General features: G+C 65.1%; 105 protein-coding genes and 2 tRNA genes (2 of these 107 running past the window's edge). 56 read left to right on the top strand and 51 right to left on the bottom strand.

Going from position 1 to position 112925, the window contains the following annotated elements:
• The 4 genes from ON00_RS04380 to ON00_RS04365 all read left to right on the top strand — a co-directional run.
• Positions 1-1155 carry the 3' portion of a cation:proton antiporter domain-containing protein gene (locus ON00_RS04380; RefSeq protein ID WP_010403458.1) on the top strand. It extends 603 nt beyond the left edge of the window, so the window shows 1155 of its 1758 coding nt (coding positions 604-1758); the start codon falls outside the window, past its left edge; it ends in the stop codon at positions 1153-1155.
• A complete protein-coding gene (locus ON00_RS04375) occupies positions 1152-1484 on the top strand; it encodes a DUF423 domain-containing protein (protein ID WP_010403457.1) in 333 nt (110 codons plus the stop codon). The genes ON00_RS04380 and ON00_RS04375 overlap by 4 nt, the downstream gene beginning before the upstream one ends.
• 15 nt (positions 1485-1499) lie before the next feature.
• Positions 1500-2000, top strand: coding sequence for a protein tyrosine phosphatase family protein (locus ON00_RS04370; RefSeq protein WP_010403455.1), 501 nt, complete (start codon positions 1500-1502; stop codon positions 1998-2000).
• Between the two features lie 366 nt (positions 2001-2366).
• Positions 2367-3617: an MFS transporter gene (locus ON00_RS04365; protein ID WP_010403454.1), complete on the top strand. Its 1251-nt coding sequence runs from the start codon at positions 2367-2369 to the stop codon at positions 3615-3617.
• Here the strand turns inward: ON00_RS04365 and ON00_RS20080 are convergent.
• Genes ON00_RS20080 through ON00_RS04355 form a run of 3 tightly spaced genes read right to left on the bottom strand, consistent with a single transcriptional unit; the run spans position 3604 to position 5408 of the window.
• A complete protein-coding gene (locus tag ON00_RS20080; RefSeq protein ID WP_010403453.1) occupies positions 3604-3756 on the bottom strand; it encodes a DUF2256 domain-containing protein in 153 nt (50 codons plus the stop codon). The two genes, ON00_RS04365 and ON00_RS20080, sit on opposite strands and share 14 nt — an antisense overlap.
• A complete protein-coding gene (aroB, locus tag ON00_RS04360; protein WP_010403452.1) occupies positions 3757-4857 on the bottom strand; it encodes a 3-dehydroquinate synthase in 1101 nt (366 codons plus the stop codon).
• Positions 4854-5408 (bottom strand): shikimate kinase, encoded by a 555-nt coding sequence (locus ON00_RS04355; RefSeq protein WP_050810895.1) that lies wholly within the window; start codon positions 5406-5408, stop codon positions 4854-4856. The genes aroB and ON00_RS04355 overlap by 4 nt, the downstream gene beginning before the upstream one ends.
• Positions 5409-5495: 87 nt before the next feature.
• Between ON00_RS04355 and ON00_RS20840 the strand changes: the two genes are divergently transcribed.
• From ON00_RS20840 to ON00_RS04340, 4 genes are read left to right on the top strand one after another with little or no spacing between them, the layout of a single operon-like run.
• Positions 5496-5633, top strand: a complete 138-nt coding sequence (locus ON00_RS20840) for a hypothetical protein (protein ID WP_169313315.1) — start codon at positions 5496-5498, stop codon at positions 5631-5633.
• 4 nt (positions 5634-5637) lie between these two features.
• Positions 5638-7479 carry a hypothetical protein gene (locus ON00_RS04350; RefSeq protein WP_010403449.1) on the top strand — a complete coding sequence of 614 codons (1842 nt, stop codon included), beginning with the start codon at positions 5638-5640 and terminating at the stop codon, positions 7477-7479.
• A 44-nt stretch (positions 7480-7523) separates the two neighbouring features.
• Entirely contained in the window at positions 7524-8423 is a 900-nt protein-coding gene (locus tag ON00_RS04345) for a tyrosine-type recombinase/integrase (RefSeq protein ID WP_040601874.1), read from the top strand.
• A 12-nt stretch (positions 8424-8435) separates the two neighbouring features.
• On the top strand, positions 8436-9383 hold the full coding sequence (locus tag ON00_RS04340) for an acetyl-CoA carboxylase carboxyltransferase subunit alpha (RefSeq protein WP_010403446.1): 948 nt from the start codon (positions 8436-8438) through the stop codon (positions 9381-9383).
• Between the two features lie 105 nt (positions 9384-9488).
• On the opposite strand, the gene ON00_RS04335 is transcribed toward ON00_RS04340, so the two are convergent.
• Positions 9489-9656, bottom strand: coding sequence for a Flp family type IVb pilin (locus tag ON00_RS04335; RefSeq protein WP_010403444.1), 168 nt, complete (start codon positions 9654-9656; stop codon positions 9489-9491).
• A 132-nt stretch (positions 9657-9788) separates the two neighbouring features.
• Positions 9789-9974: a Flp family type IVb pilin gene (locus tag ON00_RS04330; protein WP_010403443.1), complete on the bottom strand. Its 186-nt coding sequence runs from the start codon at positions 9972-9974 to the stop codon at positions 9789-9791.
• Between the two features lie 100 nt (positions 9975-10074).
• On the opposite strand from ON00_RS04330, the gene ON00_RS04325 reads away from it, so the two are divergent.
• Positions 10075-10473 (top strand): (deoxy)nucleoside triphosphate pyrophosphohydrolase, encoded by a 399-nt coding sequence (locus ON00_RS04325; RefSeq protein WP_010403441.1) that lies wholly within the window; start codon positions 10075-10077, stop codon positions 10471-10473.
• Here the strand turns inward: ON00_RS04325 and ON00_RS04320 are convergent.
• The 4 genes from ON00_RS04320 to ON00_RS04305 all read right to left on the bottom strand — a co-directional run bounded on the left by ON00_RS04320 (position 10459) and on the right by ON00_RS04305 (position 14920).
• Positions 10459-11808: a PepSY-associated TM helix domain-containing protein gene (locus tag ON00_RS04320; RefSeq protein ID WP_010403439.1), complete on the bottom strand. Its 1350-nt coding sequence runs from the start codon at positions 11806-11808 to the stop codon at positions 10459-10461. The genes ON00_RS04325 and ON00_RS04320 overlap by 15 nt on opposite strands.
• 10 nt (positions 11809-11818) lie before the next feature.
• Entirely contained in the window at positions 11819-14188 is a 2370-nt protein-coding gene (locus ON00_RS04315) for a TonB-dependent receptor family protein (protein ID WP_040601580.1), read from the bottom strand.
• 99 nt (positions 14189-14287) lie between these two features.
• Positions 14288-14701 (bottom strand): DUF2946 family protein, encoded by a 414-nt coding sequence (locus ON00_RS04310; RefSeq protein WP_010403434.1) that lies wholly within the window; start codon positions 14699-14701, stop codon positions 14288-14290.
• A 145-nt stretch (positions 14702-14846) separates the two neighbouring features.
• A tRNA-Cys gene (locus ON00_RS04305) sits at positions 14847-14920 on the bottom strand.
• A gap of 175 nt (positions 14921-15095) precedes the next feature.
• Here ON00_RS04305 and ON00_RS04300 point away from each other — a divergent pair.
• The 4 genes from ON00_RS04300 to ON00_RS04285 are packed head-to-tail and all read left to right on the top strand — an operon-like array spanning position 15096 to position 20021.
• Positions 15096-15761: a protein-L-isoaspartate O-methyltransferase family protein gene (locus ON00_RS04300; RefSeq protein WP_029622430.1), complete on the top strand. Its 666-nt coding sequence runs from the start codon at positions 15096-15098 to the stop codon at positions 15759-15761.
• Between the two features lie 20 nt (positions 15762-15781).
• Complete coding sequence (locus tag ON00_RS04295; protein ID WP_010403430.1) at positions 15782-17293, top strand: TolC family outer membrane protein; 1512 nt, start codon at positions 15782-15784, stop codon at positions 17291-17293.
• A 33-nt stretch (positions 17294-17326) separates the two neighbouring features.
• Positions 17327-17884 (top strand): DUF2497 domain-containing protein, encoded by a 558-nt coding sequence (locus ON00_RS04290; protein WP_029622429.1) that lies wholly within the window; start codon positions 17327-17329, stop codon positions 17882-17884.
• A 52-nt stretch (positions 17885-17936) separates the two neighbouring features.
• Positions 17937-20021, top strand: a complete 2085-nt coding sequence (locus ON00_RS04285; RefSeq protein ID WP_010403428.1) for a S9 family peptidase — start codon at positions 17937-17939, stop codon at positions 20019-20021.
• Between the two features lie 78 nt (positions 20022-20099).
• Here the strand turns inward: ON00_RS04285 and ON00_RS04280 are convergent, their stop codons facing one another.
• The 5 genes from ON00_RS04280 to ON00_RS04260 all read right to left on the bottom strand — a co-directional run bounded on the left by ON00_RS04280 (position 20100) and on the right by ON00_RS04260 (position 24049).
• Positions 20100-20702 (bottom strand): alpha/beta hydrolase, encoded by a 603-nt coding sequence (locus ON00_RS04280; protein WP_010403427.1) that lies wholly within the window; start codon positions 20700-20702, stop codon positions 20100-20102.
• 317 nt (positions 20703-21019) lie between these two features.
• Positions 21020-21769, bottom strand: a complete 750-nt coding sequence (locus ON00_RS04275; RefSeq protein ID WP_010403426.1) for a gamma-glutamyl-gamma-aminobutyrate hydrolase family protein — start codon at positions 21767-21769, stop codon at positions 21020-21022.
• The gene (gene epsC / locus ON00_RS04270) at positions 21766-22746 is read right to left on the bottom strand and encodes a serine O-acetyltransferase EpsC (protein ID WP_010403425.1); all 981 of its coding nucleotides are present in this window, start codon (positions 22744-22746) and stop codon (positions 21766-21768) included. Before epsC ends, ON00_RS04275 begins: the two co-directional genes overlap by 4 nt.
• Positions 22747-22874: 128 nt before the next feature.
• Positions 22875-23516, bottom strand: a complete 642-nt coding sequence (locus ON00_RS04265) for a DUF1109 domain-containing protein (protein ID WP_010403424.1) — start codon at positions 23514-23516, stop codon at positions 22875-22877.
• Positions 23516-24049: a sigma-70 family RNA polymerase sigma factor gene (locus ON00_RS04260; RefSeq protein ID WP_029622426.1), complete on the bottom strand. Its 534-nt coding sequence runs from the start codon at positions 24047-24049 to the stop codon at positions 23516-23518. Before ON00_RS04260 ends, ON00_RS04265 begins: the two co-directional genes overlap by 1 nt.
• A gap of 171 nt (positions 24050-24220) precedes the next feature.
• On the opposite strand from ON00_RS04260, the gene ON00_RS19775 reads away from it, so the two are divergent.
• Both ON00_RS19775 and ON00_RS04250 read left to right on the top strand, forming a co-directional pair.
• Positions 24221-25120, top strand: coding sequence for a helix-turn-helix domain-containing protein (locus ON00_RS19775; RefSeq protein ID WP_010403422.1), 900 nt, complete (start codon positions 24221-24223; stop codon positions 25118-25120).
• Positions 25117-25851 (top strand): DUF1223 domain-containing protein, encoded by a 735-nt coding sequence (locus ON00_RS04250; protein ID WP_010403420.1) that lies wholly within the window; start codon positions 25117-25119, stop codon positions 25849-25851. Before ON00_RS19775 ends, ON00_RS04250 begins: the two co-directional genes overlap by 4 nt.
• Here ON00_RS04250 and ON00_RS04245 read toward each other — a convergent pair.
• The 3 genes from ON00_RS04245 to ON00_RS04235 form a co-directional block, all read right to left on the bottom strand.
• On the bottom strand, positions 25846-27042 hold the full coding sequence (locus ON00_RS04245) for an endo-1,4-beta-xylanase (RefSeq protein WP_010403417.1): 1197 nt from the start codon (positions 27040-27042) through the stop codon (positions 25846-25848). The genes ON00_RS04250 and ON00_RS04245 overlap by 6 nt on opposite strands.
• A 78-nt stretch (positions 27043-27120) precedes the next feature.
• Complete coding sequence (locus tag ON00_RS04240) at positions 27121-28764, bottom strand: glycoside hydrolase family 43 protein (protein ID WP_010403413.1); 1644 nt, start codon at positions 28762-28764, stop codon at positions 27121-27123.
• 163 nt (positions 28765-28927) lie between these two features.
• Complete coding sequence (locus ON00_RS04235) at positions 28928-29572, bottom strand: DsbA family oxidoreductase (RefSeq protein ID WP_010403411.1); 645 nt, start codon at positions 29570-29572, stop codon at positions 28928-28930.
• Positions 29573-29715: 143 nt separating this feature from the next.
• Between ON00_RS04235 and ON00_RS04230 the strand changes: the two genes are divergently transcribed.
• Genes ON00_RS04230 through ON00_RS04220 form a run of 3 tightly spaced genes read left to right on the top strand, consistent with a single transcriptional unit; the run spans position 29716 to position 30855 of the window.
• A complete protein-coding gene (locus ON00_RS04230) occupies positions 29716-30141 on the top strand; it encodes an organic hydroperoxide resistance protein (protein ID WP_010403408.1) in 426 nt (141 codons plus the stop codon).
• Positions 30142-30158: 17 nt separating this feature from the next.
• Positions 30159-30620: a MarR family winged helix-turn-helix transcriptional regulator gene (locus ON00_RS04225; RefSeq protein ID WP_010403405.1), complete on the top strand. Its 462-nt coding sequence runs from the start codon at positions 30159-30161 to the stop codon at positions 30618-30620.
• A 37-nt stretch (positions 30621-30657) separates the two neighbouring features.
• Positions 30658-30855 (top strand): hypothetical protein, encoded by a 198-nt coding sequence (locus ON00_RS04220; protein WP_010403404.1) that lies wholly within the window; start codon positions 30658-30660, stop codon positions 30853-30855.
• A gap of 56 nt (positions 30856-30911) precedes the next feature.
• Here ON00_RS04220 and ON00_RS04215 read toward each other — a convergent pair whose 3' ends face one another.
• Positions 30912-33389, bottom strand: a complete 2478-nt coding sequence (locus tag ON00_RS04215) for a TonB-dependent receptor plug domain-containing protein (protein ID WP_010403403.1) — start codon at positions 33387-33389, stop codon at positions 30912-30914.
• Positions 33390-33885: 496 nt separating this feature from the next.
• Between ON00_RS04215 and ON00_RS04210 the strand changes: the two genes are divergently transcribed.
• The 4 genes from ON00_RS04210 (at position 33886) to ON00_RS04195 (ending at position 41141) form a co-directional block, all read left to right on the top strand.
• Entirely contained in the window at positions 33886-36279 is a 2394-nt protein-coding gene (locus ON00_RS04210) for a TonB-dependent receptor (protein ID WP_083834057.1), read from the top strand.
• Positions 36280-36560: 281 nt separating this feature from the next.
• Positions 36561-37613, top strand: coding sequence for a LacI family DNA-binding transcriptional regulator (locus tag ON00_RS04205; RefSeq protein WP_010403401.1), 1053 nt, complete (start codon positions 36561-36563; stop codon positions 37611-37613).
• Between the two features lie 156 nt (positions 37614-37769).
• Positions 37770-39326 (top strand): alkaline phosphatase D family protein, encoded by a 1557-nt coding sequence (locus ON00_RS04200; RefSeq protein WP_010403400.1) that lies wholly within the window; start codon positions 37770-37772, stop codon positions 39324-39326.
• Between the two features lie 12 nt (positions 39327-39338).
• Positions 39339-41141: a hypothetical protein gene (locus tag ON00_RS04195; RefSeq protein WP_010403399.1), complete on the top strand. Its 1803-nt coding sequence runs from the start codon at positions 39339-39341 to the stop codon at positions 41139-41141.
• On the opposite strand, the gene ON00_RS04190 is transcribed toward ON00_RS04195, so the two are convergent.
• Complete coding sequence (locus ON00_RS04190) at positions 41132-42358, bottom strand: MFS transporter (RefSeq protein WP_010403397.1); 1227 nt, start codon at positions 42356-42358, stop codon at positions 41132-41134. The genes ON00_RS04195 and ON00_RS04190 overlap by 10 nt on opposite strands.
• Positions 42359-42593: 235 nt before the next feature.
• Between ON00_RS04190 and ON00_RS04185 the strand changes: the two genes are divergently transcribed.
• The 5 genes from ON00_RS04185 (at position 42594) to ON00_RS04165 (ending at position 50308) form a co-directional block, all read left to right on the top strand.
• Entirely contained in the window at positions 42594-45587 is a 2994-nt protein-coding gene (locus tag ON00_RS04185) for a TonB-dependent receptor (RefSeq protein ID WP_010403395.1), read from the top strand.
• A gap of 93 nt (positions 45588-45680) precedes the next feature.
• A complete protein-coding gene (locus ON00_RS04180) occupies positions 45681-46412 on the top strand; it encodes a SapC family protein (RefSeq protein ID WP_010403393.1) in 732 nt (243 codons plus the stop codon).
• The gene (locus ON00_RS04175) at positions 46405-47436 is read left to right on the top strand and encodes a cupin-like domain-containing protein (RefSeq protein ID WP_010403390.1); all 1032 of its coding nucleotides are present in this window, start codon (positions 46405-46407) and stop codon (positions 47434-47436) included. The genes ON00_RS04180 and ON00_RS04175 overlap by 8 nt, the downstream gene beginning before the upstream one ends.
• Positions 47437-47464: 28 nt before the next feature.
• On the top strand, positions 47465-48526 hold the full coding sequence (locus ON00_RS04170; protein WP_010403388.1) for a LacI family DNA-binding transcriptional regulator: 1062 nt from the start codon (positions 47465-47467) through the stop codon (positions 48524-48526).
• Positions 48527-48841: 315 nt separating this feature from the next.
• Positions 48842-50308: a serine hydrolase domain-containing protein gene (locus tag ON00_RS04165; protein WP_010403387.1), complete on the top strand. Its 1467-nt coding sequence runs from the start codon at positions 48842-48844 to the stop codon at positions 50306-50308.
• Between the two features lie 69 nt (positions 50309-50377).
• On the opposite strand, the gene ON00_RS04160 is transcribed toward ON00_RS04165, so the two are convergent.
• The 4 genes from ON00_RS04160 to ON00_RS04145 form a co-directional block, all read right to left on the bottom strand.
• Positions 50378-50929: a cytochrome P460 family protein gene (locus ON00_RS04160; RefSeq protein ID WP_010403386.1), complete on the bottom strand. Its 552-nt coding sequence runs from the start codon at positions 50927-50929 to the stop codon at positions 50378-50380.
• Between the two features lie 58 nt (positions 50930-50987).
• Entirely contained in the window at positions 50988-51461 is a 474-nt protein-coding gene (locus ON00_RS04155; protein WP_010403385.1) for a nuclear transport factor 2 family protein, read from the bottom strand.
• Entirely contained in the window at positions 51458-52090 is a 633-nt protein-coding gene (locus ON00_RS04150) for a pyridoxamine 5'-phosphate oxidase family protein (protein ID WP_010403384.1), read from the bottom strand. Before ON00_RS04150 ends, ON00_RS04155 begins: the two co-directional genes overlap by 4 nt.
• A gap of 68 nt (positions 52091-52158) precedes the next feature.
• Positions 52159-52704 carry a carboxymuconolactone decarboxylase family protein gene (locus tag ON00_RS04145; protein WP_010403383.1) on the bottom strand — a complete coding sequence of 182 codons (546 nt, stop codon included), beginning with the start codon at positions 52702-52704 and terminating at the stop codon, positions 52159-52161.
• A 116-nt stretch (positions 52705-52820) separates the two neighbouring features.
• On the opposite strand from ON00_RS04145, the gene ON00_RS04140 reads away from it, so the two are divergent.
• Positions 52821-53750, top strand: a complete 930-nt coding sequence (locus ON00_RS04140) for a LysR family transcriptional regulator (protein ID WP_010403382.1) — start codon at positions 52821-52823, stop codon at positions 53748-53750.
• A gap of 233 nt (positions 53751-53983) precedes the next feature.
• On the opposite strand, the gene ON00_RS04135 is transcribed toward ON00_RS04140, so the two are convergent.
• From ON00_RS04135 to ON00_RS04105, 7 genes are all read right to left on the bottom strand, one after another.
• Positions 53984-55453: an efflux transporter outer membrane subunit gene (locus tag ON00_RS04135; protein ID WP_010403381.1), complete on the bottom strand. Its 1470-nt coding sequence runs from the start codon at positions 55451-55453 to the stop codon at positions 53984-53986.
• Entirely contained in the window at positions 55413-56567 is a 1155-nt protein-coding gene (locus ON00_RS04130) for an efflux RND transporter periplasmic adaptor subunit (RefSeq protein ID WP_010403380.1), read from the bottom strand. Before ON00_RS04130 ends, ON00_RS04135 begins: the two co-directional genes overlap by 41 nt.
• On the bottom strand, positions 56560-59778 hold the full coding sequence (locus tag ON00_RS04125; RefSeq protein ID WP_010403378.1) for an efflux RND transporter permease subunit: 3219 nt from the start codon (positions 59776-59778) through the stop codon (positions 56560-56562). The genes ON00_RS04130 and ON00_RS04125 overlap by 8 nt, the downstream gene beginning before the upstream one ends.
• An 81-nt stretch (positions 59779-59859) precedes the next feature.
• Positions 59860-61215, bottom strand: coding sequence for a sensor histidine kinase (locus ON00_RS04120; protein WP_010403375.1), 1356 nt, complete (start codon positions 61213-61215; stop codon positions 59860-59862).
• Positions 61205-61882 carry a response regulator transcription factor gene (locus ON00_RS04115; RefSeq protein ID WP_010403373.1) on the bottom strand — a complete coding sequence of 226 codons (678 nt, stop codon included), beginning with the start codon at positions 61880-61882 and terminating at the stop codon, positions 61205-61207. Before ON00_RS04115 ends, ON00_RS04120 begins: the two co-directional genes overlap by 11 nt.
• A 379-nt stretch (positions 61883-62261) precedes the next feature.
• A complete protein-coding gene (locus ON00_RS04110; protein WP_010403372.1) occupies positions 62262-62771 on the bottom strand; it encodes a hypothetical protein in 510 nt (169 codons plus the stop codon).
• Positions 62772-62821: 50 nt separating this feature from the next.
• Positions 62822-63568 carry an SDR family oxidoreductase gene (locus ON00_RS04105; RefSeq protein ID WP_010403370.1) on the bottom strand — a complete coding sequence of 249 codons (747 nt, stop codon included), beginning with the start codon at positions 63566-63568 and terminating at the stop codon, positions 62822-62824.
• A 401-nt stretch (positions 63569-63969) separates the two neighbouring features.
• On the opposite strand from ON00_RS04105, the gene ON00_RS04100 reads away from it, so the two are divergent.
• From ON00_RS04100 to ON00_RS04075, 6 genes are all read left to right on the top strand, one after another.
• Complete coding sequence (locus tag ON00_RS04100; RefSeq protein WP_010403369.1) at positions 63970-64593, top strand: TetR/AcrR family transcriptional regulator; 624 nt, start codon at positions 63970-63972, stop codon at positions 64591-64593.
• A 192-nt stretch (positions 64594-64785) separates the two neighbouring features.
• The gene (blh, locus tag ON00_RS04095) at positions 64786-66081 is read left to right on the top strand and encodes a bifunctional sulfur transferase/dioxygenase Blh (RefSeq protein ID WP_010403368.1); all 1296 of its coding nucleotides are present in this window, start codon (positions 64786-64788) and stop codon (positions 66079-66081) included.
• On the top strand, positions 66075-66419 hold the full coding sequence (gene bigR, locus ON00_RS04090; protein ID WP_010403367.1) for a sulfite-sensing transcriptional repressor BigR: 345 nt from the start codon (positions 66075-66077) through the stop codon (positions 66417-66419). Before blh ends, bigR begins: the two co-directional genes overlap by 7 nt.
• Positions 66416-66823, top strand: coding sequence for a YeeE/YedE family protein (locus ON00_RS04085; RefSeq protein WP_010403366.1), 408 nt, complete (start codon positions 66416-66418; stop codon positions 66821-66823). The genes bigR and ON00_RS04085 overlap by 4 nt, the downstream gene beginning before the upstream one ends.
• Positions 66820-67260, top strand: coding sequence for a YeeE/YedE family protein (locus ON00_RS04080; protein WP_010403365.1), 441 nt, complete (start codon positions 66820-66822; stop codon positions 67258-67260). The genes ON00_RS04085 and ON00_RS04080 overlap by 4 nt, the downstream gene beginning before the upstream one ends.
• The gene (locus tag ON00_RS04075; protein ID WP_010403364.1) at positions 67257-68030 is read left to right on the top strand and encodes a sulfite exporter TauE/SafE family protein; all 774 of its coding nucleotides are present in this window, start codon (positions 67257-67259) and stop codon (positions 68028-68030) included. Before ON00_RS04080 ends, ON00_RS04075 begins: the two co-directional genes overlap by 4 nt.
• Before the next feature lie 193 nt (positions 68031-68223).
• On the opposite strand, the gene ON00_RS04070 is transcribed toward ON00_RS04075, so the two are convergent.
• Complete coding sequence (locus ON00_RS04070) at positions 68224-69171, bottom strand: SDR family NAD(P)-dependent oxidoreductase (protein WP_010403363.1); 948 nt, start codon at positions 69169-69171, stop codon at positions 68224-68226.
• Positions 69172-69291: 120 nt separating this feature from the next.
• On the opposite strand from ON00_RS04070, the gene ON00_RS04065 reads away from it, so the two are divergent.
• Positions 69292-69924 (top strand): TetR/AcrR family transcriptional regulator, encoded by a 633-nt coding sequence (locus tag ON00_RS04065; protein ID WP_029622422.1) that lies wholly within the window; start codon positions 69292-69294, stop codon positions 69922-69924.
• A 634-nt stretch (positions 69925-70558) separates the two neighbouring features.
• Here the strand turns inward: ON00_RS04065 and ON00_RS04060 are convergent.
• The 6 genes from ON00_RS04060 to ON00_RS04035 all read right to left on the bottom strand — a co-directional run bounded on the left by ON00_RS04060 (position 70559) and on the right by ON00_RS04035 (position 76540).
• Positions 70559-70634 (bottom strand) — tRNA-Lys (locus ON00_RS04060).
• Between the two features lie 109 nt (positions 70635-70743).
• Entirely contained in the window at positions 70744-71859 is a 1116-nt protein-coding gene (gene rodA, locus ON00_RS04055; protein ID WP_010403359.1) for a rod shape-determining protein RodA, read from the bottom strand.
• Positions 71856-73961: a penicillin-binding protein 2 gene (mrdA, locus tag ON00_RS04050; RefSeq protein WP_010403357.1), complete on the bottom strand. Its 2106-nt coding sequence runs from the start codon at positions 73959-73961 to the stop codon at positions 71856-71858. Before mrdA ends, rodA begins: the two co-directional genes overlap by 4 nt.
• Complete coding sequence (gene mreD / locus ON00_RS04045; RefSeq protein WP_010403355.1) at positions 73958-74467, bottom strand: rod shape-determining protein MreD; 510 nt, start codon at positions 74465-74467, stop codon at positions 73958-73960. Before mreD ends, mrdA begins: the two co-directional genes overlap by 4 nt.
• Positions 74464-75369 carry a rod shape-determining protein MreC gene (locus ON00_RS04040; protein WP_010403354.1) on the bottom strand — a complete coding sequence of 302 codons (906 nt, stop codon included), beginning with the start codon at positions 75367-75369 and terminating at the stop codon, positions 74464-74466. The genes mreD and ON00_RS04040 overlap by 4 nt, the downstream gene beginning before the upstream one ends.
• Before the next feature lie 124 nt (positions 75370-75493).
• Positions 75494-76540: a rod shape-determining protein gene (locus ON00_RS04035; RefSeq protein ID WP_010403353.1), complete on the bottom strand. Its 1047-nt coding sequence runs from the start codon at positions 76538-76540 to the stop codon at positions 75494-75496.
• 161 nt (positions 76541-76701) lie between these two features.
• On the opposite strand from ON00_RS04035, the gene mutL reads away from it, so the two are divergent.
• Positions 76702-78528: a DNA mismatch repair endonuclease MutL gene (gene mutL / locus ON00_RS04030; RefSeq protein ID WP_010403352.1), complete on the top strand. Its 1827-nt coding sequence runs from the start codon at positions 76702-76704 to the stop codon at positions 78526-78528.
• A gap of 105 nt (positions 78529-78633) precedes the next feature.
• Positions 78634-79197, top strand: coding sequence for a DUF1993 domain-containing protein (locus ON00_RS04025; protein ID WP_010403351.1), 564 nt, complete (start codon positions 78634-78636; stop codon positions 79195-79197).
• Positions 79198-79540: 343 nt separating this feature from the next.
• On the opposite strand, the gene rplI is transcribed toward ON00_RS04025, so the two are convergent.
• The 4 genes from rplI to ON00_RS04005 all read right to left on the bottom strand — a co-directional run bounded on the left by rplI (position 79541) and on the right by ON00_RS04005 (position 81371).
• Complete coding sequence (gene rplI / locus ON00_RS04020; protein WP_010403349.1) at positions 79541-80140, bottom strand: 50S ribosomal protein L9; 600 nt, start codon at positions 80138-80140, stop codon at positions 79541-79543.
• A gap of 12 nt (positions 80141-80152) precedes the next feature.
• Positions 80153-80377, bottom strand: coding sequence for a 30S ribosomal protein S18 (gene rpsR, locus ON00_RS04015; protein ID WP_010163758.1), 225 nt, complete (start codon positions 80375-80377; stop codon positions 80153-80155).
• 12 nt (positions 80378-80389) lie between these two features.
• On the bottom strand, positions 80390-80824 hold the full coding sequence (rpsF, locus tag ON00_RS04010) for a 30S ribosomal protein S6 (RefSeq protein ID WP_010403344.1): 435 nt from the start codon (positions 80822-80824) through the stop codon (positions 80390-80392).
• Between the two features lie 172 nt (positions 80825-80996).
• The gene (locus tag ON00_RS04005; RefSeq protein WP_010403343.1) at positions 80997-81371 is read right to left on the bottom strand and encodes an RcnB family protein; all 375 of its coding nucleotides are present in this window, start codon (positions 81369-81371) and stop codon (positions 80997-80999) included.
• A gap of 208 nt (positions 81372-81579) precedes the next feature.
• Between ON00_RS04005 and fabD the strand changes: the two genes are divergently transcribed.
• The 8 genes from fabD (at position 81580) to ON00_RS03965 (ending at position 87729) form a co-directional block, all read left to right on the top strand.
• Positions 81580-82515 carry an ACP S-malonyltransferase gene (gene fabD / locus ON00_RS04000; RefSeq protein WP_010403342.1) on the top strand — a complete coding sequence of 312 codons (936 nt, stop codon included), beginning with the start codon at positions 81580-81582 and terminating at the stop codon, positions 82513-82515.
• Positions 82516-82561: 46 nt separating this feature from the next.
• Complete coding sequence (locus ON00_RS03995; RefSeq protein WP_010403341.1) at positions 82562-82975, top strand: GxxExxY protein; 414 nt, start codon at positions 82562-82564, stop codon at positions 82973-82975.
• Positions 82976-82992: 17 nt separating this feature from the next.
• Positions 82993-83733 (top strand): 3-oxoacyl-[acyl-carrier-protein] reductase, encoded by a 741-nt coding sequence (fabG, locus tag ON00_RS03990; RefSeq protein ID WP_010403340.1) that lies wholly within the window; start codon positions 82993-82995, stop codon positions 83731-83733.
• A 43-nt stretch (positions 83734-83776) separates the two neighbouring features.
• On the top strand, positions 83777-84343 hold the full coding sequence (locus tag ON00_RS03985; RefSeq protein WP_010403339.1) for a hypothetical protein: 567 nt from the start codon (positions 83777-83779) through the stop codon (positions 84341-84343).
• Positions 84344-84439: 96 nt separating this feature from the next.
• Positions 84440-84676 carry an acyl carrier protein gene (locus tag ON00_RS03980; RefSeq protein WP_010403338.1) on the top strand — a complete coding sequence of 79 codons (237 nt, stop codon included), beginning with the start codon at positions 84440-84442 and terminating at the stop codon, positions 84674-84676.
• A 121-nt stretch (positions 84677-84797) separates the two neighbouring features.
• On the top strand, positions 84798-86057 hold the full coding sequence (gene fabF / locus ON00_RS03975) for a beta-ketoacyl-ACP synthase II (protein ID WP_010403337.1): 1260 nt from the start codon (positions 84798-84800) through the stop codon (positions 86055-86057).
• Positions 86058-86194: 137 nt separating this feature from the next.
• Positions 86195-87160: an endolytic transglycosylase MltG gene (mltG, locus tag ON00_RS03970; RefSeq protein WP_010403335.1), complete on the top strand. Its 966-nt coding sequence runs from the start codon at positions 86195-86197 to the stop codon at positions 87158-87160.
• 173 nt (positions 87161-87333) lie between these two features.
• Positions 87334-87729: a hypothetical protein gene (locus tag ON00_RS03965; protein WP_010403334.1), complete on the top strand. Its 396-nt coding sequence runs from the start codon at positions 87334-87336 to the stop codon at positions 87727-87729.
• Positions 87730-87892: 163 nt separating this feature from the next.
• Here the strand turns inward: ON00_RS03965 and eda are convergent, their stop codons facing one another.
• From eda to ON00_RS03925, 8 genes are all read right to left on the bottom strand, one after another.
• Positions 87893-88513 carry a bifunctional 4-hydroxy-2-oxoglutarate aldolase/2-dehydro-3-deoxy-phosphogluconate aldolase gene (eda, locus tag ON00_RS03960; RefSeq protein WP_010403333.1) on the bottom strand — a complete coding sequence of 207 codons (621 nt, stop codon included), beginning with the start codon at positions 88511-88513 and terminating at the stop codon, positions 87893-87895.
• On the bottom strand, positions 88510-89478 hold the full coding sequence (gene glk, locus ON00_RS03955) for a glucokinase (protein WP_010403332.1): 969 nt from the start codon (positions 89476-89478) through the stop codon (positions 88510-88512). Before glk ends, eda begins: the two co-directional genes overlap by 4 nt.
• Positions 89479-89480: 2 nt before the next feature.
• Complete coding sequence (edd, locus tag ON00_RS03950) at positions 89481-91298, bottom strand: phosphogluconate dehydratase (RefSeq protein WP_010403331.1); 1818 nt, start codon at positions 91296-91298, stop codon at positions 89481-89483.
• A gap of 124 nt (positions 91299-91422) precedes the next feature.
• Positions 91423-92133, bottom strand: coding sequence for a 6-phosphogluconolactonase (gene pgl, locus ON00_RS03945; RefSeq protein WP_010403330.1), 711 nt, complete (start codon positions 92131-92133; stop codon positions 91423-91425).
• Positions 92134-92276: 143 nt separating this feature from the next.
• Positions 92277-93743, bottom strand: coding sequence for a glucose-6-phosphate dehydrogenase (zwf, locus tag ON00_RS03940; RefSeq protein WP_010403329.1), 1467 nt, complete (start codon positions 93741-93743; stop codon positions 92277-92279).
• Positions 93744-93829: 86 nt separating this feature from the next.
• On the bottom strand, positions 93830-94759 hold the full coding sequence (argC, locus tag ON00_RS03935; RefSeq protein WP_029622420.1) for an N-acetyl-gamma-glutamyl-phosphate reductase: 930 nt from the start codon (positions 94757-94759) through the stop codon (positions 93830-93832).
• Positions 94756-95016: an SH3 domain-containing protein gene (locus ON00_RS03930; protein ID WP_010403327.1), complete on the bottom strand. Its 261-nt coding sequence runs from the start codon at positions 95014-95016 to the stop codon at positions 94756-94758. The genes argC and ON00_RS03930 overlap by 4 nt, the downstream gene beginning before the upstream one ends.
• 52 nt (positions 95017-95068) lie before the next feature.
• Positions 95069-95404, bottom strand: coding sequence for a MarR family transcriptional regulator (locus tag ON00_RS03925; RefSeq protein ID WP_029622419.1), 336 nt, complete (start codon positions 95402-95404; stop codon positions 95069-95071).
• A gap of 235 nt (positions 95405-95639) precedes the next feature.
• Between ON00_RS03925 and secG the strand changes: the two genes are divergently transcribed.
• The 3 genes from secG (at position 95640) to ON00_RS03910 (ending at position 100756) form a co-directional block, all read left to right on the top strand.
• Positions 95640-96047, top strand: a complete 408-nt coding sequence (gene secG / locus ON00_RS03920) for a preprotein translocase subunit SecG (protein ID WP_029622418.1) — start codon at positions 95640-95642, stop codon at positions 96045-96047.
• Between the two features lie 98 nt (positions 96048-96145).
• A complete protein-coding gene (locus ON00_RS03915; protein ID WP_010403321.1) occupies positions 96146-97780 on the top strand; it encodes a CTP synthase in 1635 nt (544 codons plus the stop codon).
• Between the two features lie 162 nt (positions 97781-97942).
• Complete coding sequence (locus ON00_RS03910; RefSeq protein WP_245535530.1) at positions 97943-100756, top strand: DUF3857 domain-containing protein; 2814 nt, start codon at positions 97943-97945, stop codon at positions 100754-100756.
• Positions 100757-100809: 53 nt separating this feature from the next.
• Here the strand turns inward: ON00_RS03910 and ON00_RS03905 are convergent, their stop codons facing one another.
• Positions 100810-101280, bottom strand: coding sequence for an Hsp20 family protein (locus tag ON00_RS03905; RefSeq protein ID WP_010403315.1), 471 nt, complete (start codon positions 101278-101280; stop codon positions 100810-100812).
• 259 nt (positions 101281-101539) lie between these two features.
• On the opposite strand from ON00_RS03905, the gene ON00_RS03900 reads away from it, so the two are divergent.
• From ON00_RS03900 to ON00_RS03870, 7 genes are all read left to right on the top strand, one after another.
• Positions 101540-103966, top strand: a complete 2427-nt coding sequence (locus tag ON00_RS03900) for a TonB-dependent receptor (RefSeq protein WP_010403313.1) — start codon at positions 101540-101542, stop codon at positions 103964-103966.
• 524 nt (positions 103967-104490) lie between these two features.
• Entirely contained in the window at positions 104491-105741 is a 1251-nt protein-coding gene (locus ON00_RS03895; protein ID WP_010403309.1) for a lipoprotein-releasing ABC transporter permease subunit, read from the top strand.
• On the top strand, positions 105734-106408 hold the full coding sequence (locus ON00_RS03890) for an ABC transporter ATP-binding protein (protein ID WP_010403307.1): 675 nt from the start codon (positions 105734-105736) through the stop codon (positions 106406-106408). The genes ON00_RS03895 and ON00_RS03890 overlap by 8 nt, the downstream gene beginning before the upstream one ends.
• Entirely contained in the window at positions 106405-107082 is a 678-nt protein-coding gene (lepB, locus tag ON00_RS03885) for a signal peptidase I (RefSeq protein ID WP_010403305.1), read from the top strand. The genes ON00_RS03890 and lepB overlap by 4 nt, the downstream gene beginning before the upstream one ends.
• Positions 107079-107675 (top strand): GNAT family N-acetyltransferase, encoded by a 597-nt coding sequence (locus ON00_RS03880; protein ID WP_010403304.1) that lies wholly within the window; start codon positions 107079-107081, stop codon positions 107673-107675. Before lepB ends, ON00_RS03880 begins: the two co-directional genes overlap by 4 nt.
• A gap of 11 nt (positions 107676-107686) precedes the next feature.
• The gene (locus tag ON00_RS03875; RefSeq protein ID WP_010403303.1) at positions 107687-108166 is read left to right on the top strand and encodes a glutathione peroxidase; all 480 of its coding nucleotides are present in this window, start codon (positions 107687-107689) and stop codon (positions 108164-108166) included.
• Between the two features lie 19 nt (positions 108167-108185).
• Positions 108186-109076 carry an aspartyl protease family protein gene (locus tag ON00_RS03870; RefSeq protein ID WP_029622416.1) on the top strand — a complete coding sequence of 297 codons (891 nt, stop codon included), beginning with the start codon at positions 108186-108188 and terminating at the stop codon, positions 109074-109076.
• Here the strand turns inward: ON00_RS03870 and ON00_RS03865 are convergent, their stop codons facing one another.
• Complete coding sequence (locus ON00_RS03865) at positions 109077-109622, bottom strand: HdeD family acid-resistance protein (protein WP_010403301.1); 546 nt, start codon at positions 109620-109622, stop codon at positions 109077-109079.
• A gap of 163 nt (positions 109623-109785) precedes the next feature.
• Here ON00_RS03865 and dnaE point away from each other — a divergent pair, with 163 nt between their 5' ends.
• Positions 109786-112925 carry the 5' portion of a DNA polymerase III subunit alpha gene (gene dnaE / locus ON00_RS03860; protein WP_029622415.1) on the top strand. Its footprint extends 439 nt past the window's final position, so only the first 3140 of its 3579 coding nucleotides appear in the window; the start codon lies at positions 109786-109788; its stop codon lies beyond the right edge, outside the window.

The following is a 112925-nucleotide window of genomic DNA, read 5'->3' as shown; positions in this document are numbered from 1 at the left end:
CTGCTGCGCCCGCTCTTCCGCATCATCGGCAATTTGGGGGAGCGCGAGATGTTCGTGTTCGCCGCCTTGTTCACGGTCATCGGTGCGGCTGCGATCATGGAGGCGCTTGGCCTGTCCACGGCACTGGGCGCGTTCGTCGCGGGCGTGATGCTGGCGGACAGCCCGTATCGCCATGAGCTGGAAGCCGATGTCGAGCCGTTCCGCTCGATCCTGCTCGGCCTGTTCTTCCTCGCGGTCGGCATGATGCTCGATCTGCACGCCATTGCCGAGCGGCCCTTCTTCGTGATCGGCATGGCGCTGGCGCTGATCGCGACCAAGGCGGTGATCATCTTCGGCATCGGCATGGCCTTCAAGATGAAGTGGCGTGCAGCACTCGCGCTCGGCCTGTTGCTCAGCCAGGGCGGCGAGTTCGGTTTCGTGCTGTTCGCGCAAGCCCAGCGCGCCTTCCTAATCGCGCCCGAGGCGGCGAGCCTGTTCGGCGCGATCGTCACGCTGTCGATGGCGACGACGCCGTTCCTGATGATGATCACCCAGCGCATCCGCGAAGAGCCGATCGTCGCGGGCGAGCGCGATGGTCCTAAGGCCGATGGTGCCAATGCGCTGATCGTCGGCTATGGCCGCTTCGGCCAGACGGTGGCGCAAATGCTGATCGCGCAGGGCGTACCGGTGACGCTGATCGACACCGATATCGAGATGATCGATGTCGCCAGCGATTTCGGGGCCAAGGTCTATTATGGTGACGGCACGCGGCTCGACTTGCTGCGTCAGGCGGGCGCGGGCGAGGCAGAGTTGATCCTGTTCTGCATGGATGGTGACCAGCTTTCGCCCGATCTCGTAACCGGCGTTCACAACGCCTTTCCCAACGCGTCGATCTATGTGCGCGCCTTCGATCGCCGCGCGGTGATCAAGCTGAAGGGCTCCCCGGTCGATGGCGTGGTGCGCGAAGTGCTCGAATCGGCGGTGAAGATGGGCCGCATGGCGCTGGAAAGCATCGGCGTCGATCAGGCCGAGATCGACCGTACCGAGGAAACCTATCGCCGCAACGACAAGGAGCGGCTGCGCGTGCAGTCCGAGACGGGCGACATTCGCGCGGCGCGCGGTATCATGATCACGCAGGATCAGCGCGCCGGGCTGAGCGAGGAGCAAGCGGGATGAACTGGATTGGGCTGTTCGCGGCGCTTTCGGGCGCAATCGCCGTGGGCGCGGGGGCGTTTGGGGCGCATGGTGCTAGCGGACAAGGCGCAGAATGGCTGAAGACCGGCGCACATTACCAATTGATCCACGCCGTGGTGGCGCTGGTGGCATGGCGCATGGACGCGCGCGGACCGGCCTGGCTGTTCCTCAGCGGCGGTGCGCTGTTCGCCGCGACGCTGTATCTGATGGCGCTGGGGGCCCCCCGCTGGCTCGGCGCGATCACGCCGATCGGGGGCTTGTTGTTGATTGCCGGGTGGTTGTGGCTGGCATGGGCTGCCGCGCGAGGTTGAGCCAAGAGGGGCGGCATGATGACGGACCCGGATACGATCCTCAACTGGCGCCGCTTCGACGCGCGTATCACCACCTCGGGCCAGCCGAGCGCCGCGCAACTGGCGGAAATCCAAGCGCTGGGCGTCACCCACATCATCAATCTCGGACTGCATAGCCATCCGCGCGCGCTGCCTGACGAGGCCGCGACCGTCAGTGATCTGGGCATGCGCTACATCCACATTCCGGTCGATTTCGATCACCCGACCGAGGCCGATTTCGATCGGTTCTGCGCTGTGCTCGACGCGCTGCCGGACACGCCCGTCCACGTCCATTGCATCGTCAACGCGCGCGTGACGGCGTTCCTGTACCGCTATCAGCGCGACCGCGTCGGCGGCGACGCCAGCGCGGCACGCGCGCTGCTCGACACGGTTTGGCAACCGGGTGGGGTATGGGCCGACTTCATCGGCGAGCAGGCGCTGGTCGAGGCCCCGCATCGTTATGCTGGGCGCGATTATCAGCCTGTATTAAAACGATAGTTTCTGGGTACAGATGCGCACTAAGCTGAGTACCTGCGCCAGAAAAATGCGATTCGGGAGTGAACAGGCGGCGCTATCCCAGGCACAGGCAAGTGGCCTTGTGTTGCGCCCCTACCGTTGCGATCGCTGCGGTGCGTTTCATTTGACCAGCCGGACCAAGGGCAAGCGCGTGCCGCGTCCAGCGGTGTGACGGACGCTTTGGCGGAGCGCGTCCCGTCATGCCGGGCGTGTCCCGGCATCCACTGTGCCGCGTTTTCTGCGATCGATCCTCTCGTATCCCGGTGGACCCCGGCACGAGGCCGGGGTGACGGTGCGCTCTTCATCCGCCCCTTCGACACGAAACGACAAGCACGATAGGGACGGCGGATGACCAGCGCCTCGACCCGCCGCATCCTGCTTGCCAGCCTGATCGGCACCTCGGTCGAATTCTACGATTTCTATATCTACGCGACCGCCGCCGCCTTGGTGTTCGGCCCGCTCTTCTTCCCTGCGGACGATCCGGCGGTGCAGTTGCTCGCCTCTTATGCCAGTTTCGGCCTCGCCTTCTTCGCGCGGCCGCTGGGGGCGGCGGTGTTCGGGCATTTCGGTGACCGGCTCGGGCGCAAGTCGACGCTGGTCGCCTCGCTGATGCTGATGGGCGGGTCGACCGTCGCGATCGCGTTCCTGCCGACCTATGCGCAGATCGGCTGGGTCGCCCCCTCGCTGCTGTGTCTGTTGCGCTTCGGGCAGGGGCTCGGGCTGGGCGGCGAATGGGGCGGGGCGTCGCTGCTTGCGGTCGAGAATGCGCCCAGGGGTCAGGAAAATCGCTGGGGCATGTTTCCACCACTCGGCGCGCCGGTCGGGTTTATCGCCGCCAACGGCTTCTTCCTGCTGCTGGGAGCGACGCTCACCGACCAGCAGTTTCGCGATTGGGGCTGGCGCGTGCCGTTCTTGGCGAGCGCGGTGCTGGTGCTGCTTGGCTTGTGGGTGCGGCTGAAGCTGACCGAGACGCCCGCCTTCCGCGAAGCCGCCGCGCACGATGCGCTGCCCAAAGTCCCGATTGCCGAACTCTTCCGCATGCATTTGCGCGCGACGGTGGCGGGCACGGTCGGCGTGGTCGCGTGTTTTGCGCTCTTCTATCTGACGACGGCGTTCGCGCTCAGTTACGGCACCACCACGCTCGGCCATGGGCGGCAGGCGTTTCTGGCGCTGGAGCTTGGCGCGATCCTGTTCCTTGCGGCCGGCGTCATCGTGTCCTGCACGCTGGCCGACCGGTTCGGCGCGACCGCGATGTTGCGCTGGGGTTTTGTCGGTTGCGTCGTCTCGGGCCTGCTGATGGGGACGATGTTGGGGTCTGCATCGCTCTGGGTGGTGTTTGCGTGGCTCGCTTTGTCGCTGTTCGCGATGGGCTTTGCTTACGGCCCGCTCGGCGGCTGGTTGCCGTCGCTGTTCGACGCCGGGGTGCGCTATACCGGGGTGTCGATCACCTTCAATCTTGGCGGAATCCTCGGCGGCGCGCTCGCCCCGATCGCGGCGCAAGCGCTGGCCGCGCGCGGTGGGCTGGGCCTGGTCGGGGCTTATCTGGTCGCGGCGGGCGTGCTGAGCCTGGGCGGCCTGGCCTTACTCAAACGGCGCTGATCCGCGCGCGCTTGCAGCGTTCGGAGCAATAAACGACGCTGTCCCAGTCGCGCGCCCATTTCTTGCGCCAGGCAAACGGGCGCTGACAGACCGGGCAGGTCTTTTCGGGCAAGTTGGTCTTGGCGACGCCGTTCGGCATTCAGGCGGCCGCTTGATCCAGAAACGCGCGCACGTCCGCCAGATCGACCGATTTATCGAGGAAGGTGCCGCCAATCCCACGCGCCAGCAGGAAGGGCAGGGTGCCCGCATCCATCTTCTTGTCGTGCAGCATGTGCGCGATCAGCGTTTCGCCATCGGCGGTGATGCCCGCCGCCGCCGTGCCATCGGGCAGGCCGATCGCGCGGAGGTGCGCGGCGACGCGATCGGCATCGCCCTGCGGTGCAAGCCCACGCGCGGCCGAATAGCCATAGGCCAGCGCCATCCCCGCCGCGACGCCTTCGCCGTGCAGCAGCCGGTCGGAAAAGCCCGCTTCCGCCTCAAGCGCATGGCCGAAGGTATGGCCAAGATTGAGCAGCGCCCGCGCACCGGTCGTCTCGCGTTCGTCCTCTGCGACGATCCGCGCCTTTGCGGCGACCGAATGCGCGATGGCATAGAGCCGGGCATCGGCATCGCCCTCGATCAGCGCGGCGGCATGGGTTTCGCACCAGCCGAAGAAATCAGGGTCGTCGATCAGGCCATATTTCACGACCTCGGCATAACCCGCGCGGACATGGCGCTCCGCCAGCGTGTCGAGCACATTGGGGTCGATCAGCACCAGCGCGGGCTGGTGAAACGCCCCAATCAGATTCTTGCCGGCCTTAGAGTTGATCGCGGTTTTGCCACCCACCGACGAATCGACCTGCGCGAGCAAGGTCGTCGGGATCTGCACGAAGCCGCAGCCGCGCTTGAGGATGCTGCACGCGAAGCCGACAAGATCGCCGATCACCCCGCCGCCCAGCGCCACGACATGGTCGCCGCGCTCGACGCCGAGCTCGAGCAAGCGATCGGTCAAATGCTCCAGCATCGCCCAGCTCTTGGTCGATTCGCCCGGCGGCAGCACGATCGCTTCGCTGGCGACACCCGCTGCGGTCAGCGCGGCCTGAACAGTCGCCAGATGCGGCAGGACGTTCTCATCGGTGACGATCGCCATTCGCCGCCCGCGCGAGAGCGGCGCGAGCCAGTCGGCGGCGCGGGCGAGCAGCCCGGCCTCGATCACCACATCGTAACTGCGCGCGCCCAGCGAAACGGGAATGGTCGTCATGGTTGGTTGAGGGCCTTCAGAATGGCGTTGACGGTGGCGTCGTGCGGCGCGCGATGGCTGGAGACGCGCAGATGCGCGGTCGCGTAGAACGGGTTGCGGACGCGCGCCAGTTCTTCCAGCACGGCCAGCGGATCGCGCCCGCGCAGCAGCGGTCGCGTATCGCGGCGCGAAACGCGCTCGACCAGCACCGACGGCTTGGCATCGAGCCAAATGGCATAGCCGCGATCCAGGATCGCCGCGCGCGTCTGCGGGTCGACGAAGGCACCGCCGCCCGTGGCGATCACGCGCTTTTGGCCTTCCATCAGCCGCGCGATCACGCGGCGTTCTCCGTCGCGAAAATAGGCTTCGCCGAAGCGATCGAAGATATCGGGGATCGACATCCCCGCTGCCGTTTCGATCTCGGTATCGGCATCGACAAAGGGCAGGCCAAGCCGAATCGCCAGGCGGCGGCCAACGGTGGATTTGCCAGCGCCCATGAGGCCAACCAGCACGATGGGCTGGCCGGTCCATTTCGGCGATTGGGGTGGGGTGGGGGCTGGGCTTTGCAACATCGAAGCGAGGGCTATACAGCGCACGGGCGTCTCGGGCAAAAGGCCTTGCGGGCGCAGCCCAAATTGTTCTGTTACAGGTCCTGGCCCATGTCCCGCTCGCTCGTAATCCTCCTCGTCATCGTGGTCGTCGTTGTGGGTGTCCTGTTCGGACTCTCGTCGATCGCGCGCGAAAAGCCGCTGAAGCATGTCGAAAAGGCCGTCCCGCTTGCGAACCTCCAGAAGTAGCGGTGTGTCCGGCGCGGCCGCGCGCAAGCTGACCATCGGCCTGCGCTTCGGCACCGCACTGGCGGTGGTGCTGGCGATTCCGGCGGTGGGGCAGCAACGCCCCGAATCGATCCTGCCGCCGGGCTTTGGCGATCCGACGCCGGCCCCGTCGCCAGCGGCGGCGCGGCCCAAGCCCGTTCCGCAGGCCCCCGCGCAGCCGAGCCAAGCCGTGCCGCCGCCTGCCGCGTCGGTTCCAGCGACGGCACCGGCCTTGCTGCCCGCGCCCGATGCGACGCCGATAGCTGCGCCGAGCCCCGGTGCCACGCCTCCGGCTCCCACCGACTTTGCCGCCTTTGTGCGCGCCGACATGCCGTCGTTCGCGCGCCGATCGCTGGCGCGGGTCGGGGTCGCGGGCCCTGCAGAAGGCGCGATGGGCCCGAACGCCTTTGGCCAGGCCGACGGGCGCTTTCTTGAAGTGTTGATGCAGCGGCTGAACACTCCGGTCGCCTCGCGCTGGGTGTCGATTGCGCTGCGCCGCGCGCTGATGGCGCGGGTCGATACCCCGCGCGGCGTGAACGGTGCCGATTTCGCGGCGGAACGATCGTGGTTGCTGACGCGCATGGGCGAATCGGTCGCCGCGCGGGCGATGGCGCAAGCCGTCGATACCGAGGATTATACGCCGAAGATGTTCGAGGCGACGATGCAGGCCGCGCTGGCGACGGGGGACGCGGCAGCGTTGTGCCCGGCGGCCGAGGCCGGAGCCGAGCTGGGCCAGGAACGCGGCTGGATCATGGCGCGGGCGATCTGCGCAGGCTTGTCGGGAACGCCCGCACGCGCGCAACCGCTGCTGACGCAAGCGCGCAAGTCCGGCATTGCTGGTGGCGTCGACTTTTTGCTGGCGCAAAAGGTCGCGGGTGCCGGGCAAAGCGGTCGGCAAGCGGTGACGATCGAGTGGGACAGCGTCGATCATTTGACCGCGTGGCGGTACGGCATGGCCACCGCGACCGGGGTGGAAATCCCCGACTCGCTGCTGGCGACCGCATCGCCCGCGGTGCAGGGCTGGCGGGCGCTGTCACCGACGCTTGACCCGCGGGTGCGCGCTGCCGTTGCCGAACTGGCCGCCGCGCGCGGGATTCTGTCGAGCGCCGCGCTGGTCGATCTCTATAGCGCGATCGATGCCGGGGACGACCAGAGCGGCGCGCAGGTCGGGATCGCGCGGGATTTGCGCGCGGCCTATGAGGGACCAGATGCCAAGGCGCGTGCGGATGCGCTGGTGCGGTTGTGGGATGAACCCAAGAGCGCGGAGGGCCGCTACGCCCGGCTGGTGCTGACCGCCGGGGCCGCCGCGCGCATTCCGACGACGCTGGAACAGCCCGATATCGATCGGCTGGTCGCCGCGATGCTGAGCGCGGGGCTGGATGTTCCGGCGCTGCGCTGGCGCGACAAGGCGGCGCGGGGCAGCAATGCCTGGGCGATGCTGACGCTGATCGATCCGGCAATGCCATCGCTGAGCTATGGCGATGTCAGCGCCTATTCGGGCACGAACGATGCCGAGGGCCTGAAGCGCCGCATGTTCTTGGCCGCGATGGCGGGGCTGGGGCGGATGTCGGGTGCCGAAGTCGAACGCGGCGCGCAGGCGCTGGGGCTGCGGTTCGCGCAGGAGAATAGCTGGACGCGGTCGATCGCCAAGGCGGCGCGCGAGCATGAGCCCGGCACGGTGGTGCTGCTCGCCGCGATCGGCATGCAGACGCGGCAGTGGCACGGCGTCTCGCCCGAGGCGGTGTATCGCATCACGGCGGCGCTGCACGCGGTCGGCATGTCGGGCGAGGCGCGGATGATCGCCGTCGAGGCGATCTCGCGGCTCTGACCGAGCGCCCCAGCGCGCCTGAGCCGCCGCGTGAAGATCGCGCGCTGATCGAGCGCTTTCTGGAGATGCTGGCGGCGGAGGCCGGGGCAGCAAAGAACACCATCGCCGCCTATCGCAGCGATCTGGCGCTGGCATCGGCGGTGCTCGGCGGACGGTTGAGCAGCGCCTCGCCTGGCGACCTTGCCCGGCTGGGCGAGGAATGGATCGGCCTGTCCAAGGCGAGCGTGGCGCGTAAATCGGCGGCGCTGCGGCGGTTCTTCGCGTTTCTGGCGGATGAAGGATTGCGCGGCGACGATCCCGGCGCGGCGTTGCCGCGCCCCGGCGCAGCGCGGGGGTTGCCCAAGGTGCTCGACCACAGCGATATCGACCGGCTGTTTGCGACGATTGCCGAGCGCATCGCGCGCGTGCCCGCTGACCCCAATGACCTGCGCATGGCCGCCTTGGTCGAGCTGCTGTACGGATCGGGCCTGCGGGCGACCGAATTGGTCTCGCTACCGCGAAGCGCGATTGCGCCCGACCGGCCTTATCTCATTCTGCGCGGCAAGGGCGACAAGGAACGGCTGGTGCCGCTGTCCGATCGCGCGCGCGCGGCGGTTGCGGTCTGGCGGCTGCATGTGCCCGAGGACTCTGCGTGGCTGTTTCCTTCCGGCAAGGGGCATTTGAGCCGCATCCGCCTTTACCAGATCCTGAAGGCGCTGGCGGCGGAAGCGGGGATTCCGCCCGATCGCATCAGCCCGCACGTGCTGCGCCACGCCTTTGCCACGCATTTGCTGGCGGGCGGTGCCGATCTGCGCGCGCTGCAGGCGATGCTTGGCCACGCCGATATTGCGACCACGGAAATCTATACACATGTCGATGCCAGCCGCCTGGTCGAGCTGGTCAATGCACGTCATCCGCTCGCCGAAGCCACGGCACGCGTTGACGCAAGGAAGCGCGGGGCTTAACCGGCCCGACCTATGGCAACTTTCCTCGATTTTGAAAAACCGATCGCCGAACTGCAAGCGCGGATCGATGAATTGCGTGAGACCGCAGCCGAAGGCACGGTCGATATCGACGCAGAGGTCGGGCGGCTGCAGGCCAAATCCGACAAATTGTTGCGCGACACCTATGCCAGGCTGACGCCGTGGCAGAAGACTCAGGTCGCGCGCCACGGCGAGCGTCCGCACTTCAAACATTATGTCGCCGGGCTGTTCGAGGATTTCCTCCCGCTGGCGGGCGACCGCGCCTTTGGCGACGATCAGGCGATCCTGGGCGGCTTCGCGACCTTTCGCGGCCGCCGCGTGCTGGTGATCGGCCATGAGAAAGGCGACGATACCGCCAGTCGGCTGCGCCACAATTTCGGCATGGGCAAGCCAGAGGGCTATCGCAAGGCGATTCGTCTGATGCAATTGGCCGACCGCTTCGGTCTGCCGGTGGTGACGCTGGTCGATACCTCAGGCGCGTTCCCGGGCGTGCAGGCCGAGGAGCGCGGCCAGGCAGAGGCCATCGCCCGCTCCACCGAAATGTGCCTGGCGCTGGGCGTGCCGATGGTTGCTGCAATCGTCGGCGAAGGCGGCTCGGGCGGCGCGATCGCGCTGGCGGCGGCAAACCGCGTTCTGATGTTTGAGCATGCCATCTATTCGGTGATCTCGCCCGAGGCGGGCGCGTCGATCCTGTGGCGGACGTCCGACAAAGCCGCCGAGATGGCCGAGGCGATGAAAGTGACCGCGCAGGATCTCAAGGGTCTCGGCGTGATCGATACGATCGTGCCGGAGCCACTGGGCGGTGCGCAGCGCGATCCGGCGACGGCGATCGCGGCGCTGGGCGATGCGATCGACGCGGCGCTGTCGAACCTTGATGGCCAGAGCTCCGCCGACCTGCGTCGGTCTCGGCGCGCGAAGTTTCTGGCGATGGGGCGGATCTAAGGCGCACGCGGCGCGGCTGTTCCCGATGCTGGCGTGCTGACCAAAGAAAAGGGCGACGGAACCGAGGTTCCGCCGCCCTTTGCATTAGAGGAGTTCGTAAGAGTCTTACGAAGCCTTCATGTTGGTCGTGACGTTGGTGAAGGTCTTGTTCAGTTGCGTGCCCAGACCCTGCATCGCGGCGATCGCGGCGACGGCGATGAGTGCTGCGATCAGGCCGTATTCGATGGCGGTCGCGCCCTTGGAATTCTTGATGAAATTGCGGATGGTCTTCATGATTCCGGTCTCCGTTGGTGAAAGCTTCAGTACCCGGTCGGGCCGGAAAAACCGGACCAACGCTGACGAGTCTAGGGAGGCAGAGTTGAAAAAGGTTTAAGCCCGACGGAACTTTTGTCCGCGACGCCGAATCTAGACGCCTGCCGTCGCAGCGGCGACCTTGGTGCTGACATTGCCCCACATCGTGGTCGTCGAATTGGCGAGCTGAGTCAGCGCAGCAACCATCGCAATCACGATCAGCGCGACGATCAGGCCATATTCAACCGCAGTGGCACCCTTGCGATCGCCCCAGAGTCGTTTCAGCGTGTCGATGATCATATGGGTTCGTGGCCACCGAAACAGCTGCTGGTTGCCAATCTCTAAAACGGGTGCGTTACGATATGCTTAATGGATTCAGTACGTCGGGTTTACAGCAGTGATGCTGGTCGTGGCGGCCGCGTTGGTGGACCGGGCGGGGCGGGTGCTGGTGCAGCGCCGCCCCCCTGGAAAAGCATTGGCGGGCCTGTGGGAGTTTCCCGGCGGCAAAGTGGAACCCGGCGAAACGCCCGAGGCGGCGTTGGTGCGCGAGTTGGAGGAGGAATTGGGGGTGGTCGTCGCGCCGACCGCGCTCACACCGCTGACCTTCGCCAGCGAGCCGCTCGCCGACCGGCATTTGCTGCTCCTGCTCTATTTGTGTCGGGTGTGGGCAGGCGAGCCGCAAGCGCTCGATGCGACGGCGTTGGCGTGGCACGCCCCCGCTGCGCTGCGGGGGCTGGAGATGCCCCCGGCCGATTTGCCGTTCATCCCGGCGCTGGAGACCGCGTTAGCGCGAGGCTAGGCTTGCCCGGAGCCCAAGCCATAGGGCGGGGCCGGGCATCCATCGCCGCACGGCCGCTTCGGCGATCAGGATTGCGACGAGCGTCAGGCCAAACAGCGGCAGGTATAGCGCCAGTACCAGGATGGCGATGGCCAGCCCCGCCCCCAGGCGCGGGCGGGACAGCGCGATCGGCGCGCCCAGGCCGATATGCCGCCGACGCCACCACATCACCACGCCCGACACCGCCAGAACCACCAGCAACAGCGCGGTAACGGTGCCCAGGAGCTGATTTGCGAGACCGAACAGCGCGCCCTCATGCCCCGCGACGCCATATCCGATCGTTTGGTCGATCCAGTGGCGTTGCGCAAAGCCTTCGCGACTAATGACGGTGCCCGTGCGACCGTCGATTTTCACCGTACTGCGCAATGGGCGGTTCGCTGCGTCGGATGACGCCGTCCAGGGCGCGTCGGGCCGCATCGGCGGCGCGATCAGCACCGGTGGTGCCACCGCGAGCGGTCGCACCACCGCGATGACGCGCGCGAGTTCGCCCGCCACGATTGGCGCGCGCGGCATCGCCATGCCGCCATGTCCGGCATGTTCTCCCGACATCGCCTCCGCCTGCGGTGGCTTGCCACCGATCGTCCAGTCGACCGGCCCGCGCGCGGTGCCGGTAAGCTGACGGATTTCGGTGAGATAGCTGCCCCAACCCTTCGCCCAGGGCAGCCCGGTGAGGATCAGCGCAAGGGCGAACAGCGACACCCAAATGCCCGAAACGGCGTGAAGATCGCGCCAGAACACCCGACGTCCGCCCCGTAGGCGCGGATACACCACCCCGGCCAAATCCGACCGCCCGCGCGGCCACCACAGATACAGGCCGGTCAACAGCATCACGATTGTCCAGCAGGCGGCGATCTCCACCAGATAACTGCCGAACGCCCCCGCCAGCAATTCGCCGTGCAGATGGAAGATCAGCCGCATCGGCCGCTGCTCCTCGCTGACGACGCTGAGGACAGCGAGCGAACGCGGATCGACATAGACGCGTTGATCCTGATGGTCCTTGGTGACGAGGATATTCACGGCCCCGTCCGGGCGCTCGGGCAGCACATATTTGTGCAGCGTGGATCCGGGCACCGCGCGGAGCGCCGCGGCGACCTGCGCATCGGGCGACGCCGTTGGGCCGGTCGTCGCCAAATGTGTGTAGGGCTGGTCCAGCCACGCCTCGATCTGCGGTTTCCACAGATAGATCGTGCCGGTCAGCGCCAGCCAGATCACGAAGGGCACGCAGAACACGCCGGCATAGAAATGCCAGCGCCAGACGGCGTTATAGCTGAGCTGCGGGCGGGCGGGAGTGGCCATCACATCCTCCTCAGAACCGGCCCTTCAGGCCGACATAGACGGTGCGCGGCTGGCCCGCATACACCGATCCGGTGGTGCCCATCAGCACCGATGCAGGGTTTTGTGCGCCCGTAGCGCTCAGGCTGTCCGAGAGGATCGACGCCGATCCGACATAGGTCTTGTCGGCCAGATTCTGCACCGATGCGTAGAAGGACAGACGCGACCACCAGCCCGTTGCTGCGGGAGGATCGTAATGCAGGTTGAGATTGATCAGCGTGTAGCCCGGAATGCGCAACAGATTGGCGTTGTCGATGAAATAGCGCGAGCGGTAGGTCGCCTCGGCAAAGCCGCCCAGGCCTGCAAAGGCACCGTGCGGCTGGTCATAGCCCAGTCGCCCGTTGGCGAAGGTCGGGATCACCCCCGGAATGCGGTTGTCGGCGCGGTCGAAGGCGGCCGACACCGCCCCCGAGGTCAGCCGCTCGACATAACGGGTGTAGCGTTGGTCGTTATAACTGTACGTCGCCTGGACATAGCCGCCGGGCAGGAGCGCGGGCAGGGGCTTCCAGTTGACGCCGACCTCGACCCCGCGATGGATCGAACGCGGGACGTTGGTGGTGTAGGACAACAGATTGACGCCCGCCGACTGGCTGACCTGTTCGTTGCGGAACCACTCATAATAGCCGGTCACTTCGGCCTTGAGAGTATCGCCGAGCGTCAGCTCCGCGCCAACGTCCACGCCGGTGCTGGTTTGTGTCTTGAGGTCGATATTGTTGCCGGCGACGCCCGCCGTCGTGACGAACAACTGGCCCGATTGCGGAATGCCGTAGGCCGTGCCGACACGGGTGTGGAGCCGCAGGGCGGGAAGTGCCTGCCAAACCAGCGACGCCTCAGGCGCGACATTGTCGAAATCGCGAATCGCGGGGATGTTGTTGAGCGTCGGATTGGCACCGACGGGATAGGTGTAGTTGGTCTGGCGCATGTCGATCTTCGAATGCTCATAGCCAATGCCAAGAATGAGCTGCAGATCCCTGGTCAGCGCCAATTCCTCGCGGGCGCGAACCCCCATATTGCGCACGCCGCCGAACACTGTTTGCGTGGTTGCGCCAATGCCGTTGCGGCCTGCAGGCGTCTTGTTGAACGAGTAATTCTGCCCGTCGAGATAGTTGTAGAAGATCCCGATAAAGCTCAGCGCATCCATGCCCAATATCTGGCTGTGCGCGGTGACGTCGGAGCTCAGATTGTAACTGTTGAGCGTACCGCGAAACGGCGTCGCGCTGGTCGGCTGGAACACCACGCGGCTGTCGAAGGTCGCTTGCGTGCGCCAGGTCGTGCCTGCGGAAAAATCATGCTCATAGCGTGCACCGATGATGGTCCGGCGGTCGTTGCGCGCAAGATCGCCCTCGGCGGCGGTCTGGGCGATGCGGGTGCCGTTGATCCCGTTCGCCAACACCGAGATCGTGCCGCAGCCCGCCGCGGCGGTCGCCGCCTGATCGCATCCTTGCTGGTACGGATTGGCGAGATATTGGTTGAACGACAACCGCGTGGACAGGCGGAATTCGCCTTCATTGTAGATCACCTTGCCGGTGACGCGGTCGCGGTCCGACAGGGCAAAGGTCGCCAGCGCGTTGATCGTGCCGGTCTGATAGCCGGTATGGCCCGTTGCCCCATCGGCGCGGGCGAAGCTGCCGAACACCGCATATTCATAGCCGGGCCCGGCATGGCCGAGCGTGGCATAAGCGTTGAGATAGCCATAGCTGCCGCCATCGATCCCGGCCTCGACGCCTTGCAGGTCGCGCCCGCGCCGCGTGCGGAAGTTGATCGCGCCTTCGACCGCATAATTGCCATAGCGTGCCGAGGAGGGGCCACGCACGACATCGACCGCGCCATAAGCATGCGGGTCGGTCAGATCGAACCGGGCAAGGCCATCGGGCTGGGTGACGGGAAAATCATCCTCGAACACCTGGATGTTGCGCGCGCCGAAGCTGTTGCGCGCGTTGGACCCGCGGATCGAGACGCCGACGTCGCGCGGGCCATTGCCGCCGATGACGGTGACGCCGGGGGAGAGTTTGACGATGTCGGCGATGGTCGTCGCGGGCGTGTTGCGGAACGCGGCGTTGGTAATGGTGGTGTCGGTCTGTCCCGCGACCTTGGTCGTGAGCGTCAGCGCCCGTCCGGTGACGATGATGTCATCGGGGGATGTCGCCGCGACGCTCGCTCGGCTCGGCTGGCTTTCCGGTGCAGGGGCGGGGGCGGGGGCGTCGAGGCGCTGCAGTTCGGCATCGATCGCCGCGCGTTGGCGCAGCAAGTCCTGGCGTCGCGTGTCGGCGTTGGTCTGGGCGGAAGCCGACGCAGCGGCAAGCGCGGCGATCGACGCCGCGAGAAACAAAGATGGAAGGCGCACGAAAAATCCCCTGTAAACGCTGGTAGCGGACGCGCGGCGTTGGGCCATGCGCGTCCGTCGCGACGACGCTGCTTCAGCGCGTCGCGGCTCTATCGATCGTCACAGGGTGGCAGGTGGTCCGCGTAAGGGCGGGCGGAGATGGAGGCGCAGCCCGATCAGCGGCGGTGCGATCCGCCGCGAGACGAGCGCCATCACAAAGGCGATGGCGAGCGCAAGCAGGATCGGGTCGGTCGCCGCGACCGAATGTGCGTTCAGGCCAGCAAAGGCGCACGGCTGGTCGGCCTTTTCGCCGTCCTTGTGATGCTTTTGAGATGCGGAGTCGGCCATGCCGGGCATCGCCATTGCCATCGTCTTCACCGGGCCCATGCCCGAACAGATGGCGATGCGAATCACGCCGTCCGATGTGTCCAGCATATACCCGCTGGGCACGACGACTTTCAGCAGCAACGCAAACGCCAGCAGCCATGCCGCCAGAACGCGGTGTTGCAGGATATGATCGCGGAACCTGTGCACGGCGGGTGCTTTATGGGGAGCGGCGCACGATGTCACGAGGGCAAAATGTCTCGCCCGGCGTCGATTTTGCTTCATCTGGCACGAAGCAAGCTGATCGGAAAAACAGCGATCTGCAGAGTGCGTGACAACTCTCTGGAAGTTGTTGTGGAGGCCCGACCGGGAATCGAACCCGGGTGCAAGGATTTGCAGTCCTCTGCGTCACCACTCCGCCATCGGGCCGAAGAGCGGCGCAGATGCAAGCGTCCGCGCCCGCTGTCAACCACGCGCTTGCAAAAATGCCGATACACGTCGCTTGGCGAACCCGGTTCGCCACGATAGAGGTGGGCACTCTCAACTAGTGTATTGTGCAACTACAACAGTTGTGCAAAACCGGGTGTCCGACAAGGGTGGCACGATGAACTTGAATACGCACGATTCGGATATGCTCGCGATGCGCCATGCCATGGTGGCAAGCCAGCTTCGCACCAATGCCGTCAGCGATCCGCGCGTCGTCGCGGCAATGGACTCGGTCCCGCGCGAGGCGTTCCTGCCGAGCGCGGTGGCAGCGCTCGCGTATCGCGATACCGCCGTACCGCTGGGGCATGGCCGCGCGCAAAACGTGCCGATCGCAACGGGACGCTTGCTGACCCAGGCCGAACTGCTCCCCACCGACCGCGTGCTGCTGATTGGCGCGGCGGGCGGCTATACCGCTGCGGTCCTGGCCGAACTGGTGGCGTCGGTGGTGGCGGTCGAATGCGACCCGGCACTTGCCGCCCATGCCCGGGCCGCGCTGGCTGGGACGGCGAATGTCACGCTGGTCGAGGGGCCGCTGGAAAACGGCCATGCCGCTGGCGCGCCTTATGATGTGCTGGTCATCGACGGCGCGGTCGAGGGTGTGTCCGATGCCCTGGTCGAGCAAGTCGCGATTGGCGGGCGTGCGGTGGCCGGGATCGTCGATCGCGGCGTAACCCGCCTCGCCGCCGGTCGGCGCAGCGCGGGCGGCTTCGGCCTGCTCGCCTTTGCCGACATCGAATGCGTGCCGCTTCCCGGCTTTGCGCAGCCGCGCACTTTCACGTTCTAAGCAGAAAAGACCCGCGACCCATGCGATCGATACACCTTCTGACTGGCGTTGCGCTACTCGGGCTCGCGGCAACCCCGCTTTCTGCGGAAACGCTGCGCGAGGCGCTGGTCAAGGCGTATAACACCAACCCGACGCTCGCCGCGCAGCGTGCAAACGTGCGCGCAAACGACGAAAATGTGCCGATCGCGCGGTCGCAGGCGCTGCCTGCCGTCACCTTGCAAAGCGCCTATACCGAAAACGTCGTCAAATCCTCGAACAGCTTCGTGTCGCCGGACCGCAGCGGCACGGCGAGCGCGACTTTGTCTGTACCGCTTTATGCAGGTGGCGCGGTGCGCAACAGCGTGCGGGCTGCGCAAACCAGGGTCGAAGGCGGCCAGTTGAGCTTGCGCGGGACCGAGTCCGATTTGTTCACCACGGTTGTGGGGGCCTATATGGACGTGATCCGCGATGAAGCGATCGTCGGCCTCAATACCCAGAATGTGAAGGTGCTTGAGGTCAATTTGCAGGCCAGCCGCGATCGGTTCCAGGTCGGGGATCTGACGCGTACCGACGTGGCCCAGTCCGAAGCGCGCCTTGCCATCGCCCGCGGGCAGCTCGAAACGGCGCAGGCGCGGCTGATTTCCAGCCGGGAAAGCTATATCCGCTATGTCGGCAGCGCGCCCGACGCGCTCGAGCCGCCACCGGCGCTCCCCAATCTTCCTGCGGATCCCGATGCTGCGGTGGACGTCGCGTTGAAGGACAATCCCACGCTGTTGGCGGCCGCCAAGGCCAGTCAGGCGGCGGGCTATGACATTGGCGTGGCGCGCGCGAATCGTTTGCCCAAGGTCAGCGTCAACATCGGCGGCAATTATTACAATTATCTCGGATCGCTTGGTTCGGGCACCGGCGTCGCGATTGGCCAGACGGGCACGTCCTCGACGGTCGGTCTCGGGCTGACGATGCCGCTCTATCAGGGCGGGCGCCCATCGGCGCAGATCCGGCAGGCTCAGGATGCGCGCTTGCAGGCGATCGAGCGCGTTACCGAGACCGAGCGTGGCGTCATCTCGCAAGCGCGGTCGGCTTATGCCGTCTGGAAGTCCTCGCTCGAGGTAATCACGTCGAGCGAAGTAGCGGTCAACGCCAACAAATTGTCGCTGGAAGGCGTGCGCGCCGAAAACAGCGTCGGTAACCGTACCATTCTCGATATTCTGAATGCCGAGCAGGAATTGCTGAACTCGCAGGTGACCTTGGTGACGGCGCGGCGCGATGCCTATGTCGCGGGCTTTGCGCTGCTGGCGGCGATGGGGCGGGCCGAGGCGCGCAATCTTGGGCTTGATGGCGGGCCGCTTTACGATCCGGTGGCGCATTATAAGAGCGTGCGCGGACGGATCTGGGACTTTTCGTCGGATCCCGATCCTGCGGTTACGGGCACGCGGACCAACGCGACTCGCCCGCAAGACGCCAAGGTCACCCGCCCGCTCGATCCGATTCTGGACGCGCCAGTTGACAGAAGTGCCCCAATTACCGCAGGTGAAGCAACGAAGAACCGCTAACCGGCGGATCGACGCACTTTTCAGGGGTTGTCGATGGGGGATTTGAGCGCGGAGCCATCGATGGAGGACATCCTCTCATCGATCAAGCGGATCATCGCGGAAGAGAATGACGCGGCCCCTGCGCGTGCCAAGCGACCGGCGCGTGCTTTGCCCGCGCGATCCGAGCCAACCCCTTTTAGTGATGATGAAATTCTCGAGCTGAGCCAGCCTGCGCCCGAACTCGAACGCCGTCCCCAGCCCGAGAATAACCCGCAATCGGCGCGGATTGCCCGGGCCGTGGCAAGGGAGGATCTCGTGCCGGAGCCAGCCCCTGAACCCGTTCGCGCGGCCGCGCCTGTCGCCGCGAAAGCAGCGCCTGAAACACCTGCGCCCGAGTCGATTGTTTCGCCGCGTACTGCCGAAGCATCGCGCGGGCCGCTCGATGTTCTGTCGCGGCTGGTGGTGAAGCCCGAGGTGAGCGGATCGGACACGCTGGAAGGCATGGTCCGCGAGATGCTGCGCCCGATGTTGCGCGACTGGCTCGATGCCAATCTGCCCGCGATCGTCGAGACGATGGTGGCCAAGGAAATCGACCGCATCACCGGCAAATAAGCCGCCCGCTGGTGATTGCGGCGACCGCATGGTTCTGCTGTAACCTGCGTTCATGAAAACACTGCTTGCTGCGACCGCTTTGACGGCCGCTTTCATTGCCGCGCCTGCGGTCGCCCGCCAACTCACGATCGACGATGTGTCCACGCTGTCGCGCGTCTCCGCTCCGGCTGTTTCGCCCGATGGGCATTGGCTGGTGTGGCAGCAACGCGAGACCGACCTGACCATCGATGGTGGTCGCTTCGATCTGTGGCGGCTCGACCTGACGCGCAAAGGGGCCGCCCCGGAAAAGCTGATCGCCGAGGCCGATGTCAACGAGACTGCGCCGCAATTCTCGCATGACGGCAAGACCGTGTATTTCCAGTCCGACAAAGGCGGCGAGGATGCGGTCTGGTCGATCGGCATTGCTGGCGGCGCGCCGCTGCAACTGACGCATTTCAAGGGCGGGATGGGCGGCTTCAAGGTCTCGCCGCAGGACGACAAGTTGCTGGTATGGGCGGATCGCTTGCCGGGTGCCCCGAGCCTCGAACCGGCGATGGTCAAGAAGGATGCCAATGCCGGCAATGGCCGCGTTTATGATCAGATGTTCGTGCGGCATTGGGCGAGCTGGGCCGATGGCACGCGCTCGCAACTGTTCGTCCTGCCGCTGACCGCAGCGGGCGCGACCGGCAATGGCGTGCCGATCGAAGGCAAACTGGTTGGGGATGCCCCGTCCAAGCCATTTGGTGGTGGCGAGGAAGTGTCGTGGAGCGCCGATGGCAAGACGGTGTATTTCGCGTTGCGCGAGGCGGGCCGGATCGAGCCGCTTTCGACCAATCTCGACATTTTCGCAGCCCCTGCCGACGGATCGGCTGCACCGGTCAATCTGACCGAAGCCAACCACGGGACGGACAATCTCCCGACCGCGTCGCCCGACGGCAAATATCTCGCCTGGTTCGCGATGAAGCGGGCGGGCTATGAGGCCGATCGGCAAGTGCTGATGCTGCGCGACCTGAAGAGTGGCGCGGTGCGCGCGCTGACCGAAGGCTGGGACCGCTCGGTCGCGTCGATCGCGTGGAGCCCCGACAGCAAGACGATCTTCGTCACCGCCGAGGATACGCAGGAAACGCCGATCTGGTCGGTTTCGCCGGTAACCGGCACGGTCGCGCGGCTGACCGGGGCGGGCAGCGTGTCGGCGGTCGTACCGACGCCAACCGGGGTGGTGTATGCGATGAATTCGCTGACCGCACCCGATGATTTCTACCGCCTGACTGGCAAGAGCACGGTGCGGCTGACCTCGGTCAACGCGGCTAAGCTGGCCGATGTCGAGATGCCCAGCGTCACCAAGTTCAGCTTCACCGGGGCCAATAACGATACGGTGTGGGGCTATGCGGTGAAGCCTGCGGGCAGCACCGGCAAAGTGCCGATCGCGTTCATGGTGCATGGCGGGCCGCAGGGGTCGAGCAACAATAGCTGGTCGTATCGCTGGAATCCGGCGGTGTTCGCGGGCGCAGGCTATGGGCTGGTCGCGGTCGATTTCCACGGCTCGACCGGATATGGGCAAGGCTTCACCGATGCGATCCGTAACAATTGGGGCGGCTGGCCGCTCGAGGACCTGAAAGCCGGGCTCAAGGCCGCGACCGACAAGTTCGCCTGGCTCGACGCCGACAATGCCTGTGCGCTGGGGGCCTCTTATGGCGGCTATATGATGAACTGGATCGAGGGCAACTGGCCCGATCGCTTCAAGTGCATCGTGCAGCATGACGGCGTGTTCGATGCCCGCGCCATGGCGTACGAAACCGAAGAACTGTGGTTCGACGAATGGGAACATGGCGGCCATCCATATTATGAGGATCCTGCCGCGTTCGAGAAGTGGAACCCGGTGAACCATGTGACCGCGTGGAAGACGCCGCAGCTCGTCATCACCAGCGAAGGCGATTACCGCATTCCCTATACGCAGGGCATCGCTGCCTTCACCGCGCTCCAGCGGCGCGACATTCCCTCGCGGCTGGTGGTGTTCCCGGGCGGCAGCCATTGGGTGCTGAAGCCGCGCGAGAGCCGCCAATGGTATAAGCAGGTGCTCGGGTGGATGAACACATGGACCGTCCCCACTGCGCCGCAACCCCAGATCGTCGGCGCATCAGGCCGCAAGGGCGGCTGACGCCTGCCTTAACGATCCGGTCCCCGGGCTTCCCGTGGGCCGGAACAGGCGCACGATCGTGCGCATGGGCAATGACGGTTAATCTTGCGGGGCGAGGACCGGCACTTCGGCGTGCTGCGCAGCGTGCGATTGCGGCGCAAGCACTTTTCGGTCGAGCACGTCCAGATAGGCCAGCAGGCCGTCTTCGGCCTCGGTAAAGCGGCCATTGCGATTGCTGGGTTGGCCAGCCGACGCCCCGCCTTTTTCGACGAACCGGCTGCCCCATTTGTCGGCAAGATGCAGAACCTCCTCGATCCGAAACGACGCGTCGTTCACCACAATCGAGGGGAAGGGCAGGCGATAGGCGGGCCCGCTGCGGATTGCTGCAGCCACGGCCACTTGGCTCATATCCGCTGCGAGCGGCGAATCGAACACGGCACCGCGCACCGACCGCAGATAGCTGCGCGGCGAAAGCTGTGCCCACCACGCGATGGCCAGGCACGCGACCCCGCGCGCGAGGATGACGACAGGCGCATCGCCGCGCGAAAAGGTCGCGTCGAGCTGCACCGCCCAGCGGCCATTGTGGAATTTCGAAAGGTCGAGCTCGACCCGGGCGACCGGGCTCGAGGTCGGCGAATCCCCGCGTACCGATACCAGGATCGGCAGCGGAGTGTCGGTCGGCACGTCGGTAACAAAGACCATGACTGCTCTCCCATCAACTTTTGGTGGTCGCTTGCGACTCGTCAGAGATCGAGTCGGATTTCGCTTCCACGCATCAAAAGCTATTCCTACTACGGTACTAGGCAATAGAGCTGCGCCAGACCGTATGCCGGTTGCGCCAGATCGATAGTCTGTCCTGAAGTCCGGGCAATTGGACGCAGGGAAATCTATCGGGGCGCTAAGCTCGGCTACTTCCGCTCAAGCCGCTTTGTTGCTTTGCGGTGCCCGACAGTCGCGGTCGGGCCCGCCGCCTCTCCAATGCGCATTGGGTGGCGGAAGGGCTGTAGCGTTGGGGGCGACTATCGCGCTTCGGCAGCGGCGCGCAGCGAAGTGCCGACCACGGTAAAGAAGGCGCGGCTTTCCGGGGAACGATCGACATCCCATTCGGGATGCCATTGCACCGCCAGCACTTCGGCCCCGCATGGCTGGGCGCGGATCGCCTCGATCAGGCCATCGTCGGCGGCGACCGCCTCGACCGACAGTCCTCCGCCGAGCCGGTCAATGCCCTGTTCGTGGACCGAGTTGACCGACATGCGCTGCCGCCCGGTCGCGCAGGCGAGCAGCCCGCCATCGTTCAGCTCGACATCATGGCGATGGCCGAACAGCGTGTCGAAGCACCCGTCCCAGGATCCGCGATGATGCCGTCCCCGGCAGGAATCGGTCGACAGCGTGCCGCCGAACAGCACGTTGATCTCCTGTAGACCCCGACAAATGCCGAACACGGGTTTGCCCGCCTCGATCATCCGTCCAGCCAGAGCGAGCGCGACCTCGTCGCGTTCAGGGTCGATCTGTTGGCCTGCGGGGAGTGGGCCGCCGCCATAGCGGTGAGGCGCGACGTTGGAGCGCGATCCGGTCAACAATACGCCGTCGAGCAGGGTGGTAAGCACGGCACTATCGACGGCATCGCGCACGGCGGGCACCAGCATGACCGTGCTATCCGAAAAGCGCGCGAGCGGCGCGACGAAGCGGGTGGCGACGGTCGGTACCGGCCGCCCCAGCGTCTCGTTGCAGCACAGGACGCCGATGACGGGCCGTTTCGCCACCGTCATGCCGATTGCCCGAGCAGCGTGTCGCGCAGGTTCAGCCCAGCCTTGCGCTCCAGCCGCACCGCCTCGGGCTGCACCAGCATGCTGTCTTCCGGCACATCCGACAGCAACCAGACATTGCCGCCGATGGTCGATCGCGCGCCGATCGTCACCCGGCCCAAAATGGTCGCCCCGGCATAAACGACGACATCGTCGCCGATGATCGGGTGCCGCGCATGGCGGTGGCGCACGTCGTCGCGCGTCGCCCCGACCGGGCTGCGCGCGCCGAGCGTGACATGCTGGTACAGGCGCACCCGCGCCCCGATGATCGCGGTTTCGCCGATCACGACCCCGGTGCCGTGATCGATGAAAAAGCGCGCGCCGATCTGCGCGCCGGGATGGATATCGATGCCGGTGCGTTCGTTGGCGATTTCCGAGATCAGGCGCGCGACAATCGGGGCACCCAGATTGTTGAGCTCGTGCGCGATGCGGTGGTGCAGGCTGGCGATCGCACCGGGATAGCAGACGAGGATTTCGTCCACGCTGCGCGCCGCCGGATCACCGAGGAAGGCGGCTTCGACATCGCTGTCGATCAACCGCCGGATGTCGCCCAGCGTCGCGGTGAACAGCCGCACGATGGTGGCGGCATGGTCGGCTTCAAACGCACCGGCTTCGCGCTGCCAATAACCGAGTTCGTGGCCGATCTCACGCTCAAGATCGGTCAGCGCGGCGAGCAGTTTGGCGACAACGAAGGTGTCCTCCTCCGCCGCGACCCCGCGAAAATGACCGAGCCGTCGCGGATAGAGCGCGGCCGCAAGCAGCGACACGACGCGCTCGAGCGCGGTGCGCGACGGGAAACTTTCCACATCGCGCGACTCGTCCTGGCGTGAGCGCCATTCCTCCCGCGCGGCGCGCAAATCGGCGATCGCATCGCCGACGGTGCGCGGCGGGAGGGTCGGCACGTCATGGTCGCGAGGGGTGTCGAGCGCGTAATCGGTCACAGGGCATCCTTTGCGAAGAGGATATCCTATCGGTCCAATCGGAAATCATAGAAATGCTTCTGGCACAGCAAGCGCGGGTTTGTTCTCCTCGGCACCCGACGGTAGCGTCCGCCAAGGGCGTAGCGCTGCTACCAGCGCAACAAACGCGGGCCGATGAGTGCGCCGAAAGCCGCAGCGGCGACCATGCCGAGCGTGTACCAGGTCAGCACGAACGCGGCACCCGTTTCATCGCAGCGAAAGCTGTAAAGCAGCGCGGCAAACCCACCCGCGGCGAAGCCCGCCGCCGCGCCGGTCAGGCGTAGCTGCGTCGGCGCAAAGCGGCGGAATGCCCAGATCAGTGCGACCAGGATCGGCATCGCGAGCACCAGCACCCGCATCGAACATCGCTGCCAGCTATCCCCCAGCCACATCGCCAGCCAGTGCGACGGGGGAGCCGCAGCGAACTCGACCACTGCAACAAGGCCGAGCAAGCCAACGGGTATCAGGAGCAACCACAGCGAGCGGCTGCGCGTGGCCTCCGGTCGGGCGAGATGGTAGGTCGCGAACAAAGCGATCACCCCGCACGACAGCGTGTAGGCCCATTTCATCCAGACCGCATAGCCGTGCATCGCGCTCGCCAAATCGTGGCGCACCCCAAGCCCGAACACGACCAGCATCGCCGTAGCCGCAGCGCCCGTCGCCACCGCAACGGACAAGCGGCGTTCGACCGCATGCGTCGCAACCGGTGTAACGTCGGCGGAGAGCGAATCGATCAACTCGTCAGTGTTCATCACGAAAGTCCCAGCCGGGCGGCGAGCGATTTCAGCCCGCGGTGCACCGAAATCTTTACGTCGGAGTCGCTCATGGCGTGCCGGTCGGCCGCTTCGGCCACGCTGAGCCCGTCGACCTTGGTCTCGCGGATCGCACGGGCCTGTTTTGGCGGAAGCGTGTTGAGCAAGGAGTCGATGTCCATCCGCGCCGACACGGCCTCTTCAAAGCCCTCGGCGACAAGAATATCCTCCAATCCCTCGATCGGCACGGTAACGCGTCGCCGTCGGAAGTGGTCGACCATCTTGTAGCGCGCGACCGCATAGGCCCAGGCGGTGAAGGGGCGGCTGGTGTCGTAGGTTGCGCGCCGCGTGTGGATGGCAATCAATGTTTCCTGCACCAGATCCTCGACATCTTCCGCAGCGTCGCGAAGGCGGCGGCCAAAAAAAGCGCGGAGCAGCGGGGCCAGGATATCGAGCAAGTCCCGATAGGCCCGCGCGTCCCCCGCAAGGCCGCCGATCATCATCGCCCGCAGCTGGTCTTCACTCGCTCGCACGTGGGCTCCCAAGGGTCATTCGCGCCGTTCCGGTGATGGGTTACAGCGAACCCACCGAATGGCGAGCGGTTTCTTGTCGTGGCGGTTCGCCACTTGGAAGGAGCGACGCCAATCGAACCGCTTCTGTAACCATTTCCGACGGGGCCACGAAATAGCGGTTCGGAGGATCTGATGAACGAACCCGAATTTCATACAATGCTGACGACACTCAACGTCGCGGTGCAGAGCTTTCGTGACGTGACGTTGCGGCATGGCCATGCGCTGGCGGGCCATCGCAACGATGGCATCGAAGTGCAGTACGTTCTTGCCGGGACACTGCGGCTGACGATCCCGCGTCAGGCCGATCGATTGTGCGGGCAGGGGACGCTGCTGTTGCTGCCGCCGGGTCTGGAGCGTGTGATTACCCCGGCCGATGGCGTGGACGGTGATCGCATTGGCCCGGAGCTTCGGATTGCAATGGGGGTGCTGACCGCGCGCGTTAGTGGCACCTTCGATTTGCTGGGCTCGGTGAGCGATCCCATCGTCTCGGTCCTCCCTGAACCGCTGTTGATCCAGCAAATCTGCGGTCTGATGATTGGTGAGGCGGCGGAACCAGGGCAGGGATCCCGCGCTTTGGTCGATGCGCTGATGAAAGTGTGCATCGTCATGGCGCTGCGCGACGCGGTTGGGCGGGCTGAGGGCGATGCCGGCCTGTTCGGCGCGCTGCGCGACCCGCGTCTGGGCAAGGCGATCGTGGCGGTGATCGAAAATCCGGCGGCCCCGCACACCGTGTCCAGCCTGGCATCCGCCGCCTCGATGAGTCGCTCGGCCTTCGCGCGTGAATTTGCCGCGAAGCTGGCAATGACGCCGATGGCGTTTGTCGCCCGCGCCCGGCTGCAGCAGGGGGCCGATTTGCTCAACGGCACGCGACTACCGGTCAAGATGATCGCGTCCAATATCGGTTTTGCCAGTCGCAGTCATTTCAGTCGGGCGTTTTCGGCCGCTTATGGAGCCGATCCCAGCAGTTTTCGCCGGATGAGTGCGGCGGTGGCTCCCTTTCCATCCTATTCCAACGCAGGAGATCGATCATGAATCGCGGTTCTACTCGGCTTGTTCTTAAGGTTGGGCTCGCGAGCGCGCTCGCTGCCACGCTGGCGTCTTGGGGCGCGTTTCTTCCCGCAAGCGCGACCGCTGCCAACCCCGCCGGCCCAACCGTGGTTGAGCTGTTCGAAAGCCAAGGCTGTTCGAGCTGCCCCCCGGCCAATGCCAACGTCAATGCGATTGCCGATCGCCCGGACATCCTCGCGCTCAATTTCGCGGTGACCTATTGGGATCAACTGGGCTGGAAGGATACGTTCGCGCAACCCGCGTTCACGGCGCGGCAATGGGATTATGCGCATGCCGCCGGGCGCGGCCAAGTGGCGACGCCGCAAGTGATTATCGATGGGCACGACACCGTCGTCGGCAATGATGCACAGCAGCTGGCAGCGGCCATCCGGGCCAGCCACCGCGCCGCATCGGCCCCTGCCATTGCGCGCAGCGCAGGCGGCGTGACGGTGGCGGCAGGCGGCGTGGCGACCCCAGCGACCGTCTGGCTGGTACGCTACGACCCGCGCACGCACTTGGTGCCGATCCGCGCTGGCGAAAATGGCGGGCGCACCTTGCCCCATCGCAACGTCGTCCGCTCGCTCGTCGCGATCGGCACCTGGACCGGGCGCGCACAATCCTATCGCATTGCGCAGCCTGCTCCAGCCGACCTGCGAGAGGCCATCCTTGTTCAAGCGGGCAAGGGCGGCCGCATTCTGGCGGCGCAGCGGCTATAGCCGGGCGTTACTCCCGGACCGGCGATTGACGTGCGTTCGCGCAGGGGCCCCTGACAGCGCATCGACGATCGCCGTCCGCATCGGCTTGGCGGTAAAGGCGCGGTCGTACGGACACGGTCGGCGGGGGGCCTTGTCCGGACGGGGCTCGAACCCCTCGATCCAACTGTACCGGTCGGCCATGCCCCACACCAAGATATCGCCCAGTTGCGGATAGTCGAGCATCACGTCGAGATAGGCGCGGGTGAAATCGGCCACAGCGCGGTCGCGCGGCGACGGGTCGGCGGGCAGGGCATTGTCCCGCACATCGAGTTCGGTGATGACGAGGCGATAGCCCATTGCGGTCACCGCATTGAGGAAGCGCGACCAATCGGGCTGCAACTGGCCAACGATGCGCGCCGTGTCCGGTCCCTGCGTTATGATGTGGGATTGCACCCCCAGCGCATCGACCGGCACGCCGCGCGCCCGGAAGCCTTCGAGCAGCCGCAAAACGCCCGCGCGATGGGCCGCATTGCCCGGCTCCCAGCTCATATAGTCATTGTAGACCAATTGGGCATGGGGCGCGCTGGCGCGGGCCGCGCGAAAGGCGTGGTCGAGCGTCGCGGTCGCACCGCCCATCGCGCGGGACAAAGCCGTTTCGTAGAGGGTGCCGTCTGCCGGGTTTACCGCTTCGTTGACCACATCATAGCTCTCGATGCGGGTGCCGTATCGCGTGCAGACCGTATCGATGTGCTGCGAGAGCAGGCGCGCGGCCTCCGACGCGGGGCGGGTGCCGAAATTGTAGCTTTCTTCCCAGCGCGGCATCCATTTCGGCTGATGCCACAGCAGATTGTGACCGCGCACGGCAAAGCCCTTGGCCTGCGCATAGGCCATCATCGCGTCGAACCGATCGAAGTCGAAGCGGTCTGGCGTCGGTCGCAGCGCCTGCCACTTCATTTCATTTTCGGGGACGAGGATGGCGCATTCGGATTCGAGCAGCGCGGCATAAGACGGGTTGGCGAACGTGCCGCCATCGTGTCCGGGCGGCCCCCAGGCGAAGGCCGATCCGAAACGCCGTCCCGTACGCGCCGCCGCTGCCTCGAGGGATCCGGGGGCCACCGTTCGTGTGGCAGAGGCGGGGGTCGGCAGCGCCAGTCCGGCAAGACCGAGCCCGGCGAGCGCGAGTGTTTCGCGGCGGGTGAGGGGCCGGGTCATGCGTGCGTGACCGTTCGAATCATTGCCCGTCTCCTGAAGTTTCGTGGCACGCAGCGCGACGTATTTCCCGCCACATGATCAGCGGTTCCAAGCGTAAGGCCCGATGATCGTGCCCACAAAGCCCCCGGCGCGCTTGGTGCTGAGGAAGCTGTCGTCGAGCCCGGCCTTCAGCGTTTGCTGCTTGCCCCCCACGCGATAGTCGAACGCCATCGTGCCGCCATTTGCGCGGATGGTCAGCGTCACGGGCCCTGCTGTCGCGATGGGCGCCGCGGCGACGAGCGTGTCGGCATCCGCATTGTCGCGCGTGTAGAGCGCGATCATCGCCTTGCCCGCGATGCGAGTGATGCCGAACACCAGATACGAGCGATCATTTTGCACCGCTGCAAGCCCGGCCCCTTCGCCATCGGTGTCGGGGGAATAGCGCAGGGTGGTCGATACGGTTGCAATAGGATGCTGCTGCCGTCGCCCGATAAAGGCGGGTGCGCCCGAAATATCGCCCAGCGCGGCACCGCGCTCGAGGACCAGCGCGCCGCGGTCCAGTCGATAGACCGGATGTTTGGGCGTGCGTATGCCGACCCATTGCGGGCCGAGGCGCGACGCCTTGAACGTCTCTACATAGCCAAAGTCGCCGCTGAGCGGCAGCGCCGGTGCCGGTTGCTTGGGCAGCTTGGGGCGCTGCGCGACGAACGGGATCGCCGTTCCGGCGGGCAAGATCTGTGGCCAGCCGTCGCGCCAGGTGACGGGGAGCAGAAAAGTCTCGCGCCCGATATTGTAGAGCCCGTCTTTATAGGGACGCGTCGCGAGGAAGGTCGCCCACCAGTCTCCATTCTGCGTCTGGACAAACTTTGCATGGCCCGCCGATGTTACCGGATTGGCGCGGGTGGGATCGAGCGTGCGCTGGGTGAGAATCGGATTGCCCGGAAAGGGCACATAGGGACCGTCAACGGAATCGGCGCGGAACACGACCTCCGAATGGTTGTCGCTCGTCCCGCCCTCGGCCGCGATCAGATAATAGCGGCCGTCGCGTTTCAGCAGGTGCGGGCCTTCGATCCAAATGGGCTTTTTGGACAGGTCGACCCCGCCATTGACGATCTGCGTTCGCGGCCCGACGAGCTTCAGCGTCCGCCAGTCGAACGCCTGCATCCAGATCGCGCGATGGCCTTCGTAGCGTGGCGTTTCGTCGGGGGCACCGTTGTTGACGATATACGCCGTGTCACCGTCCCAGAAGATCGACGGATCGATCCCTTCGAAGGGCAGCCACACCGGGTTCGACCACGGACCTGCGGGGTTTTTCGCGGTGATGACGAAATTGCCGCCACATTGCACACATGTATTGACGATGTAGAAGATGCCATCGTGGTAGGAGATGTCGGGCGCGAACACGCTTTGCGAAACCGTGCGCCCGGTAAAATCGATTTGCTCGGGCCGATCGATCGCATTGCCGATCTGCGTCCAGCTGACCAGATCTTTCGACCGGAAGATCGGCAGCCCCGGGAAGTGCGAGAAGGACGAGTTGACCAGAAAATACTCGTCGCCGACGCGCGTTACGGACGGATCGGGATAGTATCCCGACAGGATCGGGTTGCTATAGGCGTCTGCCCGGTGCGCGACCCGCTCCTCTGACCGCCCCTGATAGCTAAAATCTTGGAATCGCGCGGGGTCGGCATTGGCGGCACCGGCCCATGCCAGCAGCAGCGCAGCGATCGGCCCTCGGCACCGCATGGACGATCGCTGCTTCACTCGACTCTCCCGGCTCAGGCGGGCGATGCTCGGGCATCGCTACCGACTTGCGTGTTGGCCGGACCATACATCAAAGAACAACTCAGACAATTAGCCGCCGCGTGTTTTTCCCTTCAAAGCCGAAAGGGCGACGAGAGGCGCCCGTTCAGGCGGCGGCGATCTCGCGCAACGCCTGCTCGAACGCTTCGGGAGGCTGTCCGCCCGAAATAAGGTACTGATCGTTGATGGCGATCGCGGGGACCGAATGGATCCCGCGCGAGAGCCAGAGCTGCTCGGCGGCGCGCACCTCCTGTGCATACAGATCGCTTGCGAGGATTTCCGCCGCGCGCGCCGGATCCAGCCCAACCTTCTCGGCCACGGCGACCAGCACCGCCGGATCGGACGGATCCTGCTGATCGGTGAAATAGGCCTCGAAGAGCGCGCGTTTCAACGCGGCTTGTTTGCCCTCAAGGTCCGCCCAGTGGAGCAGCCGATGCGCGTCGAACGTGTTATAGATCCGGCTCGTGTCGCTCATCTGCATCGTAAAACCGAGATCGGCGGCACGCTGCCGGATCATCGCGCGGTTGGCGGCCGATTGTTCGGGCGTCGCGCCATATTTTTCAGCGATATGCTCGCCGATATTCTGGCCCGCTTTGCCCATTTGCGGGTTGAGCTCGAACGGCTTGAAAGTGATGTCGGCATCGATCAGATCGCCCGTCCGCGCGAGGGCTTCCTCCAGCCCGCGCAGGCCGATGATGCACCACGGGCAGGAAACGTCGGAAACGAAATCGATCTTCATCGGCTTGGACATGCGGCACCCTCTGCAGCTGGAGTGTTGTGAGGAAGCGATGTGGGGTGCGCCCTTCGAAAATACACCGGGTACACCTCTTGTTATCAACTATATTGTGCACAATATAAAAAGCCCACACGAACCCTTTCTTTGAGGAGACGACCATGAGCACGCTTTACAGCACGAAGGTAACCGCCATTGGCGGCCGGAGTGGCACCATCCGCAGCGAAGACGGCCTGCTTGACCTGCAGCTCGCCCTCCCGACCTCGCTCGGTGGCAAGGGTGGCGCGACCAACCCGGAGCAATTGTTTGCGGCAGGCTATGCCGCCTGTTTCGAAAATGCCGTGATCCACGTGACGCGGGGCAAGGCCGAAAAGGTCAAGGATGACGACATCGTCGTGATTGCCGAGGTCGGCTTGTCGCCCAACGCATCGGGCGGGTTCGTACTGTCGGTCGCGCTCGATGTGACGATCACCGGGCTCGACCAGGCCAGTGCCGAGGCGATCGTCGCGGCGGCCCACGCCGTCTGCCCCTATTCGAACGCGGTAAAGGGGAATATCGACGTCAAGATCACCGTCACCACCAAGTGACGGAGGCGGAGGCGGCAATGGGCGAAGACGATGATTTCCTGCGGTTAGACCTGCAGGTGTGCTTCCCGCTCTATGCCGCCTCCAACCTGTTCAGCCGACTCTATCGTCCGGTGCTGGCCAAGCTCGGGCTGACCTATCCGCAATATCTGGTGATGCTGGTCTTGTGGGAGCAGGCTCCGCAAAGCGTCGGCGCGCTGGGCGAGCGGCTGCATCTCGACAGCGGGACGTTGACCCCCTTGCTCAAGCGGATGGAGGGGGCGGGGCTGGTGACCCGGCAGCGCGACGCGGCCGATGAACGGCGGGTTCTGATTGCCCTGACCGAGCAAGGCATGGCGCTGCGCCAGCAAGCGCGCGACGTGCCGCAAACCCTGGCGAGCGGCCTTTCTTTGTCGCCCGAGGAACTGATCGAATTGCGCGCGAGCGTACAGCATCTGGTCGCGGTGCTCGCGTCGGCTGAGGCGACCGTCTCGCCCAGTTGATATTGCGTACCGCGCCGCGCCGTCGCAGGACAGCGCAATGCGCACCACGTCCTCCACCGCCACCGTGCGGCTCTATTATCTCGACGAAAACGACGCGGTTGCGCAGACCTTGTTCTACGGCCCGCTATCCGAGGCGATGCTGCTCGCCAGCCAACAGCCCGAGGAGGTGCAGGCCGGTCTGTGGCTGGCGACCGATAATGATGTGGTGGCGTTCCTCGACATCAGCGACGGCTGACGGGGAGGGGGCTGGACCGGGACCGGGGGACGCGCCGCCCCCCGGCCCCGCACGCGTTACCAGCTCAAGCCGATCCGCGCATAGACATAGCGGCCGTTGAAGCCGAACGGCGAGTAATATGGGAATGCCACCAGCCCGGTGCTGTTGAGCGTGGTCCCGACCGATGAGGTGAGTTTCACATAATCGGGATAGGTGTCGAGCAGGTTGTTCGCGCCGACCGCGACGTTGACGTTCTTCACCAGTTGATAGCGCGCCTCGAGATCGAAGATCGTGTGCCGCCCGCTGTGAATGTCATTCGCCGCCAATCCGTTGCCGCTGCTCGGCTGGGTCACGTCGCCATAATACGATGCGCGCCCGGTCACGCCGATCTTGTCGAGCGACCAATCGACCGTGCCGACCACCTTTTCGCGCGGCGTGCCCTGTTCGAACGAGATGATGCGCTGGCGTGTGAACAGCGCCTGCGTCGAACTGGTCGAGACGCCGTTGACGAGCGCGGTGATCGTGGCATTGCCCGGGAAGCTGGTCACCTTGATGTCGTTGAAATTGGCGGCGGCGGTCAGATCGAAGGTGCCCGCCGCAGGAGTCGCCTTGCGATAATGCGCGACGATGTCGATGCCCTTGGTGGTCGAGCGGATGCCGTTGAGCAGGAAGCGCCCGGCCGAGACGTTAAACGGCGCAAGCAAGGCCGCAACGACCGTGCCGCTCAGATTTTCCGACAGCGCAATCTGGTCGCGCTGCTTGATCTGATAGGCGTCGACCGAGAGATCGAACCCGCCCGAGCGCAGGACGAACCCTGCCGACAGGTTGCGCGATTTTTCGGCGCGCAGCGGTTGTCCGCCAAGTGCGACGCCGACCGCGCTGGTCGAGGGGAACAGGCCGGTTTCCACCACCGCGCCACCGGTGCCCAGCACCGAGGCGGTCGAGGTGAAATATTGTTGCTGCAGCGACGGCGCGCGGAATCCGGTCGAGGCGGTGCCGCGAATGGCGAACCAGGGCGCGAAGTCATAGCGCGCGCTGAGCTTGCCGGTCGCGGTTTCGCCAAAGTCCGAATAGCTCTCCCCGCGCACCGCCGCGCCGAGCGTCAATTTGTCGGTCGGCTTGGCTTCGAGGTCGAGATAACCCGACACGTTGTCGCGGTGCTTGTCGATCACGTTGGAGGGCTGGAAGCCGGGAAAGCCCTGCGCACCGCCGCCGAGCGCGGACGCCGCACCGGGCGCACGATTGTACGATGTCGGCTCGCCAGCGCCGATCTGGAAGCTCTCGCGGCGATATTCCACGCCCCAGGCAATGTTGATCGTGCCTTCGCCGAGCGGCTGCTCGCGCGAGACGTCGATCCCGCCGACCAGCTGGTCATAGGTCAGCTTGCCGTCGTAAAAATTCTTCTGCGAATTGGCACCATAAGTGGCGTTGCCCGAATTGCGCGTGTTGAAGTTGAGCTGGTTGCGGCCGTACGACACGTTGAAATCGACCTTCCAGCCCGACAATTCCCCGCGAATGCCGGCCGTCTCGGTCAGATCGTTCGATTCGACCGCGATCAGCGGGGTGAAGCCATCGGGATAGAGAGTCGCCAGTGCGGCGGCATTGGCGTTGTTGTCGGTACCGCCGTTGATGCGCGGGGTTGCCGCGCTGGTGCTGTTGCGATGCTGGTAGCCACCAAAGCCATACAGCGTCCAGCCCGTGTCGCCGAGCGGGGCCGCGGCATTCACATAGCCGGTATATTGCTCGACCGCAGGATCCCCGAAGCGCGAGCGTACCGTCAGCGGCGTCTTGCGCGGATCGAAGTCGCCCCGGCTGGTCGCGCCGCGGTTGAGATATTCGCCGGAAATGGTGAGGAAACCGTCCTCGCCGAGGCCGATGCCCTGCCATCCCGATGCGGTCACGGTCTTGCCGTCATGCTCGCTGCGGGCACCGCGCGCGGTGGTTACGTCGGTGATGTATTGGCCGTAGGTGACCGATGCCCCGCCGCCCGTGCGCGCTTCGCGCAGCCGCAAATTGACGACGCCCGCGATCGCGTCTGACCCATATTGCGCGGCCGCCCCGTCGCGCAGCACTTCGATCCGGTCGAGCGCCACCGAGGGAATCGTGTTCAAATCGACCGAAGCCGAGCCGCGCCCGACCGAACCGTTGGTGTTGAGCAGCGCCGAAGTGTGCGCCCGCACGCCGTTGATGAGCACCAGCGTCTGGTCCGGCGACAGGCCGCGCAGCGTAGCCGGGCGGATCGAATCGGTGCCATCCACCGCAGACGAGCGCGGGAAATCGATCGACGGAACGATCGCGGCGAGCGAGGCGGCGAGTTCGGTGGTGCCCTGATGCTGCAGGTTGGCGGCGCTCAGCACGTCGATCGGCGCGATGCTGTTCAACCGCGACCGGCCGGTGGTGCGCGTGCCGGTGACGACGATGTCCTGGTTCGCGGCCGCCTCCGGGGCGGTCGCTTCGGGCGCATTGGCGGGAACGCTTTGCGCGCTGGCGGCGGCAGCGTAGCTCAGCGCCAGCGCGGAGACAGCGACGGCGAGGGTCGGGCGGAGGTTGGTCATGGTAAGGTCCCTTTGCGAAATCACGTTTTGTCGTTGGTGGCCGGAACAGCCGAGGCCTGGCGCAGCAGGCGCGGGCGCGCCCTTAGGGCGGCAGCAAAATCCAACGCTGGATTTTGGGAAAACGTCCGGCTGCGACAGGGGTGAACGATCGAACGACGTGATGCTTCATGCAGATAAAATGTCCGTGCGGCCCCCGAAGCGGCATTGCACTGAAATTCCTCTGTACTGACCGGGATTACAATGTGGCCAAACCCTTAGCGCGGCCAAGAATAGCTTCTGGCCTGCCATCAGCGTGTGGGCGGCAGGGGGGATTGGCGCGGCACAGCGGCACGCCAGTCGCGAAGCGACCGTCAGGACTTCCGTGTGCGGGTGAATCCTAAAATCGCCCCATGAGCCCTGACTCGGACAAAAGACCCCTAAAAAGTGAAACGTTTCACAATGGCGTCATACTGCGGTGCGACAGCGCAGTACCGAATCGGAAAAAAGGGGGACAAACATGGCTTTCACGAAATTATCCGGAGCCTTGGGGGCTCGGGTGGCCAGCGGCGCGCTCATTGCCATCCTGTGCGCGCAACAGGCGCATGCGCAGCGCGCGGAAACATCGGACACGTCACCGGCCGAGGTCGCTGCGGCAGAGGGAGGCGACATCGTCGTGACCGGGCAGAAGCTCGGTGCGGGCAAGGCACGCGCGACGTTCGAGCTGGACCGCACCGACATTGCCGACCGCCCGCTCGGGGCAGATATCACCCAGAGCCTGGCCAAAGTACCGGGCGTCAAGGTTTCGACCGGTGACGCACGCGGCGGCTCCTTCTCGTTCGAGCTGTTTTTGCGCGGCCTGAACAAGGAGCAGATCGGCCTGACGCTGGACGGTATTCCGACCGGCGATGCGCGCTTCAATGGCGGGTCCCCGCCGCAGCGCTTCATCGATTCGAGCAACATCAGCACTATCGTCGTGTCGCAGAGTGCGGGCGATATCGGCGCGCCATCGCGTTTCGCGCTCGGCGGCTTCATCGATTTCCGCACCGAGGAGCCGGCCCGTGATTTCGCAGTCACGGCGGAAGGGGGCGTCGGCAGTTTCGACTATAATCGTGCCTCGCTACGGATCGACACCGGCACTCTTCCGGGCGGTGTCGCCATGTATGGCAGCTTCTCGCACCAGCGGAATGCTGTGTGGGCGGGGCCGAACGCACGGCATTCCAATCGCGACCATGGCGAGTTCAAGGCGGTCAAGACGTTCGACAACGGATCGTTCCTGAAGGCTCGGGTGTCGTACAACAGCCAGTTCGACAATGACTTCAACATTGTCACGCTGGCGCAGTTCAGGGCCAATCCGAAGAGCGATTTCCTCAACGATACGCTGACCGGCATTCCCAACCAGGATTTGAACTATGGCGGCACCTTCGGCGGCGCGCGTCGCGATTTCCTTGCCTATCTCAACGGCAAGTTTGTCCTTGCCGACCATGTGACCCTCGCCATCAACCCTTATTACCAGACGCTCGACGGCTATTCGCTAAGCTATCAGAACCGTCACCGTCAGCTTGCTGGCGCGGACCCGTATGCGGTGCTCGGCTATACCGCGACCGGCGGCGCTGTGCGCCCGGCGCTGGCAACCACGTCCAATCCGAACGTGGTTGGTGGCCCGGCCGACATGCGCGTCACGCCGCGCAAGCGCGAGCGCTATGGCAGCACAGCGGAGCTTACGATCGCGGATCTGGTGCCGCGCAATACCGTCCGCATCGGCGGCTGGTTCGATGGCGGCACGTCGTCCGAGGAACGCGACTTCTATCCGATCCTTCCCTCTACCACGGAGCTCGCGTGGAAGGGCGGGTTGCCGTCCTATGTGCTTTACAATCGGTCGACCTCGATCACGACGCTCGAATTTTACGGGCAGGATTCTTTCCAGCTTGTACCGGGCATATTTCGCCTCGATGCTGGCGTGACGTGGTACCACATCCGATACAAAGCGCAGTCGCCGCTGGAATATTCGGCCAAGCTCGATTTTTCGCAGAATTCGCCAGTTCAGCCAAAGGCCGCGTTCAGCCTCACGCCGCTTGCACACCTTGAAATTTTCGGCGGTTTCGCCCGCAATTTCTCGGGCATCCCGGAGGATGCTTTCCTCGGCTCGACCGCCATCATCCAGCCCGGCGACTTAAAGCCCTTGCAGTCGAGCAACATCGATGGCGGCGTGCGCTATACCGCAAAGCACCTGGCGCTGTCCGCGCAGGCGTTTCATGTCCACCTGAAAAACGGCGTGGGAATCGTGCCCAACGATCCGACCGTCACCGATCCGATCGACATTCAGCGCGGAAACCTGGCCACGCGCGCCGCGAGCATCCTGGGGCAGACCAGCAACGGCGTCGAGGTCGCGGCGCTGGCGACTTTCCCCTGGATCGACGCCTATGCGACCTATTCCTATCAGCAAGCCAAATACGATGACGCCGCCATCGGATCGCGCGATCGGCTCAATCTTGCCTCGGTCGGGATCATCGCGGGGAGCGATGTCCGGGATATCCCGCGCAACAGCGCCTATGGCGAACTGACGCTGAAGCCCGTTGCGGGGCTGCGGCTGCAGGGCAATATCAAATATATCAGCAGCCGGGTGGGGGGCGACATCATCGCGCCGACCACCTTCCAGGAAGTCGCGATCGACCGCATCCCGGGGTACACGCTGGTCGGCGCGATGGCCCGCTATGACCTGCCGCAGATCGGCGTGCTGAAGAATGCCTCGATCCAGCTTAACGTCGATAATGTGTTCGACGTCGGCTATATCGCCTCGGTCACCAGCGCGACCGCGACGGCGACCGAAACCGGGTTGCCGGGGCGTTCGCTGGGCCGCTACTTCATCGGTGCGCCGCGCACCGTGACCGCGTCCTTCCGGGTCAGGTTCTAAGGGCGCTGAGCGCGCGCTCAGTCGCGATACCCTCTCGTGTCGACCGAGGCTGACACCTGTCATGCTCGGTCGGCAGGAGGAGCGCGGATCGTCGCGACCGCCCCTGTGCTCGCAGGTGCGGGCGACGCGGCATGTCGGGGGCATTTCGGGGCTGGACCATGCCGGGTTCATTCTCCTCGATCTGCCCGCCCATCTGCTTGCGCGCGATCCTCGACGACTTGTGGATGGATTTTGATAAACGTACGCAAGGCTGTGCCAGGTGGGAGGGAATAAGAACCGCAATGGGAGACGCGAAGCGGGCACGACCACCGACGCTGAAGGATCTCGCGCGCGAAGCCGGTGTCTCGCTCACCAGCGCGTCTTACGCCATTAACGGGACCGGCTCCGTCGGCCCGAAGACCCGCGCGCATATCCTTGATGTCGCAAAGCGCATCGGCTTTCGCCTCAATCTGAGCGCGAAATCGATGAAGTCGGGCCGCTCGGGCATGTTGGCGCTCATCATTCCCGATCTCGGCAATCCGTTCTTCGCGGCGCTGGTCCAGGCCGTGTTCCGCGAAGCACGCGCGGCGGGGTATCAAATCTATATGACCAACACCGAAGGATCTGAAGAGATCGAGGCGGAAGCGCTGGCGATGGCGGTCGGGTTGCGGGTCGATGGCCTCATCTGGTTTTCGATACGAGACAAGGACACCTCGGACGGCATCCTGTCCAATACGCCGACGGTCGTGCTCGATCGCACGGTTCCTGGATATGACACCGTGAGCGTGGACTATCTGGAGGCGGGGCGTCTTGCCGGGCAGTATCTTCTGGAACGCGGCCATAGCCGGATCGGGATCGTGTCCGGCCCGCTCGACATCGCCAGCATGCGGGACCGCTGCGCGGGTGTGGTCGAGGCCTTCCGCAAGGGCGGGGAGATCGTCTTCAACCTGGAGAACAGCTTTTCGCTCGACCTCGAACCGATCGTCAAAGCGCGCTTGATCGAGGACCGCCCGACCGCTGTCTTCGCGGGGGCGGATATCATCGCGATTGGCGTCATTCGCTTCGCACAGACCCAGGGTCTGGCGGTGCCTGCCGATCTGTCTGTGCTGGGGTTTGACGATATCGATCTCGCCAGCCTGACCCAGCCCCAGCTCTCCACCTGCGAAATCCCGATCGAACACCTCGCCGGACGCGCCTTGCAAACGCTGGTCGCTCGAATCAAGGGGCGGGACGATGCCATCCAGTCCTTGCTGGTTGAATCCCGCGTCATCGAGCGCGAGTCGGTTGCCCGGCTGCTGCCGCTGCTTCCTGTCGAAGCCGGACACGCCGTTCGCTCTGACGGCACATGCCAATGAGCGCCGATAGCTACGCCCGCAGAACCCCCTCTTCCTTTAATAATGTGAACGTTCACATTTCTGTCATTATCAGCCGTCATTTCAGGCGGATGAGGTTTGCATCTCCCCGCTGCGGCGGGGCCAGGGGCCAGCCATACCGAGCGAGGGAAACGGGACATGCCTATCACACGACGCGCGCTTCTGGTGGGAGCAGCGGGCTCGACGTTGCTGCTGGGTGCGCCAGCGATCGTGCGCGCGCAGCAAGTCTTCCGCGCCTATCCCTTTACGCTCGGCGTGGCGGCCGGAGACGCGGCGGCAGACGGCTTCGTGCTGTGGACGCGCCTCGCGCCCGAGCCGCTGGAGCCGCATGGCGGTATGCCGATGGCGCCGATCGCGGTGCAGTGGGAAGTCGCTGCCGATCCGGCTTTCAAGACAATCGCGGCCAAGGGTGAGGCGCTCGCGCGGCCCGAACTGGGCCATTCGGTGCATGTCGAGGTGGCGGGGCTGCAGGCCGATCGGCCCTATTGGTATCGCTTCACCTGCGGCCGCGAGCGTTCGATGCGCGGGCGGGTGAAGACGCTGCCGGCCGCCGGTGCCTCGGTTGCCAGGGCCCGGTTCGTCGTGGTCGGCTGCCAGCATTACGAACAGGGCCTCTACACCGCTTATGGCCATGCCGCGCGCGAGGAGGCGGATTTCGCGTTCCACTATGGCGATTACATTTACGAAGGCCGCACCTCGCCGATCAATTTCGATTATGGCGGTGCGCCGCGCAAATTCATCCGCGCGCATGTCGGCGAGGAGCCGTACAGCCTCGACGATTATCGCCGCCGCTACGCACAGTATAAGACCGACCCGGATCTCCAGGCGGCCCATGCCGCGACCGGCTGGTACGCCACGTTCGACGATCATGAGGTGCAGAACAACTGGGTCAGCGACCGCGACCAGAACGGCACCCCGCCCGAGGCCTTCCTGCTGCGCCGCGCCGCCGCCTTCCAGGCCTGGTATGAGCACATGCCGGTCCGCAATGCGTCGATCCCGCATGGCGGCGCGATCCAGGCCTATCGTCGCGCACGGTTCGGCGATCTGCTCGATCTGCATTTGCTCGACACCCGCCAGTTCCGTACCGATCAGCCCTGTGACGACGGCTTCAAGGCGCGCTGCGCCGGCTGGGATGCGGCCGATGCGCAGGTGCTGGGCAGCCCGCAAGAGGCCTGGCTCGGCCGCAACCTCGCCGAGGGCAAGGCACGCTGGAACGCGATCGCGCAGCAGGTGATGGTGATGCCGCTCGATCGCCGCATGGGCGATGAGCCCGAGCCGATCCGCAACATGGACAGTTGGGGCGGCTATGATCGCCCGCGTGAGCGGTTGCTCTCCAGCTTCGCCGGGCACGGCAATGTCGTGGTGCTGACCGGCGACGAGCACCAGAATTACGCGGGTGAACTGCGCACCCACGCCAGGCAGGGCGAAGCGGTGGCGGTCGAATTCGTCTCCACCTCGATCAGCTCGGGGGGCGACGGTGCCGATGTCCGCGCCGGCAGCGACAAGATCCTCGCGCGCAACCCCTATCTCAAATATATGAACGATTGGCGCGGCTATCTGCTGTGCGACGTGACCAGCGACCAGTGGCAGGCGCAGTTCCGCACGGTCGACCAGGTTACCGAACCCAACGCGCCGGTGAAAACGGCGCGCACCGCGATCGTGCCGCATGGCCGTCCCCAGCTCGATTTCGCCTGACGGGGACGCTGATTGCATAAGGATGAAGGGGACTGCCTGCCCGACACACGGCGGCGCGCGGCGATCCGTCGCGTCGGCGAGGTCGGGCTGGCGGCGGCGGTCGTCGCGGCAGGTGCGCCGCTGTCGGCAAACGCAGGGGCGAAGATGCAGCGGGAAATGATGCCTGATTTTGGCCCGAATGTGGTGGTGCTGGATCCGTCCATGCCCGACGGCGAGATACAGGCGGCGATCGATGCGATCTTCGCGCTGCAGGAAGCCGCGCACTTCACCGATCGGCGCTTCGCCATCCTGTTCCGGCCGGGTCGCTATCGCGCCGATGTAAAGGTGGGGTTTTTCACCCAGATCCTTGGCGTCGGGGCGCTGCCCGGTGCGGTGACGATTGACGGTCAGGTTCGCGTCAACGCCGATTGGCTGAAGGGGGATGCCCTTGCCAATTTCTGGCGCGGTGCCGAAAATCTGACGGTTCGCCCGCCCAAGGGCTGGGATCGCTGGGCGGTATCGCAGGCGGCACCCTATCGGCGCATCCATATGCTGGGCGATCTGGTGCTCGACGACGGCGGTTCGTCGAGCGGCGGCTTCCTTGCCGATTGCCGGATCGAAGGGACGGTTCACGCGGGCAGTCAGCAGCAATGGTATAGCCGCAGCAGCCGGATCGGCGGATGGCAGGGCGTGAATTGGAATATGATGTTCCAAGGCGTCCAGGGCGCGCCCGCCACGAGCTTTCCTGACCCGGCGGTGACGACGCTGCTGCGCGTTCCGCTGCTGCGCGAAAAGCCGTTTCTTCAAGTGGACGAGGCTGGCCGCTGGTCGGTGTTCGTGCCCGCGCTGCGCCGTGACGCGGTCGGGCCGAGTTGGGCGGAGGGCCATGCGGCGGGAAGCGCCCTGCCGATCGCGCATTTCTTCCTTGCCCATCCCGGCATGGACGCCGCGACGCTCAATGCAGCGCTGGAGCGGGGACAGCATTTGCTGTTCACACCCGGCGTCTATCGGCTCGCTGCGCCGATCCGGGTGAAGGGTGCCAATCGCGTGCTGCTCGGGCTTGGGCTCGCGACGTTGCAGGCGGTGGCCGGCACGGCGGTGCTGGAGATTGACGATGTCCCCGGCGTCACCGTGGCCGGGCTGATGATCGATGCCGGGGCCGAGCGGTCAACCGTGCTGGTGCGGGTTGGCCCGCCTGGCAGCGACGGCGATCATCGGCACAACCCGGTGCTGCTGGCCGACCTGTTCTTCCGCGTAGGCGGGGTCGAGGTGGTGAAGGTGGAGACCTGTTTGGAGATCAACAGTCATCACGTCCTTGCCGATCATGTGTGGATCTGGCGGGCCGACCATGGCGATGTCGATGGTAGGCGGGTGCATGTCGGCTGGGACGAGAGCACCGGCGACCATGGGCTGGTGGTGAACGGCGACGACGTGACGGTCCACGCGCTGTTCGTCGAACATTTCCAGCGGTATCAGACGTGGTGGCGCGGTGAGCGCGGCCGTACCTATTTCTATCAGAACGAACTGCCCTACGATCCGCCGACCCAGGCGGCGTGGATGGCGGGGGGCACGCGCGGCTGGGCCGCCTATAAAGTGGACGACGGGGTGCGCGAACACGAGGCGGTGGCGCTGGGCATTTATGTCTATTTCCGCACAAACCCCGATGTCGTGCTGGAAAGCGCCATCGAGGCACCGGGGCGGCCAGGGGTGCGCTTCCGCGACGTCACGACCATGTCGCTGGGGGGCGGGGTGGGCACGATCGCGCACCTCGTGAACGACACCGGTGCTGCTGCCCGGCACGGTGCCACGCAGCAGCGGCTTACTGCTTACCCCTGACCGGCTGGCGCGGGTTCGCGAACCATGAGCATCACCAGCCCGCCCGCAAAGGTCAGTCCTGACAGCAGGAAGAGCAACGGCGCGAAGCTGCCCGGCATCGCGGCCAGCCAGGCGACAGCGGTGCCGATCAGCGCCGGCAGCGTGTTGGTGAGGTTCAGGATGCCGAGATCGCGGCCGCGATGCCGCTCGCTGGGCAGTTCCTGCATCCAGAAGGCACCGTGGAGCGCCATGAACACTTGCGCGCCGACGCCATAGACCAGGAACCCCGCCACCGCGACCGGGCGGGTGGCCGCGAGCGCCATCACGGCCAGTCCGCCGGCGGTGACTGCAGCGGCCCCCAGCAGGAAGGGTTTGCGTCGCCCGATCCGATCCGACAGCCGCCCGAGCAGCAGCGTGCAGGGGAGGGGGAGCAAATACGCGAGCACCAGCGTGCGACTTACGAAATCGGCGGCGTCGATGGCGGCCTGCCGTGGCGGCAGATCGGCAAAGTAGTAATAGAGATAGAGCGTCAGCCCGTTACCGGCCGATTGCAGCAACAGGCGTGCGATCCAGGCGACCGCCAGATTGCGGCGGGCCACGGCGCGCGGGATGGGGGCCGCGTGCGTCGGCAGTCGGCGGGCAGTCGAGAAAGCGAGCGGAACGATCAGCAGCGCAATCGCCAGCGACAGCAGGCAAAGGCGTCCGGTCTCGCTGAGGCCGGGCAACTTCACCAGCGCCCAGGCGGTGGCGGCACCGATCGGATTGGCGAGCGCGAGCAGCCCGCCGGTAAAGCCTTTCTGTGCGTCGGGGATCTCGTCTGCCATCAGCGCCAGCAACGGTGCCAGCACGGCATTGGCGGCGCATTGCACCGCCACCACCGCCAGCAGCACGCCGAGTGGCGATGTGGCGCGGGCGAACAGCGCATAAGACAGCGCCAGGCCGACGATGCCGAGCAGCAGCCAGCGCCGCCGCCCATGACCGCGCGCGACCGATCGGTCGCTCAGCCAGCCGAAGCCGAGATTCGCGCCGATCGCCGCCAACGTTCCGATCAGCGCGACCAGGGTGAACAGGTTCAGCCGGTCGACACCGGCGACCGCTTCCACCTTCATTGGCAGGAAGACGGTGAATAAGGGCAGGTATCCGATCGTCCCGCCTGCGTTCGCAAGTGCGAAAAGAAGCAAAAAACGCCAATGCCGCGCGCTGGTATCGGCGGGGGTAAAGGGACGCGGGACTGTCATGCCCGGTCGCGAATAGAGCGTGCGTCCTGCCGTGCCAACGCCGTTTCGAGACTTCCTTTTTGCGCGAGCGATTCCGCTTCGCCCATGCCGGACGATTGCCGAAATATGACAGTTATGAGAACGATCTCTAGGTAAAATGCTACGAAAATGTGACTTGTTGACCCAATAAAGAATGTTTGTATGAGAACGTTCACATCATGGAGGGACCATGATTTAGCGATAGCGGGGAGCCCATATGACACGTGAACACTCAAGGAAATCGACGATTTGGCTGGCGGGGATCTCCTCGCTGGCATTGCTGGCGGTGCCCAGCGTTGCTGCAGCGCAAAATACCAGCCCCAACGATTCGCCGGCCGCCAAGGACGATGGCGATATCGTCGTCACCGGCATCCGCGCGAGCTTGCGCGAATCGCTGGCGCTGAAGCGTGATGCGCAGGGCGTCGTCGACGGCATCACCGCCGAAGACATGGGCAAGTTCCCGGACACCAACCTCGCCGAATCGCTCCAGCGCATCACCGGCGTTTCGATCGACCGCTCGATCGGCGAGGGCTCGACCGTTACCGTCCGCGGCTTTGGCCCCAATTATAACCTGGTGACGCTCAACGGCCGCCAGATGCCGACCTCGACGCTGGACGGCGGCGCGACCGCGCCGACCTCGCGCCTGTTCGACTTCGCCAATCTTTCGTCCGACGGCATCGCCGCGGTCGAGGTTCACAAGACCGGTCGCGCCGACATCGAATCGGGCGGCATCGGCTCGACGATCAACATCCGCACGCCGCGCCCGCTCGACAAGCCGGGTCTGCACGGCAGCTTCGCCGTGTCGGGCATGTATGATACGTCGAGCAACGCGAAAAACACGCCCATCACGCCCGAAGTTTCGGGCATCGTCAGCGACAGCTTCCTCGACAATCGCGTCGGCATCCTGCTCACCGGCACCTATCAAAAGCGCAAGGCGGGCAATAACGAAGCCTATGTCGGCTGGAAGAACGGCCGCACCGGATCGGACACCAGCGGCGAGCTCGCCCAGCCGGGCGATCCGCGCTACGCCAACATCACCAATCGCCCGACCGGCGACCAAGTCTACACCGTGCCGCAAAATGCCGGCATCGGCATCAACGATATCGAGCGCGAGCGGATCAACGGCCAGGCGGTGCTGCAATTCAAGCCGACCGACACGCTGACCGGTACGATCGACTATACCTATTCGCGCAACCGCGTGACGGTGCGCAGCAACAGCATCGGCGTCTATTTCAACAATAACGACACCGTCAGCCAGTGGACCAGCGGCGCGGTGGCGAGCCCGGTCTTCTACACCGAGCGGTTCAAGGCGAGCGAAGGCAAGGACGTTTCCTACGTCAGCAACCTCAGCGCCAACCAGAGCGAGAACAATTCGATCGGCGCGAACCTGCAGTGGAAGCCGGGAGGAGACTTCTCGTTCGAGTTCGACGGCCATCACTCGATCGCCAGTTCTGGCCCGACCAACAAATACGGCACCAGCACTTCGGTCAGCACCGCGATCTTCGGCGCGGCCAGCCAAACGATCGACTTCACCCACTATATGCCCGTGCTGTCGATCACGATGCAGCCGGGGATCGACCTGCTCGACGCGTCGCGTATTCAGGCGACCGGGAACTCGTTCCGCAACGGCATGTTCCGCGACGAGATCAACCAGGCCCAGTTCAAGGGCCGCTGGGAGCATGGCGGTCTGCTCGACAGCGTCGACTTCGGCATCTCCTATGTCGATAACAAGGTCCGCTCGGCCTATGGCTATCTGCAGAACAACACCTGGGGCGGTGCTGGCCCGGCCTCGGATTTGCCCGACAGCCTGTTCTCGCTCGCAACCATTCCGGACAAATATCCGGGCCTGAAGACCGATGGCAGCCTGCTGATCCAGAAGATCTTCACCAAGAATTTCGAGAGCCTCGTGGGTAATCTCGAGAGTCTCTATAAGGTGTGCTCGAAGCCGCAGAGCGGTACGCCGCTCGGGCCCGACACCTGCCTGGCGCAATATACCGTCGATCGTCACATTGAGGAAAAGACGCTCGCGCCGTACCTTCAGGCGAATGTGAAGTTCGACGCGTTCGGCCGCCCCGCGCATTTCTATGCCGGCGTTCGTTACGAAAAGACCTGGATCGACTCCTCCGCGCTCGTGCCGGTGGCGACGGGTACCAAGTGGGTTTCGGCGAACGAGCTCAACGTCGTCTATTCGGGCAAGAGCGACTATACGACGCTCAGCGGATCGTATGAGAACTGGCTGCCGTCGTTCGACTTCGACATCTCGCCGCTGAAAAACGTGAAGCTGCGTGCCTCGTACGGCCATACCATCGCGCGGGCGGATTATGGCAGCCTGCAGGGCGGTCAGACGATCGATTCGCTGTTCCGGGTCGATGGCGGCACCGGCAGCCAGGGCAATCCCGGCCTGCTGCCGTACAAGTCCAAGAACCTCGATTTCTCGGCGGAATGGTATTACCGGCCTGATAGCTACATTTCGGTCGGCTATTTCCATAAATCGGTGGTGAACTTCATTGGCACCGGCCAGGTGAAGAAGCCGGTGTTCGGTCTGACCAACCCGGCGGACGGCCCCCGTTACAAGGCGGCGATCGCGGCGCTCGGCGCGGGTGCGACGTCGAACGACATCCGCCAGTATATCTTCAAGAACTACCCCAATTCGGTGGTGATCACCGGCGGTACGCCGGGCAATTACACCGGCGACATTCTCGGCCTGCCCGAGGACAATCCGGTGCAGTTCACCGTCAATACGCCGGTGAACAACAACCAGACTGCCAACGTCCATGGCTGGGAATTCGCGCTCCAGCACGCCTTCTGGGACACGGGCCTCGGCATGATCCTGAACTACACGATCGTCGATGGCGACGTGCACTATAAGAACAACATGCCCGCAACGGTGAACCAGTTCGCGCTGGTCGGCCTGAGCGATACGGCGAATGTGATCGGCTATTACGACAAGAACGGCATCCAGGCGCGCGTCGCGTATAACTGGCGCGCCGAGTTCCTGTCGGGCGCGGGGTCGAACCCGAGCTATACCGAAGCCTATGGCCAGCTCGATGCCAGCGCGAGCTGGGAAGTGCGGCCGCGCGTCACCCTGTTCGTCGAAGGGATCAACCTGACCGGCGAAGGGCGTCGCGCACACCAGCGGACCGACCAATATGTCACCGTCACCGCGCCGGGCTATGCCCGCTATACGGCGGGCGTGCGCTACCGCTTCTGACGACCATCGGGCCTTGCGGTTTCGCGACCGCAAGGCCCTTCCACCCCGCCGCGCGGCGTGCCAACGCCTGCGGCGGGGATTTGGGAAACGACTATGACCGACCATGTGCTCGTGACCATCGACGATCACCGCGCGACCCGGATCGACCGGGGCCGCAGCGCGGTGCTGGGCGATGCCGTGCAGCTGTGCCTGATCGTGCCCGACGAGTTCCGGTCGGTGCAGAATGCCTATCCGATCCTGTTCCAGCGCACCGCTGCGCGCGATGGCTTTCAGGCGGTGGCGCTGTTCGGCTTTGCGCCGGAGGAGAATCTGTATCTGGAGGGGGATCGCTGGGATGCGCCCTATCTCCCGCTGGCGATGGCGACCCGGCCCTTTCTGATCGGTCCGCCGCCGGAGGGCGGGGACGTGCCGCAATTGCATCTCGATGCCGCGAGCCCGCGCGTGCTCGCACCGGGGAATGCGGGCTATGACGCGGCATCGCCGCTGTTCGACGATGCCGGTGCGCTGAGCGCCTATCTGGCGGCGGTGCTGGAGGGGCTCGGTCGGCTCGACCGCGGCTACCGCGCCGCGCCCGATTTCTTCGTGACGCTCGAACGGCATGATCTGCTCGAACCCGTCTCGATCCGGTTCGACGATGCCGAGGGCAATGCCCGCCAGATCGTCGACTTTCACGGCATCGACGAGGAGCGGTTTGCTGCGCTCGACGGCAGCGCGCTGGGCGAGCTGCATCGCGACGGCCATCTGCTGCCGATCACCATGGCGCTGGCCTCGCTCGCCAATATCGCGCCGCTGATCGCGCGCCATCAGCGGCGCTCCCATGGCTGATCCCGCCAACTTGTTCGACGGGCTGCGGCCCGTGGCGGAGGTGGCAGCGGCGGATGCGGCCGCGCTCGATCGCCTGCTTGCGGAGACGAACGAGCCGTTCGTCGTGCGCGGACTCGTGACGGGCTGGCCGCTGGTCGCAGCCGGGCGGGTGGGGGCGGCGGAGACGCGCGCCTATCTCGCGCGCTTTGCCCGCGATACCGATTTCACCTATGCCGAGGGGCGGCGCGGGGTCGGCGAGCGGATCTTCTATGACGCGGCGATGGCGATGAACCATCAGAGCCGCCGCGCCCGCATCGCGGAGATCTTCGCCGCGATGGCGGCGGACGAAGGCGCGCCCGACGCGCCGCTGCGCTACATCGCCTCCACCGACGTGCCGCGCTTCTTCCCCGACCTTGCGGAGACCAATCCGGCACCGCTCGGTGCCCGGGACGGCATGGCAGCGACGATCTGGATCGGCACCGCGACGCGGGTGGCCGCGCATTGCGACGCGCCGGACAATCTCGTCTGCACTGCGGTCGGCCATCGCCGCTTCACGCTGTTTCCGCCGGACCAGTTCGCCAATCTCTATCCCGGCCCGCTGGATAATACGCCGGGCGGGCGGGCGATCAGCATGGTGGATTTCCGCGCGCCCGATTTCGCCCGCTTCCCGAAGTTTCGCGAGGCGCTGCGCCACGCCCGCACGGTGGTGCTGGCACCGGGCGATGCGCTGCGTATCCCCAGCCAGTGGTGGCACCATGTCGAAGCGCTCGACCGTTTCAACGTGATGATCAACTATTGGTGGCCGACCCGGGCAGCCTGGCTGGCCGATCCGCACGACGCGCTGCTGATGGCAATCCTCGCCCTGCGCGATCTGCCGGCAGCCGAGCGGGCGCATTGGCGGCATGTGCTGGATCATTATGTGTTTGACCCCGGCGAGGCGGTGACCGCGCACATCCCGAAAGGGGCGCGCGGGATCCTCGATCCGCTCACACCGGAAACGGCGGGGCAGTTGCGCGCGTATCTCTTGCGGCAGCTCAGCCGCTAAGCAAAGACGATACAGGAGAGGAAGTTGCATGTCTCGTAGGCGCCAATCCGTGACGATCCGCCATGTCGCGGCCGATGCCGGCGTTTCGCTGCAGACGGTAAGCCGGGTGATCAACAAGGAACCGGGCGTGCGGCCCGAGATGCTGCACCGGGTGCAGGCGTCGATCGCCAAGCTCGGCTATGTCCCCTCGCTGGCGGCGCAGCGGATGAGCGGATCGCGCTCCTACCTGATCCTCGCGCTCAACGATCGTGAGCGCACGATTGCCGATTGGCGTGCGCGCGAAGGGCGGGACTGGGTGGATCAGATGCTGCTCGGCGGTATGCTCGCCTGCGCCGCGCACGGCTATCGCATGATTGTCGAGTTGGTCGACACACAGAGCGACCAGATCGAGCGTGAACTGGGTGCGGCGATCGCAGCACTTCAGCCCGACGGCGCGATCCTCACCCCGCCGCATTCGCAAAACCCGGTGATCCTGCGGTTGCTGGCCGAGAAGGGGATCGAAATCGCCCGCATCGGCTCAGTGGCGGAAGGGCCGGGGCATATGCTGGTGCAGGACGATCGCGGAAGCGCGCGCCTGGCGACCGAACATCTGCTGGCGCTTGGCCATCGCCGCATCGGCTTCATCGCCGGGCCTGGCGAGTATGAGCTGAGCGCCTGGCGCGTCGAGGGCTGGCAGGCCGCGATGGCGGCGGCGGGGCTTTCGTCCGAGGGGCTGCTGGAGACGGGCGACTTTTCCTACGGGGCCGGTCTTGTCTCGGCGCGGGCGTTGCTCGACCGCGCCGGTGTGACCGCGATCATCGCGGCCAATGACCAGGCCGCGCTGGCGACGCTGGCGGCGGTGCGCGGCCGAGGGCTGAGCGTGCCTGAGGACGTGTCGCTGATCAGCTTCGACGACACGCCAATCGTGCGCTTTGCTAGCCCGGCACTGACCGCCGTGTCGCAGCCGATAGCCGACATCACCGCCAAAGCGGTCGAACGGATCATCGATGCGTGCGCCGGGCGCACCACGGCCTCGACCGAGCCGGTGGTATTGCCCTCGACGCTGATCGTGCGCGAATCCACCCGTCGCGCGCGCGAGCGCGAAGCCTGAGTCGAGGGTACGGGCGGGGGCGCTCGAGCGCGTCCAGGCGCTTCTCGAGCCGCGCGATGCGGGCAAGGCGGAGCGTATGGACGTCGGCATCCGCCGCGTCGACAAACCTCACCGCACGGAACCCACGTCGTTGATCGAGCGTCTAACGTGTCTCCATCACGGCAAAGCCGGGATTCAGACGGCAGCACCTGCGAGACCGTTGCCATTGGGTACGGGGGCGGCCGCCGGCGTGATCTTGAACCACAATGCATCGCCTGAAACATCGACGCCGCAGCGAAGTCTCGATACTGATCTCGTATTAACGGGAGGCGAGCGATGAAGCGAGAATGGTTGCGGCGTGATCTGTTGAAAGCGGCACCCGCGTTGGCCTTCTCTGCCACGCCCGTGGGACTTCGCGCCGCAGTGTCGGTCGGTCCGATCGCGCCGCTGCTCGCAACCTTTTTGAAGGAGGCGAAGGCCGACGGCATCTCCGTCGCGATCGTGCGCAACGGGGTGACGCACTATCACGATGCCGGTTTCGCGGTACGCGAGGGCGCGCGCGCCAGTAAAGATACCGCTTATGAGATCGGGTCGATCACCAAGACTTTCACCGGGCTGATCTTGGCGCATGCGATCCAGGAGAAGCGCGTCGCGCTCGCCGACGATATCCGCCGCTATCTGCCGTCCGGCTTTGATAATCTGGCCAAAGACGGGCGCGCGGTCACCTTTGCCGATATTGTCACGACCACCTCGGCCCTGCCGGACAATATCCCCGATTGGCATAGCGCGCTGGGCAACCCGACGCCCGCCGAACTGCCGCTGCGCGTCACGCAGTTTTACAAGGATTATACGGCGTCGGACTTCCTTCGCGATCTCGCCAAGGCCAAGCTGGTCGATACGCCTGGCAAGGAAACGCGCCATTCCAACACGGCCTCGCAATTGCTTGGCATCTTATTGTCGCGAATTTACGGCCAGTCTTATCCGACCTTGGTCGCCCGCTATATCGAAAAGCCGTTCGGGATGCGCGGCGGCACCGGGGCAATCTCACCCGCGCGGCTCGCAATTGGTTATGATGAGACGGCAATGCCGGCGCTGTCGCTACCGATCGTCCTGCCGGCGGGTGGTTTGCGCTATGGCACGGCCGACATGGCCCGCTATCTTGAGGGGCAAATCGCCGCGCGCGATCCTGCCGTTGCACAGACCCAGCAGCCGCTGTGGGGAACGCCGGAGCATCAGGCGATCGGCTTTCACTGGATCATCGCCAAGGCTGCCGACAGCCAGCTTTATTATCGACATAGCGGCGGCAGTTTCGGCTGCTCCAGCTATTGCGATTTTTATCCAGCCCTGCGTTACGGGATCGTCCTGCTGACCAATCGCGGCAATGGCGACGTACAGTATCAGCTGGAACAACTCGCCGGCGCGATCCATGTTGCCGTGTTCGGCGCACCCGCTGGTTTGGCGTTGCTGCAGCGCACGCTGGAGGCGACTGACTATGCCGATGTGCCGGGCAGCGTGGCAGCTGTGCGGCGCCAGCATCCCGAATTGCACCTGAACGAGGATCGGGTGAACGAATGGGGCTATCGCCTGCTTTTCGCTAAGCGTGCGCGGGCAGCCGCCGCGATCTTCGCCTATAACGTCGCCGCGCACCCGGACAGCGCGAACGCGCATGACAGCTATGCCGATGCCCTGACCGAGATCGGGGACAAGACCGGCGCAATTGCGGAATATGAGCGCGCCCTGATGCTGAACCCGAACAATGACCATAGCGCCGAGAAGCTGAAGACCCTGCGCAAGGGCACGTAGCGGCGGTCCGAGCTAGAGCAGGAGGATCGGGCGCGGCGGGGCGTCAGGGGTACTCAGACTGGCGGGGGGCTATTTGCTGGCATCGAACGTGCCCGCTTTTACCGCGATCGGTTTGGCGGTCGGGTAGAACTGGACGAAGGTCGTCTCAACCGCCGCGTGCTGTTGGTGACAGGTGTAGCAGCTCGCCGAGGTGGGGAGCACCTTCGCGGGCATGTCGTCGGTGGCTTCGAAGAACCCCCAGCCGCTCGGAAAGCGCTTCGCGTCGCGGATGTGAAATTCAAGATAGGCGCGCTGTTCGGTCTGGAACTGCCCTGTGCGGTTGATCGAGCCGTTGGTTGCGCCCCGGCGGCCTTCCTTCACGAAGATGGTACCCTGCGGCCAGCGTCCCGTCGCCTTGAAAACACGCCACGAGGCCGGATCGACAAAGACATTGTCGAACGTATCGTGCCCGGCGATCGGCTCATCGCCATAGTTCATGTTCAGCCCCGAGGTCAGAAAGATCCAGTCGCGATAGTCGGCGGGGACCATGAGTTCACCAGCGTCGTTATAGCGCGGCGCGTCGCTCGCGTTAGCGCTGGCGATCAGCAGCAACGGGGTGAGCAGCTTGAGTGCGCGAATCATGGGCATTGTCCTGTTCCGGTGTTGGCTGGAGCGTGCTGGCGGGGTGGCGCTCAGGGGATCAGTCCACACCGACCAGGCCGGGATGCTCCAGGGGCCGTGGGGCCGGTGCGATCCATAGGAAACGGCGCTCGCTTGCTGCGATCGGCAGGTCGTTCACGGAGGCCTCGCGGCGGCGCATCAGGCCGTTCTCGGCAAACTCCCATTGTTCGTTGCCGTAGCAGCGATACCATTGGCCTTCGGTGCGGCATTCATATTGGAAACGGACCGCGATGCGGTTGTCGGTGAAGGCCCAGAGGTCCTTGACCAGGCGATACTCCTCCTCGCGCGCCCATTTGGCGGTGAGCAGGTCGATGATCTCGGCTCGCCCGCTGAGCATCCGGTCGCGGTTTCGCCACTCGCTGTCCACGGTATAAGCGAGCGCGACACGTTCAGGATCGCGGCTGTTCCAGGCATCTTCCGCAGCGCGAACCTTGAGCAGCGCGGTCTCGCGGGTAAAGGGTGGCAGCGGGGCGCGGGGCAGTTCTACGGTCATAGCGAGTCTCCACGGTGGGCGAGCGCGTCGCGCAGCGCCTGGTTTTCGGTTTCGAGTTCGGCGAGGCGCGCGCGCAGCGGCGCGACCGCGGCGGCGACCTCGCTCTCGGTAAAGCGCGGTGTGATATGTTGCGGGCAGTTCCAGTCGAACGCTTCGAGATGAAGCAGGAAAGCACGCTCGGGTATGCCGCGATAGCCGGGCAAAGTGAGCTTTTCCGCGAGGGCGGCGTCGGCGGCAAGATCGCGCGCCTCGATCCGGGCGTAGAGCTTCAGCCGCCTGCGCGCTGGATAGTCCATCAAGATCAGCGCGACACGGTCGTTCACCGCAGTATTGCCCAGGCTGATATATTGCCGGTTACCCCGGAAATCCGCGAAACCAAGCGTCTTGTCGTCGAGGATTTTGACAAAGCCCGGCGGGCCACCGCGATGCTGGACATAGGGCCAGCCCGTTTCCGACACGCTCGCCAGATAGAAGCTGTCGCGCGCGGCGATGAAGGCTTCTTCAGCCGGGCCGAAGCGATCGAACGTGCGGTTCGCTCCGACCTTTTCGTACAGTCCGGCGCTGCCATGGGCGACTTGCGCGGCATGGACGCTCGGCGTGGTCGCGATGTCGAGAAAGCCATATGGCATGAGCGGTTCCGCAGCATAGGATGCCGTCGGCGGGCGGGGGCGTTGGGGAGCCCGCCGACGGCAAGGGGTCAGGCAGCTTGCGCTGTGAGGACGACGGGGAAGTCGATGTCGGTTTCCGCGACGTTATTGATATAGTTGGTCAGCACGTTGAGCGCGACCGAGGCGACGATCTCGATCACCTGCGCCTCGCTGAAGCCGGCGAGGCGGACAGCCGCCATGTCGGCGTCGCTGACCTTGCCGCGCGCGGCGAGGACCTGACGGGCGAATATGATCGCGGCATCGGCCTTGGCATCGCCCGAATGGCCGGCGCGGTTCAGCGTGATCTCGGCGTCGTCGATCTTGGCGAGGTTCAGCCCGAGATAGCTGTGCGCCGACAGGCAATAGTCGCAGCCATTGGCCTGGGCGACGGTGATGGCGATCCGTTCGCGCGTTTTGACATCAAGCGTGCGGCCGAGCGCGGCGTTGAGGCCGAGATAGCCTTCAAGCGCGGCAGGGCTGGTGGCCACGAGGCGGAACAGATTGGGGACGACGCCGAGTTGTTTCTCGACGGCGGCAAGCAGCGGCTGCGCTGCGGCGGGGGCATCTTCACGGGCGGGGATGGCGAGGCGGGACATGGGATCTTCTCCGATGCTGGCGGCTGGATGCCGCCCGCCCAGTAAAGATGTCATTCCTGGCGGATTGTGATAATCCGTTCATCATACATTTCACTGGTGCGGATATCGGGATAATTATGGACCGACTGGAAGAGCTGCGCACCTTCGTCGCGGTCGCCGATTTGGCGAGCTTCGCCGAGGCGGCGCGCCAGATGCGGATATCACCGACCGCCGCGAGCCGCGCGGTGGCATCGCTCGAGGCGTCGCTGGGCACGGCACTGCTGCGCCGCACGACGCGGTCGGTGCGGTTGACCGAGGAGGGGGCCGCCTATCTGGAACGCTGCCGCGCCGCGTTGGTCGAACTCGACGATGCCGCATTGTCGTTGCGAGGGGATGGTGCCACGCCGGGCGGGACGCTGGTCATTACCGCCCCGGTCACCTTCGGGCGGCTGCATATCCTGCCGTTGGTGAATCATCTGCTGCGCGCGCATCCCGCCCTTAGAGTCTCGCTGACGCTGATCGACCGGGTGGTTCGGCTGGTCGATGAGGGCATCGACGTGGCGGTGCGGATTGGCGACTTGTCCGACAGTTCGCTGCATGCGCTCAAAGTCGCCGAGGTGCGTCGTATCTTGGTGGCCAGTCCAGCCTATCTCGCCGCACGCGGCATGCCGGCGAATATCCCCGCGCTGCACGATCATGACCTGATCTCGTTCGCCGAGATCGACCGTGCGCCGGAATGGCGGTTCGGCCCGGCCGGCAAGCCGGCGATCCGGATCGAGCCGCGCCTGATCGTCAACACCGCCGACGCCGCCATCGCCGCCGCGGTCGATGGCATGGGCATCGCGCGGGTGCTGTCCTATCAGGCGATCGATGCGATCGCTGCCGGCACGCTGGTATCCTTGCATGACGATGCGGCACCGCCTCCTGTCCCGGTTCATCTCGTCTATCAGGCGAACCGCCGTGGATCGGTGAACGTGCGGGCGTTCGTCGAGGCAGCGCGGGACCATTTTGGAGGGCTGGACCTGACCGCCAGGGCACCCACCGGCCGCCCCGGACCGCGCTCGTAGCTTCCCACCGCACCGACACGGAAATAGTCGTCACGCGCTCCGCGCGAGATGAAATGGGAGCATCAGCAAAAGGTGATCTGATCCCGGAAACCGGGACGTTCTGAGTCAGAGTTTTCGCCGAAATTGAGGAGCCGCTGGATTTCTGGACGGCTTGGATTCTGACTCTGCGGACAGGGACGCCACGCGGTGTTCACCGTTTCACGCGGCCGAACCGGCGCGGCCTGGATAAGGCGTCAACTCGATGCCGCGCCCCCACCGTGTTGCGCCGACCATCCGCCCCCCAGCGCGCGGATCAGGCGGACGCTCGCTTGCAGTCGGCGTGTCTCGAGGTCGAGCGCGGCGCGGCGCGTGCGAAGCGCCGTGGTTTGCGCGGTGAACACCTCGAGATAGGTGACGGCACCCTTGTCGTAGCGGTTGAGTGAAAGGCGCTCGGTCGCCGCCGCCTGGCGCACCGCCTCATTCTCGGCGTCCGCTTCGTCGCCGAGATGGTGAAGCTGCGCGAGATTGTCCTCGACCTGCTGGAATGCGGTCAGCACGGTCGCGCGATAGTCGGCCGCGGCGCTCGCCCAGCGCGCGCGCGCGACTGCGAGTTCGGCGCGACGGCGGCCCCCGTCGAACAGGTTCAACACCGCGCTCGGCCCGATCGACCAGATCGTGTTCGACGCAGACAGCAGACCCGGCAGCCCGGTATCTTGGAAGCCCGCGCTTCCGCCAAGCCGGATCGCGGGGAAGAAGGCGGCCTTGGCGATGCCAATCCCGGCATTGGCCGCGGCCATGCGGCGTTCGGCGGCGGCGATGTCGGGACGGCGCTCGACCAAGGTTGCCGGTACGCCGAGCGGCACTGCAGGTATCGCGAATGGCGTTGTCGCCGGGGTGATGGTGAAGGCCGAGGCGGACGTTCCGACCAGGCTCGCGATTGCATGCTCGGTCAAAGCGCGCGCGGCCGCGACGTCGGCGAGCTGCGCGCGCGCCTCGGCCAGTTGTGCGCCCGAGCGGCTGGTCTCGATCCCGCTGACGATCCCGGCCTGGAAGCGTCGCGCGATCAGATGATCAGCCTTGGCGAAGGCATCCACAGTCTGGACGAGCAGCTCGGACTGCCGGTCAAGACCACGCAGCGCCATATAGTCCGAGGCGAGCTCGGCCTGCAGGCTGAGCCGGATTGCGGCAAGATCGTCGCCCGAGGCCTGCACTTCGGCCTTGCCCGCAGCGACGCTGTTGCGCACGCGACCCCACAGGTCGAGTTCGTAGCCGAAGCCCGCCTCGATCGTGTTGGCTCCGTAAACGTCCGGCTGGTTGCTGCCGCGCAGCGGACGGTTGTCAGACTGGCGGTTGCGCGTGACGCTGGCGTCGGCACCAAGCTGCGGGAGCAAGCCTACGCGGGCCTGGCCGAGATAGGCGCGGGCAGCATCGTAGCGGGCCAGCGCACCCGCGAGCGTCGGATTGTCGGTCGCGATCTTCTGTTCGAGACCGTCGAGCGTTGGATCGGCGAATACGCTCCACCACGCGTCGGGCACGATCGGGCCGGTCGCGACCGCAGGCTGCCAGGGCCCGGCTTCCTTGAAAGCGGGCGGCGTCGGGGTGATCGCCGGATGGTAGGGCGGCGCGAACGAACAGCCAGCAAGGCTCGCCAGCGCGATCGCCGCAATCGCCGCGCGCAATCGGTCAGCCACGCGCGCCTCCGTCCACGCGCACCAATTGTCCATCGGTGAGCGAATCGGGTGGATTGTCGACGATTTTCTGCGTCGGCGAGAGCCCCGACAGCGCTTCGACCGTCGGGCCGAGATCGCGCCCGAGCGTGACGCGCTGGAGGTGGATGTGGTGCGCGGCATCGACCGTCGCGACTTGCGTGCCCTGCGCGCGGAACAGCAGCGTGGTCGAGGGGATTTGCACCGTCCGCGTTTGCCCGCGCACGTTGAAGCTGACTTGTGCAAAGCCGCCGGGGCGCAGCGCGCCGTCGGGATTGTCGGCGGTGAGCTGGACCTGGAAGGTGCCGCTTTGAGGCGCGATCGCGCCCGAATTGCCGACGACGTGCGCCGTGAAGCTGCGACCGGGATAATCGGGCACGCTCAGCGTCGCGGGCAGCCCCGGCGTCATCGTCGCCGAATAGCTTTGCGGCACGTTGACATAAATGCGGATTCGCCGGGTGTCGGCGACGACGAACATCGGTTGCTGCGCCGTCGCGCCCGGCCCGACCAGATCGCCGATATCGGCAGAGCGGAGTGTCACTGTCCCGGCAAAGGGGGCGCGCACCGTGGCGAAGGTCTTCAGCGCGAGCAGCCGCCCGAGATCGGCGCGCGCCGACAGGACGGCGGCGTTGCGCACCGCGAGATCGCCATTCTTTTCGTCGGCTTCCTGTTTCGACACCGAATTGTCGGTGAGCAAGTCGTTCCAGCGCGCCGCCGTGCTGCGCGCGAGCCCGGCATGGGCCTGCGCGCTGACCAAAGCAGCGCGCGCCGCGATGATCTGCTGGTCGAGCTCGGGCGTGTCGATCCGACCGAGCGGCATTCCCGCCGCGACCGGTGCGCCGATATCCTTGTACCAGCCGCTGACATAGCCGCCGACACGTGCATAGAGCTTGGCCATGTTCCAGGCCTGCATCGTACCGGGCAAAGCGAGCGTGTCACTCGCCGCCGAGGATGTGATCGCGACGAGATGGACCGTCGGCACCGACCGTGCGTCGGACCAGGTCTGCGCTTCGCGGGTTTCGTGAAAGCGGAGGACTGTACCGGTGGCGACCACGCCGGCGGCGGCGACGAGCGCGACGATCCCGGCGGTTTTGAGCCCCTTGGGCGGGGTGGCGGCGAGGGCTTCATCCATGAGCGAGCTGTCCGATTGTCGAAGGGGTTGGGGTAGGGCGGCGCTCGCGGCGGTGCGCGAGCGCGAAGACGACGGGCACGAAGACGAGCGTGGCGAGCGTTGCGCAAATCAACCCGCCGATCACCGCGCGGCCAAGCGGCGCATTCTGCTCGCCGCCTTCGCCGAGGCCAAGTGCCATCGGCGCCATGCCGATGATCATCGCGAGCGCGGTCATCAGCACCGGGCGGAAGCGGGTGGCACCGGCTTCGGCGGCGGCGCGGAGCGCGTCGCCGGTCTCGGCCAGGCGCTCGCGCGCGAAGCTGACGACGAGCACCGAATTGGCGGTGGCGACGCCCATGCACATGATGGCACCGGTCAGCGCGGGCACCGATAACGGGGTCTGCGTCGCGAACAGCATCCAGACGATCCCGGCGAGCGCGGCGGGCAGCGCCGAGACGATAACGGCAGGATCGACCCAGCTTTGGAAATTCACGACGATCAGCAGGTAGATCAGCGCGATCGCCCCGATGAGGCCGAAGATGAGCCCCGAGAAAGCTGCGTTCATCGTCCGCACCTGGCCGCGCAAGGTCACCGCCGACCCGGTGGGCAACGCCGCCTTGGTGCCATCGATCACCTTTTGGATGTCGCCTGCCACCGCGCCGAGGTCACGCCCTTGGGTCGTCGCATAGACGTCGAACGACTGTTGCAGCGCATAGTGCGTGACGACTGCGGGCGATGGCTCACGGTGGAGCGTGCCGAGTCCGCCGAGGATTTGATAGGCACCGGTGCCCGATCCGGTGATTGGGAGGTTCTGGAGGTCCGACAGCGAGCCGGTGCGATATTGCGGCGTCTGCACGACGATTGGGTAGGACACCCCGTTTTTGGGGTTGAGCCAGAAAGTGGGCGCGATCTGCGAGCTGCCCGCGAGGTTGACGGCGAGGCTGCGCGTCACGTCATTCTCGGTGATCCCGACGCGATCGGCCTGCGCGCGGTCGACGTCGAAGCCGAGTTCGGGGGCGGCCTCGGTCTGCTGCACGCGGACGTCGGCGATGCCGGGGATGTGGCGCATCCGCTCGGCGAGCAGATGCGCATAGGCTTCGCCATGCTTGCTGTCGCTGCCAGTCACCATCACGTCGATTGGGGCGGGCGCGCCGAAGTTCAGGATCTGGCTGATGATGTCGGCGGGCAGGAACGAGAAGACCGAGCCGGGAAAGGCGTCGGGCAAGGCTGCGCGCAGCCGCCGGACATAGTCAGCAGTCGGTGCGTGATTCTCGGCGAGCGTGACCAGGATGTCGCCGTCCTGTGAACCCACGCCGCCGGTGTTCGAATAAGCGCGGTTAATGCCGGATACCGGCATCCCGATATTGTCGACGATCGACACCAGTTCGTCGGCGGGAATGGTCGCGCGGATGCGGTCCTCGACATGGTCGAACATCGCGGCGGTCTCCTCGATCCGCGTGCCGATCGGCGCGCGGACGTGGAGGTTGATCTGCCCGGCGTCGATCGTCGGGAAGAAATTGCGGCCGAGCATCGGCACCAGCGCGAACGACAGCAGCACCACGACCATGAAGGCGGGCACGAAGACACGCCGCCGCGCCAAGGCGAAGGCAAGGATCGCGACATAATAAGCGCGCACGCTTTCGAAACGATGCTCAAACCCGCTCTGGAAGCGGATGAACACGTTGCGCGTTTCCGCCCGGCCGGTCCGGGCATCGTGCGACACCATGATCTCTGCGGTGTGCGGCGTGGCATGTTCGCGCAGCAGGAAATTGCCCATCGTCGGCACCAGTGTGCGCGACAGGATGAACGACGCGATCATCGCGAACACCACGGCCATCGCCATTGGCGCGAACAGGAAGCCCGCAATTCCGGGGAGGAAGAACATCGGCAGGAAGGCGATGCAGATGCACAAGAGCGAAACAAAAGCGGGCTGGACGATCTGCTGCGCGCCATCGAGGATCGCATCGCGCACCGATTTGCCCTGCTCGAGGTGCCAGTTGATGTTCTCGATCGTCACCGTCGCATCGTCGACCAGGATGCCGACTGCGAGCGCGAGCCCGCCGAGCGTCATGATGTTGAGCGTCTGCCCGACCACCGCCAGCCCGGCGACTGCCGCAAGAATGGCGAGCGGGATCGAGGCGGCGATGATTACGGTCGAGCGCCACGAGCCGAGGAACAGCAGGATCATCATGCTGGTCAGCGCCGCCGCGATCGCCCCTTCCTTGATCACGCCCGACACCGCCGCCTTGACGAACAGCGACTGGTCCGAGAGCGGCTGGACCTTGAGAGAGGGCGGCAGCGTCGCCTTGAGCCCCGGCAGCAGCGCCTTGGCCTGGTCGACGATCGCGATGGTCGAAGCTGCACCCGATTTGAGGATTGTCATCAGCACCGCGCGGCCGCCATCGACGCGTACGACGTTGCGCTGCGGTGGTGAGCCATCGCGGACGTGCGCGACGTCGCGCATGAACACCGTCGTCCCGTCGACGGTCTTGATCGGCAGGTCGTTGAGCTGATCGACCAGTTCGGGCGAATTGTTGAGCCGGACGTTATATTCGTACTGGCCGATCTTGGCGGTGCCGGCGGGCACGATCTGGTTTTGCGCGGCAAGTGCTGCACCGACATCGCCCGCCGAGAGGTGCCGCGCCTGGAGCGCTGCGGGATCGAGATCGATCTGGATCTGGCGTTCCTTGCCGCCATAAGGCGAGGGGATTGCCGCACCCTGGACCGAGGCGAGCGCTGGGCGGATGAAGTTCTGGCCGAGGTCGTAGATCTTCTGCTCGCTCAGATCCTTCGACGACAGCGCGAGCTGCAAAATCGGGACGGTCGAGGCGTTGTAATTGAGGATCTGCGGCGGGGTGATGCCCGGCGGCATTTGCTTGAGCACTGTCTGCGAGGCTGCGGTGACCTGCGCCGAGGCGGTGCGGATGTCGACGCCGGGCTGGAAGAAGATCTTCACGATGCCGACGCCGTTGAGCGACTGGCTTTCGATATGGTCGATATCGTTGACCGTGCTGGAGAGCGAGCGCTCGTAATAGTAAACGACGCGGCCCGACATGTCCTTGGGCGGCAGGCCGCGATAGGTCCACACCGCCGCGATCACCGGGATCTTGATGTCGGGGAAGATATCGGTGGCGGTTTCGAGCCAGGCGATCGATCCCCCCAACACGATCAGGATCGCCAGAACGACGAAGGTATAGGGCTTGCTGAGGGCAAGTTTGACGATCTGCAGCACGGTGGACCCGATGTTTCCAGAGGAAAGACGGGGCTCCATTTATGCGTGTTGCAGTGCAGCGCTAATTAAATGAATTTCACCTCAGGCGGCGGGGGCTCGAATCCGGACGATCAGGCCGGGGGCGGCGTCGCCCAGTTCGAGCGTAAAGCCGTGCAGATGGACGATCGCCGCGACGATGGAAAGGCCCAGCCCGCTGCCGGGGATTCCCGCCGCATCGACCCCGCGATAGAAGCGCCGCAGCGCCGCTGCGCGTTCATGCGGGGCAAGACCGCGCCCAGTGTCGCGCACGGTAAGGCTCACCCCCTCGGGATCGAGCGACGCCCCCAGCACGACCTCGCCGCCCGAAGGGCTGAACTTGATCGCATTGTCGAGCAGGTTGCTGATCGCCTCGAACAACAAGTGCGGATCGCAGCGGATCGTCGCGTCGGGGATCGGCCCGAGCCGCAGCGCGACGCCCGCATCTTCGGCCAGCGGCTCGTAGAGCTCGCACAGGCTGTCCAGCAGCGGCGCGAGCGGTATAGTCGTAAAGCCCGCCTGGCGGCCACTCGCCTCAAGCTGCGAGATGCGCAGCAAAGCGCCGAACCGCTCGAGCACGAGATCGAGATCGACCATCGCGGCCCGGTTGAGCGCGACCGAGCGCGGGTCCGCATCCGGCAGCGCAATGGCGCGTTCGAGCTGTCCGCGGACATGCGCCAGCGGCGTGCGCAGATCATGCGCGACGGCATCTGTCACACCCTTGACCTGCGCCACCACACGCTCGACCTCCTCGATCATCGTGTTGACCGTGCCTGCGAACAGGTCGAGTTCGTCGCCGCGTGTGCTGACCGGCATCCGCAAGTCGAAACGCCCTGCTGCGATCGCGCGGCTGGTCGCCTGCAGGTCGCGCACGCGGCGCAGCGGCGCGAGGCTCAGCAGCACGCCGGCCCCGAGCACGAGCACGACGATCGCCATGCCGCTGCCGATGAGGATTTCGAGAATGCGGCGGCGCAGGTCGACGATCGGCGCGATGTCGCGCGCGATCAGGATCGTCTCACCGGTTGGGGCTTCGATCGCCAGCACGCGCAGCGGCCCATGCGCGCCGGGTTGCGCGGCGATGTTGACGGGATGGTCGAAGCGGAAGCTGCGAACGATGGTGAGGTTGCCCACGATCGGTTCGCCGCTCCGCGATTGCAGCGCAAAATAGTTGAGGCCGCTGGTACTGTGGGCGAGCGCGCTGGTGATCCGTTCGGGCAGCGTCTCGGGCGAACTCGCGCGCAGTCGGCGCGCTTCGACCCGCAGGATGCGATCGGTGCGCAGCGTCAGCTCGCGCGCCGACAGGCCGTAGATCAATCCAAGCAGCGCGATGACGCCCACAGCAAACACCAGCCCGAAGAGGGCCGTCAGCCGAAATGTGCTGGTCCGGCGGATCTGCCCGAGATGCAGCCGTTCAATCGGCATCGAAGCGATAGCCTTCGCCCTTGACGGTGACGATCGCCGACGGCCGATCGGGCCGGTCGAGTTTCTTGCGCAGCCGCGCGATATGGACGTTGATGAGATTGGCCCCAGGATCGAAATAATAGCCCCAGACCTGTTCGAAGATGATCCGGCGGCTCAGCGTTTCGCCCGCGTGGCGCACGAGAAATTCGAGCAAGCGGAACTCCATGTGCAGCAAGCGCACCGGCTGCCCGGCGACCGTCACCTCGCGCCGGAGGAGATCGATCACGAGATCGCCAACCTGCAGCGTCGCGGTGTTGGCCGGGTCTTCGCGACGGCGCAGCAGCACCTCGATCCGCATCGCCATTTCCTCGGGCGCGAACGGTTTCACCAGATAGTCGTCGCCGCCCGCGCGCAAGCCCGCAATCCGCTCGTCGACATCGCCGAGCGCGCTGATCATCAAGACGGGGAGGGAGATGCGGCGTGCGCGCAAGGCCTCCACCACCGACAAACCATCACACCCCGGCAGCATGCGATCGAGCGTCGCCGCATCGAACGGTTCCCGCGTCGCACGCTCCAATCCCAGCGCACCATCCGCGACGTGGGTCGTCACATGGCCATGCGCCTGCAGCGACGCGACGATGTGGTCTGCCGTGGCTGGATCGTCTTCGATGACAAGGATGCGGGCCATAACGGTTCCTTTGTGGGTCATCGCGGCCGTAATAGGGCAGCCCCGCGACCCTCCCTAGATTTTCGGCGCGGTATCGCTTGTGGATGGCACGACAACGGGGTGTCGGACGGGCACGATCGCGAAGCCGAGCAAATGGCGGAAGTTGGGAGCCGCGAAGAGGCTTTGAGCGTCCGTGCTTGGGCTGCCTGATCGCCGGACGTGCTGGGCGAAAGGCAGCCTTTGAAGTCCGTCATCCGAAACCCGGCCATAGTCGCCCTACGGCTCAAATCGGATGACGGAGCAGGAGCGGGGTGGAAGGACCTGCGCCTCTTCAGTCCGGCGAGAAACCAAGCATATCGATAAAGAAAAGGCGGCCTTTAACTTTACTTGATGGCGGCTACTATCGACCTTCGTCTTGAAACAGGGGTTCATGGCGTCGTGTAATAAGCTGCCAAATCGTGAGGCCGAGGGCCACGTAGACGATTGGCAGATAAAAGGCGATGATCATCCATGAGGTTCCGTTTATGTCGCCGATTGTGCCGGCACGGACAATCGTGACAAAGGTCGACCCGAAATCGAGAATCGTCTCCGTGACGAGCAGCCATATCAGCGCGATCGACGCATTGAGCCGTGAGCGGAGGCTGAAGAGAATCACCAACGCCAGCGCCCACCCGGCAATATCGCCAATGACGATATGATCACGAACAGCATTGGCCATTTTCAGGCCGGCGTCTTGCGAGGAATAAAGCTCCAGGCACAGCGTTCGGCCCAAATGGACGGCCGTCAATGCCATCAGCGCTGCTGCGCGGCTGAGCTTCTGTAGTCGCGGCACGACATACCACACCCCCAGAGCGGTAAAGGCGAGGGTGTTGAAAATCTGCGCCATATACATGGCGATCTCGGCGTTCATGACGATCAGGTCCTTTCAATTCGGGAAGCGTTGGGCTGGAAAAATCTGCGTCAGAGTTGCGACTGCCCGCCATCGACCGGAAGCTCGGCACCGGTGGTGTAGGTGGCGTCGAACGCGAGGAAGAGCACCGCCTTGGCGACTTCTTCCCTTGTTCCCATCCGCTGCATCGGATTGGCTTCGCGCATCTGCCGGGTGATATGGGCAACTGTCGCCTTGTCGGGAAACGACTTGTCCCAGGTCGGCGTGTCGATCGGGCCGGGCGACACCGCGTTGACGCGGATGGCGCGGGGAGCCAGTTCGACCGCGAACGTTCGCGCAAAGGATCGCAGCGCCGCCTTGGTCGCTCCGGACGCGGCCAGCATCGGCATTCCCTTGACATTGGAAATCGCGGTCGTGAGGACGACCGAACCGCCCCGGTGGATCAAGGGCGCGAGCTTTTGGACCGCGAAGAAGGCCCCCTTCGTATTCACGTTGAACACGTCGTCATACATGGCCTCGGTGGTATGTTCGAACGGCGCGAAGACCCCGACGCCGGCATTGACGAAAAGAAGGTCGAAACTGCCGAACGCGTCCTTCACGTGCGTGGCGAGGGCGTCGATATCGGTTAGGGAACCGGCGTCGCTCGCAACGACCAGAGCGTCTTCGCCAAGCTCTTTCTGCGCGGATTCGAGGCCAGCTTGCGAGCGCCCCGTCACCAGAACGCGCGCACCGCCGGCAAGCAGCATCTTCGCCGTCGTGAGGCCGATGCCGCTTGTGCCACCGATGACGACAACCTTTTTACCGTCGTAGCGATTCATGTGCTTTGTCCCTGTTGGTGGCAGAAGTGCCGCGTTCGTTTTGAACTATTCCGTAAGTAATTAGGCAGAGCGCACCGGTCAAGGTATTTTTGAACTATGTGATTTTAATTTATCGAAGGGCCCTGGGGGGACTCGTTGCGCCATCGTCGCTTGGAGGGTCAGGCTGCCTGTGCACATTGGCTGCGATTTCGTTCAGCTTTCGAGGGATGTATCGAGCGTTCTGGCCCGGAAAGCCCCTCATCAAAGCCGTGGTGGCGAGCGCGCTTGACGTCTTGTGCGCTCCAGGAGGATGCGAGGGGGTGATCGACTCGGGGCGCGCCTGTCTCAGGGATGACTTGCGAAATGAAAACTATATGGTTATATATTCATGGAAGTGAGATGGCTTAGGAGTCGAAAACCTGATGTTGCAGAATGCCACCAGATCGCGCGGGCGACCGCGTAGCTTCGATGAGAAGCAGGCGCTGGAAAAGGCAATCCTGGTGTTCCGCGCGAAGGGCTATGACGGCGTGACGATCGACGATCTCGTCGCCGGGATGGGCGTAGGACGGCCGAGCCTCTATTCCGTCTTCGGGGACAAGCGGACGATCTTCCTACGCGCGCTGAAAACCTATGCCGAGGCGTACGGCGCGCTTGCCGCAAAGGCGCTCTTCTCGCCACCAACGGTGCGCGCTTCGCTCGTCGGCTTCCTGCGGCACGCCGTGGAGAGCGCGACTGCGGAGGGAACGGCTCCCGGATGTCTGTTCGCGTGCGTCGCACCGCTGGTGGATGACGCAGAGGTCCGCCAGTTCGTGCAGGACGTCGCGGCGGCGAGCGCGGCACAGGTGGAACGCCGCTTTCAAGACGGCATGGTCACCGGCGAAGTACCGCCCGACTTTCCCGCGTCCGCCCGCGCCATTCAAGTCATGGATCTTGCCCGCGGGCTGGTGATGCGTGCGCAAATGGGCACCCCGCGCAAGACGCTGCTTAAAGATGCCGAAGACGCGGTAGGCTTGGTTCTGCCACCATCACCTAAGCCGGCTGCCTAGGAGAGCCGCAGCTCTCACGGTCGTGTGCCCCAGATCGTGGGGCAGGGGGGCGGCATCTATCTTCGGGTGTCCTTCATCGGAACGACTCCGCATCGCCCCCCGAAAACCATTGCCAAGAGTTGGCGGGACGGGCCTTGAAATCTAATCAATATATATTATTATATTATGTATAGTGAAACGAGGAACAAGCGCATGGATACCATCAGGATCAATGACCGGCTGTCAGTGAGCGCACAACCCGAGCTGTCGGCTTTCGCGACCTTCGCGGCGCACGGTTACAGCGCCCTCATCAACGTCCGCCCCGACGGCGAGCAGCCCGACCAGCCCGGCAATGCCGCCGAGAAGGCCGCGGCCGACGCTGCCGGGCTGTCTTACAGCTTTATCCCGGTTACGGGTGCAGCCGGGATAACCGAGGCCGATATTACGGCCTTCCAGCTTGCCGTTGGCAGCGCGAAAGGGCCGGTGCTGGCCCATTGCAAAAGCGGTGCACGGGCGCTGATGCTCTATGTCCTTGGCGAAGTCCGCGAGGGCCGCATGCAGCGCGAGGAGATCGAAGCGTTCGGCCAGAAGCATGGCTTCGACCTGACCGCCGCTGTCCGCTGGCTTGATGCCGAAGACGCGCGGGTGCCCAAGGTCAAGGCCTGGTTCGATCCGCGGACATCGAGCGTCCAATATATCGTCACCGATCCAGCAACGAACCATTGCGTCATCATCGATCCGGTCCTCGACTTCGATGAGAAATCGGGTGCCACCGGCACGATGAACGCCGACGCCATCCTCGCCTATGTGGCGAGGGAGGGGCTGACGGTCGATTGGATTCTCGACACCCATCCCCATGCCGATCACTTTTCGGCCGCACAGTATATCAAGGGGAAGACGGGCGCGCCGACCGCGACGGGTGCCCATGTCACCGACGTGCAAACGCTGTGGAACCGCATCTACAATGCGCCGGACCTCGCAACCGACGGCTCGCAATGGGATCGGCTCTTTTCGGACGGCGAGACGTTCCATGTTGGCTCGATCGAGGGGCATGTCCTGTTTTCGCCGGGCCATACGCTCTCGTCGATCACCTATGTGATCGGCGATGCGGCTTTCATCCACGATACGCTGTTCATGCCGGACGGGGGCACCGCGCGCGCCGATTTTCCGGGGGGTAGCGCGACCGTATTGTGGAGTTCGATCCAGCAGATCCTCGCTTTGCCGGACGACACACGCCTGTTCACCGGCCATGACTATCAGCCGGGCGGCCGTCATCCGCGCTGGGAAAGCACCGTGCGCGAGCAAAAGCGCAATCTGCATGTCTCGGGCAGCGACGAGACCCGCTTCGTTGCGCAGCGCGAGGCGCGCGACCGGACCTTGGGCATGCCCAAGCTCCTTCTTCACGCGATTCAGGTCAATATGCGCGGCGGCCGCTTGCCCGAGCCCGAAGCCAATGGCACGCGCTATCTGAAATTTCCGCTGGATGCGCTCGGGGTGACGACATGGTGACGCCTGACGACACCATCGGCCAATCCGCCGCAGGCCTCGCCCAGATGGAGAAGCACGCTGGCGAGGCGGCGGCACTGCTGAAGACGCTGTCCCATCCGGTTCGGCTGATGCTCGCCTGCACGCTCGCCGAGGGTGAATATTCGGTCGGCGCACTGGAACAGCGCCTTGGCATCCATCAGCCCACCCTCTCGCAGCAGCTCGGCGTGCTGCGCGAGGCCGGTGCGGTCGAAACCCGGCGCGACGCCAAGCAGATCTTCTATAGGCTCAGCGAAGCGAAGGCCGCGCAACTGATCCACGCGCTCTACGCCATCTTCTGCGCTCCCGAGCAACCGCTATGACACCCTACCTGGCTTCGCTGGCCGGTGGCATGCTCTTAGGCCTGTCGGCGGCGCTTTTGCTTGTCGTCAATGGCCGGATTGTCGGCATCAGCGGCATCGTTGGCCGTCTGCTCGGCGGGCAGCAGATTGCACCGAACATCGCCTTTGTCGTTGGCCTTCTCGCAGGCCCGATGCTCTACACCACAGCGTTCGGTCAGCCGCCTGTGGTGACGATCATCGCTTCAACACCGCTTATTCTCGTCTCCGGTCTCCTTGTTGGCGTCGGCGCGCGCATGGGTTCGGGCTGCACCTCGGGCCACGGCATTCTCGGCATCGCCCGCTTCTCGAAGCGCTCGCTGGCCGCGACGGCGACCTTCCTCACCAGCGGCATCGTTGCTGCGACAATAATGGGTTTGCTCAGATGAACCGTCACGCCGCCCTTCGTCTTCTGGTCGCGCTGCTGGCCGGCACGATCTTCGGCTTCGGTCTCGCCCTGTCCGGCATGATGAACCCGGCGCGCATCGCCGGTTTTCTCGATGTCGCCAGCGGCCGATGGGATCCGAGCCTGATGTTCGTGCTCGGCGGCGCGGTGATCGTCGCGGTGCCGGGGGTCCTGCTTCAGCGAAAGATGGCAAAGCCCGTCCTCGATGCCCGGTTTCATCTGCCCGAGAAAACGGGGATTGATGCGCGCTTGGTCATCGGCTCGGCGATTTTCGGTATTGGATGGGGGCTTGCTGGATTTTGCCCCGGGCCTGCACTCTCCGCGTTGACGACCGGCCTTGCCCCCGTCGCGCTGTTCGTTTGCGCCATGGCAGCGGGCATGATCCTGCAGGACCGCGCCCTGCAGAAGGTTTTGCCATGATCTCCTGGCATGACCTGGCCGCCTTAGCTTCAGGTGGGCTTGTCGGCTTCACGCTGGGGCTGATCGGCGGCGGTGGGTCGATCCTGGCAACGCCGCTCCTTCTCTATGCCGTGGGCGTCGCCAATCCGCATGTCGCCATCGGCACGGGGGCGCTGGCCGTCTCGGCCAATGCCTATGCCAACTTCATCGGTCATGCGCGCAAGGGGCATGTTTGGTGGCGCTGCGCGGTGGTGTTCGCGCTTGTGGGCTCGCTCGGCGCGGCGCTGGGGTCGAGCCTCGGCATGTTGATCGACGGCAAGCGGTTGCTGTTCCTGTTCGGGCTGCTGATGATCGTAGTGGCCTTGCTCATGCTGCGTAAGGGGCGTGATCGAGTTGACCGGCAGCGCCCGGTCGATCTTCGTATGTGCTTGGACACGGGGCTCGCGGCGCTCCTTACCGGCGCGGCCTCGGGCTTCTTCGGCATCGGCGGCGGGTTCCTCATTGTGCCGGCGCTTATGCTGTCCACCGGCATGCCCATGATCAGCGCGATCGGCACCTCATTGCTCGCCGTCGGGACCTTCGGCCTTGCAACGGCGCTCAACTATGCTCGGGCCGACCTGGTCGACTGGCAGGTCGCCATTGAGTTCATCGCGGGTGGCCTTGGAGGCGGCATCCTTGGCATGGTGCTCGCGACAAGGCTGTCTTCGCGCAAGAACCTCCTGAATCGCATCTTCAGCGGGCTGGTCCTGTTGGTGGCCATTTATGTGATCTACCGCAATCAACCCTTCTGAGGATCGCGCACCGGAGCGGGGGCTGCATCGTTTCGTATCTTCATGTCGTTGCCTATGTCCGTTCTGTGGGGGGCGATGGTTGCCCCCTAATTATGGATGATATGGTCTGATTAAAGGCGGACTGACATCGCCGCGACGGACGCCGGCAGCAGGGTAGTGGTGCCCGGCGCGCGCCCGCTGTCGCGACTACAGATCAAATCACGTCGACTCCGGAGACGTTGACGACGGCCTGCCACGCGGCTTCCTGGTTGGCGCCATCGAGGAGGTGGGGGTGGCGTTGCACCTCCATTGGGCCTGAGAACTTCCCCTGCGCCGAGGCGAAGAATTGCCCTGAGAGGTCGGTTCCGAACGCCGACGCCTGAAGGTAACGGCTGGCCGCGACCTCCGGCGTCTGATTCATCCCGGGGATGAGGTTCACGATCGGAATCATCAGGTACTTCAGCAGGGGGCCAGCGTTGCGTGCGACGTTGGTGGCGTTCGACGCACCTGGCGAGACCGCATAGACGGCCATTCCGGAGGGCAACCGCCGTGCCAGCGCCGCCGCCCACCATGCGACAATGAGCTTCGCGTCGGCATAGGCGGTGTTGGGCGCGTACTGCACGTGCGGCCCGCTGCGGATCAGGGCTTCGACAGCGGCCGTTTGGTCGTCGCGGAAGTATCTGGCTGCGAAAGCGGGTGCGTCGGTATATTTGAACATCGGCACGCCGCCGCGGGCAGGCTCCGCACTGGCGATAACGATCCGCGCGTCGGGGCTGAGGAGGTTGGCGCGAAGCAAGCCGACCGTCAGTTGATGATGGCCGATCAGCGGGGCCTGAGACGCCTCGATCCCTGCCGCAGTGAGGACGCGCTCCTTGCCCGGGACCATCCCGGCGTTGAGCAGCAGGAAGTCGACAGGCCGACCTCGCTTGATGAGTTCGGCGAGCGCGGATTTGATGCTGGCCGGCTTGTCCAAATCCAGTTCCAACGGCGTGAAAACCTTCTTGTTGGTCTCCGCCGCGAGTTGTGCGGCCGTCTCCCCAATCTGCGCCGCCGTGCGTCCGGTGATGATGATTTCCCGCCAGTCGCCCGCGGCAAGCGAGCGGGCTGCCGCCTGCCCCAAGCCAGACGTCGCCCCGGTGATAAGCGCAATCGAATGTTCCATGGGCGGCTCCGCTGTAAAAGGGTTGGTCCGGCGGGCTATGAACCGAGCGCCGACTTGCTATTTCTGGACTGAAACCGCACATAAACGACGGCTCGGCACGGTCAAGGACTTTTGGACTAAATGCTAACAAATTCCACTCGAACGCGGGGACGGCCGCGAAGCTTCGACGAGGCGGAAGCGCTGGAAAAAGCGACGCAGCTTTTCTGGTCGAAAAGCTATGATGGGGTGACGATCGACGATCTTATCGCCGGCATGGGCGTGAGGCGGCAAAGCCTGTATTCCGTCTTTGGGGACAAGCGGACGCTATTTCTACGCGCGCTGCGGGCATACGCGGACGCAAAGGGCGCTCGCGCTGCGAAGGCGCTTTTCTCGGTGCCAACGCTTCGCGACGCGATCGCCGGCTTCCTGAGACACGCCGTCGAGAGTGCGACTGAGGCGGGATCGGCAGCAGGATGTCTGATGGTGTGCGTCGCGCCGCTCGTGGACGACGCCGAGGTCAGGCAGTTCCTGAAGGACGCGACCACCGCCGGTGCGGCGCTGGTGGAACGCCGTTTTCGCGATGCAATCAGCGCGGGAGAGCTCCCGTCCGACTTTCCCGTCGCCGCACGCGCGAGCCAAGTGACCGACCTCGCGCGAGGTCTGACGATGCGGGCACAGCTGGGCACGCCGCGTAAGACGTTGCTCACAGACGCCGATGAGGCGGCCGACTTGGTGTTGCTGCCACGGGGCGGAAGTGCGGTAGTGGCAGGTTGATGCTGGATCGCTGAGCGCCGAGTCGTGCCCGCACCGCGACCGCTTGGCTCGGTACCGTGGGTCAGTCGGCGGCTAAAACAGGTCGTGCACCGCCACGCCCCGCGACGGGCCGCTATCCGGCCTCTGATCCCCGAAAGCGGCTCAAACCGGGCCGTCTCCTGGCTGTCCGGTGCAAGGGGCGAAAATCGTGGTTCTCGCCACCCGACCGAGGAACAGCAGAAATCGGATCGCGGGCAGTCGGCTGGCTCAAGCTTTCGGGTAAGCTGTTCATGTGGTATGGGAATGCATCGCCAAGGCGTGAGAACCTTGCTGGATCTTAGACTTTTCCGTGGCGACGCGGCCGGGTGGCCTTCGCGCATGTCGACGCTGTTCGGGGTGGGATCGGGCCTCACTTCACCGGCGAGAGCGATCTTGTCCAGGCGATCCGGGAATCGACGCAGCAGAACGTGTCACGCGCCGGTCAACCATTTGCGGCCTTATGCAGACTAGCGGGTTTTGAGCGCAAATCAGGCCACACTGCGCGCCAGCGAGAAAGGCCCTGCCAAAGTCACAAAAATGGTCACAGTGAGAGCCCATTTCTTCTTAAGCTCGCGGCTGGATCCGGTTTAAATAACTGATATCATATAAAAGGTTATGGTGGACGCACTTGGGCTCGAACCAAGGACCCGCTGATTAAGAGTCAGCTGCTCTACCAACTGAGCTATGCGTCCATTTCCGGCGATCTGGCGAGGCGCTTGGTGGCGCGACCGCTGCGGGAGGAGGCCGGTTAGCAGTGTCGCCGCGGGTTGCAAACCCTTTTTTGCGCAAAGCCCATAAAAATTACCAGCGCGTGGTCTGGCGATTGGTGCGGTCGATCGACATCAGGATGCCCAGACACAGCATGAAGGTCATTTGCGACGACCCGCCATTGCTGATCAGCGGCAGCGGCACGCCGACCACCGGGGCCAGGCCCATCACCATCGCCATGTTGATCGCGACATAATAAAAGATCGTCGCGGCAAGCCCGGCGGCGGTCAGGCGGGCGAAGCGCGATTGTGCCTGTAGCGATGCCGCCAAGCCCCATTGCACGATGCCGACAAAGGCGATGATCAGCAACACGCCGCCAACCAGACCCCATTCCTCCATCATCGTCGCCAGCGCGAAATCGGTATGGCCTTCGGGCAGGTAGTCGAGGTGGCTCTGGGTGCCGTTGAGAAAGCCCTTGCCGAAGATGCCGCCCGATCCGATCGCAATCTTCGACTGGCTGATGTGATAGCCGATGCCGAGCGGATCGCTTTCGGGATCGAGGAACACCATGATGCGGTTGCGCTGGTAACCGCGCAGCACGAAATTCACGGTGAGCGGCACCGCCGCGCCCAAAGCCAGCGCGCCCCCAATGAACAGACGCAGCGGCACGCCCGCCAGGAACATCACCGTCACCCCGCCAATGGTGATCATCAGCGCGGTGCCGAGATCGGGCTGTTTCATCACCAAGGCGGCGGGCACCAGGATCAGTAAGGCGGCGGGCCAGATCGCGCCGAAACGCCGCGTCTCATTGGGTGGCAGCATGTCGTAGAATTTCGCGCAGGCCAGCACGATGCACGGTTTCATCAGTTCTGACGGCTGCAACCGGAAGCCGATGCCGAGATCGAGCCAACGCTGCCCACCGCCGCGCACCGCGCCGATCAGCTCCACCAGCACCAGCAGCACGCACAGCACGCCATAGGCCGGCAAAGCGAGGCTGCTCCACGTTGTTTCACGCACCCGCGACAGCGCGATCGCCCCCGCCAGAAACACGACGAAGCGAATGCCTTGCGAAAGCGCCCATGGCCGGATGCTGCCGCCCGCCGCCGAATAGAGCACGAACAGGTCGAAGCCGCCGATCGCAATGACCAGCAGCAGGATCCGCCACGGCAATTGCGCCAAGGGGGCCGGGACGAAGTTGAGGCCGCTCATGGCACGTCCCGCTCGGTCGTCCCGTCTTCGGCGACGGTGTTGCCGGGGGCGGCGCTATTGGCGAGGTCTTCCGCCGCTGCGACATCGGCGGCGGAGGCGGCGCGGACGGCGGGGGCATCGGTGGGCGCGGTGGCGTTCAGCTCGGTCTGCGCGCCGACCGCCAGCGGTGGTGCCCCCGCCGCCGCACGATAGACGGCGGTCTCAGCGGCCATGCGGGTTTTGATATCGCCGCCCCAGGTCGGCTCGGCCTCGGCCAGCGAGGCGAGCGCGCGGTCGCGGTCGAAGAGATAGGTCATGATGTCGCGCGCGATCGCGGGTGTGTCGAGATTGCGGACGGTGTGGCCGCCATGTTCGAGCACCACGCCGATCGCATAGCGCGGCTTGTCGTGTGGTGCGAAACCCTGGAACAGCGCGTGGTCGCGCATCTTGAACGGGAGCGCGCCATTCTTCAGCACGCCGCCGGCGCGTTCGGCCATGGTGATGCGGCGGACCTGCGCGGTGCCGGTCTTGCCGGCGAGCTGAACGCCCGGGATCAGCATCCGTGCCGCGCCACCGGTGCCGCCGCCATTGACCACCCCCCACATCGCCTCGTGGATCGTCTGGAGGTGGTCCGGCTGGATCGGCAGGGCAGGGGCGTCGGCATGGACATGGTCGGCAAGGATGCTCGGCTGGAGCGCACGCCCCGAGGCTAGGCGCGAGGCCATCACCGCGAGCTGGAGCGGGTTGGTCAGCACATAGCCCTGGCCGATCGACGCGTTGAGCGAATCGGGAACGGTCCATGGCTGTTTGTAGCGGCGCAGCTTCCAGGCGGTGTCGGGGACGGTGCCGTACCGCTGGCTGTTGAAGGGCAGGTCGAATTTCTGCCCGAGCCCGAGCCTGCGCGCGACGGGTGCGACATGATCGTAGCCGAGCCGGCGGATCATCTCGTAAAAATAGATGTCGCAGCTCTGCATGATCGCGTTCTTGAGGTCGAGCGCGCCGTGCCCGCTCTTCTTGTGGCAGTGGAAGATGCCGGTGCCGACGCGCAACGCCCCCGTACAGACGACGCGATCGGATGCGGGAACGCCCGCGCCGAGCAGGGCGAGGCCGTTCATCGGCTTCACCGTCGAGCCCGGTGGATACAGCCCTTGGAGCACCTTGTTCATCAACGGCACATGGTCGTTGTCCGACAGCATCTTCCATTCGAGATGGCTGATCCCGTCGGAAAAAGTGTTGGGATCATAAGCGGGCATCGATACCATCGCGAGCATCTCGCCGGTCGCCACGTCGATCACCACGACCGAGCCCGACTGCGTGCCGAGCCGCCGCGCGGCATATTCCTGCAGGCCCGCATCGATTGTCAGGCGGGCGTTGGTGCCCGGCTGATCGGGTTTGGTTGCCAGTTCGGCGACGAGCTTGCCGCGTGCGGTGACCTCGACGCGTTTTTGGCCAGCGACCCCGCGCAGCGTCGATTCGAGCGTCTTCTCCAGGCCATCCTTGCCCAGCTTGAAACCCGGCGTGACCATCAAGGGGTCTCGCGTCTGTTTATATTGTTCGGCGGAGGCTGCGCCGACATAGCCGGTGAGATGGGCGACTGCCGCCCCCGCCGGATAGCTCCGCGAAAAGCCGCGTGTGGGGGCGACGCCGGGAAGCTCGGGCAGGCGCACGCTGACGGCGGCGAAGCGTTCCCAATCGAGATTCTCCGCCACCTGTACCGGCTGGAACCCGGCGGCGTGCTCCAGATCGGCGACGAGCCGGTCCATCTCCTCGGGCGGCAGCTTCAGGATATCGCGCAGCAACCCCAGCACATGGCCCTTATTTTCGAGCCGGTCGGGGATGATGTCGACGCGGAAGTCGGTGCGGTTGTTGGCGATCGGCACGCCGTGGCGATCGACGATCCAGCCACGCCGGGGCGGGACCAGCGTCATGTTGACGCGGTTGCTTTCGCTGAGCGAGCTGTACCGTGCGTTTTCAGCGATGGCGAGCCAGGCCATGCGTCCGGCGAGCGCGACGCCAACCGCGCCCTGCAAGCCTCCCAGCAGGATCGCGCGGCGCGAAAAGCTGTAGCTTTGCGACGCCTCGGTCACCATGCGCGGCGATTGCGCGAAGGTCGCGCGCTTCATTCCGGCTCCTCATCGCCCGCCAGCATGGCGCAAATGCGGGCGGCGAGCGGGAAGAGCAGCGTTGCGATGACGATCTGCAGCAGCAGAACGGTGTCGACATGCGCGCCGAGCGGCGCGGCGACGAGGCGCCCCAGGATCAGGCAGAAGGCAACCGACCCGGCAGCAATCAACCAGTCCTGCCAGAAATCACGATAGACGATCCGCTGGTCGATCAAGTCGATCATGAAGAAGCACAGCGTCCAGAACAGCATAGCGGTGCCGAGCGGTTGCCCGCTGACCAGGTCATCGAACAGCCCGAGCGGAAGCGGGGCCCAGATGCGGAGCGAATCGGGTTTGGTCAGCCGCCAGCCGAGCAGCATCAACAGCCCGAAGGGTGGCAGGATCGGAAAGGTCGCGATGAACGGCCACAGCGTCACCGCCGAGCCGACCACGACCGACAGCGCCGGCACGAAGCGCTGAAAACCGGTTACCGGTGCCTCGTCGAACGGGCCGCGAACCTGGCTCATTTCTTCTTCTTGGGCTTGGCGGGTTTGGGCGTCGGGATCGGCACGGGAATGGGCGGCGGCTCGGGCATGAAGGCGCGCTGCACCAGCGCGTAATCGAGCGTGTCGGCTTGCGCGAAACTGCGCGCGATCGAGGCGTCACGGCCACGCCGGAGGACGCGCGCGACAGGAATGTTGGGCGGATAGATGCCGCCGGTGCCCGAGGTCACGAACACGTCGCCCGGCCCGAAATCGGTGGTGGAAAGCGCAACCGATTTTACGTCGATCAACCCGTCGCCGCGCCCGGCGGCGAGCGCTGGCATGCCGTCGCGCGTGCGGCGCACCGGCACCACGCTTTCCGGATCGATCAGCAGCAGCACACGCGCGCTGTTCGGGCCGGTCTCAAGGACGCGACCGATCAGGCCTTCGGGCCCGCGCACCGGTTGGCCGGTGGCGACGCCCTGCCAGGATCCCGCGTTGAGCACGGCAAAGCGCCGCGTGCTGGAGCCCGTGGAACTGACGAGACGCGCCGCCACCACTGGCTCGGCAATGCGCTCGCGCACCTGGAGCAGCGCCAGCAAGCGGCGGTTGTCATAGGAAAGCGAGCGCGCGCGCATGAACAGCGCATGCTGCTCGGCCAGTTGTTTGCGCAAGGCGGCATTCTGGCCGCGCACCGCTATATAGTCGCCAATCCCGCTTGGGATCGAGCCCAGCCAGTTGCCCACCCCGGAAATCCCTGAAGACACTGGCGTGGTGACCTCCGCCAGGCTGGCGCGGAGCGAGGCGAAGGCGGGCGGATCGAGCGAGGACAACGCAAGCAGCACCGCGCTGACGATCGCACCCGCCAACGCGACGACATATGCCAGGAAGAAACCGTATTGCGCCCGCCGCGAAAAACCCGGGCGCCGATTGTGTGGCGGCGCCATGCTAACCCCATCCAAAAGCCCGAGGGCCGCCTATAGAAACCGGTCTTCGCCTTACGCGATGTCGCTGTGCCTGAGTAGGGGCTACCCTAGCTGCTCAGGCACAAGGACGTGTCATTTCAGTGCGTCACGCGGAGTGGAGCACACCCCGGAACACCGGATCCTCCAGCGCGCGACCGGTGCCGAGCGCGACGCAGGTCAGCGGATCGTCGGCGATGGTGACGGGCAGGCCGGTCTCATCGCGCAGCACCTCATCGATGCCCTTGAGCAGCGCGCCACCACCGGTGAGCACGATGCCCTGGTCGACGATGTCGGCAGCGAGTTCAGGCGCGGTGTTTTCGAGTGCGATGCGCACGCCCTCGACGATCTGGCCAACGGGTTCGCTCAGCGCTTCGGCGATCTGGCCCTGGTTGATCTGGATTTCCTTCGGCACGCCGTTGACCAGATCGCGGCCCTTGACGTGGATCGTCAGGCCGATGCCGTCGAGCGGCGGCTTGGCGACGCCGACTTCCTGCTTGATCCGCTCGGCGGTGGCATCGCCGATCAGCAGGTTATGGTTGCGGCGAACATAGGAGACGATCGCTTCGTCCATCTTGTCGCCGCCGACGCGCACCGAAGTGGTGTAGGCGAGGCCGCGCAGCGACAGCACGGCGACTTCGGTGGTGCCGCCGCCGATATCGACGACCATGCTGCCGATCGGCTCGGTGACGGGCATGTCGGCACCGATCGCAGCGGCCATCGGCTCCTCGATCAGCCACACCTGCGATGCGCCCGCGTTGGACGCGGCATCGCGGATCGCGCGGCGTTCGACCGAGGTCGAGCCCGAGGGCACGCAGATCACGATTTGCGGCCAGCGCATGAAGCGGCGTTGGCCACCGTGCACCTTGTGGATGAAGTGCTTGATCATTTGCTCGGCGACGTCGATGTCGGCGATGACGCCGTCGCGAAGCGGGCGGATCGCCTGGATGCTGTCGGGAGTCTTGCCCATCATCAGCTTGGCGTCATCGCCCACGGCCTTGACGCGCTTGACGCCATTGAGCGTTTCGACCGCCACCACCGACGGCTCGTTGAGCACGATGCCCTTGCCGCGCAGATAGACGACCGTGTTGGCGGTGCCGAGATCGATGGCCATGTCATGAGAAGAAAAGCGGAAGAGATTCGAGAAAAAGCCCATGGATCGTTCCGTTTCACGCCGGACTTACGGATCTGCCGACAGGTCGCACAAAGGGTCGCGCTTGCGCTTGCAACCGGGGCGTTCAGAGCGGTGTCTCCACGCTCTGATGCTCGGTTGAATGCGGGTCGCGGGATGCCGTCGATTGGGCTAGAGGCTAGGCCATGTCAATACGCCGCCTGCCAGAACATCTCGTCAATCGCATTGCTGCCGGTGAAGTGGTGGAACGACCCGCCAGCGCGTTGAAGGAACTGGTCGAGAATGCGATCGACGCCGGGGCGACGCGCATCGCCGTGCGCCTGGCCGGCGGCGGCACCGATCTGGTCGAGGTGACCGATGACGGATGCGGCATGACCCCGCCCGATATGGCGCTGGCGCTGGAGCGCCATGCCACCTCCAAGCTGCCCGATGAGGCGATCGAAGCGGTCAGCACGCTTGGGTTTAGGGGCGAGGCGTTGCCCTCGATCGCGAGCGTCGCGCGCCTGACGCTGGAAAGCCGCCCGCGCGGGGCGGAGGGCTGGGCGCGGGTGGTCGACAATGGCGTGCTGCTGTCCGAAGGCCCCGCCGCGATTCCACCGGGCACGCGGGTGCGGGTGGAGGCGCTGTTCGAGCGGGTGCCGGCACGGCGCAAGTTCCTGCGCTCGGCGCGCAGCGAATTCGCCGCCTGCATCGATGTGGTCAAGCGGCTGGCGATGGCGCGGCCCGACATCGGCTTTTCGGTCGAGCATGACGGGCGGCGCTCCTTCGGCGTGAGCGCGGGCGAGAGTTTGCCCGACCGCGTCGCCGCGCTCACCGATCGCGGGCTGGTCGACAATGGCGTCGGGGTCGATTTCGTGCGCGAAGGGATCGGCCTTGGCGGGATCGCCGGACTGCCCACTTTCAACCGCGGCATTGCCGACCACCAATATCTGTTCGTCAACGGGCGACCGGTGAAGGACCGCTTGCTGATCGGGGCGATTCGCGGCGCCTATGCCGAGATGATGCCGCGCGACCGCCATGCGGTGGTGGCGTTGTTCCTCGACGTACCGCCCGACGCGGTCGATGTGAACGTCCATCCGGCCAAGACCGAGGTGCGCTTCCGGGATCCCGCACTGGTGCGCGGGCTGATCGTCAGCGGCCTGCGCCGCGCGCTGGATGAAGCCGGCCACCGCAGCCAGCGCGCCCCCGAGACGGCGATGGCGGCATGGACTCAGGAAAGCCCCTCCCCTTCAGGGGAGGGGTTGGGGGTGGGGGCTGTCCGCGAATCCGACGTTGGTTATGCGGCGCAGCCCCACCCCAAGCCCTCCCCTGAAGGGGAGGGGCTAGGTCTCTTCCAGAGGTCCTACACCCTCAACGACCGCCGCCCGAGCTTCACCCCACCGCCGCAAGCCCGCGCGGAACCGGCGTATGCGCCGCCGCCCGAAACCGCCGATTATCCGCTCGGCGTCGCGCGCGGGCAGGTGGCCAAGACCTATATCGTCGCCGAAAGCCGCGACGGGCTGATCCTGGTCGACCAGCATGCCGCGCATGAACGGCTCGTGCTCGAACGCATGCGCAAGGCGATGGCGAGCGGCGGGGTGGCGAGCCAGGCGCTGCTGCTGCCCGAGGTGATCGAACTCGACGAGAGCGCCTGCGACCGGCTCGAGGCGCGCGCGGCGGAACTGAGCGAATTTGGTCTCGACCTCGACCGCTTCGGCCCGCGCGCGATGCTGGTGCGCGGCGTGCCCGCGCTGCTCGGGCAAGGCGATGTGACGGGCCTCGTCACCGATCTGGCCGATGAATTGGCGGCGTTCGACGAGGCGCTCAGCTTGCGCGAGCGGCTCGATCATGTCGCCGCGACGATGGCGTGCCACGGCTCGGTCCGCGCCGGGCGCGTGCTGTCGGTCGCCGAGATGAACGCGCTACTGCGCGAGATGGAGGTCACCCCGCATTCGGGGCAGTGCAATCACGGGCGCCCGACCTGGGTGAAGCTGGCGCATGGCGACATTGAGAAGCTGTTCGGGCGGAAATAGCGCGGGGTTCGGCTTTGCGCTTGCCGCTGTGGTGGGATCGTCTCAACGGGCGTAGAGCGGGGATCGCGGCGACACAGTCCGCAGTCCTTAGAGAGAGAGATGGTTATGACGCTGCCCGCTATGGTGTTCCCCACCTATACCCAGATGCTGAAAGCGCTGTCGGGATGGCTGAGCAAAGCGGAGGTGCAGTTGGTGGACGAGGCGGATGCGCTGCTGTCAGCGCGGTTGGCGCCCGACATGTTTCCGCTCTCCACACAAGTTCGCTTCGCCTGTGTGCAGGCGCGCGAAGGCGTATATCGCTTGCGGGGGGAGGCGTTCCCGGAGTCGCTGACGGCCCTGCTCGATGAAGGGCGCAACGCGGGCGAACAGCCGGGCACCATCGCCGAGGCGCAAGCGCGGATCGCCGAGACGCTGGCGATCGTCGAGCAGGCGATAGCGGACGCTCTCGTGGTCGATCCGGCGACGCCGATCGCGCATGCGTTGCCGCAGGGGATGGTGTTCGATTTCTCGATCGAGCAATACGTCCGCGATTGGGCGCTGCCGCAATTCTATTTCCACGTGATGACCGCCTACGCGATCCTGCGGGCGCAAGGCGTTGCGCTGGGCAAAGCCGATTATGTCGCTCACATGTTTGCCTATGTGCGGTCGGGGACGTTGCCTGCACAATAAACGGCGGGTGGTGGGAGTGGCTTGCGCGGGGGGGAACGAGTGAGTGGTGTCTTGCTCGTTTCGTCTATAATAAAGAACGCTTCGCCGCATTGAATTGGGCGGGGCGCATACGCATCTCAGGCGCAACGTTGTCAGACCATATTCCCATCACCCCAGGGCGATCCGTTTCATGATCAAGCTTCTTCCGGTATTTCTTGCGCTTATCCCCTTTGCCGCGCTGATCGGCGCGTGTGCGATTACGGGGTAAGCAATCCTCCCCGGCACGGGGAGGATTAGCCATATACGAAAAGGGCCGCCCGGATTGCTCCGGACGGCCCTTTTTCTGTGCGCTTGAGCGAAAGGCTCAGGCTGCGGCAGGTGCCTCGGCATCGTCCGCGCCGACTTCCGCCGTTGCGCCGGGCTCGGCATTGGGATCGTACGCTTCGACGAAACCAGCCTCGTCCTTTTCGAACATGGCTTCCATGACGTTGACGCCCTTGGCCTGCATCTCGGCCTCTTCGGGCGAGCGGGCAATGTTGACCTTGATCGTAACCGACACTTCCGGGTGCAGCGAAACCTTGACCTCATAGAGGCCAATCGCCTTGATCGGCTTGTTGAGCACGATCGCCGACTTGGAGACCTTGTGGCCAGCGGCATCGAGCGCTTCGATCAGATCGCGCACGGCGACCGAACCGTAAAGCTGGCCGGTGTTCGACGACTGACGGATCAGCGTCAGCGTGATGCCGTCGATCGTCTTGGCTTCGACCTCGGCTTCCGAACGCTTGGCAGCGTTGTCGGCCACGATCTTTTCGCGGTTCTTTTCGAAGACCTTGCGGTTGGCTTCGTTGGAACGGAGCGCCTTCTTGTTCGGCAGCAGGTAGTTACGGGCAAAGCCGTCCTTGACCTTGACGACGTCGCCGATGTTGCCGAGCTTTTCGACGCGTTCCAGCAGGATGATGTCCATCTGTTGGGCCCCTTACTTAACGATGTAGGGCAGCAGGCCCAGATGGCGCGAACGCTTGATCGCCTGGGCGAGCTCGCGCTGCTTCTTGGCGCTCACCGAGGTGATGCGCGACGGGACGATCTTGCCACGCTCGGACACGAAGCCCTGCAGCAGACGGACGTCCTTATAATCGATCCGGGGGGCGTCCTTCGCGGAGAAGGGGCAGCTCTTGCGGCGGCGGAAAAATGGGCGTGCCATATCTATAGCTCCTTATTCGCCGTCAAAGCTGCGGCGGGGGCGATCCTCGCGGTCGCCGCGGTCGGGACGATCGCCACGGCCTTCGCGGCCGCCTTCACGATCGCTGCGACGCTCACGGTCCCGATCGGACTTGCGCATCATCACGCTCGGGCCCTCTTCGGACGCGTCGATCTTGACGGTCATGTAGCGAATAATGTCTTCGTTGATCTGAACCTGACGCTCCAGCTCGACGATCACGCTGCCCGGGGCATCGATTTCGAGCATGACGTAATGCGCCTTGCGGTTCTTGGCGATCTTGTAGGCGAGGCTGCGCAGGCCCCAATTCTCGGTCTTGACGACCCGGCCTTCATTATCGTTCACGATCTTGGTGGCGATTTCCGCCAGAGCGTCCACTTGCGCCTGTGCCAGATCCTGGCGCGCAAGGAACACGTGCTCGTATAGAGCCATGTGTCTCGTCTCTCTATCTTGGCCGATCGCTGACGCCCGCACCATGCGAAACGCCCCTCCGGCTATCGTCTTGCATAACAACCGGGGCGGAAAGCGTGTGCTCTCCACCCCGATCGGCGTCCCATAGCGAAATTCGCGAGGAAGGCAAGGCTTCCGCGCCCATAGGCCGGGTTTAGTTGAACGCGCCCGACAGCACCGCACCGATTACGCCGCCGCTGAGCGCGACGAGCACGGCATCATTGCCCGAGCGGACCCAGTGATAGCCGCGCGGCGGGGCGTAGAGGCGACGCCCGCGATACTGCCGCCAATCGCTGATTTCGCGGTAATTGGTGGCATAGCGGCGGTCGAAGCGCTGTCCGCGCGCCCAGCGACGGCCGGGCTCGGGGCGCACGACAGTGCGCTTGGTGACGACGGTGCGGCCATTGGGCTGCTGGCGCACGACGGTGGTGCTGCGCCGCTCGTCGCGCTGCTGCGCGCTCGCGCCACTGGCGGCGAGCGGGCTGAGCACGGTGGTGGCGGCCAGAACGGCCAGAATGAGTTTCTTCATGATTGGGCTCCTTTTTTGAAACGGCGCCTTACTCCCGGCGTCGAACAGGTATCTGGGGTGCGGTTGTCGCACACCCGTGGCGGATAGAACCCGAAATGGTCGCAAAGTGTCCCGTCCGCTTCGGCCCCGTTCAGGTTGCGCGCGGTGTGCCCCGTTCTTGACGCGGCTTTGGCGGAGCGCCTAACCGCCGCGCCAAAGGAGTATCACGATGCGTGCTTTTATTTTTCCGGGGCAAGGCAGCCAGAGCGTTGGCATGGGCAAGGCGCTGGCCGAGGCGAGCGCGGAGGCGCGCGCAGTGTTCCAGGAAGTCGATGAGGCGCTGGGCCAGCATCTGTTCCGGCTGATGAGCGAAGGGCCGGAGGATCAGTTGCAGCTGACCGAGAATGCGCAGCCCGCGATCATGGCCAACGCCATTGCGACGCTGCGCGTGCTGGAGAAAGAGGGCGGCATTCGGCTGGCCGACAAGGCCGATTATGTCGCCGGCCATTCGCTGGGCGAATATAGCGCCTTGTGCGCAGCGGGCGCGATTGACCTGGCGACGACGGCGTTGCTGCTGAAGCATCGCGGGCTGGCGATGCAGGCGGCGGTGCCGGTCGGCGTGGGCGCGATGGCGGCACTGCTCGGGGCCGATGTCGACAAGGCGCGCGCCATCGCCGAAGCTGCGGCCGAGGGTGAAGTGTGTACCGTCGCCAATGACAATGATCCCTCGCAAGTGGTGATTTCGGGCCATCGCGGCGCGATCGAGCGCGCGGTGGCGCTGGCCAAGGACATGGGCGCGAAGCGTGCGGTCCTGCTGCCGGTATCGGCGCCGTTCCACTGCCCGCTGATGCAGCCCGCCGCCGACGCGATGGAAAAGGCGCTGGCCGAGGCACGGATCGATGCGCCGCTGGTGCCGGTGTTCGCCAATGTGACGGCGTCGCCGGTGGGGGACCCCGACACGATCCGTCGCCTGCTGGTCGAGCAAGTGACCGGCATGGTGCGCTGGCGCGAATCGGTGCGGGCGATGGCGGAAACGGGCGTGGAGCGCTTCGTCGAATTCGGCGGCAAGGTGCTCACCCCGATGGTCAAGCGCATCGTGGCGGATGTGGATGCCGTTAGCGTGCTGACTATGGGTGATATCGAGGCTTTGGCGAAGGTGCTGTAGCAGAAAGTTCTTTGTTCGCGCGGAGGCGCGGAGACGCGGAGAAGAAGTGAGAGATGTCGACGAGATTAGCGGGGACGTGCTCGACATAGCCTTGCGCGTGCATCGCGATCTTGGGCCGGGGCTGCTCGAGAGCGTCTATGAAACCGTCCTGGCCGCGAAGCTGTCGGCGCTTGGCTATGAGGTTGTGCGCCAACGTCCTGTCGATATCGAGTTTGAAGGGCTTCGGTTCGAAGCCGCGTTTCGGATAGACCTGCTCGTCGACCAACGCTTACTGGTCGAGATCAAATCGGTCGAGCGGTTGAACGCTGCACATGCGAAGCAACTTTTGACCTACCTGCGCCTTACTCGGCAGCCCGTTGGGCTGCTGATCAATTTCGGCGGCGCAACGCTGAAGGAAGGGGTACGACGGATCGTCAACGACCACCGCCCCTCCGCGTCTCCGCGCCTCCGCGTGAACTAAATCTAGTGGAGAAGACAATGTTCGACCTTACAGGCATGACCGCGCTGGTGACCGGCGCTTCGGGGGGGATTGGGTCGGCGATTGCGCAGGCCTTGGCCGGGCAGGGCGCGCGGTTGGCGGTTTCCGGGTCCAATGTCGCGAAATTGGAGGCGTTTCGGGATAGCCTCGGCGGCGAGCATGTCGCTTTGCCGTGCGACCTGTCGGATGGCACGGCGGTCGATGCGCTGGTGCCCGCCGCAGTCGAGGCGCTGGGCGGCAAGCTCGATATTCTCGTCAACAATGGCGGCATTACGCGCGACAATCTCGTCATGCGGATGAAGGATGACGAATGGGATCAGGTGATCCGCGTCAATCTGGAAGCCGCCTTCCGGCTCGCGCGCGCGGCGGCGCGGCCGATGATGAAGGCGCGCTTCGGCCGGATCGTGTCGATCACCTCGGTCGTCGGCACCACCGGCAACCCGGGGCAGGCCAATTACGCGGCGTCCAAGGGCGCGCTGACCGCCATGTCCAAGGCGCTGGCGCAGGAGCTTGCCAGCCGTGGCATCACCGTCAATTGCGTCGCGCCGGGCTTCATCGCCTCGCCGATGACCGACATTCTGCCCGATGCGCAAAAAGAGGCGCTTAACGCACGGATTCCGATGGGTAAGATGGGGGAGGGCGCAGACATTGGCAGCGCTGTCGTCTATCTGGCAAGCCGCGAGGCGGGGTATGTCACCGGGCAGACCTTGCACGTTAACGGTGGGATGGCGATGATCTGACCAGCGGCGCTGCGTCGGCATGGCCAAATGTAGGGGATAAGGGATGCGTATCGTCTTTATCGGGAGCTTTCTTGCGCTTGGCTTTGCGCCAGTGCCCGCGATGGCGTCCAACGTGGATTTGCCACCGGTCGGCTGCATCGTGACGCATACAGATCGGTTGCCCAATGCCGATCTGGTCGATCTGGTCAACGCGCATTTCCAGCCGACCAGCAAGGGCGGCAAGGTTGCGATGACTGTAGTGAGCAAGGTCGTCCAGAACTGCCGCAGGGCCTATGGCTGGGGCAAGCCGCGCGAGAATGCGGCAGTGCAGTTCTTTTCGATGCGCGTCCTGCGCGAGGATGCGATCGAACGCGGTCGCCGGTTCGGCCTGAACGAGGAGATCGTCGCCCGTTATGTCGATGGCCTCACGCCGGACGGTCGCGCGATCTATGCGAAAGGCGGCGTGACTCCTGAGCTCAATCGGGCTGCATTCGCCCATTTGCAGAGCGCAGGGGTGAAGATCGACGGGATGGCCGCAGCCGACGTGCAGGCGCTGGGCCAGGCTCTCAATATGGCGGTCTATTCGACCATTGGCGAGCACGATGCCGAAAAGGCCTATGCGGGCAAATAGCCGTACAGGCCGCGCCGCCCTCTTGCGCGGTTCGGACGCCCGTTCTACGTGCGTTCAGGAAACACCTAACCCCCCCACCGATAGAGGGACAATACAATGAGCGAGATCGCAGAGCGCGTTAAGAAAATCGTCGTCGAGCACCTCGGCGTCGAAGCCGACAAGGTGACCGAAGACGCGAGCTTCATCGACGATCTGGGCGCAGACAGCCTCGACATCGTCGAGCTGGTGATGGCGTTTGAAGAAGAATTCGAAGTCGAGATCCCCGACGATGCCGCCGAGAAGATCACGACCGTGAAGGACGCGATCGCGTTCATCGAAGAGCATAAGGGCTGAGCGCCACGCCTCGTGGCGCGGCCGCACGGCTGAAGACAGGAACGGCTCCCCGTCCCAGGGTACTGACCGGGGGCGTGGGGCCGTTTCCCATTTACGAGCATTTGAATAAACGGAGATGGCCATGCGCCGTGTTGTCGTAACCGGACTGGGGCTGGTGACGCCTTTGGGCGCCGATGTCGAAACCGCCTGGGCGAATATCCTGGCGTCGAAATCGGGCGCCGGCACGATCACGCGCTTCGACGCGACGGACTATGCCTGCACCATTGCGTGCGAGGTGAAGCCCGCCGACCATCCGTACGGGTTCGACCCCGGCAAGCGCGTCGACCATAAGGTGCAGCGCCAGGTCGATCCCTTCATCATCTACGGCATCGATGCCGCAGGCCAGGCGCTGGAAGACGCCGGCTTGCTCGACATGACCGAGGAACAGAAGTTCCGCGCGGGCTGCTCGATCGGCGCGGGCATCGGCGGTCTGCCGGGCATCGCCAGCGAATCGATCGTACTGCACGAAAAGGGGCCGCGCCGCGTCTCCCCGCATTTCGTGCATGGCCGCCTGATCAACCTCATCACCGGCCAGGTGCAAATCAAATACGGCCTGATGGGGCCCAACCACGCCGTGGTCACCGCTTGCTCGACCGGCGCGCATTCGATCGGCGACGCCGCGCGGATGATCGCGATGGACGATGCCGATGTGATGCTGGCGGGCGGCGCCGAGGGCGCGATCTGCCCGCTCGGCATTGCCGGTTTCGCCCAGGCGCGCGCGCTGTCGACGGGCTTCAACGCCACCCCCGAACGCGCCAGCCGCCCCTATGACAAGGATCGCGACGGCTTCGTGATGGGCGAGGGCGCAGGCGTCGTCTGCCTCGAGGAATATGAACACGCCAAGGCGCGCGGCGCGAAAATCTATGCCGAAGTGATCGGCTATGGCCTGTCGGGCGATGCTTATCACGTCACCGCGCCGCACCCTGAAGGCTCGGGCGCGTTCCGCTCGATGCAGATGGCGATGAAGAAGTCGGGGCTCGCTTTGTCCGACATCGATTACATCAACGCGCACGGCACCTCGACCCCGCTCGGCGACGAGCTGGAACTGAACGCGGTGCGCCGCCTGTTCGGCAGCAATATCGACACGCTGTCGATGAGCTCGACCAAGTCGGCGATCGGGCATCTGCTCGGCGGCGCGGGCGCGGTGGAGAGCATTTTCTGCATCCTCGCTTTGCGCGATCAGATCGTGCCGCCGACGCTCAACCTCGACAATCCGAGCGACAATTGCGCGGGCGTCGATCTGGTGCCGCATGTCGCCAAGAAGCGCTCGGTCAAGGCGGTGCTGAACAACTCGTTCGGCTTTGGCGGCACCAATGCCAGCCTGGTGATGCGGGCGATTTGATCTTGCGCTACGCTCCTGCACTTCCCCGGCGCAGGCCGGGGCCCAGGAGTAGGGCGTCGATGGCGGGCGTTGCGCGCACCTATCTGGGGCCGTGCAACTGGGCCCCGGCCTGCGCCGGGGAAGCAAGGACGCGATAAATGCGCAAGCTCGGTTGCTTTGGTCTGCTGCTCGGGCTTGCCGCGATCGCCGCATTGTTCGGCGTCGCGCAAATGTGGGGCGGGCGCGGGTCGCTCGCCCACCCGATCACGGTGCAGATCGCGCCGGGCAGCAGCCTGGCAACCGCTTCGGTGCAACTGGAGAAGGCCGGCGCGATTGCGTCGGCGTCGCGCTTCCGCCTGTTTGCCAAGGTGTTCGGGGCGGATGCGCCGATCAAGGCGGGCGAATATCGCATCCCGGCGCATCTGAGCCAGGCCGATATCCTGAAGGTTCTGCAAGGCACCAAGACGATCCAGCGCTTCGTGACGATTCCCGAAGGCTGGCCCTCGGTGCTGGTCAAGGATGCGCTCGACAAGACACCGGGGCTGACCGGCACGATCGCCGTTCCCGAGGAAGGCAGCATCCTGCCCGACAGCTACGCTTTCCAGCGCGGCGACAGTCGCGACTTCATCGTCAAGCGTATGCAGAGCGTGATGCGCCGCTACCTCGCCAATGCGTGGGCGGAGCGCAAGCCGGGGTTGGCGGTGACCACGCCCGAACAGGCGCTGATCCTCGCCTCGATCGTGGAAAAGGAAACCGGCAAGCCGAGCGAGCGCGCGATGGTGGCGGCGGTCTATTCCAACCGGCTGAAGCGCGGCATGATGCTGCAGGCCGACCCGACGATCATCTACCCGATCACCAAGGGGCGGCCGCTCGGGCGGCGGATCCTGCTGTCCGAGGTGCATGCGGTGAACGCCTACAACACCTATGCGATGGTGGGCTTGCCGGCCGGACCGATCTGCAACCCGGGGCGCGCCTCGATCGATGCGGTGCTGAACCCGGCATCATCGAATGCGCTGTATTTCGTGGCGGACGGATCGGGCGGGCATGTCTTCGCCGACACGCTGGAACAGCATAACGCCAATGTCGTGAAATGGCGGGCGTACCGTGCGGCGCACGGGATTTAGTCTTAGCCGTCATGCCGGGCTTGTCCCGGCATCCACCGGGCCGCGCGTTCTGCGGGTTGCTGACCTGGGGGAGCGGTGGACCCCGGCACAAGGCCGGGGTGACGGTGTGATGGGCTTTTCAGCGTTGCCAACGTGCTGTACCTCCGGCGGCATCGGCGGTTGGGGAAGCATAGATGTGCTTGTGGCTGAGCATCGCTCTTCAGGCCGCTGAAGCTGCCCCGATCACCATGCCATTCGACTTGGCCAGAACCGCCAAGCCAATCCGGCTGAGCGCGCTCCCCAAGTGCGACGAGACAGGCTCTGCTGACAGCATTGTCGTGTGCGGGCGCAGGCGCGATCAATACCGGCTGCCGCTGCGCGATGAGTCTGCACCAGATGAGGATGCTGCGCGTGGCGCGGCGGCGAGCGGCCTGACCGCCATCACCCCATCTGGCCGCTGCGGCGTCTTTGCCGGGCAGCGGCAATGCAGCAAACGCGAAGCCGCTGCTTACGGTTATGGCAAAGGCCGTGATCCGATCACGCTGGTAACGCGCCTGGCCAAGAAGGCGCTCGATCCTGACGGAGAGTGAGGGGGGGCGGGTGCCGTCCGCAACTCCGTTCGTTTCGAGCATCGTCGAGAAACCACAGCGCAGCGCCAAAAGTTTCTCGACTACGCTCGAAACGAACGGTCGATGGAGGCGTGAGGCTTTACCCAGCCATCATCCCGGCCCAAAACCGGGGTGACGGAAGCGTTTACCCCCGCAACCCGCTCGCCGCGCGCGCGAGCGCTTCCACTTCGGTCATCGCGGCGCCCTTGGGCGTCACCCAGCTGCCACCGACGCACAGCACCGGCGCGAAAGCGAGCCATTCGGGCGCGCTCGCTTCGGTGATGCCGCCGGTCGGGCAGAATTTGCACTGGTAGAAGGGGGCGGCGAGCGCCTTCAGCGCCTTCAGCCCGCCATTCGCCTCGGCCGGAAAGAATTTGAAATGGGTGAGGCCGAGGTCAAGCCCGGTCATGATGTCCGCCGCATTGGCGATACCGGGCAGGAACGGCACGCCAGCGTCGATGATCGGACGCGCGAGGTGCTGAGTCAGGCCGGGGGAGACGATGAATTCCGCGCCAGCATCCACGGCCTGCCCGAACTGGTCAGGGTTCACGACGGTCCCCGCGCCGACGATTGCGCCCGGCACCTTCTTCATCTCCCGGATCGCATCGAGCGCGGCTGGGGTGCGCAGGGTGACTTCGAGCACCTTGAGGCCACCTGCGACCAGCGCCTCGGCCAGTGGGCGGGCGGTGGCGGCGTCCTCGATCACCAGCACCGGAATGACGGCGCTGGTCTGCATGATGTCGGTGATGGTGGGCGAAGCGCTCATAAGGTGTACTCCTGGGCATAAGCCGCCGCTGCGCCAAACAGGCCGGGCTGCGGATGGGTGATGAGTTTGACCGGAATCGCGGCCATGCGGTTCTGGAACCGGCCCTTGGCGGCGAAGCGCTCGGCAAAGCCTGAATTGCGGATATGGTCCTTCAGCCGCAAGCCAAGCCCGCCGGCAATGACCACACCGTTCGCGCCATGCGCCAGGGCAAGATCGCCCGCGACCGCACCGAGGCTCAAACAGAAACGGTCCATCGCGGCGACGGCCAGACTGTCTTCGCCATCGAGCGCGGCGGCCCAGATCGCCTTGTCGTCGATGCGCGGGATGACGCGATGTTCGATATCGGCGAGCGTTTCATAAATGGCGACGATGCCGGGGCCGGAGACGACGCGCTCGGCCGAGACGCGGGTATAGGCCTTGCGCAGCCGCTTGACCAACTGGTCCTCCAGCCCGTCGAGCGGCGCGAAATCGACATGGCCGCCCTCGGTTTCGATCACGTGGTAGCGATCGGCCGTGCGCAGTACTTGCGCAACGCCGAGGCCCGTGCCCGGGCCGCAGACGGTGAGGACGCCGTGATCGGGGAAGGGCACGTCCGGCCCGCACAGATGCAGGAAATCGCCCTGATCGACTTGCGCCACCGCCTGGCCGACCGCGCCGAAATCGTTGATCAGCACGAAGGTGTCGACGTGCAGCCGTTCCTTGATCAGCGGCGGGCGGATCACCCAGGGATTGTTGGTCAGCTTGATCACGTCGCCGCTGATCGGCGAGGCGACCGCGATGGCGGCGGCACGCGGCAGCGCGCGGCCCAATTGCGTGCCGAACGCCTCCCACGCGGTCTGGAAACCGGCATATTCGGCGGTCTTGAGCGTGACTGGCTCACCCAGCGAGACGACGCGGCCCGCGGCCACCTCTGCCAGCGCGAAGCGCGCGTGGGTGCCGCCAATATCGACCGAAACGATTTCCATGCTTACCATCCCATGCCGGTCAGCAGCGGCGAGGCGCCGCGCTCGGCTTCATTGGCGTTCTGGCGGAACAGGCCGAACAGTTCGCGGCCCATGCCGTCAATCTCGCTTGGCATCGAGACCGGCGTGCGCGCTGCCCACTCCGCCGGGTCGACGCGCGCGAACAGTTCGCCGGTCACCGCATCGAGCCGGATCACGTCGCCATCGCGCACGCGCGACAATGGGCCTTCGCCCAATGCCTCGGGCGAGCAATGGATCGCGCACGGCACCTTGCCGCTCGCGCCCGACATGCGGCCATCGGTGACGAGCGCAACGCGGAAACCGCGATTCTGCAGCACGCCGAGCGGTGGGGTGAGCTTGTGAAGTTCGGGCATGCCATTGGCGCGTGGGCCCTGGAAGCGCACGACCACCACCACGTCGCGATCGAGCTCGCCCGCCTGGAACGCGGCCTGCACCGACGCCTGATCGTGGAACACGCGCGCGGGGGCCTCGATCATCCAGCGGTCCTGCTCGACCGCCGACACCTTGATGCAAGCACGGCCGAGATTGCCGGTGAGGATGCGGAAGCCGCCCTCGGGCGCGAACGGCGCGGACGCCGCGCGCAGGATGCTCTCGTCGCCGCTCGGGCCGGGATCGACCCAGGTCAGCGCATCGCCCTCGATCACCGGTTTGCGCCCATAATCGGCCAGGCTGTCGCCCGCGACCGTCAACAGATCGCCGTGCAGCAACCCGGCCGACACCAGTTCGCGGATGACGAAGGGCATGCCGCCCGCCGCCTCGAAGCCGTTCACATCGGCCGAGCCATTGGGATAAACGCGCGTGATGAGCGGAACCGCCTTGGACAGGCGATCGAAATCCTCCCAGTCGAGCACGATCCCGGCGCACGCCGCGATCGCGGGCAAATGCAGCAAATGGTTGGTCGAGCCGCCGGTGGCTAGCAGGCCGATCGCTGCGTTGACGATCGCTTTTTCATCGACGCACAGCCCCAGCGGGCGGTAGCTGTCGCCATGCCAACCATTGGCGGCGAGGCGGTGGACGGCGGCGCGGGTGAGTTCCTGGCGCAGCTTGGTGCCGGGATTGACGAAAGCGGCACCCGGCATGTGCAGGCCCATCACTTCCATCATCATCTGGTTGGAATTGGCGGTGCCGTAAAAAGTGCAGGTGCCCTTGGAGTGATAGGCACCGATTTCGGCCTCGAGCAGCGCCTCGCGGCCGACCTTGCCCTCGGCAAACGCCTCGCGCACGGCGGCCTTTTCCTTATTGGGCAGGCCGGAGGGCATCGGGCCGGAGGGGATCAGCACCATTGGCAAATGGCCGAAGCGCAAGGCCCCCATCAGCAGGCCCGGCACGATCTTGTCGCAAATGCCGAGCAGCGCGGCGCCCTCGAACACGCCGTGGCTGAGCGCGATCGCGGTGGAGAGGGCAATCGTGTCGCGGCTGAACAGCGACAGCTCCATGCCGGGATAGCCCTGCGTCACGCCGTCGCACATGGCGGGCACGCCGCCTGCGACCTGCGCGGTGGCCCCGGCTTCGCGCGCCCACACCTTCATCTGCTCGGGGTAGCGATAGTAAGGCGCGTGCGCCGAGAGCATGTCGTTATACGAGGTGACGATACCGATGTTCATCGCCTTGCCCGAGGTGAGGGCGGGGCGGTCCTCCTCGGTGCCGGCATAAGCGTGCGCGGCATTGGCGCAGCCCATGGCGGGGCGCTCGATATGCGAATCGCGCGCGCGACCGATCAGGTCGAGATAGGCGGCGCGGCTGGCCTTGGAACGCTCGATCACGCGGTCGGTGACGGCGGCGATTTCCGGGTGCAGGGTCATGAAACTTCTCCGTCATGCCGGGCCTGTCCCGGCATCCACCCCGCAGCGCGTCCCGCGATCGCTGGCCAGGCGGCGCGGTGGACCCCGGGACGAGCCCGGGGTGACGGTGCGGGGCGCGTTGCTGTCACGCAGCCGCCCAGTGAATGTCGACCGGCAATTCCGCATCGGCCAGCACGCGGCCGATCGGGTAAGCCGAGGACGGCCCTTGCTTGATCGCTTGCTCGATCACCTTTTTCTTGGCGTCGCCGGTGACCGCGATGATCAGCGCGCGCGCCGAGACGATCGCGGCGCGGCTCAAGGTGACGCGCGCGACCGGCGCTTCCTTGGGCAGCGGCTCTGGCATCACGCCGAGCGCGCGGCGCTCATTCGGTCCCGACAGCGCTTCGTCGAAATCGGGGCCGGGGAAGATCGAGGCGGTGTGGCCGTCGGCGCCAACGCCGAGCAAGCACAAATCGAGCGGCCAGTGCAGATCCTGCATCAGCGCATCGGCCGAGCGCCCGGCGGCCTTGTAATCGGCGGTCGCGGCGGGGACGATCGGCATGACGCGCGCGCCCTTTGGCAGGAAGGTCTTGGCGATCATCGTCACGTTGGACAGCGGATCGCCCAGCGGCACGATGCGCTCATCGGTCGGCACGATGGTGACGCGCTTCCAGTCGATCTTGGCCTTGGCGAGGCGTTCGTAGATCGGGATCGGCGTCTTACCGCCCGACAAGGCGATGACGGCTGCACCGCGCGCATCGATCGCGGCTTCGATGATGAAGCCGATGTCGCCGGCGACGGCATCCGCCATCTCCTCGGCATCGTCATAATCCCACCATTCGATTTCTTCGCTCATGATCTTTGTCCTTATCTCCCTCTCCCCGCTGGCGGGGAAAGGGTAGGGGAGAGGGGGGACGCGGTGCGTCAGACATATGTCTGCCTTCCTACGCCGCCCCCGCGCTTTGCTTTCTCACCCTCCCCGGCGGGGAGAGGGGGATTTCAATCGTCCTGCCAGGTCACCCCGTCGCGTTCGGTCAGCGCGACGGCGGCGCTCGGCCCCCAGCTGCCCGAGGCGTAGCTTTTGGGCTTCATGTCATTGGCGACCCAACCGGCGCGGATCGCGTCGATCCAGGTCCATTGCGCCTCCACCTCGTCGCGGCGGACGAACAGCGTCTGGTCGCCCTCGATCAGGTCGAGCAGCAGCCGCTCATAGGCGATGCGGCGGCGGGTACCGGCAAATTCCGAATCGAGGCTGAGGTTCAGCGGCACTTCGCGCAGGCGAATGCCCTCGCGGTCGAGGCCGGGCTCCTTCGCCATCACCAGCAACTGCACATATTCCTCGGGCTGCAAGCGGATGATCAGCGCATTGGGTTGCAGCAAGCCGCCGCGATTGGAGAACATCGAGTGCGGCACGGGCTTGAACTGGATGACGATTTCGGAGCGCCGCGTCGTCATGCGCTTGCCGGTACGCAGATAGAAGGGCACGCCCTGCCAGCGCCAATTGTCGACATGCGCCTTGAGCGCGACGAAGGTCTCGGTGGTCGAGGGTTTGCCGAGCTCGTCGCTATAGCCGCGTACGATCGCGCCGCCGCTGGCACCCGCCGCATATTGGCCGGTCACCGACATTTGCGGCACGTCGACCGGGGCGACCTGCCGCAGCGAGCGGAACACCTTGGCTTTTTCATCGCGGATCGCCGAGCCGTCGAAGCGGGCGGGCGGCTCCATCGCGATTAGTGCCAGCAATTGCAGCATGTGGTTGGCGACCATGTCACGCAAAGCGCCAGCGCCGTCATAATAGGCCGCACGCTCTTCCAGGCCGACCGTTTCGGAAATGGTGATCTGGACATTGTCGATGCCGCGCGCATTCCACACCGGCTCGAAGAAGCTGTTGCCGAAGCGCAAGGCGAGGATGTTCTGGACGGTTTCCTTGCCCAGATAATGGTCGATGCGGAAGGTCCGCTCCTCGGGGAAGGCGGTGGCGACGGTGTCGTTGATCTCCTGGCTGGAGGCGAGATCGTAGCCGAGCGGCTTTTCCAGGCCGATCCGCACGGTTTCCCCGGCGAGGCCCGCCGATTCGAGGCCGCGAATGACCGGCTCGAACAGCGACGGCGCGGTCGACAGGAAAATGGCGAGCCCGCCGGAAATGTCGCCGACCTTCTCCGCCAATTGCTTGTAATGGTCGAGGTCGGTCGCATCGAGCGCCTGATATTGCAGGCGGTCGAGGAAGGTCTTGGCCGCTTTCTCGTCCTTGCGATCCTCGGGCAGGAACTGGTCCAGCGCCTGCTTGGCGAACTTGCGGAACGTCGCATCGGTATGATCGGAGCGGGCTGTGCCGGTGATCGTCAATCCCTCGGGCAGCAAACCGTCGGCATGCAGGCCATAAAGCGAGGGGAGCAGCATCCGCTGCGCGAGATCTCCGGTCGCGCCGAACAACATCAATTTGGCGACGGGCGTGCGGACGGGCATGCTAAATCGACCTCCTGGGGAAGGGGTCACCTAAAGAGGCGCAAGCGCGCCGCCAAGGTGAATACGTATCACGGGGCACCAAAAAGTTACAGCGTCAGCCCTGCCAAAGGATCGAGCCCGGCCATGATGTTGAGGCTCTGCACGGCGGCCCCGGCAGCGCCCTTGCCAAGATTGTCGAGCGTCGCGATCAGGCGCGCCTGGCCGGTGGCGGCATTGCCGCACACGCGGACGGTCAGCCGATCGGTGCCGGCATCGTCCTCGATGCACACCACGTCGCTATCACCGTCGCCGACGGTGATCAGCGCGCTGTCGGCATAAGCCTCGCGCAGCGTCGATTCGCACACCGCCAATGTCGGGCGGCGGGTGAACATATGCAGGGCCAGCGGCACCTCGACGATCATCCCGCGATAGGTGTTGGCGACCGACGGCATGAAGATCGGCGGATGTTCCAGGCGGGCATGCTTCTGCATTTCGGGCACATGCTTGTGCGCCAGACCCAGCGCATAGGCACGCGCGGCGGGCGGTGGATTGACGCCCTCAAATTCGGCGATCATCGCCTTGCCGCCGCCCGAATAGCCCGACACGGCATTGACGCTGATCGCCCAATCGACCGGCACCAGCCCGGCGCGCACCAGCGGGCGCACGAGCGCGAGGAAGCCGGTCGGATAACAACCGGGATTGCTGACACGCTTCGCCTCGGCGATCGCGGCGGCCTGGCCCGGCTCCAGTTCGGGAAAGCCATAGGTCCAGCCCTCGGCGGTGCGGAACGCGGTCGACGCATCGATCACGCGCGTGCGATCATTGTCGATCAGCGAGACGGCTTCGCGGGCGGCATCGTCGGGCAGGCACAGAATGACAAAGTCGCTGTCATTGAGCGCTTCGCCCCGCGCGACCGTGTCCTTGCGCCGCGCTTCGTCGAGCGAGATCAGCGTGATTTCGCTGCGTCCGGCAAGCCGCTCGCGGATTTCCAGGCCCGTGGTGCCGTGCGCACCGTCGATGAACACCGAGATGCTCATGGTGCGGGCCATGACAAAGCGTCGGCGTCGACATAGCCGACCAGATCCTTGCCCGGTGCGCGGCCCCAGGCGCGGCCGCGGACGAATTCCAGCACTTCGAACACGTCGCCAATCTCCAATTCGACCAGCACCGCCGAATCGGGGGCGGGTTCCTCACGCAAGGCAGCCGCTGCGATCACCACGCGGGGGACGGCGCAGGCATAATGCGGCGCAAAAACGCGGTCGGCCAAGCGAATATCGGCGAGATCGCGGCGCACGGCGTGTCGCCGCGGATCGAGCGTTACGGATGCGCCCTGGAGCGCAAAGCTCCTACGTGCTGGCGCGTCGAAGGCTTCGCTGGGGAGCGTGTTGTGGCGTGCTGTCGCCGATGAACTGCCCGAAATCGTCAAGAAACTCTGCCCCCTCGGAGGTACGTGCGACAAAGATATTACGCTTGTCGTTATCGTCGCGTTGACGGCGCAGATAGCCCAGGGTGCCGAGCCTGTTCAAGGCGCGCGTTATAACGGGCTTCGAAACGTTGAGCATGGTCGCCAGTCCGCGCACGGTATGCGGCCCCGGCTGGAGGTATACCAGCAGCAGCAGGGCCATTTGCCGATTGGTCAAATCGGGCTCGCCCGACCGAACATAATCGATCAGGGTCTCCATCCATTCGGTGAGTGCATGATTGGTGTGTGAAGCCACGGCAAGTGTCCGCAAATGACGCAATAAAGCCCCACAATTGGGGATATTCCTGAGAACCTAACGCGCCGCGCCGCATCAGGTTTCAGTTCGATTGCGGAATGTTTACAACCCTTGGATGCGGCACGCGGTTGATCGCGTGGCGCACCTCGCCTATGTGCCCGGCTTCGCCACTGGCGCACCCAAGGATTCAACCCGCTTCATGCTGCTCTTCCAGTTTCTCCTCGTCGTCCATTTCGTCATTGCGCTGGCGCTGGTGACGGTCGTCCTGATGCAGCGTTCCGAAGGCGGCGGGCTGGGCATGGGCGGCAGCCCGGGCGGCCTGATGTCGGCGCGCGGCGCGGCCGATTTCCTGACGCGGGCCACGTCGATTCTGGGCGGCCTGTTCATCGCGCTCAGCATCCTGCTCGCGGTGCTCGCAGCGCAAGGGCGCGTGGCCAAGGTGGTGGCTCCGACCACGCCGCCGCCCGCTGCCGCCACCGCGCCGATCCAGGCACCGGCGCAGACCGACCCGAGCGTTCCCTTCGCCAGCGGTGCGCGCAGCGCGCTCGCGCCGACCGGCAACACCGCCGCGCGGGCCGATAACGGCACGGTTCCGCTCGCCCAATAAGTCGCGCGCGGGCCGTCTTCCGGTCCGCGCACTTTTCCAAAAATATCGGAGTCGCGTGCTTGTCGCGCCACCCCTCTTCACGCTAGGTCTTTTCTCCCATGGCGCGGTTCATTTTCATTACCGGCGGCGTGGTCTCCTCGCTTGGCAAGGGTCTGATGGCGGCATCGCTCGCCGCCCTCTTGCAAGCGCGCGGCTATCGCGTCCGGATTCGCAAGTTCGATCCGTATCTTAACGTCGATCCGGGGACGATGTCGCCCTATCAGCATGGCGAAGTCTATGTGACGGATGACGGGGCCGAGACCGATCTCGACCTGGGGCATTACGAACGCTTCACCGGCGTCGCTTCGCGCCAGTCGGACAATATCACCTCGGGCCGAATCTATCAGCAGATCATCACGCGCGAGCGGCGCGGCGATTATCTGGGCGCCACGGTGCAGGTCATCCCGCACGTCACCGATGCGATCAAGGAATTCGCGCAAGCCGAGACCGACGATCTCGATTTCGTGCTGTGCGAAATCGGCGGGACGGTCGGCGACATCGAATCGCTGCCGTTCATCGAGGCGATCCGCCAGCTGCGCAACGATCTGGGGCGCGGCAATTCGGTCAGCATCCACGTTACGCTGGTGCCGTATATCGCGGCGGCGGGTGAGTTGAAGACCAAGCCGACGCAGCATTCGGTGCGCGAACTGGCGGCGCTCGGCGTGCAGCCAGACGTGCTGGTGTGCCGCTGCGAACAGCCTCTGCCCGAAAGCGAACGGGCGAAGATTGCTTTGTTCTGCAATGTGCCCAAGACTGCGGTGATCCCGGCGCTGGATGCGAAGAGCATCTATGCGGTGCCGGTGCAATATCACCATGAGGGCCTGGACGATGCGGTGCTCAACGCTTTCGGCATCCTGCCCGGCAGCGCGCCCGATCTGTCACGCTGGACCGATATCATGGACCGGCTGACCAACCCCGAGGGCGAAGTTACCATCGGCGTGGTCGGTAAATATGTCGGCCTGCAGGATGCGTATAAATCGCTCAACGAAGCGCTGGTCCATGGTGGCATCGCCAATAAGGTGAAGGTCAATGTCGAATGGATCGACGCCGAGCTGTTCGAAGGGCCCGATAGCGACATTGCCGCGCGGCTGGAGCCGATGCACGCGATCCTGGTGCCCGGTGCCTTTGGCGAGCGCGGTGCCGAGGGCAAGATCGCCAGCGTGCGCTTCGCGCGCGAACGCGAAATTCCCTATTTCGGCATTTGCTTCGGCATGCAGATGGCGTGCGTCGAGGGCGCACGCGATCTCGCCGGTATTGCCGATGCCAGCTCCACCGAATTCGGCCCGACCGACGAGCCGGTGGTCGGCATGATCACCGAATGGATGACGGCCGAGGGTGTGCAAAAGCGCGAGGCCGGCGGCGATCTGGGCGGCACGATGCGGCTCGGCGCTTATGCCGCCAAACTCGACGGCAACAGCGTGGTGTCGACCATCTATGGCGACACCGACATTTCCGAGCGCCACCGCCACCGCTATGAGGTCAACACCGCCTATCGCGAAGTGCTCGAAAAGGGCGGTCTGGTGTTCAGCGGCATGTCGCCCGACGGGATGCTGCCCGAAATCGTCGAGCGGCCCGACCATCCGTGGTTCGTCGGCGTGCAATTCCACCCGGAATTGAAGAGCAAGCCGTTCGACCCGCACCCCTTGTTCGCCAGCTTCGTCGCCGCAGCGGTGAAACAGTCGCGATTGGTCTAATCGCGCTTATGCGGTCTGGCGGAAGACCGACTGCAGTCCGAAAAAGGAGCGGGCGCGACTGAAATCGTCGGCCCGCACCAAAAATCCTTAAAGATCGCACTGGCTTCGCGCCGCGTCCGCCCATAGTCTTGTCTCCGGACTTGAAGACGTAAGGGGGATCATTTGCGACGCATTCACTCGGTGAGCCTGGCGGTTATTGCTGCCGGGCTGCCTTCCATCGCTTTCGCAAATGAAACCCCGCTCTATCAGCCCGCGCCGGGCTGGATCGTCACCGCGCCGATGCCCGACCTCGCCAAGCTCGACGCGGGCGCGCCGCCGAACCTGATTTTCGATGTCCAGCAACGCATCGAGAATGGGCGGTTATGGGCCTATGTCGATAGCGCAACGCGGATCGCATCGCCCGAGATGCTGGCGCAGGCAACGTCGCTCGCCTTGCCGTGGGTGCCCGACCAGGGCGATCTGATCATCCACGAACTCTCCATCCAGCGCGGGGCCGAGCACATCGACCTGCTCGCCAAGGGCGAGAAATTCACGGTGTTGCGGCGCGAGCAGACGCTGGAGCAACGCGAACTGACCGGCATCCTGACCGCGACGATGGCGGTGGAGGGGTTGCAGGTCGGCGACGTGCTGCGGCTGCGGATGTCGACCACGACGACCGATGCGGCGCTGGCCGGACGGGTGCAGACCGTGATGCCGGTGTTCGCCGCACCGACGCGGCTTGGTTATGCCAAAATGCGCTTCTCCTGGCCGACCGCGACGCCGCCCAAATGGAAGCTGCTCGCCGAGGGCGTTACGCTCACCCCGGTGCGCAACGGTGCCTATAGCGAAGTCACCATCCCCCTGCCGGCCCCGAAGCAACCCGAAATGCCCGCGGATGCGCCGGGCCGCTTCCGGCATCCGCCCTTGATCGAACTGGCGACGTTCAAGGATTGGGCCGACGTCTCGCGCGTGATGGCCCCGCTATACGCGACGCCCGAATCGACCAATCCGAATGACCCGATCCTGGCGGAAGCCGCCGCGATCATGAAGGCCGACCCGACGCCGATCGGCCGCGCGGAACGGGCGCTCGAACTGGTCCAGCAGAAGATCCGCTATCTGGCGGTGGGCATGAACGGCGGCAATTATGTCCCGCAAAAGCCGGAGCGGACCTGGGCGGTGCGGTATGGCGACTGCAAGGCCAAGACGCTGCTGTTGCTGACCTTGTTGCGGGCGATGAAGATCGAGGCTGAGCCCGTGTCCGCCAATATCGGGCTCGGCGACATCGTGCCCGACCGTTTGCCCAGCCCGATGGCGTTCAACCATGTGCTGGTGCGCGCGACGATCGATGGACAAACGCTGTGGCTGGACGGCACCGGCAGTGGAGCGCGCCTGATCGATATCCACGACACACCGCCGCTCGGTTATGTCTTGCCGATGCGCGCGGCGGGTGCCGATTTGCTGAAGATCGAGACCCACGCCAACGCCCGGCCGATGGTGGATCTGACGGTCGATGTCGATGAGAGCGCCAGCGTCGATTTGCCGAGTGCCGTGGATGCGGTGGCGGTGGTCCATGGCGGTTATGCGGCGGCCTTGACCTTGGCCAAGACGCAGATGGGGGAGAAAGAAGAACGCGACTCGGTCAGCGGGTTTTTCACCACTTACCTTGGCGAAGGGCAGTTTTCCGATACTGCGATGGTCCCCGATCCCGCGACGGGCGACGTCACGCTGAAGGCGCATGGCATCGTCAATTCGGCCTGGACGACCGACGATCGTCGGCGCAAGCGCGCGCTGGCGCGGGCGCTCGACAACGTCACTTTCGCGCCGGACCGCAGCAAGGTGGCGTGGACGACGATTCCGGTGGCGACGGGCGATCCGTTCGGGATGCGGTATCGGTTGCGGCTGCGTCTGCCCGACCGGGGGCGCGGCTTCGCGATCGAGGGCGAACCCGACATGAAAGAACGCGTCGCGGGTTACGAAATTTCACGCACGACCAAGCTCGACGGCGGGGTCGTTACGGTTGACGAGCGGATCGACACCGTCGGCCGCGAAGTGCCGGTCGCGCGCATCCCGATCGAGCGCGATGCCGTGGCGACGGCAAAGGCGCGAGCACCGCGTCTGGTCGCCCCGGTGGCGACGGCGCGCAAATGGGACATTGGCGCAAGCGATCCCGCTGGCGCGTCGCAGATCACCGCGATCAACGCGGTTCTGGCCAAGGCGATCGTTGCCACCACCGCCGACGACAGCAGCGCCTATGCCACGCGCGGTTCCTTCCGGGCGAATACGGGGGATCGCGTGGGGGCGGTTGCCGATTGGACGAAGGCGATCGCGATTGAACCGTCGATCGACCTGTATTTGAAGCGCGCAGCGTCGCGCTACGAAATGGGCGATGTCAAAGCCGCGCTGGCGGATGCCGAGGCGGCGCGGGCGCTCGATCCGTCATCGGAAGCTGCGATCGGCCGTGTGACGATGCTGAAGGCGGAAAACGGCGATCTGGCGGGCGCGCTCGCGCTGCTCGATCAGCGGATCGCGCTGGGCGGGGAGATGCGAAGGACATTCCGCACCGTCAAGGCCAGCCTGATCGGGGAATATGGCGATCCGACGGAGGCCATCGCGCAGTTCGACGCCTTGATTGCTGACAAGCCCGGCTCTCCCAGCCTGATGAATGCGCGATGCTGGGCCAAGGGCACGCGCAGCGTAATGCTCGATACCGCGGTAAAGGACTGCACCAGGGCCATCGAATTGAGCGAGGACAGCACTGCCGCGCTGGATAGCCGGGCTATGGTGTGGTTCCGGCTCGGCCGGTTTGACGACGCGCTGGCCGATCTCGATGCGGTTCTCGCCGCCGAGCCGGGACAGGCCAGCAGCCGCTTCCTGCGGGCGATCGTGCTGCAACAGCTCCACCGCGATGCCGAGGCGGCAAGCGAGTTGAAGATCGCCCGGCGGATCACCCCGAGCGTCGACCGGCATTATGCGCGCTATGGAATCAAGGCGCGGTAAATAACAAGAAGGGGAGATGGCCGTGCCGAAGCGCGGCCATCTCCCGCTTGGCGTTACGCCGCCTGGACGGTGCTGGCATCCTCGACCGCGACCAGCGGGGTGCCGGTCTTGATCGCGATCGTCTTGGGCTTCATCGCCTCGGGCACTTCGCGGACCAGGTCGATGGTGAGCAGGCCATCGTTCAGCCGGGCATCCTCGACCCGCACGAAATCGGCGAGTTCGAAGCGACGCTCAAAGCTGCGATTGGCGATGCCGATGTGAAGGAACGAGGAGGATGCGGCCTCTTTCTCGTCCTTGCGGCCCTTCACCTGCAACAGGTTCTGCTGCGCGGTGATCTCGATCTCGTCGCGGCCAAAGCCCGCCACGGCCAGCGTGATGCGGTAGCGGTCGCCGTCGAGGCGTTCGAGGTTGAAGGGCGGATAATTGTCGGCGCTCTGCTGCCGGGCATTGGCTTCGAGCATGTCGAACAGCCGGTCGAATCCGACGGTCGAGCGGCGATAGGGGGTCAAATCGAACTGACGCATGGTGAACTCCTTTACAAGCGAGTGTCGGTACGTCGAGCCGGGCCCGCCACCTGCGCGACCCCGCCCGGTGCGGCCCCACGGGCACCGCACGCGCAGAATCTGGTTCGCTTCGGCGTCAGTTCAAGACCTGCCGGTACAGAATTTCGCGGCGGTAAAGACCAGCTTTGGTGGCGCAAAGAAGGAGAGGGCGTGAATATCCCCTCAAACGATGGGCATTATGTGCCGACTCGGGGCAAAGCTCCGGAACAAGGGGACGTTCATGCTCGCGCACTTGCCGCTTATTCTGCTTGCCCATGCGACGCTCGCGCCACCCTCGACGCTGCCGGAGCCCGCTGCGCCGGAGGTGACCGATGGCGATGCACAGGCAAATACGGGCGATATCGTGGTCACCGCACGCCGCCGCGCAGAAACCGAACAGACCGTGCCGATCGCGCTGTCGGTGCTGAGCGGGCGCACGCTGGCCGACAGTGGCGCGTTCAACGTCAACCGGCTGCAGCAGCAAGTTCCCTCGCTGCAATTCTATTCGAGCAACCCGCGCAATTCGGCGATCAACATTCGCGGGCTGGGCGCGCCGTTCGGCCTGACGAATGACGGGATCGAGCAGGGCGTCGGTTTCTATATCGATGGCGTGTATATCGGGCGCGTCGGGGCCGCGACCTTCGATTTCGTCGATGTCGACCGGGTCGAGGTGCTGCGCGGGCCGCAGGGGACTCTCTACGGCAAGAATACGACCGCGGGCGCCCTCAACATCACCACCCGTGCGCCGAGCTTCACGCCCGAGGCGCGCGCCGAACTCAGCGTCGGCAATTATGATTTCGTACAGGGCAAGACTTCGATTTCGGGGCCGATCACCGACACGCTGGCGATCCGCCTGTCGACCTCGGCGACGACGCGGCACGGCACGATTTACGATGTGGCCAGCAACACCGATCTCCACCGCCAGCGCAATATCGGGTTTCGCGGGCAAGTGCTGTACAAGCCGAGCGACACGCTCAGCCTGACGCTGGCGGGCGATCTCAACGTGCAGAACCCGTTGTGCTGCGCGCAATATTATGCGCGCGTCGGCACCACGCAGCGCGCGGCGAACCGGCAATATGCGGCGCTGGCGGCGGCGTTCGGCTATGCGCCGCCCAGCACCAACCCGTTCGATCGCGTCACCGATCTCGATGCCACGATCAATTCACGGCAGGAAGTGGGCGGGGCGTCGCTTGTCACCAATTGGGATTTGGGGGCGGCCACGCTGACCTCGGTGTCGGCATGGCGCTATTGGGACTGGAAGCCGGCCAATGACCGCGATTTCATCGGCCTGCCGATCACCACCGTGTCGCAGAACCCGTCGCAGCAGGAACAGGTGTCACAGGAAATCCGGCTCGCGTCGAACGGAACCCACAAGCTCGATTACACGGTTGGCGCGTTCCTGTTCCACCAGACGATCAACACCCAAGGGTCGCAGGTGCAGGGATCGGCAGCGAGCCGGTATTTGCTCAACCCCGGCAACGTGCCGGTGGGATCACGCGGGTGCGCGTCCCCGACCGCCAATGCCTGCAACCCGGCGGTGCTGAACGGGCTGACCTCGACCAATACGATCAATTTCAAGAACACCAGCTTCGCCGTGTTCGGCAAGCTGAACTGGGAAGCGTTCAGCCATTTCCACGTCCAGCCGGGCATCCGCGTCAATTATGACAAGAAGAGCGGCTCCTATGTCTCGGTCGTCACCACTGGCAGCGGCAGCACCACGCTGAACGCTGACCAGTCCGCCACGCTCGCCCCGCAAAGCTATGCGCCGCGCTTCAGCGCGTGGAACGTGTCGGGAGATGTCACGCTGTCCTATGATTTTGCGGCGGATGTGCATGGCTATGCGACCTATGCGAAGAGCTTCAAATCGGGCGGCATCAATTTGTCGGGCTTGCCGCTCAACGCGGCGGGGACGGCGGTCGATCTGACCACGCAGACGGTGAAGCCCGAAAAGGTCGATGCGTTCGAGCTGGGCCTGAAGACGCAATTTTTCGATCGCCGCGTGACACTGAACGTCGCCGGGTTCTGGACCGAAATCGGCGATTATCAGGCGACGGTGAATAACGGCCAGTTGACCGTGATCCGTGGCTATCTCGCCAATGCCGGCAAGGTGCGCTCGCGCGGCGTGGAGTTCGACGCGAGCTTCCGCCCGAGCAAGCGCTTCAACCTGTATCTCAATGGTGCCTATACTGACGCGATCTACAAGAAATTCACCAACGCGCCGTGCCCGCCCGAGCTCTCCGGCGGCACGGTGACGACGGGCACGCCTGGTCCGGCAGGGGTGCCGGGATCATTGAGCCCGGTGGTGTGCGATATTTCCGGGCAGCGTCTGCCCGGCATCTCGAAATGGTCCTTCTCCTACGGTGGCGAATATAATGTGCCGGTCGGCGGCGGGGACGGGCAAGTGTATCTGGGGTATGACGGCAGCGCGCGCTCGCGCTTTTCGTCCAATCCGTCACCTTCGGCTTACACCTGGATCGAGGGGTATTCGCTGTCCAACTTCCGGCTTGGCTATCGCAAGAAGGACTTCAACGTCTTTGCCTGGGTGCATAATGCGTTCGACCAGGATTATTTCGAATTGTTGTCGACGCAATCGGGCAGCACCGCGCTGATCGTTGGGCAGCCGGGCGACCCGCGGACCTTTGGCGCGACGATTTCGGCATCGTTTTGAGGCGTAGCCGTCACCCCGGCCTTGTGCCGGGGTCCACTCCGCCGCTTGGAGAACGTGCGAAGTCGAGCGACGCGGGTGCTGCACGGTGGACCCCGGCACAGGGCCGGGGTGACGGGGGCGGGAGGTGTGACGCGGGAGGAGCGCCGACGGCAAAGCCGCCGTCGGTCGGGCTCGCCACAGGGGCGACCCGCCGTCCGATTTGGGCGATCCGCTGCGCGGACCGGTGGCCCGCATGGCCACCTTCGCCCAAACGCAAACGTCCGGGCCGTTTCCGACCCGGACGCCTGCGTGACGATCGCTCGTCAGCCCCCATCTCGCTCTCGCTGCACGCCTTGCGGCGGCGCTGAAAGCATTCCCCGAACCACGGCCGTTGCCTGTGTGTCAGTGACAGAAGCGTTAAGTGTGAGTGAGCGGCTTGTCATGGGGAATATGGCCGATCCGTAGCGATTGCGGCGCTGCTGTGGCGCTTGCGCAACAGGGGGCAACAGTTGCCAGCGCTGCATGTGCGCCGTAGAGCGGGCTCCATGATCCTTTCCCGCTATGAACGCATGATCGCCCGGCGGTATCTGCTGCCCGGCAAGGGCGAGGGGTTCATCTTCCTCGTCGCTGGCATCAGTCTGGTCGCGGTGATGCTCGGCGTCGCCGCGCTCGTCATCGTGATGAGCGTGATGAACGGCTTCCGCGCCGAACTGTTCGACAAGATCGTCGGGCTCAACGGCCATGCCGTGGTGCAGGGCTATGCCGGGCAATTGCGCGACTGGCGCGACATCGTCGCGCAGGCCGACAAGACGCCGGGCGTGACCAGCGCCACGCCGATGATCGAACAGCCGCTGATGACCACCTATAACGGTCGCGTCGAAGGTATCTTGCTGCGCGGGATGCAGGTGTCCGACATTCGCAGCAACAGGACGATTGGCAACAAGGTGGTGATGGGCTCGCTCGCCTCGCTGAAGCCGGGCAGCGGCGTGATCGCGATCGGATCGGGCCTGGCCGACCAATTGGGCGCGGTCGTCGGCAGCCAGATAACGATTATCAGTCCCCAAGGACCATCAACACCATTTGGCACGATGATGCGCGCGGTAAGCTATACCGTCGGCGCGATCTTCACGATCGGCGTGTACGATTATGACAAGGCGTATGTCATCATGCCGATGGAGGACGCGCAGACGCTGCTGATGATGGGCGATTCGGTCGGCATGATCGAGCTGCAGACCAACGATGCCGACCGCGTCGGCACGATCCTCGCCCCGCTCGCCCGGCAAGTCGGGCAGCGCGCGGTGATTCAGGATTGGCGGCAGATGAACGCGCAATTGTTCGAGGCACTCTCGGTCGAGCGCGTGGCGATGTTTACCGTGCTGTCGATCATCATTCTGGTCGCGGTGTTCAATATCCTGTCCTCGCTGATTATGCTGGTGCGCGCCAAGACGCGCGACATCGCGATCCTGCGGACGATGGGGGCGAGCCGGGGGGCGATGATCCGTATCTTCATGACGGTTGGCACCACGATTGGCGCGCTGGGCGTGGTCGCGGGGCTGATCCTTGGCTTCATCTTCCTGCATTTCCGGCAAAATATCGTCGATTTCGTGCAATTGGTGACGGGTCAAAACCTGTGGGATCCGTCGATCCGTTTCCTTACGACATTGCCCTCCAAGACCGATCCGGTCGAAGTGACCGTCATTTCGCTGATGGCGCTGCTGTTCAGCTTCCTCGCCACGCTCTACCCCGCGCTGAAGGCGGCGAGCACCGATCCCGTGCAGGTGTTGCGCTATGAGTGAACCGGTCCTCAGCGTTGCCGGCCTGACGCGCGCGTTCAGCCAGGGTGGCGAAACGATCGAAGTGCTGCGCGGGGTCGATTTGCATGTCGGCGCGGGCGAGATCGTCGCGCTGCTGGGGCCATCGGGCTCGGGCAAATCCACGCTGTTGCAGGCGGTCGGGCTGCTCGAAGGCGGTTTCGGCGGATCGATCCGCATCGCGGGCGAGCAAGTCGCCAAACTCGATTCGGACGGGCGCACCCGCGTGCGCCGCGATTCGCTGGGTTTCGTCTATCAATTCCATCACTTGCTGCCCGATTTCAACGCGACCGAGAATGTCGTGCTGCCGCAGTTGATCCGCGATCGCACCCATGCCGAGGCCAATGCGCGCGCGACCGCCTTGCTCAGCGCGCTCGGCCTCGGCCACCGCCTGACGCACCGCCCCAGCCAATTGTCGGGCGGCGAGCAGCAGCGCGTCGCGGTCGCCCGCGCGCTCGCCAATCAGCCCGCTTTGGTGCTGGCGGACGAACCGACCGGCAATCTCGACGAGGCTACCGCGGACGTGGTGCTGGCCGAATTCCTGCGGCTGGTGCGCGGCGAAGGCTCGGCGGCGCTGGTCGCGACGCATAATGAGCGGATGGCGCTGAAGATGGACCGCGTGGTGCGCCTGCACGAGGGGCGGCTGGCGTGAGCGCATCCGGTGGTCGCCTGCCCTGGCTGACCATCGCGATTTGCGCCGCCGGCATGGCAGTGGCGGCGTGGTTGTTCTGGCTGCTTGGGCCAAGCGCCGTGATGCTGGTGCGTGGCGATCGGATCGGTCGAGCCTTTTACGTACCGTCGGAAAGCATGCTGCCGACCTTGCAGCTTAACGATCGGGTCGCGCCCCTGCAGATTGGCGCTGCGGGGCCACAGCGCGGCGATGTCATCGTTTTCCGAGCGCCCACCAGCGTGCGCGTCGCGCGCGTGGCGGCGATCGGTGGGGATACGATCCAGATGCGGGGCGGGGTGGTGGTGTTGAACGGTGTGGCCGTGCCGCAGACAGGGATTGGGGCGGGCCCAGCGCTGGATGGTATGCCCACACGCCTGCTGGCGGAACGCTTTCCGGGCGATGCAAGGACGCATCGCATCCTCGACCTAGGCGCGTCCCCGCAAGACGACACCGCGCCGCTGCGCGTGGCACCGGGCAAGCTGTTCGTCCTCGGCGACAATCGCGACCGCGCTGCTGATAGCCGCATCCCATTGGCGGAAGAAGGCGTCGGCCAAGTCGATCGTTCGGCTGTGATCGGGCTGGTCGATGCGGTGTATTGGGCAAAGGACCGCGCTCGCATTGGCCGTCCGATCGACACAATAGGGAATGTGCGATGATCGCTGACGCCTGGACCATATCCCCCACGCTCACCGGCCAGCACGTCACGCTGCGCCCGACCGTGCTCGACGATCGCGACGGCATTGTCGCGGCGGGGGCGGATGGGAAGATCAGCGAATTGTTCTTCACCAACGCCTCGACGCTGACCGACCCGGACGCCTTCATGGCGGCGCTGTTCAAGGAGCGCGATTTCGGGCGGGCGATGCCGTTTACCGTCTGCACCCCCGACGGCCGCGTGGTCGGCCTCACGCGCTATATGCGGATGAACGCAGGCCATAAGCGGCTGGAGATTGGCGGCACCTTCTACGCCAAGTCGGTGCAGCGTACCGGCGTCAACACCGAGGCCAAGTTGCTGCTGCTCACCCACGCCTTTGAGGTGATGGGCTGCAACGCGGTGCAGATCCGCACCGACTGGTTCAACAAACGCTCGCAGGCGGCGATCGAGCGGCTGGGGGCCAAGCGCGATGGCGTGCTGCGCAACCATCAAGTGATGGATGGCCGCGTGCGTGATCTTGTGGTCTATTCGATCATCGCCACCGAATGGGCCGGGGTGCGGCAGAATCTGCGCTTCCTGCTCGCGCGCCACGCCTGAGGAGTTCGCTTATGCCTGCCATCACCGATCTCACCGTCAAAGCCGCCGACGGCACCCCGGTCGATCTGTCGGCTTATGCCGACAAGGTGCTGCTGATCGTCAACACTGCCTCCAAATGCGGCTTCACCCCGCAATATGAAGGGCTGGAGGCGCTGCACCGCCAATTCGGCGATCGCGGGTTTGAAGTGCTCGGCTTCCCCTGCAACCAGTTCGGCGCGCAGGAGCCGGGCGATGCCGCGGAAATCGCCAATTTCTGCTCGCTGACCTATGACGTGACCTTCCCGGTCTTCGCCAAGATCGACGTCAACGGTGCCAATGCCGATCCCCTGTTCGTCGCGCTCAAGAAGCAGGCACCCGGGATCCTTGGCACCGAGGGGATCAAGTGGAACTTCACCAAATTCCTGATCGGCAAGGATGGGCAGGTGGTCGAACGCTATGCGCCGACGACCAAGCCCGCCGACATCGCGGCGGACATCGAAAAGCTGCTTTAAGAGGGACTCTGTGGGCGGCATGGTTCGGGCACCGTACGCGGTGGTGTTGGGAGCAGCGCTGGCGCTGCTCTTGGCGTCGCCCGGCATGGCGGCGGCTTCCCCCGAGCGCACCATCGCGATCGAACGACCGCAGCAGCTGAGTGGTCACCCGGTCGGGGGACAGTTGCCGATCGTGACCTTGCGGATCGGCGCGGAGTCGCTGCGCTTCCTGTTCGATACGGGGGCCTCCGAGGCGGTGCTGAGCGAGCAGACTGCGGCACAGCTTGGGCTGCGCGGCACGGCGATGCAGAACGGGGCCGATAGCGGCGGCGTTGCCGTTGCCGGGCGCTATGTCACGGGCGTTGATCTCGCGACGGTAGATGGCGCGCCGCTCCGCCATTTCGACCGCGTGCTGGCGATGCCGCTGGGCCCGCTTGAGGCGCTGGGGCTGGCGGGGGTGATCGGGCCGCAGGCGCTGGCCGCTACCGGGTGCGTGCGCGTCGATTTTCGCGGGGGCGTGGCGACGGTGGCCGGAGCGGGTGCGGCGGCGTGCCGTCCGCCGACCAAGGGGGCTAATGTCGCGGCACCGGGCTGGCGCGGAGACGGGCGGCCGCATGTGCCGGTCGGCGTGGGGGATGGCGCGAATACGTCCCCGTTTCTGGTCGATAGCGGCGCGTGGCGCAGCGCGATCCCGCCCACCGCCGCCACCCAGCTTCCCCGGCTGCGGACCGCGCAAAGCCGCGGGGTCGGGGGGAAGATCGTAACGATGGACATGGTCGGCCCCGTCACCCTCAAAGTCGGGAACGCCCCGCGACCCTTGCCAGAGGCGGCGGTGGTCGAGGGGCGTCCGACGGGCGTGCTGGGGTTCGATCTGCTATCGGGCATGACGCTGGTGCTGCACGCCGATGGGGCCTTCTCGATCGGCGAGTGATCAGCGCCCCGGGACGCCGATCGCCTGGAGCGTTGCGGTGATGCCGCTGAACAGGAAGCTGATCCCCAGCACATAACCGGGCAGCGTCAGCGCGGTGAAGGGAATGCCCCAGATGATCCACACCGCCAGCACGATGTTGAGAATGCCGAGCAGGATCAAGCTGATCCCGAACCGCCGAAAGCGTGCACCGATCGCGATTTCCATCACGCCGCGCGCGGTCAGCCAGATCGCGATCATCAACGTCAGCGAGACGGCACCGGTGGCGGGTTCGACGATGATCCACGCGCCGATCACCAGCGACAGGATGCCGCTCAACAGCGTGTAAGCGGAGAAGTGGTGGCCGCGCAGCCCGAAGCTGGCGACCGCGGCGACCGCGCCGGTCGCGATCAGGAACGAGCCCGCCAGCAACGCGGCGGTCAGCGTCGCGGTGACGGGCCAAAGGAAGGCGGTGATGCCGACGGCGATGCTGAGCAGGCCGTAAGCCAGCAGCCAACCCGTCCCGACGCGAGCGGAGGTGGTGGACGAACCGAAAGTCGTGTCGCTCATATCTGTCTCCAGGGTAAAGTGCCGGTTCGGCGGTGGAAGAATTTGATTTTACCTAAGAACCCCGATCGCGCCATGGCACTATACGTAAGTTTACGGTGCAACGCAGGCGGGGCGGTGGGGTTCACCGCTTTACGAATCGGCGCATTGGGCGCTACCAACCGGAATGGCCCATTCCGCGTTCGTACCCCTTCGGATCTTCTCTTCCTACACCATGCTCGACGGCGCGATCGAGCCCAAGGCGATTGCCAAGCGCGCGCAGGAACTGGGCTTTCCCGCCGCCGCCCTGACCGACCGCAACGGCCTGTATGCAGCGATGGCGTTTGGCGATGCCGCGCGCGCGGCGGGGGTGCAGCCGGTGATCGGCACGATGCTGGGCGTGTGCCGCCCCGACATGCCCGACGCCGCCACCCCGGTGATCGACTGGCTCGCGCTCTACGCGCAGGATGAGGATGGCTATCGCAACCTGTGCATATTGGTGTCACGCGCGCATCTTGATCGGCCGCTGGAACTTGCGCCGCATGTCGATTTCGCGGCGCTGGAGGGGCATACCGACGGCCTGCTCGCGCTCACCGCCGGGCGCGAAGGCGGCCTGGCGCGGCTGTTCGCCGAGGATCAGCCCGATCGCGCGTTGGCCTATGCCGATCGCTTGCAGGCCTTGTTCCCCGACCGGCTTTATATCGAGCTGACCCGGCGGCTCGACGAGATCGAAGGCAAGGCCGAACCCGCGCTGCTCGATCTCGCCTACGACCGCAATCTGCCGCTGGTCGCGACCAACCCGTGCTGCTTCGCCACGCAGGATTTCAGCGAAGCGCACGATGCTTTGCTGTGCATCGCCAATTCGACCTATGTCGCCAGCGAAGACCGGCCGCGCACCTCGCCCGATGCGTGGATGAAGCCCGCCAAGGACATGCGCGAGTTGTTCGCCGACTTGCCCGAGGCGATCGCCAACACGCTGGTGGTGGCGCAGCGCTGCGGCGTCGGCGCGCCCAAGCGCAAGCCGATCTTGCCGAGCCTCGCCGGCGACCCCACCGCCGAAGCCGCCAAGCTGCGCGAAGATGCCCATGCCGGGCTCGAGCGGCGGCTCGACCGGATCGAGCAACTCGCGGTTTCGGCTCCCCTCCCGCTTGTGGGAGCGGCTGGGGGAGGGGAGTCTTCTGCGGCTGGTTCAGGCCCTCCCCCAACCCCTCCCGCGAGCGGAGATTCGGACTGGCGTGAGCCGTACCGCAAGCGGCTCGATTTCGAGCTCGACGTCATCATCCAGATGGGGTTCCCCGGCTACTTCCTGATCGTCGGGGACTTCATCAAATGGGCGAAGGATCATGATATCCCCGTCGGGCCGGGGCGTGGTTCGGGCGCGGGTTCGGTCGTCGCCTGGGCGCTGACCATCACCGATCTCGATCCGATGAAACTCGGCCTGCTGTTCGAACGCTTCCTCAACCCCGAGCGCGTATCGATGCCCGACTTCGACATCGATTTTTGCGAAACGCGGCGTGGCGAGGTGATTCGCTACGTCCAGGAGAAATATGGCCGCGACCAGGTCGCGCAGATCATCACCTTCGGGAAATTGAAGGCGCGCGCGGTGCTGAAGGACACCGGGCGCGTGCTGCAAATGGGCTATGGCCAGATCGACCGGCTCGCCAAGCTGATCCCCAACCTCCCCGCCGACCCATGGGACCTCAAACGCGCGATCGACGGCGTGTCGGAGCTGCACAGCGAATATAAGAATGATCGCAGCGTGCGGCATCTGCTCGATCTGGCGATGAAGCTGGAAGGTCTGCCGCGCCACAGCTCGACCCACGCGGCGGGCGTGGTGATTGGCGACCGTCCGCTTGCCGATCTCGTGCCGCTCTACCGCGATCCGCGCTCGGACATGCCCGTCACCCAGTTCGACATGAAATATGTCGAAGGGGCGGGCCTCGTGAAGTTCGACTTTCTCGGCCTGAAAACACTGTCGGTGCTCAAAAAAGCGATCGACCTGCTGGCGGCACGCGGCGTGGTGGTCGATCTTGATGCGCTCGAATGGGATGACGAGGGCGTCTATAAATTGCTGCAAAAGGGCGACACGGTCGGCGTGTTCCAGTTGGAATCCGAAGGCATGCGCCGCACGCTTTCCGCCGTGCGCCCGTCCAACTTCGGCGACATCATCGCGCTCGTCTCGCTCTACCGTCCGGGCCCGATGGACAACATCCCGATGTTCGGTCGCCGCAAGAACGGGCAGGAGGAAATCGCTTATCCGCATCCGCTGCTCGAAGGCATCTTGTCCGAAACCTACGGCATTTTCGTCTATCAGGAACAGGTCATGCAGGCCGCGCAGATCCTGGCGGGCTATTCGCTGGGGCAGGCCGACATGCTGCGCCGCGCCATGGGCAAGAAGAACCAGGCGGAGATGGACGCGCAGCGCGCGCATTTCGCCGAGGGCTGCAAGACCATCAACGGCATCGATGCCGCCAAGGCCAACGAACTGTTCGACTTGATCGACAAATTTGCGGGCTACGGCTTCAACAAATCGCACGCCGCCGCCTACGCCTTGCTGTCCTATCAGACGGCGTGGCTGAAGGCGCACCACCCGCACGAATTCTTCGCCGCCTCGATGTGCTTCGATCAGGCGCAGACCGACAAATTGAGCGTGTTCATCGACGATATGCGCCGCCTCGGCGTCGCCATCCTGCCGCCCGACATCAACCGCAGCGAGGCCGAATTTTCGGTTGAGGATAGTGGTGATGGCTTGGCGGTGCGCTATGCGCTCGCGGCGCTCAAATCGGTCGGTGAAGGCGCGATGGAAAAGCTCGTCGCCGAGCGCGAGGCGGGCGGGCCGTTCGAGTCGATCGACGATCTCGCACGCCGCATCGATCCGCGCATCCTCAACAAGCGGCAGCTGGAAACGCTGGCGGCGGCGGGCGCGTTCGATGCGTTGAACGACAATCGCGCGGGCATCGTGGCGAGCGCCGAAACGATCCTCGCCACCGCCGCGCGCATCCATGAGCAGAAGGTCAGCGGACAGGGCGGGCTGTTCGGCACCGCCGAAGCCTCCGAACCGCCGATCAAATTCCCGCTCTCCGCGCGCTGGACGATGGCCGAGCGGATGGACCAGGAGCGCGAGGCGTTCGGCTTCTATTTCTCGGCGCATCCGGTCGACCGGCACAGCCATTTGGCCAAGCTGCATGGCGCGCGCAGCTTCGTCACGCTGGGCGAGTTGAACATTCCCGATGACGGCACCCGCGCCGGTGCGACCATGGCGGTGCTGGTCGAGGATGCGCGCTGGCGCACTTCGGCGCGCGGCAAGCGCTATATGATGGCGACGCT

This window comes from Sphingomonas echinoides ATCC 14820 (genome assembly GCF_000241465.1).
Lineage (GTDB): Bacteria > Pseudomonadota > Alphaproteobacteria > Sphingomonadales > Sphingomonadaceae > Sphingomonas > Sphingomonas echinoides.
This window is presented reverse-complemented; position numbering and strand designations above follow the sequence as displayed.

What these genes read in the sequence shown, in the direction of transcription:
- ON00_RS04105 (WP_010403370.1), bottom strand. Translation starts at nt 63,568, where the DNA reads ATGAATCGCTACGACGGTAAAAAGGTTGTCGTCATCGGTGGCACAAGC.
- ON00_RS04250 (WP_010403420.1), top strand. Translation starts at nt 25,117, where the DNA reads ATGAATCGCGGTTCTACTCGGCTTGTTCTTAAGGTTGGGCTCGCGAGC.
- ON00_RS04320 (WP_010403439.1), bottom strand. Translation starts at nt 11,808, where the DNA reads ATGGCCACTCCCGCCCGCCCGCAGCTCAGCTATAACGCCGTCTGGCGC.
- ON00_RS04230 (WP_010403408.1), top strand. Translation starts at nt 29,716, where the DNA reads ATGAGCACGCTTTACAGCACGAAGGTAACCGCCATTGGCGGCCGGAGT.
- mutL (WP_010403352.1), top strand. Translation starts at nt 76,702, where the DNA reads ATGTCAATACGCCGCCTGCCAGAACATCTCGTCAATCGCATTGCTGCC.
- ON00_RS19775 (WP_010403422.1), top strand. Translation starts at nt 24,221, where the DNA reads ATGAACGAACCCGAATTTCATACAATGCTGACGACACTCAACGTCGCG.
- ON00_RS04215 (WP_010403403.1), bottom strand. Translation starts at nt 33,389, where the DNA reads ATGACCAACCTCCGCCCGACCCTCGCCGTCGCTGTCTCCGCGCTGGCG.
- ON00_RS03925 (WP_029622419.1), bottom strand. Translation starts at nt 95,404, where the DNA reads ATGGAGACCCTGATCGATTATGTTCGGTCGGGCGAGCCCGATTTGACC.
- ON00_RS04295 (WP_010403430.1), top strand. Translation starts at nt 15,782, where the DNA reads ATGCGATCGATACACCTTCTGACTGGCGTTGCGCTACTCGGGCTCGCG.
- ON00_RS04155 (WP_010403385.1), bottom strand. Translation starts at nt 51,461, where the DNA reads ATGACCGTAGAACTGCCCCGCGCCCCGCTGCCACCCTTTACCCGCGAG.
- ON00_RS04190 (WP_010403397.1), bottom strand. Translation starts at nt 42,358, where the DNA reads ATGACAGTCCCGCGTCCCTTTACCCCCGCCGATACCAGCGCGCGGCAT.
- ON00_RS04220 (WP_010403404.1), top strand. Translation starts at nt 30,658, where the DNA reads ATGCGCACCACGTCCTCCACCGCCACCGTGCGGCTCTATTATCTCGAC.
- ON00_RS04300 (WP_029622430.1), top strand. Translation starts at nt 15,096, where the DNA reads ATGAACTTGAATACGCACGATTCGGATATGCTCGCGATGCGCCATGCC.
- ON00_RS04355 (WP_050810895.1), bottom strand. Translation starts at nt 5,408, where the DNA reads ATGTTGCAAAGCCCAGCCCCCACCCCACCCCAATCGCCGAAATGGACC.
- glk (WP_010403332.1), bottom strand. Translation starts at nt 89,478, where the DNA reads ATGGAAATCGTTTCGGTCGATATTGGCGGCACCCACGCGCGCTTCGCG.
- ON00_RS04285 (WP_010403428.1), top strand. Translation starts at nt 17,937, where the DNA reads ATGAAAACACTGCTTGCTGCGACCGCTTTGACGGCCGCTTTCATTGCC.
- ON00_RS04175 (WP_010403390.1), top strand. Translation starts at nt 46,405, where the DNA reads ATGGCTGATCCCGCCAACTTGTTCGACGGGCTGCGGCCCGTGGCGGAG.
- rpsF (WP_010403344.1), bottom strand. Translation starts at nt 80,824, where the DNA reads ATGGCTCTATACGAGCACGTGTTCCTTGCGCGCCAGGATCTGGCACAG.
- fabF (WP_010403337.1), top strand. Translation starts at nt 84,798, where the DNA reads ATGCGCCGTGTTGTCGTAACCGGACTGGGGCTGGTGACGCCTTTGGGC.
- ON00_RS03980 (WP_010403338.1), top strand. Translation starts at nt 84,440, where the DNA reads ATGAGCGAGATCGCAGAGCGCGTTAAGAAAATCGTCGTCGAGCACCTC.
- ON00_RS04005 (WP_010403343.1), bottom strand. Translation starts at nt 81,371, where the DNA reads ATGAAGAAACTCATTCTGGCCGTTCTGGCCGCCACCACCGTGCTCAGC.
- ON00_RS03875 (WP_010403303.1), top strand. Translation starts at nt 107,687, where the DNA reads ATGCCTGCCATCACCGATCTCACCGTCAAAGCCGCCGACGGCACCCCG.
- ON00_RS04275 (WP_010403426.1), bottom strand. Translation starts at nt 21,769, where the DNA reads ATGACGGTGGCGAAACGGCCCGTCATCGGCGTCCTGTGCTGCAACGAG.
- pgl (WP_010403330.1), bottom strand. Translation starts at nt 92,133, where the DNA reads ATGAGCGAAGAAATCGAATGGTGGGATTATGACGATGCCGAGGAGATG.
- blh (WP_010403368.1), top strand. Translation starts at nt 64,786, where the DNA reads ATGGATACCATCAGGATCAATGACCGGCTGTCAGTGAGCGCACAACCC.
- ON00_RS04025 (WP_010403351.1), top strand. Translation starts at nt 78,634, where the DNA reads ATGACGCTGCCCGCTATGGTGTTCCCCACCTATACCCAGATGCTGAAA.
- ON00_RS20080 (WP_010403453.1), bottom strand. Translation starts at nt 3,756, where the DNA reads ATGCCGAACGGCGTCGCCAAGACCAACTTGCCCGAAAAGACCTGCCCG.
- ON00_RS04065 (WP_029622422.1), top strand. Translation starts at nt 69,292, where the DNA reads ATGCTAACAAATTCCACTCGAACGCGGGGACGGCCGCGAAGCTTCGAC.
- ON00_RS04145 (WP_010403383.1), bottom strand. Translation starts at nt 52,704, where the DNA reads ATGTCCCGCCTCGCCATCCCCGCCCGTGAAGATGCCCCCGCCGCAGCG.
- ON00_RS04325 (WP_010403441.1), top strand. Translation starts at nt 10,075, where the DNA reads ATGCTGGTCGTGGCGGCCGCGTTGGTGGACCGGGCGGGGCGGGTGCTG.
- aroB (WP_010403452.1), bottom strand. Translation starts at nt 4,857, where the DNA reads ATGACGACCATTCCCGTTTCGCTGGGCGCGCGCAGTTACGATGTGGTG.
- ON00_RS04150 (WP_010403384.1), bottom strand. Translation starts at nt 52,090, where the DNA reads ATGCCATATGGCTTTCTCGACATCGCGACCACGCCGAGCGTCCATGCC.
- rpsR (WP_010163758.1), bottom strand. Translation starts at nt 80,377, where the DNA reads ATGGCACGCCCATTTTTCCGCCGCCGCAAGAGCTGCCCCTTCTCCGCG.
- ON00_RS04130 (WP_010403380.1), bottom strand. Translation starts at nt 56,567, where the DNA reads ATGGATGAAGCCCTCGCCGCCACCCCGCCCAAGGGGCTCAAAACCGCC.
- ON00_RS03865 (WP_010403301.1), bottom strand. Translation starts at nt 109,622, where the DNA reads ATGAGCGACACGACTTTCGGTTCGTCCACCACCTCCGCTCGCGTCGGG.
- ON00_RS03895 (WP_010403309.1), top strand. Translation starts at nt 104,491, where the DNA reads ATGATCCTTTCCCGCTATGAACGCATGATCGCCCGGCGGTATCTGCTG.
- rodA (WP_010403359.1), bottom strand. Translation starts at nt 71,859, where the DNA reads ATGAGCGGCCTCAACTTCGTCCCGGCCCCCTTGGCGCAATTGCCGTGG.
- ON00_RS03880 (WP_010403304.1), top strand. Translation starts at nt 107,079, where the DNA reads ATGATCGCTGACGCCTGGACCATATCCCCCACGCTCACCGGCCAGCAC.
- ON00_RS03965 (WP_010403334.1), top strand. Translation starts at nt 87,334, where the DNA reads ATGTGCTTGTGGCTGAGCATCGCTCTTCAGGCCGCTGAAGCTGCCCCG.
- ON00_RS04240 (WP_010403413.1), bottom strand. Translation starts at nt 28,764, where the DNA reads ATGCGGTGCCGAGGGCCGATCGCTGCGCTGCTGCTGGCATGGGCCGGT.
- ON00_RS03870 (WP_029622416.1), top strand. Translation starts at nt 108,186, where the DNA reads ATGGTTCGGGCACCGTACGCGGTGGTGTTGGGAGCAGCGCTGGCGCTG.
- ON00_RS04280 (WP_010403427.1), bottom strand. Translation starts at nt 20,702, where the DNA reads ATGGTCTTTGTTACCGACGTGCCGACCGACACTCCGCTGCCGATCCTG.
- ON00_RS04225 (WP_010403405.1), top strand. Translation starts at nt 30,159, where the DNA reads ATGGGCGAAGACGATGATTTCCTGCGGTTAGACCTGCAGGTGTGCTTC.
- ON00_RS04070 (WP_010403363.1), bottom strand. Translation starts at nt 69,171, where the DNA reads ATGGAACATTCGATTGCGCTTATCACCGGGGCGACGTCTGGCTTGGGG.
- zwf (WP_010403329.1), bottom strand. Translation starts at nt 93,743, where the DNA reads ATGCCCGTCCGCACGCCCGTCGCCAAATTGATGTTGTTCGGCGCGACC.
- ON00_RS04365 (WP_010403454.1), top strand. Translation starts at nt 2,367, where the DNA reads ATGACCAGCGCCTCGACCCGCCGCATCCTGCTTGCCAGCCTGATCGGC.
- mltG (WP_010403335.1), top strand. Translation starts at nt 86,195, where the DNA reads ATGCGCAAGCTCGGTTGCTTTGGTCTGCTGCTCGGGCTTGCCGCGATC.
- ON00_RS04245 (WP_010403417.1), bottom strand. Translation starts at nt 27,042, where the DNA reads ATGACCCGGCCCCTCACCCGCCGCGAAACACTCGCGCTCGCCGGGCTC.
- ON00_RS04375 (WP_010403457.1), top strand. Translation starts at nt 1,152, where the DNA reads ATGAACTGGATTGGGCTGTTCGCGGCGCTTTCGGGCGCAATCGCCGTG.
- argC (WP_029622420.1), bottom strand. Translation starts at nt 94,759, where the DNA reads ATGAGCATCTCGGTGTTCATCGACGGTGCGCACGGCACCACGGGCCTG.
- mrdA (WP_010403357.1), bottom strand. Translation starts at nt 73,961, where the DNA reads ATGAAGCGCGCGACCTTCGCGCAATCGCCGCGCATGGTGACCGAGGCG.
- ON00_RS04085 (WP_010403366.1), top strand. Translation starts at nt 66,416, where the DNA reads ATGACACCCTACCTGGCTTCGCTGGCCGGTGGCATGCTCTTAGGCCTG.
- bigR (WP_010403367.1), top strand. Translation starts at nt 66,075, where the DNA reads ATGGTGACGCCTGACGACACCATCGGCCAATCCGCCGCAGGCCTCGCC.
- ON00_RS04210 (WP_083834057.1), top strand. Translation starts at nt 33,886, where the DNA reads ATGGCTTTCACGAAATTATCCGGAGCCTTGGGGGCTCGGGTGGCCAGC.
- eda (WP_010403333.1), bottom strand. Translation starts at nt 88,513, where the DNA reads ATGAGCGCTTCGCCCACCATCACCGACATCATGCAGACCAGCGCCGTC.
- ON00_RS04170 (WP_010403388.1), top strand. Translation starts at nt 47,465, where the DNA reads ATGTCTCGTAGGCGCCAATCCGTGACGATCCGCCATGTCGCGGCCGAT.
- rplI (WP_010403349.1), bottom strand. Translation starts at nt 80,140, where the DNA reads ATGGACATCATCCTGCTGGAACGCGTCGAAAAGCTCGGCAACATCGGC.
- ON00_RS04110 (WP_010403372.1), bottom strand. Translation starts at nt 62,771, where the DNA reads ATGAACGCCGAGATCGCCATGTATATGGCGCAGATTTTCAACACCCTC.
- ON00_RS04370 (WP_010403455.1), top strand. Translation starts at nt 1,500, where the DNA reads ATGATGACGGACCCGGATACGATCCTCAACTGGCGCCGCTTCGACGCG.
- ON00_RS04160 (WP_010403386.1), bottom strand. Translation starts at nt 50,929, where the DNA reads ATGATTCGCGCACTCAAGCTGCTCACCCCGTTGCTGCTGATCGCCAGC.
- ON00_RS03905 (WP_010403315.1), bottom strand. Translation starts at nt 101,280, where the DNA reads ATGCGTCAGTTCGATTTGACCCCCTATCGCCGCTCGACCGTCGGATTC.
- ON00_RS04135 (WP_010403381.1), bottom strand. Translation starts at nt 55,453, where the DNA reads ATGGACAATTGGTGCGCGTGGACGGAGGCGCGCGTGGCTGACCGATTG.
- ON00_RS04180 (WP_010403393.1), top strand. Translation starts at nt 45,681, where the DNA reads ATGACCGACCATGTGCTCGTGACCATCGACGATCACCGCGCGACCCGG.
- ON00_RS04205 (WP_010403401.1), top strand. Translation starts at nt 36,561, where the DNA reads ATGGGAGACGCGAAGCGGGCACGACCACCGACGCTGAAGGATCTCGCG.
- ON00_RS04340 (WP_010403446.1), top strand. Translation starts at nt 8,436, where the DNA reads ATGGCAACTTTCCTCGATTTTGAAAAACCGATCGCCGAACTGCAAGCG.
- mreD (WP_010403355.1), bottom strand. Translation starts at nt 74,467, where the DNA reads ATGAGCCAGGTTCGCGGCCCGTTCGACGAGGCACCGGTAACCGGTTTT.
- ON00_RS04290 (WP_029622429.1), top strand. Translation starts at nt 17,327, where the DNA reads ATGGGGGATTTGAGCGCGGAGCCATCGATGGAGGACATCCTCTCATCG.
- ON00_RS03890 (WP_010403307.1), top strand. Translation starts at nt 105,734, where the DNA reads ATGAGTGAACCGGTCCTCAGCGTTGCCGGCCTGACGCGCGCGTTCAGC.
- ON00_RS03900 (WP_010403313.1), top strand. Translation starts at nt 101,540, where the DNA reads ATGCTCGCGCACTTGCCGCTTATTCTGCTTGCCCATGCGACGCTCGCG.
- ON00_RS04335 (WP_010403444.1), bottom strand. Translation starts at nt 9,656, where the DNA reads ATGAAGACCATCCGCAATTTCATCAAGAATTCCAAGGGCGCGACCGCC.
- ON00_RS04100 (WP_010403369.1), top strand. Translation starts at nt 63,970, where the DNA reads ATGTTGCAGAATGCCACCAGATCGCGCGGGCGACCGCGTAGCTTCGAT.
- ON00_RS04080 (WP_010403365.1), top strand. Translation starts at nt 66,820, where the DNA reads ATGAACCGTCACGCCGCCCTTCGTCTTCTGGTCGCGCTGCTGGCCGGC.
- ON00_RS04075 (WP_010403364.1), top strand. Translation starts at nt 67,257, where the DNA reads ATGATCTCCTGGCATGACCTGGCCGCCTTAGCTTCAGGTGGGCTTGTC.
- secG (WP_029622418.1), top strand. Translation starts at nt 95,640, where the DNA reads ATGCTGCTCTTCCAGTTTCTCCTCGTCGTCCATTTCGTCATTGCGCTG.
- ON00_RS04330 (WP_010403443.1), bottom strand. Translation starts at nt 9,974, where the DNA reads ATGATCATCGACACGCTGAAACGACTCTGGGGCGATCGCAAGGGTGCC.
- fabG (WP_010403340.1), top strand. Translation starts at nt 82,993, where the DNA reads ATGTTCGACCTTACAGGCATGACCGCGCTGGTGACCGGCGCTTCGGGG.
- ON00_RS04265 (WP_010403424.1), bottom strand. Translation starts at nt 23,516, where the DNA reads ATGAACACTGACGAGTTGATCGATTCGCTCTCCGCCGACGTTACACCG.
- ON00_RS04035 (WP_010403353.1), bottom strand. Translation starts at nt 76,540, where the DNA reads ATGGGCTTTTTCTCGAATCTCTTCCGCTTTTCTTCTCATGACATGGCC.
- ON00_RS04185 (WP_010403395.1), top strand. Translation starts at nt 42,594, where the DNA reads ATGACACGTGAACACTCAAGGAAATCGACGATTTGGCTGGCGGGGATC.
- ON00_RS04140 (WP_010403382.1), top strand. Translation starts at nt 52,821, where the DNA reads ATGGACCGACTGGAAGAGCTGCGCACCTTCGTCGCGGTCGCCGATTTG.
- ON00_RS03915 (WP_010403321.1), top strand. Translation starts at nt 96,146, where the DNA reads ATGGCGCGGTTCATTTTCATTACCGGCGGCGTGGTCTCCTCGCTTGGC.
- ON00_RS03985 (WP_010403339.1), top strand. Translation starts at nt 83,777, where the DNA reads ATGCGTATCGTCTTTATCGGGAGCTTTCTTGCGCTTGGCTTTGCGCCA.
- ON00_RS04200 (WP_010403400.1), top strand. Translation starts at nt 37,770, where the DNA reads ATGCCTATCACACGACGCGCGCTTCTGGTGGGAGCAGCGGGCTCGACG.
- ON00_RS04165 (WP_010403387.1), top strand. Translation starts at nt 48,842, where the DNA reads ATGAAGCGAGAATGGTTGCGGCGTGATCTGTTGAAAGCGGCACCCGCG.
- edd (WP_010403331.1), bottom strand. Translation starts at nt 91,298, where the DNA reads ATGACCCTGCACCCGGAAATCGCCGCCGTCACCGACCGCGTGATCGAG.
- ON00_RS04115 (WP_010403373.1), bottom strand. Translation starts at nt 61,882, where the DNA reads ATGGCCCGCATCCTTGTCATCGAAGACGATCCAGCCACGGCAGACCAC.
- ON00_RS04120 (WP_010403375.1), bottom strand. Translation starts at nt 61,215, where the DNA reads ATGCCGATTGAACGGCTGCATCTCGGGCAGATCCGCCGGACCAGCACA.
- ON00_RS04040 (WP_010403354.1), bottom strand. Translation starts at nt 75,369, where the DNA reads ATGGCGCCGCCACACAATCGGCGCCCGGGTTTTTCGCGGCGGGCGCAA.
- ON00_RS04235 (WP_010403411.1), bottom strand. Translation starts at nt 29,572, where the DNA reads ATGTCCAAGCCGATGAAGATCGATTTCGTTTCCGACGTTTCCTGCCCG.
- ON00_RS20840 (WP_169313315.1), top strand. Translation starts at nt 5,496, where the DNA reads ATGTCCCGCTCGCTCGTAATCCTCCTCGTCATCGTGGTCGTCGTTGTG.
- fabD (WP_010403342.1), top strand. Translation starts at nt 81,580, where the DNA reads ATGCGTGCTTTTATTTTTCCGGGGCAAGGCAGCCAGAGCGTTGGCATG.